Source organism: Bifidobacterium sp. LH_424, assembly GCF_056356895.1.
Genome location: NZ_JBKEVC010000002.1, coordinates 1 through 115343, shown reverse-complemented (window position 1 = coordinate 115343; position 115343 = coordinate 1). Strand labels below are relative to the sequence as shown.

The following is a 115343-nucleotide window of genomic DNA, read 5'->3' as shown; positions in this document are numbered from 1 at the left end:
GCCGGACTGAGGGGGCAGGCGCGCGGTAGACGAACGCAATCCAACGAAGGAACTTGAGGAAATCCGAGGAAGGAATCTCAGTGAAGAGAGCCACACGACTCGCGGCCATCGTGGCCGCGGTATCGACGCTCAGCATGGGGCTGATCCTGCCCATGACGGCGTCGGCGGACGACGCCGTGGCCACGGCCACGCAGTCCGCGACGGCATCGACCGCGCAGCTGCGCGCCGCGCAAGCCCAAACCCAGGCGCAGGCCGCCGCCGATACGACCAAGTCCGCCAAGGCGGCCGCCGCAACCGCCGCCGACCCGATCGCCAGCTTCGACTTCAACGCCGACCCGGTCGCGCAGGACAATGGAACCGCCGCGTTCACGAGCGCGAAGGGCGACGCGAAGGCGACCGTCAACGGCACCGCGAACCTCGTCGCCGGCCAGAACGACGGCGCAGGCAAGGCCGCCCAGCTCGGCCAGAACTTCTGGCTGAACGTCACGAAGTCGGACGGCAGCCCGCTGCTCGCCGGCCTCAACGACGTGACCATCAGCTACGACTCGAAGGCCAACGCGACCGGCGGCGCATGGACCGTGTTCGCCGCGCCGAACGCGAACGGCGTCAACGGCAACGCGCCCACCTATCTCGGCGTGCTCGACCAGACCAACAAGACGCGCGTCGAACGCTACCTGAACGGCCGCAACAGCGACGTCGCCACAATCGACCAGAACGCGGGCACCAAGGACGCGTGGAAGCACGTCGACCTCGTGATCTCCGGCACGACCGCGAAACTGTACGTCGACCGCAAGTTCGTCGCGAGCAACGTGAACGGCGAGGAGCTCTCCACTATTCTCGGAGGCTCCGGCGGCGTGCTGCAGATCGGCAAGGGCAACTGGGGCAACGGCGAATACTTCACCGGCCTGCTCGACAACCTCACCATCTACGGTTCCGCCCTCTCCGCCGCGGACCTCGGCGTCGCTTCGCCCACGAAGCTGCACATCGGCGGCTCCGCCGTGGCCGACGACGGCACGCTGACCCTCAAGGAAGGCTCCTCCACCTCGCTCACCACGACCGTCGAACCGGCGTCCGCCGAGCCGACCGTCACGTGGGAGTCCGACAACCCGGCCGTCGCCACCGTCGACGCGAGCGGCAGCGTGACCGCCAAGAAAGCCGGCACCGCCACGATCACCGCCACCTCCACCGCCGCCGCGAACGTCACGGCGAGCATCAAGGTGACCGTCAAGGAAGTCAAGGCCGACGATCCGTACGGCTACGCGATGGTCCACTTCATCGAGAACAACAAGGGCTACGCGGAGAAGATCTACCTCGACATCTCCCGCGGCGACAACCCCTACCAGTGGGATACGCTCAACGGCGGCGAGCCGATCCTCGCCAGCAACGAATCCACGACCGGCGTGCGCGACCCGTTCATCGCCTACAACCCGCAGGCGAAGACCTACTACATCCTCGCCACCGACCTGCGCGTGTTCGGCGGCGACAACGCCAACTGGACCGCGTGGACCAACGGCTACAGCACGAAGCTGCACGTGTGGGCCTCGAAGGATCTCATCCACTTCGACGACATGACCGAACTCGACACCGCGGTGGACGAGAACGGCAAGCATGACACCACGCTCACCGACAGCGTGACCGGCAAGACCATCTCGAACATCGGCATGGCGTGGGCCCCCGAAGCCACGTGGGTCCCCGACTTCTACGACCTCAACGACGACGGCAAGGACAACGGCTCCGCCAAGGGCGGCGCGTTCGTCATGTACTGGTCCGTCTCCGCAAGCGTGGACGGCGGCTCCAAGAACAACAACGTCGTGTGGGGCTACACCAGTGACTTCACGCAGGACACCTACCACTTCGGCGGCGTGTTCGTGCCGAACAGCGCGGTGAACCGCAACACCATCGACACGACGATGACCCAGAACAACGGCCGCTCCTACCGCATGAGCGGATCCGGCCGCATCTTCATGGAGTACACCGACCGCGCCGACTGGTGGCGCGGCGACCAGGGCGCCACCAATCCGGCCAAGGGCTGGGTCATGGGCCAGAAGAACATCGGCAGCACGTTCGGTTCGTCCCAGGAAGGCCCGAACGCGTTCAAGGTCAACGGCGAGAACAAGTGGATCCTGTTCGTCGACAACTACGGCTCCGTCGCCTCCGGCGCGCGCTACGGCTACAACCCGCTGATCGCCACCGACCTCAACGCGGAGAACCCGTGGACGCCGCTCAACGTGAGCGAGACCAACTTCTTCCTCACCGCGAACACCAAGCACGGCGGCGTCGTCTCCCTCACCAAGGCGCAGTACGACGCGATCCGCAACGCCGACGCGAAGGCCTCCGACAACCAGAACCTCTCCGTCGACGACGAGGTGACCGTCAAGCAGAACGCCGACGCGAAGGACGTCACGTCCAAGCTCCCGAAGACGCAGACCGTCACGCTCGCCAACGGCTACGGCACCGCCGACCGCGACGTCACGTGGGACGTCTCCGGCGTCGACACCGCCAAGCCCGGCGAGTACACGGTCACCGGCACGGTCGACACGATCGGCGCGAACAAGAACCACTGGAAGTGGACCAACGCGGCCGGCGAAGCCAAGACCGACGAGGACGACCTCATCAACAGCGGCGCGAACGCGAACAACAGCTGGAAGCAGACCGGCGGCTTCGTCGACAACGCAACGGCCGACAAGAACCGTCCGCTCTACAGCTCCACCGCGATCACCGTCACCGCCAAGGTGAAGGTCGCCGACGACGGCAGCGGCGAGCCGACCGAGCCCACCGATCCGGACCAGCTCGCCGACTTCACGTTCGACAAGACCAACGCCGACGGCACGTTCGACGGCGGCAACGCGACCGGCGCCACGCAGGGCACCGCCGCGCTCGCCGACTCCAAGGACGCGAAGGACGGCAAGGCCGTGAAACTGAGCAAGGACTTCTGGCTGAACGTCACCGCCAAGGACGGCTCCCCGCTCCTGAAGGGCAAGACCGACGTCACGATCTCCTACGACTCCAAGCCCGACGCGGGCAACGCGAACACCGGATGGACGTTCTTCGCCGCCTCCAACGCCACCAAGCAGGAGTACGGCAAGGAGCACTACGTCGGCGTCCTCGACAAGACCACCGGCATCACGGTCGAACGCTACAACAACGCGAGCGGTCGCGACTCCTCCGGCAACCTCTCCACCACCGCGAAGAACGAAGGCTGGAAGCACGTCGACATCGTCATCGCCGGCAAGACCGCGAAACTGTACGTCGACCAGCAGCTCGTCGCCGTCAACACCAACGGCCAGGTCCTGACCGACATCCTCGGCGCCGACGGCGGCATCCTCCAGATCGGCAAGGCGAACTGGGGCAACGGCGAATACTTCACCGGACTCCTCGACAACCTGACGATCACCGGCCGCGCGCTCACCGCCGACGAACTCGGCGTCGAAGGCGCGAAGACTGACTACGCCGCCGCGCTCGCCATCCCGTCGCGCATCACCGGCGACCTGCCGTCCACCGTGCTCGGCAAGACGGTCACGTGGAAGGCCGCGGGCGACGGCGCGAAGCTCGTCGCCGCGGACGGCAAGGTCACGCTGCCTGCCGCCGGAAGCGCGCCCGTGAAGGTCGCGCTCACGGCGACGATCGACGGCGTCGCGACGCCGGTCACGGCGGACGCGACGATTCTCGACGACGGCGGCCAGATCGCGTCCTACGTCAAGGACGTCGATCGCAGCGATCAGAACGGCGCGAAGTACGATCCGCTCGCCTACAACGACGATCGTCGCGCGGACTCGCTGTATGTGGCCGACAAGGCCGCGGGCGAGGGCGCGTGGACGACGCTGAACCGTTCGCAGTCGATCCTGTCGGTCAAGTGGGACGGCTCGCAGTCCGCCAAGCCGAACGCGCAGATGGGTTCGCCCACGTTCTACCGCGCCGCGGACGGCACGCTCGGCGTCGTCGCGTCGCAGAACAACGCGACCGGCGCGATCTACGTGTGGGACGGCAAGGGCGACGGCGCGACGTTCACCAACCAGCGCGCGATCACGCTGTCCTCCTCCGATACCGTCACCAACCCGCGCATCGTCTATGACGCCGCCGCGAAGGGCTACAAGGTGTTCTTCACCGACGGCCTGACCGGCGAGGGCCGCGTGGCCGTGCTCTCCGACCTGACCGCCTCCGCGAAGGTCACGGGCCTGTACAAGGCCGACGCCGCCCAGATGGGCGTGTCCGGCGCGACCGACGGCCTGCCCGCGTGGGCCGGCGAAGGCCAGACCAGCGCGTTCACGGTGAGCCAGACGGAGTTCGCGAAGTTCCACAAGAACTACGTGGACCTCCAGAACACCGGCGTTTCCGTGAAGGGCGTCGAGGCGGACGCGAAGGACGCCACCGCGGAATCCATCGCGAAGGACGTCGCCAAGACCAAGGCGACGATGACCTACAACGATGACTCCACGAAGTCGTTCGACGTGGCTTGGAACACCGACTCGATCGCCGATCAGCTCGCATCGCTCGACAAGTCGAAGGGCGGTTCGTTCGAGGTCCAGGGCACCGTCAAGCAGACCGACGAGGCCATGTATAACGACGCCCGCGCCGATCCGGACATCTTCTACAACGAGGACGACGGCTACTACTACCTCACCGGTTCCACCTACGAGGTGAAGTCCACCGATCCGAGCACGTTGCAGAAGAACAGCTACCGTTCCATCGGACTCAAGCGCGCGAAGACCATCAACGGCCTCAAGAGCGCCGAGGAGCACATCATCATCAAGCCGGAGAACGGCACTCCGGGCCACAAGGACCAGTACCCCGACTCGTTCTACGGGTGGAGCGCGTTCATCTGGGCCCAGGAGTTCCACAAGATCAACGGCAAGTGGTGGATCGTGGCCGGCTTCCATAAGGGAGCCTCGAGCGTGAACGGCGGCTGGTGCAACAACACCATCCTCATCCCGTACACCGGCGACGAGCAGTCCATCAAGGACGGCGGCTTCCTCAAGGCCGAGAACTGGGGCGAGCCGACCGTGCTCGAAGGCGCCGCGTTCGACGTGACGTACTTCGAACGCGAAGAGAACGGCAAGACCCAGGGCTACTGGCTGTTCCCGAAGAGCGCCGGCCTGTACCTCGCCAAGGCGAAGATGGGCGACGGCGTCACCCCGCTCGTCGACGGCTCGCTCAAGCACATCTACCAGGTGAGCCAGCAGTTCGAGTACGGCAAGCAGTCCCCGACCCCCGGCGACAACACCGAAGGCTCGGACCAGGCGATCGTCGAGGCGCCGTTCATGTTCGCGCACGGCAAGTACGTGTACATCGCGTACGCGGGCGCCACGGTGGACAAGTACTACAACACCAACGTGATGCGCGCCTCCCTCGACGCCGACCTGACCGACCCGGCCAGCTGGACGACCGCCGACTTCCCGTCGATCGACACGAACGACACCTACACCGGCAAGTACGGCGCCGACGAGACCTCGTACGAGCGCAAGCAGGCCGGCCCCGGCCACATCTCGCTCGTGCACGACGAGGCCGGCAACATCGTCATGGCCTACCACGCCCGCCCCTACCCGGAGCCCCACTCCGGCAGCGCGGCCGGCGGCCTGTTCGACCAGGACCGCAACACGTGGGTCAAGTCGGTGAACGTGCGCGCCAACGGCATGCTCGACATGTCGCTGAGCAAGGACCAGGAGGTCGCGCCCGCCAACCGCACCGTCACCGTCACCGTGACCGTCAAGGGCACGGGCGAGACGCCGGTCGACCCGGACAAGCCCGGTGAGAGCGTCGTCACCGCCGTCAAGGTGAGCGGCAAGCAGCAGCTCACCGTCGGCGACGTCGCGCAGCTCGCCGCCGACATCACGTGGTCCGGCGACGCGGGCGACGCCGCGGCCGCCGGTCTCGTGTGGACCAGTTCCGACGCGACCGTCGCCTCCGTCGACCAGAACGGCGCCGTGACCGCGCGCGCCGCCGGCGACGCGACGATCACCGCCACCGCCAAGAACGGCGTCTCCGGTTTCCTCAAGATCACCGTCAAGGCGAAGGATTCCGGCGACAACGGCGGTTCCGGCGATAACGGCGGCAACGCGGGTGATAACGGTGGTGCCGGCAACGGCAACGCCGGAGCCGGTTCCGTGAACGGCAACGGTTCCGCGACCAAGCCGAACGGCAACGGCGCGGGCTTGTCCGCGACGGGCACTGCCGTGGCCGGTGTACTCGGCGTGGCGGTCCTGCTCGCCGCCGCCGGCATCGCCCTGACCATCCAGCGCAAGCGCCAGGCCTGAGCCGACCGTGCGAATTGGCCCCCTCTGACGAGGGGGCTCCCGGCGAAGCCGGGTGGGGGAGAGACTGCGGCGTGAGCCGCTGAGGAAACGGCATCGGCCGAAGACCGATTCGATGTTCCCGCGGCCTACGGCCGTGGTCTCTCCCTCCGTCATCGCTTCGCGATGACACCTCGTCCGCCATTACGGACAGCCTGCGGCTGACCTCACATCGGCTCGCCTGTCGGCTCGCACATCGCCTACAAACGCCTCCGGCGTTTGCTTCACGGCGATGTCCCCTCAGAGGGAGGCAGTTTTACCCAACACACTTCACCACATAACTGAATATCGAAGGAAGAAATCCCCTTACCGAAGGAGCATCATGGGGAATTGGAAGAAAGCGGTGGCGGCCCTTGCGGCGCTGCCGGTCATGCTCGCGGGGCTGGCCTTGGGGCCGAGCACCGCGATGGCGGCGGATCCGGCCGACGGAGGCCTCACCGACGCGAACCTGCTCGCATCCTATGATTTCGAGGATGAGAACGACAAGGGCAAGGACGTCTCCGGCCACGGCAACGACCTGACCATCAAGGGCGACAACGTCGAGTACGGCAAGCCCGGCGACTTCACCAGCAAAGTCGTCCAATTGCGCGGCAACGACGGCCAGTACCTCGAACTGCCGAAGGGCCTGCTCAACGGAACCGACTCGTTCACCGTGCAGTTCGACTCGAAGTCGCGCATGGCGGACGGCGACAACTTTTTCTCGTTCGCGATCGGCAACGACAATCAGAAGTACTTCTTCTCCCGTCTGCGCCCGAGCAGCGTGTACACCGCCATCACGAAGGGTTCCAACCGCGCCGAGCAGGGCGTGACCGTGAACACGAACACGTCCAGCGTGTGGCACACGTACCGCATCTCCGTGAGCCCGAGCTTCATCGCCGTGTTCCAGGACGGCGCGCTCAAGGGCATCAACAGGAACGTGACCACGAAGCTGTCGGACCTCGGCACGGACCTGCCGGTCACGTTCGGCAAGTCCACGTGGAACGGCGACAAGTACTACAACGGCGGACTCGACAACATCAAGGTATGGAAGGCCGCGTACGTGTCCGACGCGATGATCTGGGACGGCGTCTCCGTGCCCGGCTCCACCGAAAGCGGCGTGACGCTGCCCGCGACCGATGCGCTCGGCAACCCGCTCACGTGGACGTCGTCCGACACGAGCGTGCTCGGCAATGACGGCAAGGTCGTCAAGGCCCCCGCGCAGGACACCGAGGTGACGCTCACGGCGTCCTCCACCGTGAACGGCGTCGTCTACACGAAGCAGTTCACGGTGGTCGTCACCGCGGCCATCACCACCGCCGAAGCGGCCGCGGACCGACTGCTCGTCGACTACCAGCTCACCGCGGGCGCGACGTTGCCGGCGACGATCGCCGCCGCTCCCGGCGCGACCGTCGCGTGGAAGTCGTCCGACACGTCGCTCGTGAAGGACGACGGCACGGTGGTCGGCGTTTCCGGTGATGCGGAGAAGACCGTCGACCTGACCGCCACCGTCACGCTGAACGGCAAGACCGCGACGAAGAAGTTCACCGCCGTGCGCGTCATGCCGAAGAGCGCCGAGACCATCGCGTCGTACACGCGCGCCGGCTCCATCAGCGGCGGCGCGCGCGTCGGCCAGTCGCTGCACATGGCGCTCAGCAAGAACGGCAAGTCCTATGAGGCGCTGAACCAGAACTACGGCGTCGTGTTCGCCGAAGCGAACTACATCCTCGACGAGGCCAACAAGACGCTGAACACCACCGGCGCCGAAATCGGCCGCGGCATCGCCGACCCGTACCTGTTCCGCATGAAGGACGGCAAGTACGCGTTCGTCTCCACGCTCACCAAGTACAACACCACGCGCGGGCAGGACAGCTCTTCGACCATCTACCCGGCCGATCCGGGGCAGATTCTGTTCCTCACCTCCGACGACCTCATCCAGTGGAACGATAATCCGAACGACTACGAGGTGACCGGTCGCGTGAAGGTGACCGACGACACCACGCAGTTCGACGCCGGATCGCTGACCGCTGGCTACGACGCCTCCGCCGGCAACTACCGCGTCGGATGGACCGTGGGCGGCGTGGCCAAGTACGTGACCACCGAGGACTTCAAGACGTTCTCCGCCGTGAAGACCGGTGCCGCGTTCGCCAAGACCACCGCCGACCTGAGCGGCATCTCCAACGCCGTGGCCTCCAACACGATCGCCGTGGACGCCTCGCTCGCCGCGAAGGTCGCCGAGAAGCTCGGCCGCGTGACCAACACCGGCGTCGAGAACCCGAAGGACATCACCGTCGAAGCGGGCAAGACCACCAAGGACGACCTGCTCAAGCAGATCAACGGTGGCGAGACGCTGAAGAACGGCAACCTGTCCAAGGGCACGACCGCGACGGCCACCTACTCCGACGGCTCCACGTACGACTTCCGCGTCAACTGGAACGCCGACGACCTCGCGAAGATCGACACCTCCAAGGCCGGCACCTACGAGGTCAAGGGCACCATCGCCCAGCAGAACTTCTCCAACGGCACGATGATGTATCGCCGCGCCGACCCGAACGTCGTCTACTGGCAGGGCAAGTACTACTTCATCGCCACCAACGAGGGCGCGGACCGCAACATCTACATCCGCGTCTCCGACACGATGGAGGGCCTGAAGGACGCCGGAAGCTCCGTCAGCGACGGCGACGGCGGCAACATCGTCGAAGGCCAGGACATCTTCCTGTGGGGCAACAAGGACAACACGGGTCACAAGGGCTACCACTGGGCGCCCGAGCTGCACGCGATCACCGACTCCAACGGCAAGACGCACCTGTACTGCTTCTTCGCCCAGTACCCGACCGGCAAGGACGGCGACCCGGCGCTCTCCGGCGCTCCGAACTGGGCCGGCCCGTCCGCCTACGTGTACGAGCTCAAGGACGGCGGCGACCCGACCAAGACCGCCGACTGGACCGAGCACCGCGTGCTCAACAAGTCCGGCGACGCGCTCAACCTCAAGGCCCTGACCATCGACATGACCTACTTCGAGGTCGCCGGCAAGTCCTACGTGGCGTGGAGCCAGGGTGACGACACCTACAAGGGCGCCCGTGCGTCCCTGTACATCGCTGAAACCAGCAAGGACAAGCCGTGGCAGATCACCTCCGCCGCTACCCGCATCGTCCAGCCGGTCTACGGCTGGGAGCTGTCCGGTGTGAGCGAAGGCCCGAACGTGCTCGTCAAGGACGGCATGATCTACATGGTGTTCTCCGCGCAGGAGGTCTCCGACCAGTACGCGACCGGCATGCTCACCGCCAAGGTCGGCTCCGACCTGACCAAGGCATCCAGCTGGACCAAGTCCAACTACCCGTGGATGCATAACGGGGTGTTCCCCGGCCAGAACGGCCTCGGCCACAACTCCTACTTCGCCGACCCGTACGGCGACATCTACAACGTGTACCACTTCGGCAACTCCGGCGCCCGCAACGCCTCCATCGTGCCGATTCACTTCCGCACCGACGGCTCCCCGATTCTCGACATGAAGGTCTCCGAGGAGCTCGACCAGTCGAAGAAGGACGTCACGCTGAAGGTCGTCGTGGCCGACAAGCCGGTGTCTTCGGACGCCACGCTCAAGTCGCTCACGGTGGCGGGTTCCGCGGTGTCGCTCGATGACGCCGCGTCCGAAAAGGGTGCGTCGTTGAAGGTCGACGATCCTGCCGCGGTGGGCGTGGCCGACGTGGCCGCCGAGACCGCCGATGCCGGCGCTTCGGCCGATGTGGCCGTGACCGACGGCGTGGTGACCGTGAAGGTCACCGCCGCCGACGGCACCACCACGAAGACCTACAAGGTCACCCTCATCAAGAAGGATTCGGAGAACCCGAACCCGGGCACCGGTGACGGTGACAACAACGGCGCCGGTAACGGTTCCGCGACCAAGCCGGGTGCCGGTGACGGCAACGGCGCCGTGACGAAGCCGACGGCCAAGCCGTCCGGCAACGGTGCGGCTCTGTCGAGGACGGGTGCCGCCGTGGCGTCCGTGTTCGGCGTGGTGGCCGTGCTCGCCGCCGCGGGTGTCGCCCTGGCCGTCTGGCGCAAGCGCCGCGCGTAGCGGTAGACGCCATCCTCGGCCCCCTCTGACGAGGGGGCTGTCAGCCGCAGGCTGACTGGGGGAGAGACAGCGGCCGCAGGCCGCGGGAGATACGGCATCGGCCTTCGGCCGATTCGATTTCCTCGCGGCCTGCGGCCGCTCTTCTTCTCTCCCTCCGTCATCGCTTCGCGATGACACCTCGTCCGCAATCATGGACGGCCTGTGGTCGGCCCGAGCTCTGCAACCGCTTTCGGCGTGGCTTTGTGACCGCTCACATGTATGATGGGAACGAACATTTCCGATGGTAGGTTCGGTCATCGGCTCCTTGGGGAAGATGGTGAGGTCTTCGATGGGCGGCTGGTGCACAGGCGAATCCCGTCATCGCAAGGTAGGCGATGACGGGCGAGGAGGAGACCGTCGGAAGAACATGATTCCCTGATCGAAGGAGCATTATGGGGAACTGGAAGAAGGCGGTGGCGCTGGTGGCCACCGTGCCGATGCTGATGGCGTTGGCGCCGGCTGCGAACGCGGCCGACACGACGACGTCGGCGGCGAACACGCCGGCCGCGCAGCAGGCGCTCGCGGCCGCCGTCGCGCAGAACGGAACGATCACGGCGGACGATACCGCCGCCGCAGCCGCCGATACACCCACCGAGGGGCCGAGCGACCTCGCGAACTACGAGAAGGACGCGAACCTGCTCGCCAACTACGACTTCAACGACGTCAAGGCCGACCAGACCGGCACGCTGAACGACAAGACCGGCAAGGCCAAGGCGACCATCAACGGCAAGGCCGCGACCGCGACCAACGCGAAGGACAGCACGACCGCGCTCACGCTGGGCTCCGGCAACTGGCTGAACCTGACCAACGCCGACGGTTCCGCCCTGCTCAAGGGCAAGCACGCCGTCACCATCAGCTACGATTCCAAGGCCACCGCGACCGGCGGCGCCTGGACGGTCTTCGCCGCGCCGAACGCGAACGGCGTCAACGGCAGCGCGCCCACGTATCTCGGCGTGCTTGACCAGACCAACAAGACGCGCGTCGAGCGCTACATCAACGGCCGCAACTCCGACAAGGCCACCATCGACAAGCACGCCGGAACCGCCGGCAACTGGAAGCACGTCGACATCGTCGTGACCGACGAGTTCTCCGCGCTGTACGTGGACGGCAAGCAGCAGGGCGTCTCCACCGACACCGCCGATTCGCCGCTGACGTCGATCCTCGGCGCCGAGGGCGGCGTGTTCCAGATCGGCAAGGGCAACTGGGGCAACGGCGAATACTTCACCGGCGACATCGACAACCTCAAGGTCTACGATTCCACCGCCGCGGCCATCGCCGACGCGCTCGCCAACGCGGACGTGCCGGAATCCGTGACCGCCGACTTCACCGTGCCGGTCAGCTCGAACGGCACCGCGATCGCGTGGACGTCCGACAACGACGCCGTGAAGATCGACGCCGCGACCGGCAAGGCGACCGTCACCCGCCCGGCCTCCGACCAGGCGGACGTGAAGGTGACGCTCACCGCCACCGTCGCGGGAACGAGCGAGTCCAAGACCTTCACCGTCACCGTCAAGCATGAGGAATCCGCCGCCGACAAGGCGCAGGCCGACCTCGACGCGATCGACCTCGGCAACCTCAACGCCGTGTACTCGAGCATCACGCTCCCGACCACCGGCTCGAAGTTCGGCAGCCCGATCACGTGGACCTCCACCGACCCGTCCGTCATCTCCGACAAGGCCGACGGCAAGGTCGCGCCGGGCGTCGTCACCCGTCCGGCCGACGGCGACAAGACCGTCGTGCTCACCGCCTCCGTCGAGGGCGCGACCGCCGTCAAGCGCTTCGTCGCGACCGTGAAAAAGGCCGTCAAGCAGGAGACCACCACCGACTACCTGTTCGCGCACTTCACCGGCTCTGAGCGCAAGGTCACCGACGAGCAGATGTACTTCGCCACCAGCGAGGACGGCCTCAAGTGGACCGACACGCATAAGGACGGCGACCCGGTGCTCACCTCCGACGTGGGCGAGACCGGCGTGCGCGACCCGTACCTCGTGCGTTCCCCGGAAGGCGACACCGTCTACCTGATCGCCACCGATCTGAGCGTCAAGAAGTACGGCTGGCACTTCCGTCCGGGCGCGGGCGGCAGCACCAAGCTCGTCATCTGGGAATCCCATGACCTCGTCTCCTGGTCGAAGCCGCGTCTCGTCGACGTCGCCTCGAAGATCCCGGGCGCCGGCTGCGCCTGGGCGCCGGAAGCCTACTGGATTCCGGAACTCGGCGAATACATGGTCTACTGGGCGACCACCACGAACGGTGCCGCCAGCGACCCGCTGGGCAACAAGTACGGCGACCAGATGAACATGTACTACGCGACCACGCGTGACTTCGTCCACTTCTCCGACCCGGTCAAGTGGATCGACCGCGAGCGTTCCGTCATCGACACGACGATGCTCAAGGCGGACGACGGCTACTACTACCGCGTCTCCGGCGACACCTACCTCGGCATCGAGCGCACGAAGAACCCGCTTGCCGTCACCGAAAGCGAGACCGCGCCCGGCTACAACACCGGAAACGACGACCAGCAGTGGACGCTCGTCGGCACGTTCGGCGACCTCACCGGCACTGGCCTGACCGGTGCCAAGCTGGAAGGCCCGGAGCTGTTCCGATACAACTCCAACGACATTCCGACCAACGCCGCCGGCAAGCAGATGAAGTACGGCCTCATGTGGGACCAGTACGCGGAAGGCAAGGGCTACCTGCCGTTCTACTCCGCCGACCTCGGCAGCACCGACAAGTCCGACTGGTCGTCCGCCTCGCAGGTGAACTTCGGTTCGCTCAAGAAGCGCCACGGCACGATCCTGCCGATTACGAAGACCGAGTATGACGCGGTGATGAAGGCCTACAACGGCACCACTCTGCAGAACAACTACTCCGAGGACGCCGCGGCCGCCAAGTCGCTCACCGTGCTCGACGCCGCGAACGCGTCCGTCGCCGGCACGACCGTCAAGGTCAAGGCCGGTGCGACGGCCACGTTCAGCGCCGTGACCAGCGGCCTCGCCGACGGCACGCAGGTCACGTGGACTTCCGCCGATTCGTCCGTCGCCTCCGTCGACTCGGCGACCGGCGACACCGCCACGTTCACCGGCGTCAAGGCCGGCACGACCACGGTGACGGTGACGGCCGGCGACCAGACCGTCGAGTTCACGCTCGAGGTCGAGAAGTCCGGCAACGAGCCGACGACCAAGTACGGCGTGGAGGACCTCAAGGCCGTGACCGCGAACTATGCGGACAACGGCGCTCAGGTGACTTCATTCCGTTACGACCAGTCCGGTCCGTTCACGATCGACAAGGGCCGCAAGGTCAAGCTGCAGGGCGTTCCGATCGATTGGAAGATCGCGGAGATCACGGCCGACGCCACGAAGGGCCAGACCTTCACGGTCACCAGCCCGGACGGCGCGTTCACGCAGACCTACGCGTTCGTGTTCGCCGGTGCCGAGACGCCGAAGCCGAACCCGGGTGCGGGTAACGGCGCGAACCAGAACAACGGCGCGAACGCCTCCGGCAAGAGCGGCCTGTCCGCGACGGGTTCCGCCGTCGCCGGCCTGATCGGCGTGACGGCGATGCTCGCCGCCGCCGGCGCCGTCCTCACCCTCCGCAAGCGCCGCGCCTAGCGCGATCGGTGTCCTTGGCCCCCTCTGACGAGGGGGCTCCCGGCGAAGCCGGGTGGGGGAGAGACAGCGGCCGCAGGCCGCGGGAGATAAGGCGTCGGCCGAAGGCCGATTCGATTTCCCCGCGGCCTGCGCCCGCTCTTCTTCTCTCCCCCAGTCCGCTGCCGCGGACAGCCCGACCGCGATTACGGACGTCCTGCGGCCGGCCTCACATCGGCTCGCCTGTCGGCTCGCACATCGCCTACAAACGCCTCCGGCGTTTGCTTCACGGCGATGTCCCGTCAGAGGGGGCCTAATTGTATGCCCCATGGTTTTTGTTACCGCTCACAGGTATGATGGGGGATTGTACATGGCCGATGCTGGTTTGTTCGGTCGTGGGTGCCTTGGGGGAGTGGTGGAAGAAGCTCCGAGGGGAGCCTGCGAACGGGGACGATGTCGCAAGCGGGCATCGGATGTGCGAGGAAGCAATCCCCTTACCGAAGGAGCATTATGGGGAGTTGGAAGAAAGCGGTGGCCGCAGTCGCGGCGCTGCCGATGCTGATGGCGATCGTGCCATCGGCGACGGCCGCGGACGCGTCATCATCGGCCGCAACCGCGCAATCACAAACCGCGCGACAGGCGCTGCAACAGGCCGTCGCGCAGAATGCCGCGGATACCGACCTGCTCGCGAGCCTCGACTTCAACGACGTGAAGGCGGGCGCGACCGGCAGCATCACCGACGCGACCACCGGCGTGAAGGCGACGATCAACGGCAAGGCCGCGACCGGCACCGGCAAGGATGGCACGACCGCCGCCCAACTGGGCTCCGGATTCTGGCTGGACGTGACCAAGTCCGACGGTTCGGCCGTGCTCAAGGGCAAGGACGCCGTCACGATCAGCTACGATTCGAAGTCGGCGAGCACCGGCCAGGGCTGGTCGTTCTATGCGGCCCCCGACGCGAAGGCACCCGTCTACAAGTCCGAGCATTACCTCGGCGTCATGGACCTGACCACGTCGCTCACGTTCCAGCGCTACAACAACGACGGCTCCGGACGCAACGAATCCGGCAGCGTCGCGGCGAAGGACCTGAAGAACGATTGGCGTCACGTCGACATCGTGCTCGCGCCGACCTCGTCCACGCTGTACATCGACGGCGAACAGGTCGCGACGGCCACGCCCGACGGCGCGGTCAAGCAGGGACTCGCGGACATCCTCGGCGCGGACGGCGGCGTCCTCCAGCTCGGCAAGGCGAACTGGGTGAACGGCGAATACTATTCCGGGCTGTTCGACAATCTGAAGATCTACGGTTCCGCGCACACCGCCGACCAGATCAAGAAGGACTACGAGGCCGGCACGCAGCAGACCAAGCAGGCCGAGGCGGACGCCAACGCGCTCACCATCCCGAACGCCGACGACGTGCGTTCCAGCATCACCCTGCCGACCACCGGCACGGTGAACGGCTCGACGATCAGCTGGAAGTCGAGTGATCCGGCTGTCGTCACCGATGCCGACAACGGTGACGTGAAGGCCGGCGTCGTCACCCGCCAGAAGGCGGACACGAAGGTGACGCTCACCGCGACCGTCACCGGCAAGGACGGCTCCACCGCGACGAAGACCTTCGACCTGACCGTCAAGGCCGCCGTCGAGAAGCCGAAGACCACGGATTACCTGTTCGCGCACTTCACCGGCACGGAACGCAACGCCACCGACGAGCAGATGTACTTCGCGACCAGCAAGGACGGACTCACCTGGCACGACACCCGTGCCGCGGGCAATCCGGTGCTCACCTCCGATCTGGGCGAGAAGGGCGTGCGCGACCCGTACCTCGTGCGCTCCCCGGAAGGCGACCACTTCTACTTGATCGCCACGGACCTGAGCATCTACCATCGTGGCGGCTGGGGCGACAACCCGGCGCAGAAGTACAACGGCAGCAAGGACCTCATCGTCTGGGAGTCCGATGATCTGGTGAACTGGGGCGAGCCGTACGCCGTGGACGTGGCGTCGAAGATCCCGCACGCCGCCATGGCGTGGGCGCCGGAAGCCTACTGGATTCCGGAACTCGGCCAGTACATGGTCTACTGGGCGACCACGTCCGATCAGGACGACAAGGATCCGAACGCCGCCGACCCGACCAACATGTACTACTCGCTGACGCGTGACTTCAAGACGTTCAGCACGCCGGTCAAGTGGATCGACCGCCCGCAGTCGGTGATCGACACGACGATGCTCAAGGCGGACGATGGCTACTACTACCGCGTCTCCGGCGACACCGAGCTCGGCGTCGAGCGCACGAAGAACCCGCTCGCGACGACCTTCGTGGGCGAAGGCGACGGCTACAACCACGGCAAGGACGACCAGCAGTGGGAGTTCGTCGGCTACTTCCGCGACCTTGTCGGCAACAGCAAGTGGACCGGCAAGAAGCTGGAAGGCCCCGAACTGTTCCGCTACAACGACGACGACGTGCTCACCGCGAACGGCAAGCAGATGAAGTACGGCCTGATGTGGGACCAGTACGCGGAAGGCAAGGGCTACCTGCCGTTCTATTCCGCGGACCTCGGCAGCACCGACACCGCCGACTGGGCGGCCGCGAGCAAGGTCAACTTCGGCTCCCTCAAGAAGCGCCACGGCACGATCCTGCCGATCACGGCCTCCGAATACGAGGCGGTCATGAAGGCGTTCGACGAGAACCAGCCGCTTGAGCCGGTCACGCCGGACAAGTCCGGTTCCAAGCCGATCGCGTCCTACGATTTCGAGGACGACAACGATCTGGGCAAGGACACGACCGGCAACGGCAATGATCTGACGCTCAACGGCGTCAAGGAGTTCGGCAAGCCGGGCGACTGGGGCAGCAAGGTCATCCAGCTGCGCGGCGACGGCGGATACGCCGAGCTGCCGACCGGCCTGTTCGACGGGCGCAACGAGTTCACGCTCGAATTCTCGTCGAAGTCGCGCCAGACCTCCGGCAACTTCTTCTCGTTCGCGCTCGGCCAGGACAACAACAAGTACCTGTTCATCCGCCTGCGCGGCAACGAGGCGTACGTGGCCATCACGAAGGGCTCGTACCAGAGCGAGGAGAAGATCTCCGGCGCGATCGACACCCAGACGTGGCACAAGTACACGCTCACCGTCACCGCGAAGCACATCGCGCTGTACGTGGACGGCGAACTCGCCGGCCAGGTCGACACCGACGTGGCGATCACCGATTTCGGCAGGAACACGAAGGCGTACTTCGGCAAGTCGTTCTACTCGGCCGACGGCACCTACAACGGAGGTATCGACGACGTGAACGTCTACAACTACGCGAAGTCCGCGCTCGACGTGCAGGGCCCGGCCGCCGCGCTCAAGGTGAAGAAGACCGACCAGATTCTCTCGCAGAACGCGACCACCGCCACCGACGGTTCCGGCGCGGTCACGAAGACGATCGTGCTCGACTACTGGTCGGATGCGAAGACCGGCGCGAAGTCGGACAAGTCGAAGGTCTCCTTCGACTATGAGATCCCCGACGGCGTGACCGTCGCGGACGAGTCCGGCAAGACGCTCACCGCCGCCGACCTGAACAAGATCGCCGACTACTCGCAGCCGCTCAAGCTGAAGCTCACCTACGACGGCAAGACCGTGGACTACACGGTCGGCGTCGAGGTGCTCGTCACCCCGGTGCGCATCAGCGGCGACGAGGCCAAGGCCTCCGGCATCGGCGAGAAGGATCCGACCGGCAACGAAGGCTGGAAGTTCTTCGCCGACCCGCAGGTCGTCGCCTACGGCGGCAAGTACTACATCTTCCCGACCACCGACGGCTACTCCGGCTGGGCCGGCCACTCGATCCACGTGTTCGAGTCGACCGACATGGTGAACTGGGAGGATAAGGGCACTGTCGTCGACCTGTCGAAGGACTACAACGACATGATCGACGGCCGCAAGGAGAAGGCGTGGGCCCCGGGCTTCGCCGTCCGCAACGGCAAGTTCTACCTGTACTTCTCCGGCGGCGGCATGACCAACGTGGCCATCTCCGATCCGGCGAAGGGCGGCACGATCACGTCCGGCTACAAGATCCAGAAGGTCAAGGTCGAGTCGAGCATCGACCCGGCCGTGTTCCAGGACCCGAACGAGCCCGACAAGTACTATCTCGCGTGGGGTCAGTCGCCGGGCAAGTACGCCGAGCTCAACGACGACATGACCGGCATCAAGGCGGGCACCACGGTGACCACCAACGCCACGAAGGACATGCGCGAAGGCTCCTACATCACATCCCGCCCCGACCCGAACAAGCCCGGCAACACGATCTACTACTACAGCTACTCGTGCTGGGACACCAACGAGCCGCGCTACAGCGTCGGCTACGCGTACGTCTCCGCCAAGAAGCTGAGCGACGTGAAGGGCACGGATTGGCAGTACGGCGGCTACATCCTGTCGAAGGACGACGCGAAGGGCATCCTCGGCACCGCGCACCACTCGTTCGTGCAGGTTCCGGGCACCGACGACTGGTATGTCGTGTACCACGCGTTCCTCACCGACGAGATGCGCCCGCGCGGCTACGATTCCACGCACAACAACGCGCAGCTCGCCAACGGCAACAAGCGTGAGATCCGCATCGCCCGCGTCACCTATGGCGCCGACGGCAAGATCGAGACGATCCCCGTCACGTACGAGGGCGTGCCGCCGGAGACCACGCCGTCCGTGTCCGTCACGGGCGCGGTCGCCGGTTCCGGTTCCGGTGATGCCGCGGACGCCGCGACTCCGATCGGCACGAAGCTCACCGCCGCGTTCAACGATGGTTGGAAGCTTTCGTCCGTCCAGTGGTATCGCGCGGATTCCGCCGATGCCGCGGACGTCGCGAAGGCCGTCGCCATCGACGGTGCGACCGCCGCCGAGTACACGCTGACCAACGCGGACGCGGGCAAGACCGTGTTCGCGAAGGCGATCGGCGAGAACACGACCGGCGTGCTCCAGAACGCGCAGCCGGGCACGGCGGGCGCGTCCCCGTCGAAGACGTTCGAGCTGACCAGCGCCGACACAGTCAAGGTCGCCGCCAAGCCGGTCACCGTCCCGGTCGAGTCCGTCACGATCACCGGCGACGGCGTGAAGGACGGCAAGGTGACGGTCAAGGAAGGCGCGTCCGTCGCGCTGAAGGCGACGGTGACGCCGTCCGACGCGTCCGATGCGGATGTGGCGTGGACGACGTCGAACGCCGCCGTCGCGACGGTCGACGCGAACGGCAAGGTGACCGGCGTCAAGGCCGGCACCGCCACGATCACCGCGACCGCGGGCGGCAAGACCGATTCGGTCGTCGTGACCGTGACCGCCAAGGGCGGTGCCGGTGATAACGGCTCGGGCAACGGTTCCGCGACCAAGCCGGGTGCCGGCAACGGCTCCGGCAACGGTAGTGGTGCCGTGACGAAGCCGACGGCCAAGCCGTCCGGCAACGGTGCGGCTCTGTCCAAGACGGGTGCTGCCGTGGCGTCCGTGCTGGGCGTGGTGGCCGTGCTGGCCGCCGCGGGTGTCGCCCTGACCGTCTGGCGCAAGCGCCGCGCGTAGCACGACGTCGTCTTGGCCCCCTCTGACGAGGGGGCTCCCGGCGAAGCCGGGTGGGGGAGAGACAGCGGCCGCAGGCCGCAGGAAACGGAATCGGCCTTCGGCCGATACGATATTCCCGCGGCCAGCGGCCGCTCCTTTTCTCTCCCCCAGTCGGCCTGCGGCCGACAGCCCCCTCGTCAGAGGGGGCTTATTCGTCTCGTGTCTGAATCATCCGTTTCCCTGTAACCGCTTCCGGCGTGGCGTAATGGTAGCGTTCACAGTACAATGGGAACGTACATCCGCGGGGTCGTGGCCGTTGTCGACTTCGGAATCGCGGGAATCGCCGGGGAACGGTGGGGAACAACGTCACAGCGGAAGGGTGACGGCCGCCATCGCCGGCGATGTGAGGAAAGCGAAGTCCCCTCATCGAAGGAGCATTATGGGGAACTGGAAGAAACTGGTGGCGGCGCTGGCGTCGTTGCCGATGATGGTCGCGGGGCTCGCCCTGGGGCCGAGCACCGCGATGGCCGCGGACGCCACGTCGCTTGAGGAGAACGGCGGCATCACCGTCGCCTCCGGCGATGCGAACGCGACCATCGCCGACGACGCCGACTACGGCAAGGTCGTCAACATCTCCGGCAGCTGGGTCAACGGCAGCGCCACGGACGGCGTGCCCACCAAGGCCGTCGCCACGTTCAAGGACGCCACCGTGTTCAACAAGGTGGCATGGACGCTCAACGCCGACGTCAAACTCGCCGGCGACGCGAACGAGAAATCATCCGCATTCACCATCGGCACCAAGGGCGAGGCCGTCAACCTGCTGCTCGGTACCGGCAAACTCGGCTACGGCGCGACCGCCGGCGGCAACAGCGGCAAGACCGCGGCCCTGTCGAAGACGCCGGAAGTCGGCCAGTGGGCCGCGCTGTCCGTCGTCTACAACGAGAACGACACGACCGGCAACGTGGCCGTCTACATGGACGGCGAACAGATCCTCGCCCCGACCGCGCTCGGCTTCAAGCTCAGCGCGCAGCAGGGCACGCAGGCGTACATCGGCCACGGCTACGAGACCAGCTTCGTGCTCAACGGCACGTATGACGGCATCACCGTCGCCGATTCCGCCGCGACCGCGGACGCCGCGAAGAAGGACACCGCCGACCGTCTCGCCGCCAAGAAGCAGTCCTCCGTGCTGCCCGGCGCCGGCGAACACGGCAACAACGGCTACCTGTGGCTCAACTTCAAGGCCACCGACTATGAGAAGGTGAACCTCGGCTACAGCGCCGACGGCTACAAGTGGACGGCGCTCAACGGCGGCAAGGCCGTCATCACGTCCACCGTGGGCACCAAGGGTCTGCGCGACCCGCACCTGCTCAAGCTCGAATCCCCGGACAAGGACGGCAACAAGTACGTGATGATCGGCACCGATCTGCACGCCGAGGGTTCCGCCTCCGGCGGCGGCTGGGGCCAGATCAACGCCAGCAAGTACCTGGTCGTCTCCAAGTCCAAGGATCTGGTGACCTGGACCACACCGAAGCTCGTCTCCACCGGTCTCGAGGGCAAGGTCGGCAACGCCTGGGCTCCCGAAGCCATCTGGGACGTCGAGTCCAACGACTACCTCGTGTACTGGTCCAGCCGTGACCTGTCCACCGGCGGCAACGACCCCACCACCTCCAACACCGCGCTGAAGGTGTACAAGGCCCACACCAAGGACTTCGAGTCCTTCGAGAACCCGACCGTCTGGATCGACCAGAGCTCGCAGAGCCTGCACAACATCATCGACACCACGATCGTCAAGGGCGATGACGGCGACTACTACCGCTTCTCCACCTCCGACTGGTTCACCACCGTGGATGTCGCCTCCTCGCTGGAAGGCAAGTGGACCCGCCTGGTCGAGCGTGATTCCGACATCAACGCCGACGGCACCTCGAAGATCACCGGCGACAAGGTGATCTCCACCTCCGCCTCCGGCCTGAGCAACCACATCGAAGGCCTCACCGCCTACCAGCTCAACAGCGGCGCGTGGATGGTCATGGGCGACAACGGCGGCTACCGTGGCTTCACCATCGACCGTCTGTCCGACCTGAAGAAGGGCCGCACCTTCTCCGCCGCCTCCGGCGTGAGCTTCAGCGAGAAGTTCCGTCACGGCACCGTGGTCGAGCTGACCGCCGACGAGCAGAAGGCCGTCCTCGACGCCTATGGCGAGGACTCCGGCACCGTCAAGCCGGTCGACCCGGACAAGGCCGGTTCCGCGCCGATCGCCTCCTACGACTTCGAGGACGGCAAGGGCACCGACACCACCGGCAACAAGCACGATCTCACCTTCAACGGCAACGCCAAGGTCTCCGAGGACTCCGCGAAGGGCAACGTGCTGACGCTCGACGGCGCCTCCGGCACGTACGCCGCATTCCCGCAGGGCCTGTTCGACGGCCGCAACAAGCTGACCGTGCAGATGGACGTCAAGTCCGAGATCAACGCGAACCAGTTCACGTTCACCTTCGGCCAGGACAACCAGAAGTACTACTTCCTCAAGTACAACAACTCGGGTGAGCTCGCCAGCCGCATCACCACGAACTCGTACGGCGCGGAGGACGCGGCCAACGCCTCGCTCACCGGCAACGGCGCGTGGCACAAGGTCACCGTCACCCTCGACGACAACGTGATGACCGTCTACGCGGACGGCGCCCAGGTGGCGCAGAACAAGGCGACCAAGAACAAGGTCACCGATCTGGGCAAGAACCTGCTCGCCTACCTCGGCAAGTCGTTCTACCAGGATGACTACTTCAAGGGTTCGTTCGACAACGTGAAGATCTGGAACCGCGCGCTCACCGCCGACGAGATCAAGGCTTCCAGCCCGGTCGCGCTGCAGAGCATCGCCGTGGGCACCGTTCCGGCCGACCCGTCCGCCGCAAGGGGCACCGACGACCACTCGCTCGTGCGTTCCGCGCTCGACTGGTCCACGAAGACCGTCACCACCGTGCTCAACCGTCGCGGCGACCCCGCCAAGACGCCGGTCACCGTGACGTTCAACCGTGACGCCGACACCGTCAAGCTCACGCTCGACGGCAAGGCGTTCACGAACGGCGGCACCGCGGATCTCACCAAGGACCGCACGCTGGTCGTCACCTACGCCGACGGCACGTCCGAGACGTGGACGCTCAAGGCGGCCACTGTGGGCAACAACCCGGTGCTGCCCGGCCAGTATGCCGATCCGGACATCGACTACTTCGACGGCAAGTTCTGGATCTTCCCGACCACCGACGGCTTCTCCGGCTGGAGTGGCAACTACTTCCACGCTTGGTCGTCCACCGACCTGGTGAACTGGAAGGACGAGGGCGTGATCCTCGACGTGGACAAGAGCCACGAGGGCCAGAAGCAGGATTACTGGACCGAACAGACCACCGTCTCGCCGTGGTCCGTGGGCTCCGCGTGGGCGCCGACCATCGAGAAGAAGAACGGCAAGTACTACTTCTACTACTGTGCCAAGTACCCGAACGGCCAGTCCGCGATCGGCGTCGCCGTGGCCGACAACCCGGCCGGCCCGTACAAGGCCGCCGACCAGCCGATCGTCACGCGTTCCATGGAAGGCGTGACCGTCGGCCAGGCCATCGATCCGTCGATCTTCACCGATCCGACCACCGGCAAGTCGTACATCACGTACGGCAACGGTTCGCCCGCCATCGCCGAACTCAACGACGACATGGTCAGCGTCAAGGCCGGCACCGTGCGCAAGCTCAACGGTCTGACCGACTTCCGCGAGTCCGTGGTCGTCGCCTACCGTGACGGCAAGTACCACTGGACTTGGTCGTGCGACGACGCCGGTTCGCCGAACTACCACGTGAACTACGGCGTCTCCGATTCGATCGACGGCGCCATCACGTTCAAGGGCGTGCTGCTTCAGAAGGATTCCTCCAAGAACCTTCAGGGCACCGCGCACCAGTCCGACGTGCACGTGATCGACAAGAACGGCAACGAGCGCTGGTTCATGGCCTACCACCGCCACTACACGCCGCTCGGCGTGTTCACCTCCGGCCTCGGCTACCACCGCGAGACCGCCATCGACGAGATCCACTTCGACGCGGACGGCCTCATGGAGACCATCCACCCGACCGATGAGGGCGTCTCCGTCGAGATGGCCGACGTGACCGCGCTCCAGGGCGCGATCGAGGCGGCCGACAAGCTCGGCGACGATGGCGCGAAGTACACGGAGGCCAGCTGGACGGCGTTCACCACCGCCCGCGACGCCGCCAAGAAGCAGCTCGCCGCGTTCGAGGCGAACGGCCTCGCCCAGAAGGACGTGGACTCCGCCGCCAAGACGCTGAAGGACGCGCAGGGCGCGCTCGCCGAGAACACGCCCGAGCCGGAGCACCCGGCCAAGGGCACGATCCTCGGCATCGAGGTGACCTCCAAGCCCGCGAAGACCGAGTACAAGGTCGGCGAGAAGCTCGACGCCACCGGTCTGGTCGTCACCGCGACCGTGGCCGACGGCAACGGCGGCACCACCACCCGTGCACTGGATTCCGACGAGTACGATCTGCTCGGCTTCTCCTCCGAGAAGGCGTCCGATGCGGTGACCGTCACCGTCCAGGCCAAGGCCGATCCGAAGCTGACCGCCACGTTCACCGTGTCGGTCAAGGAGGCGGAGACCCCGACCCCGACGCCGGACACCAAATACAGCGTGGCCGACCTCAAGGCCGTGACCGCGAACTACGCGGACAACGGCGCCCAGGTGACTTCGTTCCGTTACGACCAGTCCGGTCCGTTCAAGATCGCGAAGGGCCGCAAGGTCAAGCTGCAGGGCGTCCCGGTCGACTGGAAGGTCGCCGATGTGACCTCCGATGCGGCCAAGGGCCAGGTGTTCAAGGTGACGAGCCCGGACGGCAAGTTCGCGCAGACGTACACGTTCGCCTACGACACCACGAACCCGCCGACCCCGAAGCCGCAGCCGACGCCGAACCCCGGTAACGGCCTGTCCAAGACCGGCACCGCCGTAGCCGGCGTGCTCGGCGCCGTCGCTGTCCTGGCCGCCGCCGGCGTCGCCCTGACTATCTGGCGCAAGCGCCAGGCCTAACGGTTCTCTAAGCCCCCTCTGACGAGGGGGCTGTCGGCCGTAGGCCGACTGGGGGAGAGACAGCGGCCCCCAGCCGCTCCTAGTCTTGCGCACAACACCACAACCCCAAGGGGCCGTGAGCGAGAATTCCATCCCAGAATCCCCGCCCACGGCCCCTTTCGTATGCAAGTCGTATTAGACATGTCGTCTGTATAGCTATCCCATATGCAAGGCGCAGCTAAGATAATGGCCTAGAAATTATAACGGCGTCGTATTCAGGATGTGGTAGTTCGATGGGCAATGAAGCAAAAGCAGATACGCGCATGACGAAAACCGAACAGGATTTGCACAAAGTGCGTCCGCTGTTCTATTTTAATCCCTCATGGAGAAAGGAAGAGAAAAAAGTCTATTTGAGTAATTTTATAAGTATAACTCTGGTTGCTATTTTGGCGCCTTTGCTAAAGGTGATAATTCTTGCATTGAAAGATGGGCTTCTAAAAACGGATTTTGCCAAGTGGTGCCGAGAAGTACTTGAAACCGTTGTTTCTTTCTTAAAAGATTATTTATCTAGGGGCGGAAACGCTGATTTCGTTAATAATTTGCAAACGGAATTTATGAATCTGTGTAATGAGTCGTGTATTACAGCTGCTGGTAATATTAGTCCATTGGAGATGCTTATTGCGATACTGGCGCTTATTGTAGCGATTCCTTTGGCTACGGCTTTTGCTCCACGAAACAGTGTTGCTGATCGTCGTCGAGTAGCATATTTTAACAATATTATATATTTTGGTTCGTTTTTTGCTGCGTCAATCGTAGGATTATATGCTCCACAAGTATTGGCAATTGATAGATTGGTATCCGCCGTTCTCTTATTTGGTGTTTTTCTTGTACTATCCGCGGTGGCTTATTTTGCAGATCGCCAGAGAATGGAGGCTTGTGATATTACTCAGAGTGAGAAGCAGCGTGCCGTTATGCTTGACTGGTATCGAAAAATAGAAAAGCGTTGGAATGTGTGGTTGAAGCGATATAAGATAGGTGTTCTTAGGTATCCTATTGTTCGGTGGCTCTTATTGTTTTTTGCGGCCTCTGTACTATGGATTATCGTGGATGTGGTTGCGGCGTCCTTGTGGAAGATGTCATTGATTGCTCTCATTATGCTGATTCTTTTTAATATCATACAGGCTATATTGGTTGCAGGGGTGTCAGTTTCATTTGACTGGTTTACTTTAGATACGGCTTTGTGGAAGCTGGTTGCAGCTATGGATATTTTCGTTGTATTCTTTTTTGCCTCTGTACTACAGTTAATAATTTCAGTTATTGCATTTAGCTCATCTGTTGGTTTTGTTTCGATCGAGTTGTATTTTATTATGAATGGTATTTTAATAATACTAAAAATTGTCTATATTCAATTTCTATATCGAATTTTACTTGTTGATGTGAGATTGGATGGAATTGGGAAACATGTAAGGTTAACTCAGCAGTTTGTTGAGAAACAACGTTTTGATATGTTTTCTCATGTTTTGATTGATTTATATTCGGATGATGAGAAAATAAAGATATATCGTAATTGCCTATATCATACTAATATCGTATATCGTGATTCGCCTGTGGGGGATGTTTGCTATCCGAAGTCTTCGGATACGGGTGTTATTCCTCTATTGGCTTTGACGTCTTCGGAGTTGCGTGCATTGCTAGATAGGGAACGTGGTGATATCTCATTGCCGTACGGGCCGCGTGTTCTTGATTGCTTGGCAATGCGTCGCATATTGAACCCCGATGATTATGAGCGAGAGACTGCCGACGTAGTTGCCAAGGTTTATCTGTCGGTGTTGTTTGATGATCGTACATATTTGTCATTGAATATTCCTTCTCCGAAACAAATCGCCAGAGTAAAGGACCATCCCATTAGAACATGGCTTGGATCATTGCTGATTGGATTCTGATAGAGCCGAAGGATGTGAGCTGTTTCGATAGTGTGTTGGCATGTGCTCTGAGGTTGCTTGTTTAGTGACGTTGGGCGTGCCACGCGAGGTTGCCGGGGCGGGGTTGTGGCAGAGCGGCTGCCACAGTTGGGGAAAATCGTGCTGGACGAGGGTTGCGTGGCCCGGTATGGTGCCACGCAAGCGTCTATGAGGGGAGTATCGAGGTTGTGTGGCGGGATTATCGAGCCACGTGACCCGGAATCGTGCCGGATGCGCGAGTTGTGGCACGCTGCTGTGCCACAACTCCAGTCACGGGCGCTCGTGTGGCACGTCGTTGCGCCGCAGTTCCGTTTGTGGCCGTTTGTTGGCGCGTTTCGACTGTGGAGTGACGTGCTTTGACTGCGCGCATCCGGGTCTTCGGATGCGCTGCCCCGTTCCTTAGGTACATTGCGCGTTGCTTAGGTTGGTGTTGCTGCGAATCGGGCACGCGGGTGCCTTGCCGTAGGGCTTGCTGTCGGAGGAGACCTACCTAAGAAACGACGGATGTACCTAAGAAGTGCGGCGTTGCCGCACGAAACCCCCTCCGTCCGGCCTCGCGGCCGGCCAGCTCCCCCTCAAGGGGGCGCACAGAGACGAACCACACAGACAACCACCGTAAGGCGAACCGCACATCTACGCTGTGCGAAAACGTTGTCATATCCCTTGCTCAATCCCGGTCAATTCCGCACGGTGAACGCTAACGATATAATGCTGTAAGCAGTTTGACTGTGCCGTGATGCCGCGCGCAGGCTTCGCGAAACCGTTGTGTTTCGTGGGTTTGGGCACGGCGTCACCCAGCCTGCAGCGATGCGGGTACAACGTCGGATCGGGCGGTAAGAGGAGCCGTCGCGCCCGTGTGCGGTTGTCACGGCGGGCGATTCGATAACGATTCGATAACAATCGACAACAACGAAGTGCATTGAAGGAGAGGCTCTCAGCGTATGAGAACTACCGATAATCACGGAAACGAACAGAAGGGGAAGGGCGTGTGGCGCAAAGGCGTCGCGGCTGTGGCCGCGCTGCCGATGGTGTTCACGTTGATGACCGCGGGCACCGCCGTGGCCGCCGACGCGACATCGACGATCGCCCCCGCCACCAACAGCGAGAACAACGTGCTGAATCTCGCGTTCGACGGCAACACGAACGACGCATCCAACGCCAAGAACAACGGCACCATCGTCGGCGACGGCTCCAGCTACGTCGACGGCGCAAAGGGCCAGGCGCTGAAGCTTACCGGCAAGCAGCATGTGAGCCTCGGCACCGCCGACACCCTGCAGTCCGGCAAGCTCACGTTCTCGTTCTGGCTCAAGCCGGACGGCTCGATGGGCGGCGGCGAGCAGCTCATCGCCTGGACCAAGGCCGCATGGTACGGCGACGGCTGGTACCTGACCACCACGAAGAACAAGGCGCTGCAGCTGTCCGCCGGCCCGGCGAACGCCAACAAGCAGCCGTACATGATCTCCGTGCCGACCGCGCGCGACGACTTCTTCCCGGCCGGCCAGTGGACGAACGTCGTCGTCACCTACGATTCCGACACGAAGACCGCCGCGATCTACCGCAACGGCGTCAAGCAGACCACCGAAGTCACCTACAACTACGGCGCGGACGGCGCGACCGGCGTGATCGGCACCACCGCCGACGAGAAGGGCCTCGGCTGGAACGGCGCCCAGTACAAGACCGATTCGCTCAACGCGACGATCGACGAGGTGCGCCAGTACAGCACCGTCGCCACCACCGCCGACGTCGAGAACATCGTCAAGGAGGGCGACGCGAAGTTCGACGCGAAGACGCTCGCCCAGGCGGCGCTCGACAAGGTCGACATCGCCAGCGAGGCGACCGCGAACCTCACCTTCGCCGCCGACGCCGCGAACGGTTCGACGCTCACCTATGCCTCCGACAACGAATCCGTGATCTCCAACGATGGCGTCGTCACCCGCCCGGCCGTGGGCGAGAAGGACGCGACCGCGAAGATCACCGTGACCGCGAGCTACGGCTCGGCGGCCGTCTCGAAGACGTTCACCGTGACCGTCCCGGCGCAGACCGAGAACGGCGGCGACCACGACGTCCAGTACCTGAAGAACTACCTGTCCGAGCAGGGCATGGAGAATGTGACCGTCTCCGACTCCTACCTGCAGAACGCGGGCAAGAAGGAGGTCGAATACCTCCTGAGCTTCGAGCCGGACCGACTGCTCACCGAATTCCGCGCCAACGCAGGCCTCGACACCAAGGGCGCGAAGAACTACGGCGGCTGGGAGAACGGCCCGTCCGCCTCCCGCAACCCGGACGGCACCAGCAATCCGACCCGCTTTACCGGCCACTTCGTCGGCCACTGGATCTCCGCCGCATCCCAGGCGCAGCGCTCCACGTTCGCCACCGCCGACCAGAAGGCGCAGCTCGCCGAGAAGCTCAAGGCGGTCGTCACCGGCCTGCGCGAGGCGCAGGAGGCCTACGCGAAGAATGACGCCACCAACGCCGGCTTCTTCCCCGCGTTCCCGGTGAGCTACGTGCCGAACGGCGGCGGCGGACTGCTCGTCCCGTTCTACAACCTGCACAAGGTGGAGCAGGGCATGGTGCTCGCCTACGAGTACGGCACCGACCAGGACACGCGTGACGCCGCCAAGGCGTCCGCCGTCGACTTCGCCAAGTGGGTCGTCGCCTGGAAGAAGGCGCACGCCTCCACCAACATGCTCAAGACCGAATACGGCGGCATGAACGACGCCCTCTACCAGGTCGCCGAGATCGCCGACGCGAAGGACAAGCAGACCGTGCTCGAGGCCGCGCATCTCTTCGACGAGACCGCGCTGTTCGAGAAGCTCGCCAACGGCCAGGACGTCCTCAACGGCCTGCACGCGAACACCACGATTCCGAAGCTCACCGGCGCCATGCAGCGCTACGTCGCCTACACCGAGGACGAGGACCTGTACAACAGCCTCTCCGCCGACGAGCAGGGCAAGCTCACCAGCCTGTACCTCAAGGCGGCCGAGAACTTCTTCGACATCGTCGTGAAGGACCACACGTATGTGAACGGCGGCAACTCGCAGTCCGAGCACTTCCACGTGGCCGACCAGCTGTGGCATGACGCCACGCAGAACGGCGACCAGAACGGCGGCTACCGCAACTTCTCCACCGTGGAGACCTGCAACGAGTACAACATGCTCAAGCTCGCCCGCCTCCTGTTCCAGGTGACCCGCGACGCCAAGTACTCCGAATACTACGAGCACACGTTCATCAATGCGATCGTGGCCTCGCAGAACCCGGAGACCGGCATGACCATGTACTTCCAGCCGATGAAGGCCGGCTACCCGAAGGTGTTCGGCGTGACCGGCACCGAATACGACTCCCAGTGGTTCGGCAATGCGATCGGCGAATACTGGTGCTGCCAGGGCACGGGCATCGAGAACTTCGCGAAGCTCAACGACTCGTTCTACTTCACCGACAAGAACGACGTCTACGTGAACATGTTCTGGTCGTCCACCTACACGGACAAGCGCCATGACCTGACCATCACGCAGACCGCGAACGTCCCGAAGCAGGACACGGTCACCTTCTCCGTGACCGGTTCCGGCTCGGCGAACCTCAAGCTGCGCGTGCCCGACTGGGCCATCGCCTCCGACGTGAAGCTCGTCGTCGACGGCGCCGAGCAGGCGCTCACGAAGGACGACAACGGCTGGGTGACGGTCGCCGTCAAGGGCGGCACGCAGATCGCCTACACGCTGCCCGCGAAACTCCAGGCCATCAGCGCCGCCGACAACAAGAACTGGGTCGCCTTCCAGTACGGCCCGGTCGTGCTCGCCGGCGCGCTCACCGACACCAACTACAAGACGAACTACTCGTACGGCGGCGTGAAGGTCCGCGTGGCCAACTACGACTCCGACGCGAACGCGAAGGCCGCGGTCATCCCGACCGACGGCCAGACCGTGGCCGAATGGCTCAAGGGCATCAACGCCGACGGCAAGTCCGGCAACCTCGTGCGCACCGACGACCCGAACGACGGCGGCGCCCGCGAGACCCTGAGCTTCAAGTTCGCCAACGTGGACGGCGACGCCGCGAACCTCACGCTCCAGCCCTACTACTCGACGTACAAGACCACGTACGCGATCTACTGGGACATGGCCGAGGTCGACTCCGACGCCTACCAGCAGAACATCCTCAAGAAGAAGAACGACGCCGCCAACGCCGCGCTCGTCTCCGACGCGGTCGACGCGTTCGACAACGAGTTCCAGCAGGAGCTCGCCCACAACGCCGCCAAGTCCGACGACTCCAACGCCGGCACGTATGAGGGCAAGCAGTACCGTGACGCGAAGGCGGGCGGCTGGTTCAGCTACGATCTCGCCGTCTCCGCCGACAAGGACAACTACTTGGGCGTCCAGTACCAGTCCGCCGACGCGGGCCGCACGTTCAGCATGATCGTCGATCCGACCCCGGTGTCCGACAAGTCGAAGGGCGAGGTCTCCGCCAACGCGAAGACCTACACCGTGACGATCGAGAACAAGGGGTCGAAGGCCTTCTACTGGGATGTCCGGCAGCTGCCCGCCGATCTGGTCGCACAGGCCAAGGACGGCAAGGTGCGCGTGCTGTTCAAGTCCACCGGCGGTCTCGTCGGCGGCGTCTACGGCGTGCGCATCCAGAACGCGAAGGATCTTTCCTCCGACGCGTCGCTCAAGTCGCTCGCGTTCAGCGCCGGTACGCTCGACAAGACGTTCGACGCCGCGAAGCACCAGTACACGCTCACCGTCCCCGCCGACGCGACGTCGGTCGACGCGACGATCGGCGTGAACATGCCCGGCGCCTACGTGAAGGTGAACGGCGTCATCATCGACGACACGAAGGCGCGCGCGATCGCGCTCGACGGCGACGTCACCACCGTGGACATCTCCTCCGTCGCGCAGGATCACAAGGCGACCGAGTACTACTCGGTGCGGATCGTGCGTGAGGGCGCTTCCGTGCCCGCCGCGACCGGTCCGGTGCTCAAGTACACCTTCGACAAGGACACGATCGCGAAGGGCGGCACGATCGCCAACAGCGGTTCCGCCGGCACCAAGCTCGACGGCAAGGTCGTCAACGACGGCGCGTCCGCGTCCGACCACGCCGACAACGGCAAGGCACTGACGCTGACCGGCGGCGCCAAGAGCACCGCCTCCCCGTACGTGCAGATCCCGGCCGGCGCGATCACCGCCGACCAGAAGGACGTCACCATCTCCGCCGACTACCAGTGGGATGGCAACAACACCTGCATCTACCCGTGGGCGCTCGGCCAGAACAACAAGAACTACCTGGTGAACATCGTCTCCTGCGGTTCCAACACGCGTGTCGAAGCGTCGAAGAACGGCTCGCAGACCCAGCTCGCCGGCAGCACGCCCGCGAAGAACACGTGGGTCCACGTCGACGTGGTCGTCAAGGGCGGCAAGTCCATCGACTACTACCTCGACGGCGCACTCGTCGCCTCCAAGGCGACCACGCTCACCGCGGCCGACTTCATCGGCACGTCCGACATCTCCGGCTACCTCGGCAAGTCGTTCTACGACGACCCGTACTTCGGCGGCCAGATCGACGACTTCCAGATCTGGAACCGTGCGCTCACCGCGGCCGAACTGTTCAACCCGGACACGGACGAGCCGGCCCCGGCACCGTCCGATGACGCGACGCTCAAGTCGCTCACCGTCGCCGGCCAGACCGTCGACCTCAAGGCCGCCGCCTCCGCGGACGGCGCGTCGGTCACCGTCGACGATCCGGCCGCCGTGGCCGCCGCCGACGTCGTCGCCGAAGTCAACGAGACGAACGCGAAGACCGCCGTGACCATCGCGGACGGCGTCGTGCTCGTCAAGGTGACCGCCGCCGACGGCACCACCGAGAAGACCTACACGGTCAAGCTCGTCCGCAAGGCCGTTCCGGTCACGTCCGTCACCGTGACCGGCGACGGCGTCGCGGACGGCAAGGTCGCGCTCGAAACCGGCAAGACCGTGCAGCTCAACGCGACGGTCGCGCCGGAGAACGCCGACGACACGACCGTCACGTGGAAGGTGACCGAGGGCGATGGCGTCGTGACCGTCGGCGCGACCGGACTCGTGACCGCCGTCAAGGCGGGCGCGGCGAAGGTCGTCGCCGTTGCGGGCGGCGTCGAATCCGCGCCGGTCGAAATCACCGTAACCGATCCGACACCGGTGCCGCCGGCCGCGACCGTCGATTCCGTGACCGTGTCCGGCGACGGCGTCAAGGACGGCAAGCTGGCGCTCAAGGCCGGCGATACCGCCGCCCTGACCGCCGACGTGAAGGTGACCGGCGACGCGGCGAAGACCGTCGCGTGGACCTCCTCCGACACCGCGGTCGCCACCGTGGATGCGGACGGCAAGGTGACCGCCGTGGCCGCGGGTTCCGCGACGATCACCGCCACCTCCACCGTCGACAACACCAAGTCCGACGCGGTCGCGGTGACCGTCAGCGCGAAGGACAACGGCAAGCCGGATCAGCCTTCCAAGCCCGAGCAGCCCGCTCCGGCCGAGAAGGACCTGACCGACGCGAACAAGGTGACCGATCTGATCAGCGTCGACTCCGTCGCGCCGGGTGCCAAGCTCACGCTCAACGCGGGCAAGGCGTTCGCCGGCAAGACCGTGAACGTGTACGCGATCGCGGGCGGCAAGACGGTGCTCGTCGCCTCCGGCGTGACCGTGGGCGAGGACGGTACGGTCGTCGTGACCGTCCCGGCCGACCTGCCGCTGGGCGCGACCCGGTTCGTCGTCCAGTTCGCCGACGGCGCGCTCATCTGGGACGCGGTCAACGTCGCCAAGCCGACCGCCGAACAGCCCGGCGGCGTGACCGCCGCCACCGGTGCCGCCGTGGCAGGCGTGCTCGGTGTGGTGGCCGTGCTGGCCGCCGCGGGCATCGGCCTGACCATCTGGCGCAAGCGCCGCGCGTAGCGGCTAGGTCGTCCCCGCCTTCCTATATCCAGCGTCCCAAAATCCGGAGATCATCCCTGTGCTCCGGATTTTGGGACGCTGACTTGTTTTCAGCGGCGTCTTGTCGGGAAATGAGCCGCCATTTCCCGACACCGGGACACTGAGCCGAAGTGAGCGTCCCGTTGTCGGGAGCAGTGGGCTCATTTCCCGACAGCGGGACGCTTCGAGATGATGAGGGTGCGACGATGTGATGGGTGGCGAGGTTATGGGCGGCGAGGCGATGGGTGACGAGGTGATGGGTGGCGAGGTTATGGGTGACGCGGCAATGAGGCAATTGGCGACGGGATGATGCGTGATGAGGGTGCGCGACGAGGTGACGGGGCGATGGACGATGGGTGACGGGACAATGGGTGACACGGCAATGGGCGCGGGTACAATCGGGGCGTAATCATCCGCAAGGCAACCATCGACGTGGAAGGAAACCGACATGCGCGAACTCAAGTGGGCGACGCTGGGATGCGGCGTCATCGCCAACCAACTCGAACAGGCGCTGGAACAGGGCGGACGCAAACTGTACGCGGTCGCGAACCGCACGCACGCGAAGGGCGTCGCGTTCGCCGAAAAGTACGGCATCGGCAAGGTCTACGACGAGATCGACGACGTGTTCGTCGATCCGGACGTGGACGTCATCTACATCTCCACGCCGCACAACACGCACATCGGATTCCTGCGCAAGGCGCTCGCCGCCGGAAAGCACGTGCTGTGCGAGAAATCCATCACACTCAACTCCGGCGAACTCGACGAGGCGATCGCGCTCGCCGAAGCGAACCACGTGCTGCTCGCCGAGGCGATGACCCTCTACCACATGCCGCTGTACCGCGAACTCGACCGAATCATCGCGGGCGGCGACGGCGAGCTCGGCAAGGTCAAGCTCATCCAGATGAACTTCGGCTCCTACAAGGAGTACGACATGGCCAACCGCTTCTTCAACCGCAGCCTCGCGGGCGGTGCGATGCTCGACATCGGCGTGTACGCGCTCTCCTGCATGCGCTGGTTCATGAGCTCCAAGCCCGACCGGATCGTCTCGCAGGTCAAGGCCGCGCCCACCGGCGTGGACGAGCAGGCCGGCATCCTCCTGACCAACCCGGACGGGCAGATGGCCACGATCACGCTGTCGCTGCACGCGAAGCAGCCGAAGCGCGGCACCATCGCGTTCGAGAACGGCTACGTGGAGATCTACGACTATCCGCGCGGCGAACGCGCCACGATCCACGACACGTCCGGCGCGGTGGTGCGCGAGGTCGAGGCGGGCGACACCGCGCACGCGCTCGCCTACGAGGTGGCGGATATGGAGGCCGCAATCGCCGCGTTCGAGGCGGGTCGGTCCGGTGAGCTTCCGGCCGATGAGGCCGCCGCGAAGGTCGAAGGCCTGCTGCACCTGGACTACACGCGCGACGTGATGGACATAATGACCGAGATTCGCCGCGACCAGTGGCACATGACCTACCCGGAAGAGGAGTAGGGGGGAACTGGACAGTTCGCTCCCGGATGCGTACGGCTCGCTCCGGGGTTTGTCGCACTATTCCGTGGCGAACCTCGGAGGGAGCCGTGATGGTCGGGGAGCGAGACAGACGGTCAACACGTGTTGACTGAAGTCGACAAGCACGGTCCGGCGGCGGATTCGCGGCCGTAGGCTGGGAAGCGTAATCGCACGGTGACGTGAGAGGAGCGGACCATGACGGCGAAACAAGGCGGCTCCGGTGGCGGCGTGGCCGGCGGCGGTACTCGGTCCGGCGGCGGTGCGGCCGGTGGCTGGGGCGGTGGCATCGCCGCGGTCGGGCGGAGCATCCGCGAGACGTTGGGATGGCGGTGCTGGACGGTACCGATCGCATTGGCGGCGCTGACGCTGTCCGCATCGCAGTGGCGTGTCGAACTGATGGGCGCGCAGGATTGGGCATGGCCCAAACTGCTGATGCAGCTCGTCATCATCGCGTCGACCGCGCTGTTCGCGGTCACGCCGTCCGTCGCCAGCGTGCTGACCATCGCGGCCTACTCGGTCGACGTGCTGCTGCCGTACCCGTATCTGGAATCGAACGGATGGTGTCTCGCCATCGCGCTCGGATACATCGCCTACCGGGCGCGCGTGCCGCTCACCATCGGCGTGCTCGGCTATCTCGTCGGGATGAAATGGCTGGAGATGGCGACGTGGAGCGGCGGCATCGCCCTGAACATGCTGATTCCGCTCAACTCGACGTACATCGCCGCCGTCATCATCGGACTGATGGCGCGCCGGCAGACCGAACTCGCCACGCTGCGCCGGCAGGCGATGCATGTGCGGCAGGTCGAGCGCAATCTCGACGTCGCCCACCGACTGCATGACGCCACCAGCGGCGAACTCACCTCCATCAGTCTGATGGCGCGGCTCGGCATGCAGGACGCCGCGTCGGAACGGCAGCGCGACCTGTTCGCCGACATCATGGCGCGCGCGGGCGAGGCGCTCGAACATGTGCATTGCATCATCCGCATTCTTGCGGAGGATGGCGGCGGTGAGCGTAAGGATGAAGACGGTGACGGTGCTGGTGCCGATGTCGGTGGTGGTGATGTCGCATTGGGGGAGAGCGGGGTCTCCGGTGCGGGGCGTGCCGAGGACGGGATTACGGGGGATGGCGATACCGCCGATGTGGTTGCCGCGGTGCTGCGCGAGCTGACGGCGAACATCGTCCGATATGGCGGCGAGGGCGGCAGAAACTACACGTTGGACGTCGACGCGTCCGGTCGGGGAGTGGACATCGCGCAGACCAATCCGATGGATGGCTTCGGGAACATCGATGAAAAGAGGAATCCGGCGGATGGGAGTGCCGGCTGGGGTGGGAGCGCTGACCAGGATATTGTCGGGACTCCGGTCGCATTGCCACAGGGGCATGGGCTCGCGCTGCTGCAACGCCGCGTCGAGGCGTGCGGCGGCGTCATGACGGTGTCGGCGGAAGCCGGGGTGTGGCGGGTGCGGGTCCACGTGCCGTTCGTAGAGGAGACGGGGCGGACGCTCCCCCAGTCGGCTTCGCCGACAGCCCCCTCGACCGAGGAGGCCGGGATAGATGCGGAGGCTCGGGAATGAGCGTCATCGCCATCGGGATCGTCGACAACGATATCATCACCGTGAAGGCGCTCGCCGCGTTGCTGGAACGCAACGACGACTTCCACGTCATCTGGACCGCGTCGTCGGGGCGGCAGGCGCTCGTCAACTGCCTTGAGGACGAACGATGGCCGGACGTGCTGCTCGTCGACGCGGAACTCGGCGACGAGCTCGGCACGGAGGTATGCCGACGGTTGCGCGCCGACAACGGTACGTGCGCGATGCTCGTCGTCACCGCGTACCCGCCCGAACGTTACCGGCGGGACGCCGCGCGCGCCGGCGCACAGGGCATCGTCGGCAAAGCCGACTACCCGTGGCTGGAACGGGCCATCCGGCTCGCCCGCGCCGGGCGCGTATTCGCCGTGCCGACGCCGCGGCGGGAAGGCACCGGTATCGGAGGTGCCGATGGCTCGGGCGAAGCCGATGACGCGCGGTTCCTGCCGCCGCGGGAGGCATGGCGGCGGCTGCTTGCGCGGCTTGACCGATCCGCTGGTGCTGGTGGCGGTGCGGCTGGCGCTGCCGGTACCGGTGCGTCGCCTGCGTCGCGGTTGAGTTTTCAGGAATCGCAGGTGTTGGCGATGTCGGCGGACGGATTGACGCAGAACGAGATCGCCGACCGGCTCGACATCACTCCGGCGAGCGTGCGCACACATTCGATGCGAGCCCGCCGCAAGCTCGGCGCCGCCACCCTCACCCAGGCCGTGGTGACCTGGCTGCGTCAGATCGGTCGGCGGTAGTGGCCTTGGCGGCTCTTCGCCGTCGGTGCATGTTTCGGTTGCATGTTTCTTCGCTAGAAGGGGTACTTTCGCCGCTTCGTGAAAGGCCATCTGCGTTACGAGGGGTACTTGGATGGGGATATTCCGGGTGCTGAGGGTGATTCCAGACTGCATATCCCCGGGATGCTCCTGTTGGGATACCCCTTGCAACGCAGATAGATGTAAAGACGACGGAGAATGTACCCCTCGTAACGGTATTAGATGCCAAGGTGCTGGGGCATGCGGCATGGCAAGCACGGTGTGCCCTGCGCTGTCGCATCGGGTATGCGGTGTCGGGTCGCGGTGTCGGGCGTGGGGCATCGGGCGTGCGGTTGTCGGGCGTGTGGTGTCGGATACGCGGGCCAAATACGCGAAATGGGGTGCCGACATGACTGCCGGCACCCCATTTCGGTTCGCTCGGAATCCTACTTTTTCGCTTGGGTGAGCTGGTAGGCGACGAAGAGGATCGCGAGCCAGATCACGCCGGCGATGACGGCGACGCGGTAGCTGGGGGAGAAGCACATGAGCACCACGACCAGCGCGAGGAACGCGAGCACCACCCACGGCGTCACCTTCGCGAACGGCAGCTTGAAGTGGATCGCGGCCAGTGCCTCGGCACCCGACTTGCCCGCAAGATCGGTGTCGTCCGGTGCGCCGCCGGCGGCGACCACGCGGCGGAACTTCATCTCGGTGACCATGATCATCGTCCAGTTGATGATGCCGGCGATCGTGGCGATCGACATCAGGTAGTTGAACGCGAACTCGGGCCACACGAACACGACGACCACGGCGATTGCGGTGATCACCGCGGAGGTGAGCACGCCGGCCACCGGCACGCCATGCTTGTTCAGACGCCCGAGGTAGGCGGGCGCGTTGCCCTGCTTCGCCAGCGAGTACAGCATGCGCGAGTTCGCGTACAGGCCGGAGTTGTAGACGCTCATCACGGCGGTCAGGCACACGAAGTTGAGGATGCCGGCGGCCGCGTGCACGCCCACCGAGTCGAAGATCTGCACGAACGGGCTGGACTTGCCGTCGATCTGGTTCCACGGCACCACGGCCATGATCACGCCGAGCGCGCCGATGTAGAACACGAGGATGCGCCAGATGATGTCGTTCGTGGCGCGCGGGATCGTGGTCTTCGGGTCCTCCGTCTCGCCGGCCGTGATGCCGATGAGCTCGGTGCCGCCGAAGCTGAACATGACGACGACGAGCGCCATCAGCAGGCCCGTCCACGAGCCGTCCTTCGCCTGGCCCATCAGGCCGTTCGGGAAGAACCCGCCGCCCACGGTGAACCAGTTCGCGAACGTCGCCTGCGCACCCGACTCGGTCGGCAGCGCGAACACGATCACCGCGAGACCGCCCAGGATCATCGCGATCACGGCCACGATCTTGATGATCGCGAACCAGAACTCGAATTCGCCGAACTTGCTCACGCCGAGCAAGTTCGCCGCGCAGATCACCACGAGGAACACGGCGGCCGACACCCACGTCGGAATCGCCGGGAACCAGTAGTTGACGAAGCTGCCCACCACGGCCAGCTCCACCATCGACACGAGGATGTAGTTGAACCAGTAGTTCCAGCCGGAGATGAAGCCGGCACGCTTCGACCAGTAGCGGGTCGCGTAGTAGCTGAACGCTCCCGCCTTCGGATCCTCGACCGACATCTCGGACAGCGCGCGCACGATCATGAAGATCGCGAGACCGCCGATCAGGTAGGCGAGCAGGATCGACGGGCCGGCCAGCGCGATCGACTCGCTCGAGCCGTAGAACAGGCCCGTGCCGATCGCACCGCCCAGCGCGATCAGCTGGATGTGGCGGTTCTTCAACGATTTGCGCAACGTCGCGGGCACCGGCACATCGTCGGTTTCGCGCGGCTTCGTGGCCGTGTCGCCGGCCTTGTTCTCGGAAGCCATATGTTCTTCTCTCTCTTGTCTCATATCTCACGTCGTGTCTCACGGGCGGCTTCGCCGTCCGCCCGCCGCGGGAGACCTTGTGGGCCGTGCGCGACGGTTCGCAACCACGGTATTGTATGCCGTTTCCCCACGGCGATCGCGTTTGCGTCCGCGGACCGGCGCGAAGACAATGGAAGAGGACAAGGAGGTGCGTGATGTCGCAGGCGTTTCTCAAGGACATGCTGCGCTGCTGGCGGCGGTCGTGGAAGCGGTTCGTCTCCATCGCGCTGATCACCCTGCTCGGCGTGGCCGTGCTCACCGGCATCTACGCGGGCTGCCGCGACGCGTTCCTCGCCGCCGGCCGCTTCTACGAATCGCAGGGGTTGCGCGACATCCAGGTCGTCTCCACCGCGGGCCTCACCGACGACGACGTGGCCGCGCTACGCAAGGTGCGCGGTGTGGAATCGGTGCAGGCGGAGCGCTCGCAGACAGTGACCGTGAGCGTGCATGGTTCGGACAAGACCGCGGTAATCCGCGAGATCGGGGGAGTCGGCGGCGGTGTGGACGGCGACGCCGCGACAGGCCTCGATCGCCCGTACCTCACGGAGGGCCGGCTGCCGCGGAAGACCGGCGAAATCGCCGTCACGAAGCGGTTCCTCAGCGACAGCGGCCTCAAGGTCGGTGGTCGGTTCGGCGTCACATCGGAGCAGTCGGAAAAGTCAAAGAAGACGAAGCTCACCATCACCGGCGTGGTCATCGACCCGCAGGATCTCGCCAATCCGGACGGGTACGCTTCGAAGAACGCCTTCCGCTCCACCGCCTCCGACGACTACGCGTTCTTCGCGCTGGCGGGCGGTACAGACGACAACGCGACCACCGAAACGACCACCGAAACGACCGACAACGCGGCCGACAGCACCACCGCCATCGCCTCCGAGACCGCCGACGACATCTACACATCGATCAGCCTGCGCGTCACCGGAACATCCGACCTCGACACGTTCTCCGACGACTACGACACCGCCGTGCGCACGGTGGCGAGCCGCATCGAGAACACCATCCAGTCCAAGCGCGAGAAGGCCCGCCGTCAACAGCTCACCGATGCGGCTCAGGCGAAACTCGATAAGGCCCGCGCCGAGACCGAACAGCGTTTCGCGGACGCCCAAGCCCGACTCGACCAGCAACGTGCGCAGTTCGACGCCCAAGTTGATGGATTGGCGGCGCAATCTGCAGGGTTGATGCCCCAATCTGTAGGAAATTCCGCCCAACCTGCAGACCATTCCACCCAACCTGCATACGACCCCGCAGTAGTCCGGCAATCCGTCATCGCGAAAAGCCCGGAATTGCAACAGGCCCAATCCCAGCTCGACCAAGCGCAGGCGGACCTCACCGCACAGAAAGAGGCCGCGATCCAGCAGATCGACGCCCAAACCATACAGGTTGCCTCCCAAATCCCGCAGGTTCGCTGGTATGTGACCACCCGCGCCGACATCGGCGGCTTCAGCGCCTTCAAATCGGACATGACCTCGATCGAATCGATCGGCCGCGCGTTCCCCGTCGTGTTCCTGCTCGTCGCCGTGCTGATGAGCCTGACCACGATGGCCCGCATGGTCGAGGAGGACCGCGGTCTCATCGGCACCTATCTCGGTCTCGGCTACCGCGGCATCGCCGTCGCCTCCCGCTATCTGCTGTTCGCGCTGCTCGCCTGCCTGATCGGCGGCGGACTCGGTCTGCTCGCCGGATTCCTCGGCATTCCCGCGTTCCTGCTCGTCGTGATCGAAGGCCTGTACACGCTGCCCGGCGCACGTCTCGAATACGACTGGCTGTACGGCTCGGCCGGCATCGCGCTGTTTGTGGTCGGCGTGCTCGCCGCCACCGCGTTCGCCTGCCGCCGCGACATCCGCCACATGCCCGCCGAGCTGATGCGCCCGAAGGCGCCGAAGGCCGGCGCGCGCATCCTCCTCGAACGCATCCGCCCGGTCTGGAGCCGCATGGGCTTCCTCAACAAGGTGACCGCACGCAACATCTTCCGTTTCAAGTCGCGTCTCGTGATGACGGTCGGCGGCGTGGCCGGCTGCACCGCGCTCATCCTGTGCGGCCTCGCCATCAACGACACGGTCGCCGCGATCGGCCCGAAACAGTACGACGGCATCTACCGGTACGACCTCATGGCCGTCTCCGCCGACGCCGACGCGCCCGCCCTGCGCGCACGGCTCGACAAGGACGGCAAGACCACCGCGACGTTGCGCATCCGCGTGGAAAGCGGCGAGCTGTCGACCTCCACGACATCCGGCACCACCCAGCCCGCCTCCAGCGAAACAATCCAGCTCATCGTCGTCCCCGAACGTTCGCTGAAACGCCTCAACACGATGATCGACCTGCGCGAGGCGAGCGACAACGATCTCTACCGCTACAGCGGCGGCATGTTCGGCCGCTCCGGCGGCGGCGAGGTCACGCTCGACGACTCCGGCGCGATCGTCAGCCAGTCCGCGGCGAACGCGCTCGGCGTGCACGCGGGCGACACGGTCACGCTGCGCGGCGGCGACCTGACGCGCGCGAAGACGCGCGTCGCCGCCGTCACGCGCAGTCTCGTCGGTTCGGACGTGTACGTGAGCGAGTCACTGTACCAGCGTCTGTTCGGTGATTCCGGTGATTCCGCGGATTCCGATGACTCCGACGACACCCCCGTCTGGAACGCCGTCTACGCGACACTCAAAGGCGACGACGCCGCCCAGACCGCCTACGTCGACAAGCTCGCCGACGACCCCGCCGTCGTCAGCGCTGTCGGCACCGCCGAACTCGCCGACGGATTCTCCTTCGACCTGATGGGCGCGGTCGTCGCCCTGATCGTCGGACTCGCGGGCGCGCTGTGCCTCGTCGTGCTGTTCACGCTCGCGAACACGAACATCTCCGAACGCGTGCGCGAGATGGCCACGCTCAAGGTGCTCGGATTCCGCAAGCGCGAGATCCACCAGTACGTGAGCCGCGAGATGCGCGTGCTCACGTGGATGGGCGTGGCGGTCGGCCTGCCGCTCGGCCGTTGGATCGGCGGCCTCCTCACCGCGGCGCTCGGCATGCCGTCCCTGTATTTCGAAGTGGATCTGCGCCCGACCAGCTATCTTGCGGCCGCGTTCGCGACGCTCGTCTTCGCCGAGTTCGTCGCCTGGCTCACCAAGCCGGTGCTCGACCGCATCGACCCGGTCGGCGCGCTCAAGAGCGTGGAGTAGCGTCGCCGGCGCCCGCGGACGTTCCGGCGTCCGGCAAATCCGCTCCATCCTCGTCGATGTGCATGTCCGCCGTCGTCCACGGCTTCCGGTCGCGCTTGAGCAGGTCCGCGCGCATCCAGTACACGCGATGCTCCAGCCGCCTGATCAGCTGCGTGGTCGTGCACTTGACGCGCTGCGCCGGCGTGAGCCGCCCGGTCATCTCCGACAACGCGAGCAGGTCGTCCTGATACGCCTCCTGATGCGCCTCGCGCGTCGCATCGTCCGCGTCGCCGTCGGCAGCCGCATCGGAATCCGCCGCCGCCTCCGCGTCGCACGCGCTCGACATCGCGTAGTAGCTGCGTGCCGGCAGCACGCCGTGCTCCATCGCCAGATCGAAGTTGTGCGCGGCTGCGACCGCCTGATCATGCTGGTAGCCGAACTCGCGTTCCGGCGGCTCGTCGCCCTCATGCTGCAGCTGGTGGTAGAGCGTCACGTCGATGTCGGCGACCTTGCGCACGCGCAGATACAGTTCGCCCGCCACCATCGCGACGTGCGCGCGCGTGCCTTCCGGGAACCGCAGTCCCTCCCACAGTTCGCGCCGGTACAGCCGCCCCCAGCAGGAATCGTTGAAATACCGGGCTTCCGTGTTGCGCCCGAATTCGGTGCCGACAAGCCGCAGACTCTTGCAGAACACGTTCTGGTACGCCTTGAGCGCGTCGGTGAACACGGTCACGCGTTCCGGCTCGCGCGCGCCTTCCGCCGTGGCCTCCGCCACGTCGTACAGCCGCGCGACGCCGAACTGCTTCCAGCGTGCCTTGGCGAGGTCCGCGCCGGTACGTTCGGCGGCGTGCAGCAGCAGTTCGACGTATCGGCGGTCGAGGATGTCGTCGCTGTTGGCGAACGTCACCCACTCGCCGCGCGCGGCGTCGAGGCCCGCGTTGCGTGCCTTCGCCGCGCCGGCGTGCGTTTGGTGGATGACGGTCACGTGGTCGTCGCGCAGCGTGTATTCGTCGAGGATGGCGGCGCTCGAGTCGGTGGAGCCGTCGTCGACGAGGATGATGTCGAGCCGCGGGTGCGATTGCCTGAGAATCGAGTCGACGCAGTAGCGCACATAATCCTCGGTGTCGTACACGGGCACGATGACGGAGACCAGCGGCGTGGTGCTCGGCGTGCCCGGCGGCGTGGTCAACAGCATGTGATGTGTGGTCCCCGGCTTTCTGTGGCGTTACGGGCCGTGACGGTTCGTCCGGTCCGTTGTATCGGCTCCAGTATGGCACGGGGACGCTGAACGTCGGCTGGACGCTTCCGGGTCTCACACGACCATCACGTTCGGTTCCTGTTCGGTCGTGTTTGGCCGTGTGATTCCGGAAGCGTGATTACTCGGCGTCGCCACCGAGGGCCTTCGCCGCGGCGTCGAGGCCGCTGGTCGCGTTGCGCAGATCGTCCGAGTAGTCGCGGATCGCGGCGATCGCCTCGTCCACGTCCTGCTGGGAGCCGTCGGACGGGCAGGTGGGCGCGTCGCCCAGCTTGTCCACGGCGGCCTGTGCGGTCTTGACGGCCTTGAGCTGGTCGGGGTCGGTCTTGCCGTCGGCGTTCTTGACGGCTTCGTCGGCCTCGGCCTTCACGGTCTTGAGCGCGTCCTGATGCGCTTTGAGCGCGACGATCTGCGTCTCGCAGTTCTCCACGGATTCGGCGCTCGCCTTGCCGCCGCCCCATGTGAAGGCGAACGTGGCGATCGAGGCGATCACGACCACGATGGCCACGATGATGCCGATGCGCATGTCCTTCTTCGTGCACTGGGCCGGGGATCCGGTGGTGGTGTTGGCGGTGGTTTCGGGGGATTCGATGGTGTTGGTGGTGTCAGGGGTGTCGGTGGCGTGCTGCTGGTCGTTCGTCATCTCCGCTCCTTCGTGCGTATGCCCGTGTGAGGTTGTGTCCGGTTCGTGTGTGATATGCGCGATCGTGCGCGCTCGTTGCCGTCGCCGCCCGCGGATTTCCGCCGTCTTCGGCGAATCAGGCCGGAATAATCTTACTCATGTTCCGCAGCCGCGCAATCGTAAGGGCCCGATTGCCCGAAAACCGTGGAAAACCGTGAGACGGCTGGGTTATGCGGTGAACAGCGTGCCGGGGAACCCGCCGGAGACGATGGCCGTGCGGTCGGCCTTGAGTACGGCGCACTCGAACGTGATTCCGGGGTGCAGCGCGGTCAGCCGCGCGTGCAGCGTGTTCGGGTCGGCGACGAACAGCGCGGTCGCCAGTCCGTCGGCCAGCGCGGTGGGGTAGAGGGGAAGCGCGGCATGGCGGGGGAGCGCCGTGGGGCCGTCCGTCTCGCGGGAATCGTGGTTCGTGCCCGCGGCCGGTACGTACATCCATGTCGCGGCGACGTCGTCGACCGGGAGGCCGTCGATCGCGTTGAGCAGGTGGTGGACCGTCATCGTCGTGCGTTCGTCGGGGGTGTGCGCGGTCCAGCGGCGGCGGCTCGGCGCGCTCGCGCAGAACGCGCCGCGGGTGACGCTCGCCGTGCCGATCGCGCGGGATTCGTCGGACGGGTCCTCGAGGGCGATGGTGACGGGGGCGGGGGAGTCGAGGCGGAGATCGCCGCCGGCGTCGATGACGAAGGTCGGGGTGGATGTGGGGATAGGTGCGGGCTCGGGCACCCCCTCAGTCGCGCTTCGCGCGACAGCTCCCGCTGAAGGGGGCGCGGGGGAGGTGGTGGCGAATGTGGGGTTTGCTCCTTCAGTCGGATTTCGGTCGCCGGTTCCCTCTGAAGGGAACGCAGGGGCGGGGGACGAAGGGTCGGTGAGACGGGCGGCGAGGAGGTCGACGAGGTAGCCTTTGCCGCAGGCGCCGAAATCGAGGGCGACCGGGCGGTGGGTGACGAGCGTCGTGCCGTGTTCGCCGGTGCGCGTCACGTCTCCGTGCCACGTCGGCCGTCCATGGATTGCGCCGAGTGCGCTGCCGCGCGCATCGGGTCGGGCAGTCGGGTCGGGGGTCGTGCGGGAAGCATTGGAGGAATCCGCGGTGGTGGGAATCGCGCCGGGGGAGAGGGTGAATGAGTAGTGGGCGTCGTAGCCGAGGCGGATGAGGTCTTCGCCGACGCACGGGTCGATGGCGCCGTCGGTCGCCTCGCACAGCAGATCATAGAGGTCGAACAGCGGCCCCGCCCAATCGGGGAACGCGAACGTGCCGCCACGCTCAGCGCGTCGCATCGCCGATACGAGGGAATCGTCGCGGAACCGCGACAACACGCGTTCATACCGCTCGATGAACCCGTCGATCCGCCGTCCGTCGCCGGCGGTTTCGGACGACTGCACGATGATTCCGGTGCCCAGGGCGTGCGGAAAGGCCATCGTGTACGGCATACGTTCGGCAAGTGACGTCATGCCGTCCCAGTGTAGGAGCGCACCCCTGCGGGCGTCCATCCGCCGGCTTGCTCCCCCACGGATATGGGGGGAGCCGTCGTTGCCGGCTGGACGCGGTCGCGCGACAAACCTTGCTCCCCCACGGATATGGGGAGCTCAAGGCGGGTACCCCCTCAGTCGGCCTTCGGCCGCCAGCTCCCCCTGAAGGGGGCGCAAAGTGACGGATGTGCCTTTGCTCCCCCACGGACGTGGGGGAGCTGTCCGGTCGAAGACCGGACTGAGGGGGAACGGGGCTAACCTCGGAGGGAAGCGCATCGATCGGATATATCCCGATGCTAGGATTGACGCGGTGTCAATGAGGTCACGGAGGTTGCATATGACGGATGACGCTGTACGGGGCAAGGCCGCGCTGGTCAAGGACCTGCCCACCCCGAAGATCTGGGCGTTCGCGATCGGACAGTTCGGCTGGGCGCTGCTCTCCGGCATCATCTCGAACTGGCTCGTGTACTTCTACCAGCCGGACAACGAGACCATCGCCCAAGGCCAGACCGTGTTCGTGCCGCAGGGGCTCGCCGTGCTCGGCGTCGTCACCGTGGTGGGCGGCATCACCGCGTTCGCCCGCTTCTTCGACGCGTTCATCGACCCGGCCGTCGCCTCCCTGTCCGACCGCTGCGACGCGAAGGCCGGTCGCCGCATGCCGTTCCTCAAGTTCGCGGCCCTCCCGCTTGCGCTCGTCACCGTGCTTGTCTTCTGGAGTCCGGTCGACGGCACGAGTTGGGCGAACGCGGCCGTGCTGTTCGTCACCGTGATCGGCTACTACATCGCGCTCACCTTCTACTGCACGCCGTACAACGCGCTCATCGCCGAACTTGGGCACGATTCCAAACAGCAGCTCGCCATCTCCACCGCCATCTCGTTCACGTGGGTGTTCGGCACGGCCGTCGCCTACGTCGCGCCCGTCATCTGGGGCGGATTCGTGCCGATGTTCGGCCGCGTCGACGCGATCCGCCTCACGTTCACGATCATGGCGGTGGTCGCGTTCGTATGCATGCTTGTGCCGCCGCTCGCCATCCGCGAGAAGGAGTACGTCGACTCGAAGCCCACGTCCGAATCGACGGTCGCATCGTTGCGGCAGACGTTCGGCGACGGCGAGTTCCGCAAGTTCGTCTGCTCCGACGTCGTCTACTGGGTGGCGATCACCACGTTCCAGACCGGTCTGCCGTTCTTCGTGACCTCGCTGCTGAAGCTCCCCGAGACCACGACCACCGTCTACTTCGTCTTGATGACCGGCGTCTCCGTGCTGTTCTACGTGCCCGTCAACCTGCTCGCCAACCGTGTGGGCAAGAAACGGCTGCTGCTCGTCGCGTTCGTGATCTTCACCTGCGCGTTCGCGTTCGCCAGCGCGCTCGGCTCCGGCGCGGTCGCGTTCCTGCCGCCGATGGCGCAGGGCGTGCTGCTGTCGGTCGTGGGCGCGGTGCCGATGGCCGCGTTCGGCATCCTGCCGCAGGCAATCGTCGCCAACATCGCCGACGCCAGCTCGAAGACCACCGGCCAGGACCGTCAGGGCATGTTCTACGCGGCCCGCACGTTCGCGATGAAGATGGGCCAGTCCGTCGCGATGCTGCTGTTCACCGGCGTCTCCACGATCGGCATGGCGTCCGGTGCCGGCTACCGCATCGCCGCCGTGAGCGCCGCGGTATTGTGCGGCATCGGCGGCGTGGTCTTCGCCTTCTACGACGAACGCAAGGTGCTGCGCGTGCTGGAGGGGTGACGGCTATGGAAGGGTGACGGTCATACCCCCCCCCTCAGTCGGCCTATGGCCGACAGCTCCCCCTCAAAGGGGGAGCGAAGAGGATTGCGCCCCCTTGAGAGGGGGCGCGAAGAGGATTGTCATGCGTGTGACGCATGGCGGATTGCGCCCCCTTCAGGGGGAGCTGGCCGGCGAAGCCGGACTGAGGGGGTGCGGAGGGTCCGCAATATGGAATGAGACATGGGCGGCGGTATGTCCGGTTCGCGATGTGAGACGCGGCGAATGGCGTCTTCCCGGCACGGACGTGCCAAAACCGTGACGAAACAAGGATTTCCACCCCGAAAACGTCGCTCCGCATGCCGACTACCTCAATAATCCGCAAAAATCAAGACTGTTGTTCCGGGAATTTTTTCTCTATCGTTCTGATGGATTGTGAAATTAGAGAGGAAGACCCTGGAATGTCCGCGTTGCTCAAGCGCGTTCCGGTGAAGCTCGTCGCGTTCGCCGGTGCGTTGATGATGATCGTGGCGATGGCCGTGACCCCGTTCGCCGCCGTCCCACAGACCGCGCTCGCCGCCGGCTCCTCGTCCGGACTGTCCTCCGCCACCAGCAAGGCCACGGACTACAAGACGTGGTCCGCGGTCTCCGAGGCGATGGCCGAACAGCTGCAGGACGGCCAGCAGGAGTACGAGGACGGCAACACGTCCGGCGCGACTTCCGACTTCATGGCCGCGTACAACTCGATCTACGTCGCCTCCAACTTCACCGCCGTCGTGAACTCCACGATCGGCGCGGACAAGCAGACCTCCCAGCAGCAGGCGTTCCAGGACATCCAGAACCTCTCCTACGTGCCCGGCAACAACGATGAGCTCGATCAGAAGATCACCGCGCTCGTCGCCGACCTCGACGCCACCGCGCAGCAGCTCGATGCGAACACCGGGCTCGCCAAGCCGAAGGAGTACGCGAAGGCCCTGCAGGCCGAGCTCGACAAGGAGCGCAAGGAGCTCGACGCCAAAAAGAAGAAGAACCCGGGCAAGGGCAACCGTTCCTGGACCGACGTGGCCAACGAGATGACCCCGATTCTCGACAACGCGTACAAGGCGTACGAGAACGGCGATGGCGCCAAGGGCGCCACGCTCGTCAACGACGCGTACTACCAGTACTACGAGAAGCTCGGTTTCGAGAAGAACGTGATGAACGCGATCTCCGGTAACCGCGTCTCGCAGGTCGAATACCAGTTCAAGATGACCCGTTCCGCGATGAACAAGGGCAAGGACCTCAAGTCCACGAAGAAGCTCGTCGACGACCTCAAGGCCATGCTCGTCAAGGACGCCGGCATCCTCGACGGCGGCGCCGCCGACAAGGAGGGCGGTTTCACCAAGTTCATCACCAGCGCCGTCGGCCAGGCGTTCCTCATCCTCATCCGCGAGGGTCTTGAGGCGTTGCTCGTCGTCGCCGCCGTGATCGCCTACCTCGTCAAGTCCGGCAACAAGCGTTTCACCAAGTGGATCTACCTGGGCGTCGTCGCCGGCCTCGCCGGCTCAGGCATCATCGCCGTGATCTTCACGCTCCTGTTCGGCGGCTCCGGCCCGCAGCAGGAGATCATGGAGGGCGTGTGCGCCCTGATCGCCATGGGCATGCTCCTGTGGACCAGCAACTGGATGCTCAACAAGTCGAGCGTCGAGGCGTGGAACCGCTACATCCGCACCAAGACCGAGGCAGCCGTCAAGTCCGTCTCCGCACAGGTCGAGGCCGGCGAGAAGGTGGCGTTCGGCACGATCGTCTCACTCGCCATGCTGAGCTTCCTCGCCGTGTTCCGCGAGGGTGCCGAGACCGTGATTTTCTATCAGTCCATCTACTCGATGAGCCAGGATTCGAAGGGCATGTGGACGGGCGGCATCGCCGCGGCCGTCGTGCTGGTGATCATCTTCCTGATTATCCGCTTCACCTCCGTGAAGATCCCGATCGGCCCGTTCTTCCTCGTCACGTCGATCCTGATGTCCGTGCTGGTCGTCGTCTTCGCCGGCGGCGGCGTGCACGCGCTTATCGAAGGCGACCTGCTGCCCGCCATCTATCTGGACGGCGTGCCGACGAACGACTGGCTCGGCTTCTACCCGTACGTCGAGTGCATCGTCGCGCAGGTGCTCGCGGCCGTCGCCGTGATCGCGCTGTTCGTGGTCGGTTTCGCCAAGCAGCGCAAGCTCAAGGCGTCCGCAGCGAAGGCCGGTTCCGCGAAGGCCGGTTCCGCCAAGTAAGACTTTCCCGAGTAATCGATAATTCAACCAACAAGCTGTGAAGTCCCTGTTGTGGGGTTCCTTCACTCCCACAAGAAAAGGATAGAGAAATGATGAAGAACAAGAAGATCGCCGCCCTGCTCGGCGTGCTGCTCGCCGGTTCCATGGCGTTCTCGCTGGCCGCCTGCGGCTCCTCCGACAGCTCGAATACCTCCGCCAAGTCGGACTCCTCCTCGCAGTCCTCCGACTCGAACTCCGATTCCTCCGCCTCCGATTCCGGCACCGGCTTCGAAGAGGTCCCGGTCGGCCCGTCCGGCACCGCCGAGGAGCAGGATCAGGAAGTCGGCCCGCTGACCGTCGGCGCCGTCTACTTCCAGCCGATCGACATGGAGCCGTCCTCCATGGGCCTCAAGGCCGCGGACGCCTCCTTCCACCTCGAGGCCGACATCCACGCCAACAAGAAGGGCACCGAGCTCGGCTACGGCAAGGGCGACTTCATCCCGGATCTGACCGTCAACTACACGATCATCGACAAGTCCACCGGCAAGGAAGTCGAGGGCGGCACCGCCACATCCGGCACCTTCATGCAGATGAACGCCTCCGACGGCCCGCACTACGGCGCCAACGTCAAGCTCGACAAGGCCGGCACCTACCAGCTGAAGCTCTCGATCGAGTCCCCGGCCAAGAAGGGCTGGATGCTCCACGTCGACCCGGAGACCGGCGTCAAGGGCCACTTCTGGACCGAGCCCCTCGAAGTCACCTTCGACAACTGGGAGTACACTCCGCGTCAGTGGTGATTTCCGTAGGAAATCACCACGGCGGAGTGGCCGAGCCGTGAAGCGAACAGCCGTTCGCGTAAGCGAACGTCCGTTATTCGCCGGTGATGCCTCCCTCTGACGAGGGAGGTGGCATCGCGAAGCGATGACGGAGGGAGAGAAGAAGAGCGGCGCAAGCCGCGGAGAACACGGTATCGGCCGAAGGCCGATTCCCTCTCATCACGGCTGCCGCCGCGGTCTCTCCCCCAGTCGGCTTCGCCGACAGCCCCCTCGTCAGAGGGGGCTTCAGTCCGTTTTGCGGTAATCTCTCCCTCAGTCCGCCTATGGCGGTCAGCTCCCTCATCGCAGGGAGTCGCATACAATCGAAAGGGCGCGAATGCTGGAACAATTCGTTGCGGTGATGCCGGGGACACTGGCACCCGCGTTGCTGGTCATGTGCCTGAGCGTGACGCTCACGGTCGGCGAAGGCAAGGACAAACCGTTCAGCGCCCACTGGCGTCTCTACGGCCTGCTGCTCGGCACGGTCGCGGCCATCGTGTTCGCCGCCCTCAGGGCCACCGCCGTCATCAACCAGCGCACCTTCGTCAACCAGCCGGTGCTCACCGTGGCCGTCATCGTCGACGTGCTCGCCATCGTGGCCGTCATCGCCGGGCACTGGATCACCACGGACTGGCGCAAACACGCGCCGCTCATGCACGCGGCCAACGCGGTCGGCGCCCTCGCCATCGCGCTCACCGTCTTCTACGCGCTGCCGGACGTGATCCTCCAGCTCACAATCTGGGTGGAGCCGGGCGAGACCGCGTTCACGTCCGCGATGCTGCTGCGCGCGCTCGGTTTCGTGCTCGGCGTCGTCATGTCCGTCATCGTCGCGGCGATCTTCCGCACGATGCGCAACACCGCCGTGCGGCCCGCGTTCACCGCGGCCGCCGCGCTGATGATGGCGATTCTGTTCGTCCAGCACGCGACCGGACTGCTGCAGATCATCCAGGCGCACTCGCTGCTCTTCCCGCACTTCCTGTTCCAGCCGCTCGTCTGGTCCATCAACCACAACACGCAGATGATCATCGCGCAGGGCGTCGTGTTCGTCATCCCCGCCATCGCGTCGATCGTCGCCGGCTTCCGCACGCCGACGAAACCGCGCGACGGCGAGAACGAGGCCGACGTGCGACGGCACAAGGCGTTCCGCCGTCGTGCCGTCGCCGCGGCCGTGTGGAGTCTCGTCGCCGCGATCGGCGTGACCGTGACGCTCACCGCGGGCGTCGCCGCGACCACGCGCACGATCACGCTGTCGCCGCCGGAAGCGTATTCGCTGAAGGACGGCGTGGCGACGATTCCGTTCAGCCAGGTCGAGGACGGGCATCTGCACCGCTTCGAATACAAGGCGAAGGACGGTACCTCGATGCGGTTCATCATCATCAAGAAGAACGGCGGCGCGTACGGCATCGGCCTCGACGCGTGCGAGAACTGCGGCGACGCCGGCTACTACGAGAAGGACGGCAAGATCATCTGCAAGAAGTGCGAGGTCGCGATCAACCTGGCGACCATCGGATTCAAGGGCGGATGCAACCCGATCCCGTTCCCGTACAAGACCGGCAACGGCAAGATCACGATCCACACCGCCGACCTGGACGCCCTAAGCGCCCACTTCCAGTGACTATGCATGCGCCCCCTTCAGGGGGAGCGGGGTGGAACGTGAGATGGTCTCCCTCGTCAGAGGGAGGCAACAACGGAACAAGGAGGAACAATGTTCTTTCTGCGAATGATCGCGCGGTCGTTCACGCGCCAGCTGCGCAGGCGGCTGCTCATCGCCCTCACCGTGTGCCTGTCGGCCACGGTGAGCGTGGCGATGCTCGGCGTCGTGTTCGACGTGGGCGACAAGCTCAACGCCGAACTGTCGACGTACGGCTCGAACATCACCGTGCAACCGAAGTCGGACGCCGTCGTCTCCGACCTGTACAACACGGAGGGCGCGACGGGCGGCGCGGCCGCAGAATCCGACCCGACGTCGTTCCTCAAGGAGTCCGACGCGGCGAAGATCAAGACGATCTTCTGGGCGTTCAACATCACGAACTTCGCGCCGCAGCTCAACGTGCACGCCGAGGTCTCGGGGGCGGACGGTGGCGGACAGTCGGTCAATGCGCCGATTGTCGGCACGTGGTTCAACAAGAAGCTGAAGCTCGAATCCGGTGAGACCACCGTTGTGGGCGTCGAGGGCATGCGCTCGTGGTGGACGCTCGACGGTACGTGGCCGAAGGACGATTCCGACCAGGGCGTGATCGGCGCGACTCTCGCGCAGCAGCTCGGCGTCAAGCGCGGCGACACGGTCACGCTCACCAAGAAGACCGCGTCCGGGCAGACGCACACGCAGAAGATTCGCCTCACCGGCGTCTACGATTCCGGCGACGACGAGAACGGTTCGCTGTACATCGCCTCGTCCACCGCGCAGGTGCTCGCCGACTTGCCCGATTCGATTGACAAGATCGAGGTGAAGGCGCTCACCACGCCGGAGAACGATCTGGCGCGCAAGGCCGCGAAGAACCCGGCCGCGTTGAGCCAGGACGAGTGGGAGACCTGGTACTGCACCGCCTACCCGAGCTCGATCGCCTACCAGATCGAAGAGGTGATTCCGGGGGCGGTCGCCAAGCAGGTGCGTCAGGTCGCCGCATTGCAGGGCAACGTCCTGCAGAAGACGCAGGCCGTGATGATCCTGATGACGGTGCTGAGTTTGATCGCCGCCGCCGTGGCCGTCGCGAACCTGATGGTCGCGTCGATCGGCGAGCGCTCCAGCGAACTCGCGTTGCTCAAGGCGATCGGCGCGACCGATGGCGCGGTCTCCCGCCTGATGATGGCGGAGACGGCGACCGTCTCGCTGCTCGGCGCGGTGGTCGGCGCGGGACTCGGTTCGGGCGTCGCGCAGATCATCGGACAGGTGGTGTTCGGTTCCGGCATCACGATGCGTCCGATGGTGTTCGTACTCGTGTTCGTGCTGCTCGCGCTCACGGTCGCGCTGGCCAGCGCCTCGTCGATTCGCTCGATTCTGAGCCTCAAGCCCGCGGAGGTGCTCCATGGTCGCTGATCGTCAAACTATGCGGCCCCCTCTGATGAGGGGGCTGTCAGCGAAGCTGACTGGGGGAGAGACGAGTGGTACGGTGACTACCCCTCAGTCGTCTGTCGACGACAGCTTCCCTGACAAGGGGAGCCAAGAAGAAGGAGGGTTGCGATGACGAATACCGGCATGTTCTTCCGGATGCTGTTCAGTGCCGTGTTCCGCCGCCGTTCGCGTGCGGTCATGGCGGTCATCGCGTCGCTGGTCGGCGCGGCCACGCTGTTCTGCCTGGCGATGATCTGCATCGCCGTGCCGCAGCAGATGAACCAGGAGATGCGCGCGTACGGCGCGAACCTCATCGTCACGCCCACCGGTGATTCCGGCTCGAGTACGGAGTCCGACGTCTCGACGTCCGGTGATTCCGCGTCGGCATCCGGTGATTCCGCCGCGAAATCCACCGGCATCGACGCGGCGATGGTGCAGCACACCACCGAGATGGTCGCGGCGAAGGGCTCGCAGAAGCACGCCACCTACCGCTACGAGAACGTGCGCGTCAACGCCGCGCCGTACGTGATGGCCGGCGTGGACGCCGCCCAGGTGAGGAACCTCAACCATCATTGGGTGGTGGACGGCTCCTGGCCGACCGCCGGCAAGGTGCTCGTCGGCCGTGACGTCGCCGACGCGATGGGTTTGAAGGTCGGCGGCTCGATCACCATCGGCTACCGCGCCTCCGACAACGCCTCTTCTTCCTCGGCCTCTTCCTCTTCCTCCACCGCCGAATCCCCCGAATCCGACGCCGCTTCCCAATCCTCGCAATCGTCCCAGCAGATGCGCGACGGCCGCGTGAACAGCGACATCATGGACACCACCGGAACCGAGTTCCGCGTGGCCGGCATCGTCGACACCGGCGGTAGTGAGGATTCCATCATCTACGCGACCAACGCCGACGTCGACAAGCTCACCGGCGTGAAGCGCGGCGTGGATGTCATCGAATACTCGTCCGGTGCGAGCGATCTGAACGCGCTCGTCTCCAGCATCAACGACATGACGTCGATGCACGTGAAGGCGCAGCAGGTCACGAAGATCACCGCGTCGGACACGCGCATCATCACGATGCTGCAGACCCTGTTCTGGATCGTCTCGCTCGTCGTGCTCGTGCTCACGCTCGTCGGCGTCGGCACGACCATCAGCTCGATCGTCTCGCAGCGGCGCAACGAGATCGGCCTGCGCAAGGCGCTCGGCGCGAGCTCGGCCGCGATCGGCGTGGAGTTCTACGTCGAATCCGCGATGTACGGCCTGATCGGCGGCCTCGTCGGCACGGCGATCGGCTACGGGCTCGCCAGCTGGCTGTGCGTCGCCGTGTTCGAACGCGCGATCGCGTTCAACTGGGCGCTCGGCGTCGCGTCCGTGGTACTCGCCGCGCTCGTCGCCGTCGTCGCCTCCATCCCGCCCGTCCACCGCGCCACCCGCATCGACCCCGCCATCGTGCTTCGCGAGGAGTAAGGAAAACCACCATGTTGCTTGAACTCGACCATATTTCGAAGATCTACGGCGACCTGCATGCCGTGGACGACCTGAACCTCACCGTGCCGGAAGGTGAATGGCTGGCGATCGTCGGCTCGTCCGGCTCCGGCAAGACCACGCTGATGAACATGATCGGCTGCATGGACTCCCCGTCGAAGGGCTCCGTGAAACTCGAAGGCCGCAAGCTCGAGGACCTCAACGCCTCGCAGCTCGCCGACGTGCGCAAGAACATGATCGGCCTCGTGTTCCAGAAGTTCTACCTCGTGCCGCATCTGACGGCCGTGGAGAACGTGATGGTCGCCCAGTACTACCATTCGGTCGTCGACGAGGACCAGGCCATGAAGGCGCTGGAGCGCGTCGGCCTCAAGGACCGCGCCCACCATCTGCCGAGCCAGCTGTCCGGCGGCGAGCAGCAGCGCGTGTGCATCGCGCGCGCCCTCATCAACGAGCCGAAGCTCATCCTCGCCGACGAGCCGACCGGCAACCTCGACGAGAAGAACGAGAAGATCGTGCTCGACCTGTTCCGCCAGCTGCACGAGCAGGGCACGACGATCATCGTCGTCACCCATGACGCGCTCGTCGCCAGCTGCGCCCAGCGTGAGATCATGCTCAACCACGGCGTGCTCGTCGGCGAGAAGTGGAACGACGAGGCGGCGCGCAAGGCGTACGAGGCCGCTGGCGGACGTCCGGCCTCCACCGGCGCGCAGGTCGAGGGCGCGCAGACCGGCGAGACCGCCATCGGCTTCGCCGACCCCACCAAGGCCGCCAAGACCGGTGGCGAGGACTGAGCGGCCGGCGGCTAGGATGGTCGATATGCACGAACAGAGGAACGACAACACACGGAAGGCCGTCAGGACGGTCGCGCTGACGGCCGCGACGCTGGTGCTGCTGGGCGGCGTCGCCGGCTGCGCCGAGTCGAAGGCCACGCCGATGGACGACCAGTACGCCGGCAATTCGGGCGAGACCGAGAAGTCGCAGGAGGAGCAGTCGCAGTCCGGCGATTCGTCGTCCGATTCGTCGTCCGGCTCCGGCTCCGGCGATTCCTCCGATTCCTCCGCCGCGAAGGACACCGGCAACTACAAGGACGGCACGTATTCGATCAACGGCCAGTACGGCCCGGTGGGCGAGGACTCCATCGACGTCCACATCACGATCAAGGACCAGAACGTCCAGACCGTCGAGGTGATCGGCCACCCGTTCACATCGATCTCGAAGAAGCACCAGACCGATTTCGCGAACGCGATCAACGGCGTGGTGGACGGTAAGCCGCTCAAGGGCCTCAAGGTCGACAAGGTCGCCGGCGCCAGCTGGACGTCCGACGCGTTCAACAAGGCCCTCGACCTGGCCCGCGAACAGGCCTCCGTCCAGTAGCCATCCAGTAGCTATTCAGTAGCCATCCAATAGCCGCCGGCCGCCGGTCTCTGGCCGCCGGTCTCCGGGGTCTCAACAGCGTCCCCGGCGCTTTTCGGCGCGACTATTCCCGGGAATACGCGGTTTCGTCCGGGAATCTTTGCACTGATTGGTCCTCAGCGCAATAAATCCCGGAAGAAAGTCCCATTTCCCGGGAAAATTTGCGCTGACCGTGTCTCAGTGCAACTATTCCCGGACGATACCTCAGTTTTCCGGGATTCCTTGCGCCGAACGATGTGCAACCGTGAAGCCGCGTCGCCGTGAAGCCATGTCGCCGTGAAGCCGCGTACACTGGTGGGGTGTCTGAATGGGATACATGGTCATCCGCCGCGCGAACTCAGTCCGGCGTCGCGCGGGCCGGCTCCGGCATCATCCGCACCTGGCCTGCCGCCGCCCGTCTCTGGTTCGCCGACCGCCGGCCATCGGCCTTCACCGTCGCATTGCGCGAGCGCTTCGTCCTCTACTTCGCCCTGATCGTTGTGTGCTGGCTGCCGTGGATCGCGCTCACGTGGCCCGGCGCCATGCGCGACGACACGATGGCCCAATACCTTCAGGCGATGGGCCTGCACCACTACTACACGCAGCATCCGCTGTTCGACACCCTGATTTTCGGGCTCTTCTGGCATCTCGGCACCGCGGTCTTCGGCTCCCCGCTCGCCGGCCAGGCCGTCTACACGATCGTGCAGTCGCTCGCCCTCGCCGCCGGCATCGCATTCATGCTCTGCTACATCCGCAAGCTCGGCGCGCCCCTGTGGCTCGTCACCCTCGGCCTCGTCTACACCGCGACGAGTTACGTGGTCGTCGCCGCCTCGACCACGATGGGCAAGGATTCCCTCCACACGGTCTTCTTCCTCCCGATGGCGGTGATCTTCGCCGAAACATGCCTCACGCGCGGCCGCGTGTTGCGCCGCATGCCGGTCGCCGTCGCGTTCACGTTGCTCACGTTCGCGTCCGTCGCGTCGAAGCGCACGGCCCTGCCCATCGTCGTCTGCGCCGGCATCGGATTGCTGTGCGTCTGCGCTGGGCGGAAGCCCCGTCGCGATGATCTCCCCGCCGGCACCGCCGCGCCGCGCCTTTCCGACCGTGCCCGCGCCGCGATCTGCCTCGTCGTCGCCGTCCTCCTCGCGCAGACCGTGTTCGCGCCAATCGCCGCCGCCGCGACCCATGCGACCCCATCGCCCGGTCGCGAGGTCTGGGGCATCGTCACGCAGCCGGTCGCGCGTCTCGCCCACGACGACCCGTCCGCGATTGACCCCGCCCAGCGCCGCGCATTGGACGGGATCATGGATCTCGACAAGGCCGCCACGACCATCAATCCGCACCGGTCCGACGAGACGTTCCATACGCTCAAGGAGCCGCGTCGCGCCGACGACGGCACCGTCGTCGCGCCCGGTCCGACGACCACGCAGAAGCTCGCGGCCGTGCGCGCGTGGGCGCGGCTCGGCCTCGCGCATCCGCTCGTCTACGCGCGCGCGTACGCCGCCCAGACGCGCGGATGGTGGAATCCGCGCGTCAATTTCGCCTACCCCACGGACTCCGACTATCTGCTGCGCGGCGGCTATCTGAAGCAGTGGTCCACGTATCTGACCGCCGCCGAGGTGCGCCGCGCTGGCGGCGGCACCGGCGGCTCCGGCACGTCCGCCGGGTCCGCGCGCATGGCCGCCATCGCGCGCGACCTCGCGCCGCTTGCCGGCACGTCGGCGCGGCCGCGGTGGGCGCGCGACACGTTGCGCTCGGTCCGCGACTGGGTGCGCGGCACGGGCGCCGGCACGGTCGCGGCGGCCTCCGGCACCGCCGCCGGCAATCCGTTCACGTCGATGGCGCTCTATGTCACGTGGATTCCGTCGGCAGCCGCGATCGCGTTGATTGCAGAGTCGGTGACGCGACGTCGCCGTCGCACCGTCATCGCCGATTCCCGTGATTCTCGTGATTTCCATGATTCCCGTGATAACAGGGGAGCGCTCGCGGGCGTCGACGCGTCGATCGGCCCGCGTCTCGCCGCGTTCGGATTGCTGGTCTTCACCGTGATGTCGCTGTACGCCTCGCCCGAGGCGCTGTTCTGGTATCCGATTCCGGTGTTCTACGGTCTGCCGCTGTTCACGGCCCTGCCGTTCCTCCGTGATGTTCACGGCTCGCTCCACGCCTGATACGGTTCGCTCCGGGGTCTGCAACGGAAAACCGTGGCAAACCCCGGAGCGAACCGTGACGATGAGGGAGCGAACCGTGACGTTCCCGGACCGAACCCCTACGCCCCTACGCCATGATCTTCGTGCTCTCGACTTTGGCCACGTACCACTGGTTGAACCGCACCAAAGGCTTCCTCAGCACGAGTCCGACGAGCAGGATCGGCGGGACGAACAGCAGCAGCGCGCCCAGCGCCCGCCAGTAGTCCATGTCGTAGATGCCGGCGATGGCCGCGCGGATCATCGTCACCGAGTGGGTGACGGGCAGCGCCGGACTGATCGCCCCGATCCAGTCGGGCAGCATCTGCAGCGGGTAGGCGGCGTTCGAACCGGAGATCTGCACGATGAGCATGAGCACGCCGATCGCCTTGCCCACGTTGCCGAAGCTCACCACCATCGTGTACGTGAAGAACGAGAACACCAGCGAGCTCACCCATCCGGTGAGCATGAACAGCAGCGGATGCACGGCCTGCACGTGGATGAACAGCAGCGCGCCGCCCAGCGAGAACGTGCTCTGCAGCAGTGCGATCAGCGCGAAGATCCCGTAGTGGCCGAGGTACATCTGGTGCGGCCGCGGGTCGCCGAGCTCCTTGCGCGTGCGGCGCGACACCGTGGTCTTCAACGTGACGACCATGAGCAGCGCGCCCACCCACAGCGGCAGGAGGATGTACAGCGGCGCGAGCGACGAACCGAAGTCGCTCACCGGGAACAGTGCCTTGCGCGTGAGCTGGACCGGTGCCGCCAACGTGGCGGCCAGCGTATCCGGATTGTTGCCGAGCACTGCCCGGACCGTGCTCATGTCGCCGCTGTCCAACGCGGCCGCCAGCTTCTCGTCGAACGAGCCGAGCTCCTCGCCGGCCTTCGCGAGCTTGTCGGACACCGATTCCAGCGTCTCGCGCACGTCGGCTAGATTGGCCTGCGCGTTCGCCGTGGTCGTGTCGAGATCGCCGAGCGTGTTCTTAAGCCGCGTGGCGCCCGCGTCGAGCACCTGCGTGGCGTCGGTCACCGAGGCGTTCAGCTGCTTGAGCTGCGGCTTGACCTGCGTGTCGAAATCGGATTTCACGCCGGCGATCGCCTGCTTCGCCTGCGTGGCGAGGCTCTTGACCTGCGCATGCTGGTTCTGCGCGTCCGTGTTCTTCGCGCGCACGGCGTTCGCCGCGTCGGTGAGCCGCGTCTGAATCGTCTGCTGCAGGGCGATCGCCGTGTCGAGACGGTCGAGCATCGGCTGCAGCGCGGGCTGCAGATCGGTGGGCAGTTTGGCCTGCAAATCGGCGATCGACTGGCGGATCGTCTGGTAGTCGGCGATCTGCGTGCCCACGTGCTTCGCCTGCGTGTCGAGCGCGGCGGCCGTGTCCGTGGCCTGCTTGCCCGCGTTCGCATACAGGTCGTCGACCGAGTCGGCGACCGCGCCGTAGCTGTTCGCGCTGGCGGCGAGCGCGCTGGCGAGCGTGTCGGCGGCGGTGGTCATCGCGCCGGAGAGGTCGGTCGCGCCCTGTTTCGCGGTCTCGAGCTGCGTTCCGGCGGCGTCCGCCGCGTCGGAGGCGGTGTCGAGCAGCGCGTCGGATTCGGTGAGCAGCGAGCTCGCCGATCCGGTGATCGTCGCGTAGCTGGACAGCATCGACGACGTGTCGTTCAGCGTGGTCGCGAAGTCGCCGATGTTCGCGCTGAACCGGTCGAGCGCGGTCTTGGCGTTTGGCGAGGAGAGGTCGTCGGCGAGCTGCGACGCGATCGACAGGGCGGTGCCGGTGAGCGTCTTGGCGAACATCTGGTTGACCTGCGTGCTCACCTCGTTCGCGCCTTCGTTGGTGAGGTTCGGGGCGAGCGCGTTCTTCTTCTCGTTGTTGTAGAAGTCGATCTTCACGTGGTCGACGTCGGCGGAGAAGAAGGTCATCATCTTCTTGCTGAAGTCCTTGGGGATGACGATCGCCGCGTAGTATTTGCCGGATTTCGCGCCGTCGATCGCGTCGTCCTTCGTGGTGATCGTCCAGTCGAGCTGCGAGTTGGCGCGCAGCGTGTTGACGACCGTGTCGCCGATGGTGATCTTGATGGGGATCAGGTCGGACTTGTAGCCTTCGTCGACGCTCGCGACCGCGAACTTCAGGTTCTTGAGATTGTCGAACGGGTTCCAGCTGGCCGCGATGTTGAACCAGGTGAACAGGCCGGGGATCGCGACCAGGCCGATCGTGATGATGATGGAGACGACGTTGCTGGTCATGCGCCTCACGTCGCCGGTGAACAGTCGCCAGATCGTCCTCATCGCGCGGACCTCCCCTCGTGGTGTTGGTTGCCGTTGTGCTGGTCGCCGCCGCGCGTGTCGAACGGTTCGAACGTGTCGAACGTGTACGTGAGCGGCTTGGCGAGCTTCTCCTTCACCCGCCGCCTGTTGCGCTCCCGCAGCCGCTCCTTGTCGCGGATGTATGCGCGGATCGCCTCGTCGTCCAGGTTGCCGAGCTCCACCTGCCGGCGCAGGCTGTCGTTCATGAACTCGATGGTGACGAGGAACGCGATGATCAGCAGGATCCAGACGATCCACGTGAGCAGCGCCTCGAGCTTCGTGTTCGTGGTGAGCGAGAACGTGACGGCGAGCACGATCGGCACGACGATGCCGGCGACGAGCGCGCCGCGCTTGAGCCGCGGGTAGTGGACGGCGAAGCGCGCCGCCTGCCGTTCGATGCGCTCGCGGTAGCCTTCGTGGCTGGAGAGCATGCGCACGGCCGTGGAGAGCCGGTATTCGGTGCCGGGCATGTGCACCGGCTCGCCGATGATCATGTCGCTCTCCTCGATTTCGCGCGCGAACAGGCGGTTCACGTTCGCCATGAGCGGGCGGACGATCAGGCCGAGCGCGAGGCCGATCACGGCGAACAGCAGCAGGCGCGCGATCCGGGTGAACCAGTGGGCGCCGTAGAATCCGCCGATCGTCTCGCGGAACGCGTCGATCGAATACGTGAACGGGAAGAACGGGTACAGGTTGCGGAAGAAGTCCGGCATCATCTCGATCGGATACAGGCCGGACGCGCCCGGGATCTGCAGGATGATCAGCGCCACGCACACGCCCTTGCCGACGTGCAGGAACGTGGTGGACAGCGCGAACACGAGCGAGGCGTACACGAGCGACGTGATCATGCCGGTCAGGACGAACGCGAACGCGTTCACCGTCTGCACGCCGATGACGAGGTCGCCCACCGTCGTCACGAATCCCTGTGCGGCGGCGAACACGGAGAACAGGGTGAAGCGGCCCAGATAGCCCTGCGTGATCGTCATGTTCTCGATGCCCTCGTCGTCGGTCTCGAGCTTCAGGATCACGGCGAGCGCGAACGCGCCCACCCACAGCGCCATGTTGGTGAACAGCGGCGCCATGCCGGAGCCGTACGCGTTCACCGGGTAGAGGATCTTCGTGTCGAGCACGGTGGGGGAGAGCATGAACTCGGCGATGCGCTTCGTGTCGAGCGTGATGCCGCCGTCCGCGCCGCTGGTGCCGAACAATTCACCGAGCATGCTGGACGTGTCGAGCGCGCGCAGGTCGGTGGCGACCGTGTCGAGCCGCGTCTGCACGCCGGCGAGCGCCTTGTCGGTGTCGCCGAGCGCGGTGACCGTGTCGGCGGCCGCGCGGTCGATCTGGTCGAGCACGACGTTCGTCTGGCTGATGAGCGTGCCCTGGCTGGTGAGGCCGCCAGCGAGCGTGCCGGTCGTGCCGGCGAGCGTGTTGAGCCCGCTGTTGAGCTGCGGCAGCGCGCCGGTGGTGAGCGTCTTGCGCGCGTCGGTCGTCGTCGCGAGCGTCGACTGGGTGGCCGTGTTGAAGGTCGTGGCGAGGCCGGAGACCGACGTGACGGTCTTCGCCGTGTCGTCGTTGAGGGTTTTCGCGTTGGCGAGTGTTTCGGCGGTGGCCGCGTTGCGCTGTTCGAGTTTGTCGATGACCTGCTGCAGCGCGGTCGTGTCGAGCCCGGCCGGCGGGTTCGCGACGATGGCCTTGAGCTGGTCGAGGACCTGCTTGTTCGTCTGATTGACCTGCGTGAGCGTCGTCACCGCGTCGCCGACCGCGCCGTTCGCGACGGTGATGCCGCCCGCCACCCGCGTGACGCCGTCCGTCGCCTGCTGCGAGGTCTGCGACAGCAGCGACGTGCCGGTGTCGAGCGTGCCCGACGTGGTCGCCACGAACGTGTTGAGCGTCGACTGCGTGGCACCGATGAGCTGCGACGCGCTGCCGAGTCCGGTGCTCGCGTCGGCGGCGAGGCGCTGCACGTCGGCCAGCGCCTCGCGCGCCTGTTGCGTCTTCTGCGGCGTCGTTTTGAGCGTTTCGGCGAGTTCCTCGACCTTGCCGCGCGTGTTCGTCACGTCGCGTAGCGCGTCGTCGAGGGATTGCAGCGTCTTCGTCTGGAGCGTGCCGGCGGTGGTCTCGACCGTGTCGGTCGCCTTGTTGACGGTTTCGGAGAGGACCTCGCTTACCGTGGAGACGAATGTGCCGTTGACCTGCGTGTCCACCGTGCTCGCGCCGATGTCCGTGATCTTCGGGGCGATGGCGCTCGCCTTCTCGTTCACGTAGTATTCGAGTTTCGGTCGCGCGCCGCCGGTCACGACGCCGGCGAGACGGTCGCTGAAGTCCTTGGGGATGACGATGGCCGCGTACGCCTTGCCGGATTGGACGCGGTTCATCGCCTCGGCCTCGTCGGCGAACGTCCAGCCGAGCTGGTGGTTCGCCTTGAGTTGTGTGATGATCTGGTCGCCGAGGTTCTGCTTGCCGATGAGCGCGCTGTTCGTGCCTTTGTCGTTGTTGGCGACGACCACCTGGATGCCTTGCGTGTTGCCGTACGGGTTCCAGAATCCCACGATGTTGAACCATGCGTACAGCGGGGGGATGAAAGTCAGTCCGGCGGCGATGACCCATGCGGCCGGCACTTTCAGCATGCGGATGAGGTCGCGTTTCACGATTGCGAGAACGTTGCCCATGCCTGTGATTCCTTCTACTTGCTGTCGTTCGATGCTGTTGCTCGAAACGATTTTCCAGTGTTCACCCTAGTGGAGGGTGATGAAGGAACCCCGCCGATTGCCGTGTCGCTAGTCAATCTGCCTAATTTGTGATGGCTGATGTGTGCTTATTTTTGGCCCCCTCTGACGGGACATCGCCGTGAAGCAAACGCCAGAGGCGTTTGTAGGCGATGTGCGAGCCGACAGGCGAGCCGATGCAAGGCAGCCGAAGCCGGGTGGGGGAGAGATAGCTGGAACGTGACGTTCGCGGTATCTCTCCCCCAGCCAGCCGCCGGTCAGGAGGCGATGGAATCGCCGGAGGTGGTGGAGCCGGATTCGGTGTCGGACGAGCTGCTGGACGAGCCGGAGCTGCTCGAACCGGAGGAGCCCGAGCCGGACGAGTTGGAATCGCCGTTGGAGGAGCCGCCTTGGCTGTTGGACGAACCGCCGGGGCCCATGCCGCCGCTCGGCGGCTCGCCCATCTGGCCGCCCATGCCGCCGCCCTGGCTGTTGCCGTTCGAGGCGCCGCTGGGCATCTGGCCCATCTGGCTCGTGCTCTCGCCGCGGCCGGAATCGGAGAACGCGGTGACGACCGCGCCGCCCGCGATGCCGCCGAGCAGGCCGCACACCAGCGTCACGCCGGCGATGATCGCCACCGTCTTGCCGCCCAGCTTCGGATGCTTCGCCTTGCCGTCGCCGGGAGCGCCAGGGAAGCCGTTGGATGCGCCGGGAATACCGGTGCCGGGCGTTCCGGGCACGCCATTGCCGGCTGCGACGGCCGGATCGCCCGGCGCATACGGTGCCTGCGGTGCGCCCGGCGCCGCGAACGCGTTCGTATCGGCGGTGCCCGTACCAGTTCCGAATCCGGTGCCGTTGCCGGCCGGAGTACCGGCGTATCCGGCGTGTCGGGACTGGTCGCCGACCGGCTGGTAGGCCGGCTGCTGGGCGGACGCCCACGCCGGCTTCGCGCCGGCGGCCGTCCGGGCTGCGTCACCGGTGGTGTTGCCGGTGACGCTTGCGGTGCCCGTGGCCGCGGTGCCGGCAACGCCACCCGTCGGCGGCAGGGTCTGCGTCGCCGCGGCGGCGCGCGCGTCGGCCGCCGCCGGGCGCTCCTTCTCGGGGATGACCTGCGTCGCGTCGGTCGCGGCGGTGGTCTTGGTGTCGAGCACCTGGGTCTTGTTCGTGTCGTTGGTGGTCATGGTGGGGTCCTTTCGCGGGAAGTGTGGGTGAAGTTGTGAGGTGGTCTCTCCCCCAGTCATCCTTCGGATGACAGCCCCCTCGTCAGAGGGGGCCGAGTTGGAGGGGTCACATCGTCCAGGTGGTGGAGGTATTGAACTGGGTGTCGTAGGAGGAGCGGTCGATCAGGTCGGTGGCGAGCGTGGTGCCGTCGCCGGTGGCCGTGTCGGGCAGGGTCGTCGCGTAGTCGCCGGTCACCGTCACGGTCACGGTCACGTCGGAATCGCCCTTCACGACGGTTTTGCCGTTCGCCTTGATCGTCACCGTGTTCCCGTCGGCGTCGACGACCTTGCCGCCGCTCGCGACGTTCAACGCGGAAACGGTCGTGCTGTCGGTCACGACCCACGTGGAGGAGCCGTCCACGTTCACCGTGATCGGCGCGTCGCTCGTCGTGCCGTCGCTCGCGCTCGCGTTCTCGGTGATGCTCGCGGCGCCGGTCCACGTCGATCCGTCGAGCAGGTTCAACGTGACCGACGAGATCGTGTCCGCGCTGACCGTGCCGGCGAGCGTCTGGTTGCGCCCGGTGAACGTGACGGTCGCGCCGTTCGATCCGGCGGGCCCCCAGTTGTTCGCGTCGTTGCCGGCCGCGGTGATGAGCGCCGCCTTCGACGAGTCGAAGTCGAGCGTCGTGTTCGACAGGACTACGTCGGCGGTGGTGTTCGTGAAGTAGAACATCGAGCCGGATTCGATCGACGATTTCAGCGTCGAATCGGCGGCCTGGAACGTCGCGTGCTCGCCGGTCGAGGCTTCGGCGTCGCCGGAGGTCGACTGGTAGATGATCACGCCGTTGGCGACCGGGTCGCTGGCCGTCTTGTCCGTGATGGTGCTCGTCAGCGTCGAATCCTTGATGAGGATCGTGTTGAGGCCCTCCATGCCGGCGATCTGCGAGCCGGTGGACGTGCCGGTCACGTTCGTCACCTGCACGTCGCCGGTCGAGTAGAGGAGCGGCGAGCCGGAGCCCGCGGTCTTCAGGTCCGCCTCGTTGAGCGAGATCGAGCCGCCGCCGCGGTCGGTGGCGACGGTCGCGCTGTGGTCGCCCTGCGTGTCCGCGGTGACCTCGCCGGCGAGGATCGTGCCGGAGTAGGTCGCGTCGAGGGCGCGCGAGTTGTCGCCGGTCGTCGAGATCGTCGTGTCGTGGACGAGCGCGGTGCCCGAGTCGGTCGCGAACACGCCGTTCGAGCCGGACGAGTCGGCGGTGAGCTTCGACCCGTCGATGACGGTCTTCGACTTTTTGCCGACGGTCAGGCTGACCGAGTTCGTGCCGTAGAAGTTGTTGTTGTCGGCGCTGTCGGAGTCGCCGGATTTGGTGAGCGTCGCGCCGGTGAGCGTCAGCGTGCCGCCGTTCTGGGCGAGGGCCGCGTTCTGGTCGGCGTTGGTCGCGGCGGTCGTGTCGGACGACGTGATTTCCTCGCCGTCGGCGGTGAGCGCCGCCGTGTACGAACCGGAGTAGTCGTAGGTCATCGTGTTCGCGCCGCCCATGCCGGCCATCTGTCCGGAGACGATCGTATTGCCGCCGCGGGTCGAGGTGTTGCGCAGGATTGCCGTGCCGGCCGCGCCGCCGCCGAAGCCGACGATGAGCGCCGTACCGGCGGCGATTGCGGCGAGCTTGCCGGTCGTGGCCTGCGCGGTGCGGGCGCCGCGGGTGTTGTGGGGGCGGCGAGTGCCGCGGCCCGGAGTCGATTCGTGTGATTCGCGGAAGCTCGTGGAGGTGGTGCCGCCCCGCCGCTTGCCGGAGGTGTTCCTGATGCCCATGATCGTGCCTTTCGTCGTGCCCGCCGCGATGCTTGCGGTGGCGGGCCTTTCGTGCTTGCTGATATCAGTACACCGCCGGTTCCGGGGAAAGGGCTTGCGCGAACGTGCAGGTCGTCTGCGACCTTGCGAAGCAACCTCTGAACAATTCTTGACCGTTACCTGAAAGCCCCTCCGCCTTGGCTCCTCTCTCTGACTTGGCCCCCTCTGATGGGACATCGCCGTATAGCAAACGCCGGAGGCGTTTGTAGGCGATGTGCGAGCCGACAGGCGAGCTGATGTGGGGTCAGCCGAAGGCTGTCCGTGATTGCGGGGGCCGTATAGCAAACGCCGGAGGCGTTTGTAGGCGATGTGTGAGCCGACAGGCGAGCCGATGTGGGGTCAGCCGTAGGCTGTCCTTGATTGCGGTCGGGCTCCCGGCGAAGCCGGGTGGGGGAGAGATAGCTGGAACGTGACTGTTCGCGGTATCTCTCCCTCCGACCGCCTTCGGCGGCCACCTCCCTCGTCAGAGGGAGGCAATTCGGGGCCGGACGGGTCGCGTCGTCCGCCGTGGACCACTTCCCCCGTCAGAGGGAGGCACTGCTCCCCGCTCAAAAAAGGGGTGCCAAATGGACGATATTCCCGATTTACAGCGCTAAACACCCGTTTCGATGGGGACGAAACGGGTGTTTGACGCTGTAAATCCAGGAGAACGGGGGTTTGAACCGGGGTTTGTGATGTCTGGGGCCACCCTCAGTCCCGCTTCGCGGGCCCCGCAATCACGGACGGCCTGCGGCCGACCCCACATCGGCTCGCACATCGCCTACAAACGCTTCCGGCGTTTGCTTCACGGCGATGTCCCGCCGGCGGGAGCACGTAGCCGGCATGTTAGCCTGTTGGCATCGTGCGTGGGAAGGAGTCGTCATGGGGAAATCATCGGGGGCTGAATCATCGCGATCGACGAAGGCCGAGTCGTCGCAAGTCTCATCGTCGCAATCGTCGCGAAACGAGTCAACGCAAACGGAATCATCGCGAAACGAAACGACGACAAACGGACGCACGGCGGCGGGCGAGGAGGCGGCGGTGACCGCCGACCTCGTCGCCGCCGAACTCGACGAACAGGACCGACTCGACGCGCGACGGCTGCCGTGGCTCATCCGCATGTACGGCGTGCTGGTGCTGCTCGACGGCCTCGTCACGCTGCCGGTCGTCGTGCTCGCGTCCGTCGACGCCGTGCGCGCGATCATGCGCGGCGAACTCACGTTCCACGCGGCCAGCCTGACCGCCATCCTCACCGGACTGCAGGCGCTCGTCCTCATCGCCAACGCGGCCGCGCTCATCGTGTTCGGCGTGCTGCTGCTGCGCAACTGGCGACGCTACGCGGCCCGCTGGGCATACGTGCTGATGCCGGTCACGCTCGCCGAAGGCATGCTGTCGCTCGCGCTCGACGGCCTCGGCGCGAACCTCATCGCGCCGGCCGTGCGCATGGCGATCCTCGTCGCCGTGTCCATCGCGTGCGATCCGGGGCTCGCCGAGGAACGACGGCTGCAGCGTGCGCTCAAACGCATGGACGACCGCGACGCCTACGAGCGCGCCGTCGAGGCGGGCATGCTCGGGCGCGACCCGTCCGGCAAAGGGTACATCGCGCTCGACTTCTTCAACATCTTCTGGCTGTTCGCCGTGGCCTGCGTGTTCGGCCTCGCCGTCGAGACCGTGTACCACTTCGCGATGTACCACGGCGAACTCCAGGATCGTGCCGGGCTGCTCTGGGGCCCGTTCTCGCCGATCTACGGGTGCGGGGCGGTGCTCGTCACCGTGGCATTGAACCGGTTGTGGAAGTCGAACCCGTTCCTGATCTTCTGCGCGAGCGCGGTGATCGGCGGCACGTTCGAATACGCGACCAGCTGGTTCATGGAGGTGGCATTCGGCATCACCGCATGGGACTACACCGGGCAATGGCTGTCGATCGACGGGCGCACGTCCGGCAAATACATGGTGTTCTGGGGGCTGATCGGCGTGGTGTGGGTGCGCTGGATCCTGCCGCGGCTGCTGCGGCTCATCAACCGGATCCCGTGGAAGGTGCGGTATTCGCTCACCGCCGTGTGCGCCGTGCTGATGCTCGTCGACATCGCGTTCACGCTGATGGCGCTTGATTGCTGGTACGGCCGCATGGCCGGGTTGCCGCAGGATTCGCCCATCACCCAGTGGTTCGCCACGCACTACGGCGACGCGTACATGGCGAACCGCTTCCAGACGATGACCATCGACCCGTCCAAGGCCGGCAGGGTGTAGTGGTCGGCTGTCTTCATTTGGCCCCCTCTGACGAGGGGGGCTCCCGGCGAAGCCGGGTGGGGGAGAGACGGCTGGAACATGGCTGTTCGTGGTATCTCTCCCTCCGACCGCCTTCGGCGGCCACCTCCCTCGTCAGAGGGAGGCGATGGAAAAGGAGCATCAGCGTTCCGTCACAGGCCGTACTGTTCGTGGGCGAACTTCTCCAGCGCGGGGATCGAGCGCTTGACCTTTTCGGTGTCGATGCAGTAGGCCATGCGGAAGTAGCCGGGCACGCCGAAGCTCTCCGACGGCACGAGGATCAGGTCGTACTCCTTCGCCTTGAGGCAGAACGCGGTCGCGTCCTCCTCGAGCGCCTTCGGGAAGATGTAGAACGTGCCGCCGGGGCGCACCACGTCGAAGCCGATCGAGGTGAGCGCGTCGTACAGCAGGTTCATGTTCGTCTCGTACACGCTCAGGTCGCTCGTCTCGTCGAGCACCTTCGCGACGCCCAGCTGGATCGAGCTCGGCGGGCAGTTGTGGCCGGTGCCGCGCGAGATCTGGCCCATCATCGGCACGAGCAGGTCGGCATCCGTGGCGGTCGGGTTCACCGCCACGTAGCCGATGCGCTCGCCCGGCAGGGAGAGTGACTTCGACCACGAGTAGCAGGTGAGCGTGTTCGCGTAGAAGTTCGCCGGGTACGGCTGGGTGCCGCCGTCGAACACGATCTCGCGGTACGGCTCGTCGCTGATGAGGAAGATGTCGTGGCCGTATTCGGTCTGCTTGGCGGTGAGGATCGCGGCGAGGCGCTTGAGCGTATCGGCCGAGTAGACGGCGCCGGACGGGTTGTTCGGCGTGTTGATGAGCACGGCCTGCACGTTCGGGTTGAGGGCCGCCTCGAACGCGTCGAAGTTGATCTGGAAGTTCGCGGTGTCCGCGGGGATGACGGTCAGGTGCGCGCCCGTGCCGTTCACGTACGGCTGGTATTCGGGGAAGTAGGGTGCGAACGTGATGATCTCGTCGCCGGGCTTGGTGACGGCGCGCATCGCGTGCGCGAGTGCGCCGGCCGCGCCGGTCGTCGGGAAGATGTGGTTGCCGGTGTAGCTGGTGCCGAAGCGGCGGTTCAACGAGTCGGCGATCGCCTCCTTGACGGACGGGATACCGAGCGACGGGGAGTAGCCGTGGATGGCGACCGGATCGCCGTGCTCGTACAGGTCGACCATCGTCTTCGCGAAGTCCGGCGGGGCGGGCACGCTCGGATTGCCCAGCGAGTAGTCGAACACGTTCTCGTAGCCGATCTCCTTGCCACGCGCCGTCGCGTACTCGCTCAGCTCGCGGATGACGGACTTGCCGCCCAGCATCGCCTTGTATTCCTCGTTGATCATGGGTCGCTCCTTGTTCGAAGTCAGATACCCCTATTCAACCACCGTTGCGTCCGATTCGTGGTGCTCCCTCCACGTATCAGCATGACGCGTGATGAATCGGCCGAGCCCGCCAACGGCCCAAAGAGGCAGGTTGGCGACCCATGACTCATCACGGTAGTCGGCGAGACTGGTTCGTATGGCATGGACGATCGGGAATCGCGCATACGCCACTTTCAGACTTCTTGCCCGCAGATTCTGCTCCGCCTTCACCTCGATGGGATACACGGCGCCGTCTTTCTCGATGGAGAAGTCGATCTCCGCGTGCCCCTGCGGATTCGACCAGTAGGTCGGCTCGTACCCTTGGGCCACCAGCTGTTGGCAGACGTATTGCTCGGTCAACGCCCCCTTGAATTCGGTGAACACGCGGCGGTTTTCGGTGACGACGGACGGGTCGAGGCCGGCCAGCGCACCGAGCAGGCCGATGTCCGACGTGAACATTTTGAACGTGGAGGTATCGATGTAGCCATTCAATGGCTCACGCAGCGCCGTGACGCAATGCACCTGTTGGATGATGCCATAATCCTTCAGCCACATGATGCTCTCCTCGAAGTCGCGTGCTCGCGCTCCGGGGCGTACCACGCCGTATACGAACTTGCGGTTCTCCTTGGCGAGTTGGGTCGGCAGGGTGCGCCATACCAATCGGATTCGTTCCAGCATCCGTGGTGGTGCGTGCTTGGAGAAATCCAGATCGTATGCGTCGAGAATCTCCTGTTGGATGGATCGGATTTCCTGCATCGGTGAACCTCCCAGATGAGCGGATACGGCGGCCGGCATGCCGCCGACCACCGTGTAGCGCTTCAACAGGTCGGTCAGGCGCGTAGCGAACGTCGGGTTGATGCGTTCGGGTTCTCCGTTTCTGATCAGATCCGCCAATCGTTGTTGGCCGGCGTTGTCCAGATACTCAAGAAAGGACAACGGGTGGAGGGTCATCATATTGACCTTGCCTACGGGGAACGATGCGTCCGGATGCTTGGACACACCCATATAGGAGCCGGTCGCGATGATGTGTTGCTCCGGAGTCTCCTCGCTCAGGTATTTCAATGCGGTGAGCGCTCGCGGACATTCCTGAATCTCGTCAAGGAAGATCAAGGTCCTGCCCGGCTGTATGTCCCTTCCGGCATAGATAGATAGATTGTCGAGGACGGTGTGAGGGTCGAGGGTGTGATCGAACAGGCCGATGGCGTCGATGTCGCGCATGAAGTCGATGCGCAGGACGTCGTCGTAGAATCGTCTGCCGAATTCGCTGACGATCCATGTCTTTCCGGTCTGGCGGGCTCCCCGAAGCAGCAGGGGCTTGCGATTCGGCTGCTGCTTCCATGTCGACAGGTCGTTCATCAGGCCTCTGCTGAGTCGCTCACCCATGATTATCCTCCTAAAATGTGGGAGTCAGCCACATTTTATCATCTAAAAATGTGGCTGACTCCCACATTTTTAGATGATAAAATGTGAGGCGCTCCGTGGCCCACGATTCCCCGGGTGAAAATCGTGAGTCGGAATCGGCGGGTATCACTTTACTTTCATGCAAGTAAAGTGATATACTGGGCATGTCGACATCGCCATCTCCTCCCGGTCGAATCATCATTCGCTTGTGTAATCAGACAGCCCATCGCACGGAACGTTTCGCGCGTCGCCGCCGGCGCGCCGTCATCAACGCAAGGAGACCCATCATGGCCACGACACCTCTGAACACCGTCGGAATCACCGAAGCGACCCATGCCGCCGCCGGAACCGTCAAGACCGTCGGCCTTGCCGGCGCCGATACGTCAAGCGCAACCGCCGGACCCCCGGACCGGACCGACAGCCGGACCGGCGCGCCGCAACCCGCCATCGACCCGGCGGCGGCCGCGGCGGCGCTGAACCAGATAGCCGCCGACCGCGACGGCAACGCCGAACGGCTGATGCCCCCGAAATGGTGGTATCCGGTCAACGGCGTGATCGCCGGGGTCATGTACCTGCTGTGTGCGCAATTGTTCGCACAGTTCGCCGTCATCGAATTCGATGCGGACGGCTGGCTTGTGGAAGCCCGATTCCCGTTGCTCGAATCGGTATCGTATATGGCCGCGGCCGCAGCGCTGTGCTATGCGCTGTTCGAGCTGGGAGAGTGGCGCAAACGCCAGATCGGCTCCGACTACAGCGTGTTCATGGGCGAACTGCGGCCACGGAACGTGTTCATGTGGGTCGTGCTGATTGTGCAGCTCATCGTCCAGATCGGCGTGTTCGTCCTGCTGCTCTGGTGGATGCTCCATCAATCGGCGATGCCGGAGATGCCCATGGTCGTCGGCGTCGTGATGGGCGCGGTGCTCGCCCTCTGGGATTACCTGTACGATCGATACTTCATCGCGACGATCAAGAAGGAGGGGCGGTGAGCGCCATGGGCAGTGATGCAGGCAAAGCGCCGGGCTTGGGCAAGGCTCCAGGCATCCGCGGCTTCGGTGCCGTCGAGCCCCGGTTCGACGCCGTCATCCACGAGCCGACGCGCCTGCGCATCTGCGGACTGCTTTCCTCGGTCAGGGAGATGCGTTTCGCCGACATCCGCGAGGCGCTCGGGCTGAGCGACGCGATGTGCTCCCGCCACCTCAACACGCTCGCCGGCGACGGGTACATCGCCCTGGTCAAGCGGCCGGGCGAATCGACCCGTCACATGGTCACATGGGCGGCCATCACGCCGGAGGGCCGCCGGGCGCTCGCCGGGCACCTGGCCGCGTTGCAGGCCATCGCCCAAGGGGCTGTTCTCTAGGGCCTCCGGTCCACGGTTCCGAGCTGGAGGGAATCGTGGACCGGAGGCCTGCCGATCGGGAATCAGAAGTCCCAATCGTCGTCGTCGGTCTCCTCGGCCTTGCCCATCACGTAAGAGGAGCCGGAACCGGAGAAGAAGTCGTGGTTCTCGTCCGCGTTGGGCGACAGGGACGCGATGATCGCCGGGTTCACGTCGCAGATCTCCGCCGGGAACAGCGCCGGGTAGCCGAGGTTCATCAGCGCCTTGTTGCCGTTGTAGCGCAGGAACTTCTCCACGTCCTCGGTCAACCCCACGCCGCCGTACAGCGACTCGGTGTACTCCACCTCGTTGTCGTACAGCTCGTTCAGGAGGTCGTACGTGTACTCGCGCAGCTCCTCGCGCTTCGCCTCGCCCACCAGCTCCAACCCGCGCTGGTACTTGTAGCCGATGTAGTAGCCGTGCACGGCCTCGTCGCGGATGATGAGGCGGATCACGTCGGCCGTGTTCGTGAGCTTCGCGTGGCTGGAGAAGTACATCGGCAGGTAGAAGCCCGAGTAGAAGAGGAACGATTCGAGCAGCGTCGAGGCGACCTTGCGCTTCAGCGGGCTGTCGCCCTCGTAGTAGTCGAGCACGATCTGTGCCTTCTTCTGCAGGTACTCGTTCTCCTCGCTCCACGCGAACGCGGCGTCGATCTGCTCGGTCGAGCACAGCGTGGAGAAGATCGACGAATACGACTTCGCGTGCACGGACTCCATGAACGCGATGTTCGTGTACACGGCCTCCTCATGCGGGGTGAGCGCGTCCGGGATCAACGACACCGCGCCGACCGTGCCTTGGATAGTGTCGAGCAGCGTGAGACCGGTGAACACGCGCATCGTGAGCGTGTGCTCCTCCTCGCTCATCGCCTGCCACGAGGGGATGTCGTTCGAGACCGGCACCTTCTCCGGCAGCCAGAAGTTGCCGGTCAGGCGGTCCCACACCTCGAGGTCCTTCTCGTCCTCGAGTCGGTTCCAGTTGATCGCGCAGACGCGGTCGATGAGCTTCAGCGGTTTGCGCGGCACGGAAATCGGCGCCATGGTTCTCTCCTTTTCGGTTGGTTCGTTACGTTTCGGTGATTCGGTGGTGCGTGTGTCCGATTGTTCCGAATACACCTGCCGGTGCATGCGTATCTCTTGCTCCCCCTGAAGGGGGAGCTGGCGGCCGAAGGCCGACTGAGGGGGTGATTCGGAAGATCCGGGATTCAGTCGGTTTCGTCGTCGCGATTGTCGCGGTCCGCGAACTCCTCGGGCGCGGTGAGCCGCAGGATCATCCGGTACACGGTTTTCGACATGATGTTCCCCTTCTGATGTGGTGATGTGTGGTGCGATGACGTAGGTAAGTGGGCTGGGCGTCTGTATGCCCCCTCAGTCCCGCTACGCGGGCCAGCTCCCCCTAAAGGGGGCGCAGAGACGGCGACGGTTCTTGGCCCCCTCGACGGGACGTCGCCGTGGAGCAAACGCTGGAGGCGTTCGCAGGCGGTGTGCAAGCCGGCTTATTTCTTGGCCCCCTCTGACGAGGGGGCTGTCCGCGTAGCGGACTGGGGGAGAGATAGCCGGAACGTAACGTTTGCGGTATCTCTCCCTCCGACCGCCTTCGGCGGCCACCTCCCTCGTCAGAGGGAGGCAAGATGGCACCCCCATGGAATCGTGCGTGATGTGTGCGGCGTCAAGGCGCGGCGGGCGAAGGCGTACGAAGGTACGTCGAGTCCGCCGCAACGCAGACGACGCTCCATCAGACTGATGTGTGCGGAGACCGCTGTCCGAGACCGAAGACGTACAGGAGGTACGTCGAGTGTCGAGGAAAGGCGGTATACGCTCCATCAGAGCATGCAGGAGACGCAGCCGGCCACTTCGGTGCCTTCAAGCGCCTGCTGGCGGATGCGGATGTAGTAGAGCGTCTTGATGCCCTTGCGCCAGGCGTAGATCTGGGCCTTGTTCACGTCGCGCGTGGTGGCGGTGTCCGGGAAGAACAGCGTGAGCGAGAGACCCTGGTCGACGTGGCGTGTGGCGGCCGCGTACGTGTCGACGATCGCCTGCCATCCGATCTCGTAGGCGTCCTGGAAGTACTCCAGATTGTCGTTGGTCATGTACGGCGCCGGGTAGTACATGCGGCCGATCTTGCCTTCCTTGCGGATCTCGATCTTCGAGGCGATCGGGTGGATCGACGACGTGGAGTGGTTGATGTACGAGATCGACCCGGTGGGCGGCACGGCCTGCAGGTTCTGGTTGTACAGCCCATCGCGCAGGATCGCGTCACGCAGCGCCTCCCAATCGGCGACGCTCGGCACCGCGACCCCATAGCGCGCGAACAGCTCGCGCACGCGCTCCGTGCGCGGCGCGGCGGGAGCGCGGCCGTCCGTGTACTTGTCGAAGTAGTTGCCCGCGCCGGTCGGCTTCGCGTAATCGGAACGCTCGAATCCGATGAACGCCTTGCCGCGCTCGACCGCCAGATCGTGCGACGCGCGGCAGGCGTGGTAGGCGACGGTCATGAAATACATGTCGGTGAAGTCGAGCGCCTCGTCGGAGCCGTAACGCAGGCCCTCGCGCGCGAGGAAGCCATGCAGGTTCATCTGGCCGAGACCGATCGCGTGGCCTTCGTCGTTCGCACGTCGGATCGACGGCACCGCGTCGATCGACGTGTGCTCGGCGACGGCCGTCAGCGCGCGGATCGCCGTCTCGACCGTGCCGGCGAGACCGCCGTCCATCGCCTTCGCGATGTTAAGCGAGCCGAGGTTGCACGACACGTCGCGGCCCACGTGCTCGTAGGAGAGGTCGTCGCGGTAGACGCTCGCCTCCTGCACCTGCAGAATCTCCGAGCACAGGTTCGACATCGTCACGCGGCCGTCGATCGGATTCGCGCGGTTGACCGTGTCCTCGAAGACGAGATACGGGTAGCCGGATTCGAACTGCAGCTCGGCGAGCGTCGTGAAGAACTTGCGCGCGTCGATGTACGTCTTCCTGATGCGGTCGTCGGCCAGCATCTCGTCGTACTTCTCGGTGACGGAGATGTCGGCGAACGGCTTGCCGTACACGCGCTCCACGTCGTACGGGCTGAACAGCGCCATCCGCTCCTTGCGCTTGGCGAGTTCGAACGTGATGTCCGGCACGACCACGCCCAGCGCGAGCGACTTGATGCGGATTTTCTCGTCCGCGTTCTCGCGCTTCGTATCGAGGAAACGCATGATGTCCGGATGATGCGCGTTGAGGTACACGGCGCCCGCACCCTGACGCGCGCCCAGCTGGTTCGCGTACGAGAACGAGTCCTCGAGCAGCTTCATGACCGGCACGACGCCGCTCGACTGGTTCTCGATGTGCTTGATCGGCGCGCCCAGCTCACGCAGGTTGGAGAGGAGCAGCGCCACGCCGCCGCCGCGCTTCGACAGCTGCAGGGCCGCGTTGATGCCACGCGAGATCGACTCCATGTTGTCCTCGATGCGCACGAGGAAGCAGCTCACCGGCTCGCCGCGCTGCGCCTTGCCGAGGTTCAGGAACGTCGGCGTGGCCGGCTGGAAACGGCCGGCGAGCATCTCGTCGAGATAGGCGGTGGCGGCGGATTCGTCGCCGGCGGCCAGGTCGAGGGCGACCGCGGCGCAACGCTGCGGGAAGTCCTCGAGATACGTCTTGCCGTCGAACGACTTCAACGCGTAGGAACGGAAGAACTTGAACGCGCCGAGGAACGTCTCGAACTCGAAGCCGGCCTGCGCGGCGTGCGCGTAGAACGATTCGAGGAAGTCGGCGCTGTAGCGGGCGAACACGTCGCCGTCGTAGTAGTCGTGGTCGATGAGCCAACGCAGGCGCTCGCCGGCCGTGGCGAAACGCTTCGTGTTCGGCTCGATCTCGCTCGTGACGTAGGCGCGCTCGGCCTCCTTGTCCTTGCCGAACTGGATGAGCCCGTGCTCGTCGTACAGGTTGAGCATCGCGTTCAGCGCATGGTAGTCGGTCGACGGATCGTAGGTGGTGGTCATGGAATACCCTTCAGGAGATTGTTCGGTCACGGTTGGGCGTCGGTGGCTTTCGCCACGGTGAGATGTCGGGGTCTCTCCCTCCGTCACGGCTGCGCCGTGCCACCTCCCTCGTCAGAGGGAGGCTGCGTCGTGTCGTGTTGGGGAGGCGGCGTCGTTATGCCGGTAAGGTGCTTGGCCCCCTCTGACGAGGGGGCTGTCGAACGGAGTGAGACTGGGGGAGAGACGGCGGCGCATGTCGCCGATTCGGCGGACTTACCTCACCGCGTGAAGAACCTGACGAGGCCGTCGCGCACTTTGCGCGAGTCCTCGCGCGTGCCCATCAGTTCGAAGCGGTACAGGTACGGGACGCGGCATTTCGCGGCGATGATGTCGCCGGCCGCGCCGTACGCGCTGCCGAAGTTCGTGTTGCCGGAGGCGATCACGCCGCGGATCCACGCGCGGTTGCCTGCATGGTTGAGGAATCGTTTCACCTGCGGCGGCACGGCCTTGCGCGCGTCGCCGCCGCCGTATGTGGGCACCATGATGACGTACGGTTCGCGCACGTTGAGCATCGCCGCGTTCGGTTTCAGCGGAATCCGGTACACGTTGATCCCCGCCTCGCCGAGTTTCAATCCGGCGACGAACCGGGACGTGTTCTCCGACGCGGAGGAGAAGTACACGAGCGCGCCGATCGCCTTGGCGCGTCCGCCCGCCGCCGCCGTTTCCGGCGTGCCGGGCGTCGCGTCGTCATGGTCCGGCGTCTCGCTCATCCCGTGCAACGCGACGGGCGCGCTACGGCGTCCCGCGCGCGTCGCGTCGCCACCGTCCGCGTCGTCACGTCGCGCCGCGGCGGCGCCGTGACGACGTCCGCCCGCGGCGACGCCGGTCAGCGCGGACAGGTCCCCCGCGCCCTGCGCGCGACGGACGGGCGTCGCTCCGGTCAGGCCGGACAGGTCGCCTCCCGTGCTGCCGCTCACGTTCGGTGTGACGCTCATGCGGCGACCGCGTGCTGCTCGGCGACCTGCGTCGTGTTCGCCGTCGCGGCCTTCGCGAGTTCGCGGATCAGGTCCGGGCGATAGCCGGTCCACGAGTTGTCCGGGGTGATGACGACCGGCGCCTGCCGGAACCCCGCCTGCTGCAGCTGTTCCAGCGTGGACGGGTTCTGCGTCAGGTCGACCGTCTCGAACGGGATGCCGAGCTTGTCGAGCTGGCGCTTGGTGGCGTCGCACTGCGGGCAACGCGGCTTGGTGAACACGGTGACGGTCATGGTGGTCTCCGATCGGACGGGTGTGATGTGGTGCGGGAGACAGCCTATCGAGGATTGATTGACGAGTAAACACTATCCATAGTGGCGTGTCGTTGATGATTTCGCTAGATGTAGTGTCTGCGTCTGACGTCGGTAAATCATTGGAATCCCAAAGGACACGCCGTGGGCGAGGTCGGCCCGGCCGCGGCCGGAATCGCCGCAAAACGGAAAATGTCGTCTTCCTCACATCACGTCCTCCCTCCGGCTCCCCTTGCAGGGGAGCTGTCATGCTTCGCATGACTGAGGGGTAGTCCCCGCCACCCACGCGGTTCATCCGGCGTAAGATGCCGCTCGCCCGTCGGCGTGCCCCTCACCCCGGCTCCCCTTGCAGGGGAGCTGTCATGCTTCGCATGACTGAGGGGTAGTCCCGCCGCCCATACGGCCGCTTGACATAAGACGCCACTCGCGCATCGGCGCACAGCGGGATAGACTTTTCTCGGAACAAGCTGAATCGACTGAAAGGCAAGGCAAATGGCCGAAGCTACGGCAAACATCGGTGTTATCGGACTTGCGGCGATGGGTTCCAACCTGGCCCGCAACCTCGCGCACCACGGCAACACGGTGGCGCTGTTCAACCGCCACTACTCGCGCACCGAGAAGCTCATGGAGGAGCACGGCTCCGAGGGCGCGTTCGTCCCGACCAAGACGCTGGAGGAGTTCGCCGCGTCCCTGAAGCGCCCGCGTACCGCGATCATCATGGTCAAGGCCGGCGGCCCGACCGATGCGGTTATCGAGCAGCTCGAGCAGGTGTTCGAGCCGGGCGACATCATCGTCGACGGCGGCAACTCGTTCTTCAAGGACACCATCAAGCGCGAGAAGGAAGTGCGCGCCAAGGGCTTCCACTTCGTCGGCTGCGGCGTGTCCGGCGGCGAGGAGGGCGCGCTCAACGGCCCGTCCCTGATGCCCGGCGGCACCGCGGAATCCTGGAAGACGCTCGGCCCGATCCTCGAGTCGATCGCCGCGAAGGTGAACGGCGAGCCGTGCGTGACCCACATCGGCACCGATGGCGCCGGCCACTTCGTGAAGATGGTCCACAACGGCATCGAATACGCGGACATGCAGGTGATCGGTGAGGCGTACGACATCCTGCGCCGCGGCCTCGGGATGGACGCCGAGGAGATCGCCGGCGTGTTCGACGAGTGGAACAAGGGCGACCTCGACTCCTACCTGATCGAGATCACCGCCGAAGTGCTGCATCACAAGGACGCCGCCACCGGCAAGCCGTTCGTGGACGTGGTCGTCGACCACGCCGGCATGAAGGGCACCGGCACGTGGACCGTCCAGACCGGTCTCGAGTTCGGTTCCCCGGTCGCCTCGATCGGCGAGGCCGTGTTCGCCCGCGCCCTCTCCTCCCACGGCGAGCTGCGCGAGGCCGCCCAGCAGGAGAACCTGGCCGGCCCGAACAAGACCATCGATCTTGATGGCGAGGAGAAGGCCGCGTTCATCGAGGATGTGCGTCGTGCGCTGTTCGCCTCCAAGGTCGTCGCCTACGCGCAGGGTCTCAACGAGATCCAGGATGGCGCGAAGGAGTACGGCTGGGACATCAACCTGTCCGAGGTGGCCCGCATCTGGCGCGGCGGCTGCATCATCCGCGCCCAGTTCCTGCTCGACCGCATCACCGAGGCGTTCAAGGGCGACAACCCGCCGGCCTCGCTGCTGTTCGACCCGTACTTCGAGAAGATCATCGGCGAATCGCAGGACGCGTGGCGCCGCGTGATCGTCAAGGCCATCGAGGCGGGCATCCCCACCCCGGTGTTCTCCAGCTCCCTGGCGTACTACGACGGCCTGCGCTCCAAGCGCCTCCCCACCGCCCTCACCCAGTCCCAGCGCGACCTCTTCGGTGCCCACACCTACGGCCGCGTCGACAAGCCGGGCGTGTTCCACACGTTGTGGGCCGAAGAGGGTAAGCCTGAGATTGAGGAGTGAAACTCCTCAATCTCAGGCTTAGGACGGCCCGGTGGGCCGTCCGGCCCTCTTCGGTGCGAGGCGGTTTACCGCCGAGCCAGATCTGAGTCCGGCCGTAGGCCGGTCCATAATTGCTGATCGAGCCGGGCAACCCAGCATCCGAAGAGCAAGAAGCTCTTTTTCGGTGCAAGAAATCCCGGACGACACACCACTCGTCCGGGATTTCTTGTGCTGGTCTCGTCTCAGCGCGATAAATCCCGGAAAACAAGGATGTTCTCCGGGATTTCTTGTGCTGGCATCATTTCAGCGCAACATTTCCCGGACGATAGGGTAAATTTCCGGGAAATATTGCACTGGTCTCTTTTCATCGCAAGTAATCCCGGAGAATAGGGTCGTTTTCCGGGAATCATTGCACTGACCACAGCTCAGTGCAACAAATCCCGGACGAAGCCGTCTATTTCCGGGATTACTTGCGCTGATATCGTCTTGGTACAACAAATCCCGGAGAACGGGGCTGTTTTCCGGGAATCATTGCGTTGAGCTGGAGTCAGTGCAACGATTCCCGGATGAAGCCGCCGATTTCCGGGATCACTTGCGCTTGGAAAGACGGGGAGACTCCGGAGACACGGGGAGACTCGGAAGGAAGCCTCGAAGCTTCGGAGAGTAGCCCCCCGAGAAGCTCCCTGAGGCTACAGCTTCGTCACCGTCTCTTCGGTGGTGAACCAGGTGAACTCGTCCACACCGTAAGCGAAGGAGGACGGGTATTCCGGGTCCCCCTTCGGCACGACGTCACCACTTGGCACTTCGCCGCCCGCGGCGAACACGTGCGCCAGCGACTCCGCCTTGCCCGCTCCGGCCGCGAAGAACCACGTATGGCGGGAGCGCGCGATCAACGGCGCGGTCAGGGAGACGCGCAGCGGCGGCATCTTGGGGGAGTGGGTCACACCGACCGTGAGCCGGTCGCGCACCTGCACCTCCGCATGCCCCGAGGAGGCGGGGAACAGCGAAGCGTAATGCCCGTCGGGGCCCATGCCGAGAATCATCAGGTCGAACACCGGCTCCGGACCCATTTCACGAACCAATTCGTCCGCGTACGTACGCGCCGCGGCGTCCACGAGCGCCTCGTTCTCCACGTCGGCGGCGGAACGCACGAACTCGTCGGAGCTGTCCGCGTCGCGCGTCACCTTCGCGATCTCCGCAGCCGGACGCGTGTCCGCCGGCATCTCGTGGATGTTCGCCTCGGGCAGCGAGCCCGCCGCCACGAGCCCGTCGAGCAGCAGTCGGCGCGCCTCGACCGCGTTGCGGTCGGGGGAGTCGGCGGCGACGAAGCGTTCGTCACTGAACCAGAAGTGCACGCGCGACCAGTCGATCGACGTGGCCAGCGCGGCGATCGAAGCGTCGGTCGCAATCAGTCCGAGCGGCTGCGCGGCCGAGCCACCGGAGAGCGCCACGTCGACGCGCGTGCGGCGCGAGCCGTCCGGCAGGCGCTCGTCCAGCGCGTCGAGCAGCGCCAAGACGAGCCGGGACGCCCCGGCCTTGATCATCACGTCTTTGTCCGGATAGACGACGAGTGTGCGGCTTGCCATGTGAAACTCCTTAGTGACGAATCAGGTCCCAGCCTTCGTTGATGACGTCGGCGTAGATCTCGTCCGGGTCGATGCGGCGCAGTTCCTCGGTCAGGCAGTCCTCGATCGTGCGCGGCGGCACGGAGATCGCCTGCGGCGCCTGCCCCGGCATCGAGATCACGGCTTGGTCCTCGTGCGGGCGTTCCAGCGACACGGTGCCGTCCGCGCGCGTGAACGCCACGCCGGTCACCGCCGTCGCGCCGTCGACGTATTCCACGTCGACCGGCACGTCGAGCGTGAGTCGCAGCCACGCGCACAACAGGTCCATCGGCAGGAATTCGCGTGGTCCCGTCACCTTCACCGCCGTGACCGGCAGGTGCGGCGGCTGGTCGAGCATCGAGGCGAGCAGTCCGCGCCACACGGTCAGGCGCGTCCACGACAGGTCGATGTCCTCCGGCGTCCAGCTGCGGCGCAGACGTTCGATCGTCGCTTCCGGATTGTTGGAGCGCAGCGCATCGGTGATGCGGCTGCGTGCCATCGCGCCCATCAGGTCCTTCGCCGGGTTGGACGGCGGCGTGGTCGGCCACCATGCGACGACCGGCACGTCCGGCACGAGCAGCGGGATGACGAGCGTGTCCGGATGGTTGATGAGCCCGTTGCGGGGGCGCAGGATGATGATCTCGCCAGCGCCGGCGTCCGCGCCGAAGCGCACCTGCGCGTTGAGGTTCGATTCCGCGGGGCCGTCGGTCAGGTCGATGGCCGGGTTGTCGGTCTTCTCCATCGCCTTCACGTCGCCGTCGCCGGAATCGTCGCGGCGCGACGTGTCCGGCACGATCGCGATGACGCGGCACGGGTGCTCGCGGCTCGCCGCGTTGGCGACTTCGAGCGCGTGCTCGAGTTCGCCTTCGTCGGTGGCGATGAGCAGCGTGAGCACGCGGCCGGTCGCCGATTCGCCGCGCTCCTCGTGCAGCTCGTCGATCTTGTGCGCGATCTCGCGCGTGCGGGTGTTCGGCATATCGATGATCATGGCATCCTCCAATGGCGGCCTTCGCGCGCCAGCATCTCATCGGCCTCGGCGGGGCCCCACGTGCCCGCGCGGTACGGCTGCGGCTGGCCGAGCGTCGACCAGAACTCCTCGATCGGGTCGAGGATCTTCCAGCTCAGGTTCACTTCCTCGGTGGTGGGGAACAGCGGCGGGTCGCCGAGCAGCACGTCGAGGATCAGTCGTTCGTAGGCTTCCGGCGAGTTCTCGGTGAACGAGCGGCCGTAGCTGAAGTCCATGTTCACGTCACGGACCTCCATCGTGGTGCCGCCCGGCACCTTCGCGCCGAAGCGCATCGTCACGCCCTCGTCCGGCTGCACGCGGATCACGATCGCGTTCTTGCCGAGTTCGCGCACGGCGGTCTGCTCGAACGGCAGGTGCGGGGCGCGCTTGAACACGACGGCGATCTCGGTGACGCGCTTGCCGAGACGTTTGCCGGTGCGCAGATAGAACGGCACACCCGCCCAGCGTCGTGTGTCGATGTCGAGGCGGATGGCTGCGTACGTCTCGGTGGTGGACTTCGGATTGATGCCCTTCTCGTCCAGGTAGCCGACGACCTCGTGCGAGCCCTGCCAGCCCTTCGCGTACTGGCCGCGCGCCGTGTTGGCGGCGAGGTCCTTGGGCAGGCGCACGGCGGAGAGCACCTTGGTCTTCTCGGCCGTCAGGTCCTTCGCGGTGAAGCTCACCGGCTCCTCCATGGCGGTGAGGGCCATGAGCTGGAGCAGGTGGTTCTGGATCACGTCGCGCGCGGCGCCGATGCCGTCGTAGTAGCCGGCGCGGCCGCCGATGCCGATGTCCTCGGCCATCGTGATCTGCACGTGGTCCACGTAGTTCGCGTTCCACACCGGCTCGTACATCGCGTTGGCGAAGCGCAGGGCCAGCAGGTTCTGCACGGTCTCCTTGCCGAGGTAGTGGTCGATGCGGAACACCGAGCTCGGGTCGAACACCTCGGAGACGACGCGGTCGAGCTCCTTCGCGCTGGCGAGGTCATGGCCGAACGGCTTCTCGATGATGACGCGTCGCCACGCGCCTTCGGAGGAGCGCGACAGGCCGGACGCGGCCAGCTGCTTGGAGACGATCGGGAACGCGCTCGGCGGCACCGACATGTAGAACGCGTGGTTGCCGCGCGTGCCGCGGTCGCGGTCGAGCTCCTGCACAGTGGCGCTGAGGCGTTCGAACGCCTCCGGGTCGTCGAACGTGCCCTGCACGAACCGGATGCCGGCCGCGAGGTTGTTCCACGTCGACTCCTTGAACGGCGTGCGGCAACGCGCCTTGACGGCGGTCTTGACGAATTCGATGAAATGCTCCTGCGTCCAGTCGCGGCGCGCGAAGCCGGTCAGGCCGAAGCTCGGCGGCAGCAGACCGCGGTTGGCCAAATCGTAGACGGCGGGCAGCAGCTTTTTCTGCGCCAGATCGCCGGTCACGCCGAAGATGACCAGACTGCACGGGCCCGCGATGCGCGGCAGGCGCAGGTCGCGCGGATCGCGCAACGGATTGGTCCAATTGGTATTCCCACTCATACCAATAAGAGTAATAGCCGTCGGCGGGGTATCGCCGACGGCTAAGGGAAATGTTCGGATAGTGGGCCTGTGAGCCGGCCCACTATCCGGGTGGGATGCGGCGTTTTCACGCCGGTCGTAACGTCTACGGCGCTACAGCACCTTCGACAGGAACGACCGCAGGCGCTCGCTCTTCGGATGGTTGAAGATCTCGTCAGGCGTGCCCTGCTCGTCGATCACGCCGCCGTGGGTGAACACCACGCGGCTGGAGACCTCGCGCGCGAAGCCCATCTCGTGCGTCACGAGAATCATCGTCATGCCCTCTTCGGCGAGCCCGCGGATCACCTCGAGCACGTCGCCGACCATCTCCGGGTCGAGCGCGCTCGTCGCCTCGTCGAACAGCATGATGTCCGGGTTCATCGCGAGCGCACGGGCGATCGCCACGCGCTGCTTCTGGCCGCCGGACAGGGACGCGGGGCGCGCGTCGATTTTCTCGGCGAGGCCGACCTGCGCGAGCAGTTTCTTCGCGAGCGCGCGGGCCTCGTCCTTCGGCATCTTGTGCACGAGCGTCGGCGCGAGCATGATGTTCTCGGCGACGGTCATGTTGGGGAACAGGTTGAAGTGCTGGAACACCATGCCGATCTGCTCGCGCACCTCGTCGATGTTCGTGTCCTTCGCGCCGAGGTCGTGGCCGTTGACGACCACCGTGCCCGACGTGGGCGTCTCCAGTCCGTTCAGGCAGCGCAGCAGCGTGGACTTGCCGGCGCCGGACGGGCCGATGATGCACACGACCTCGCCCTTGCGTACCTGGAAGTCGACGCCCTTGATGACCTCGGTGCCGCCGTAGCTCTTGTGCAGGTCGCGCACGTCGACGACGAACTCGTTCGCCGTGTTCTCAGTCGATGCAGCCATTACTTGTTCAACCTCCTATCGGCGATGTTCGCGAGCCAGGTCAGCAGCGTGATGGCCACGAAGTAGATGACGCCCACCATGAGCAGCGTCTCGGTGACGCGGAAGTTCGCCGCGTACAGCTGCTGCGCCTGGTAGAGCAGGTCGGCGAAGCCGATGGTGAGCAGCAGCGAGGAATCCTTGAGCAGGATGACCAGCTGGTTGATGACGGCCGGCGTGCCGATTTTCACGGCCTGCGGCAGGATCACCCTGCGCATCGTCTGCGCGTAGGTGAGGCCGAGCGAACGCGCGCCCTCCGCCTGGCCGGGGTCGACCGACTGGATCGCGCCGCGGATGATCTCCGTCAGGTATGCGCCCGAGTTGAGCGACAGCGTGAACAGGCCGGAGAACCAGATCCAGTTCGGGATGGCGTGGCCGACGAGCTGCGGCACGCCGAAGTAGAAGAAGAACGCCCACACGAGCACCGGGGTGCCGCGGAACACGGCCACGTAGGCGCGGGAGATCCACGCGAGCGCCTTGTTGCGGCCCACGCGCATCAGTCCGAAGCCGAGGCCGAGCAGCAGCGCCACGATGAACGAGAGCGCGGTGATGATCATCGTGTTCTTGAGGCCCTGCATGAGCGCCGGCAGCGACTGCACGGCCAGCTGCCAGAATCCGATGCGTTCCACCGTCTTCACGCTGTTCGTGTCCGCGTTCGTCGAGGCGTTCGCGCCCAGGTACTTGACGAGGATCTTGTCGTATTCGCCGGAGTCCTTGAGCTCCTTGAGCCCGACGTTGAACGCGGCCAGCAGCTCGGCGCTCTGGCCCTTGTTGACGGCGAAGCCGTAGTAGCCCCGCGGCACCTTCGGCGTCACGGTCTTGAGGCCGTTGTTCTGCGAGATGCCGTAGGCGAGCACCGGGTAGTCGTCGAACACGGCGGCCGCGTTGCCGGCCTTCACCATCTCGTACATCGTGGCCGACTGGTCGACCGACTTGATGCTGAAGCCGTACTTCTTCGCGATGGACTTCGCGTAGGCCTCGCCTTCGGAACCGGTCTTCGCGGTGACGGTCTTGCCCTTGAGGTCCGCGTAGCCCTTGACGGAGTCATCGCTCTTCGCGATGGCCATCTGCACGCCGGACTGGAAGTACGGGTCGGAGAAGTCGTACACCTGCTTGCGTTCGTCGGTGATCGACATGCCGGCGATCACCGCGTCCGCCTGGTTCGAGCTCAACGCCTGCAGCGCCGCGTTGAAGCCGAGCGACTGGATCGTGACCTTGAATCCCTGCGACGCGGCGATCTTGTTGACCAGATCCATGTCGATGCCGACCATTTTGCCGTTCTCGCGGAATTCGAACGGCGCGAACGTGGTGTCGGTGGCGATTGTGTAGGTCTTGCCCTTCGCCTTCTTCGCGAGCGCGCGCGTCGCGTCGTCCACGGTCGACATGCTCTTGGTCGTGTCGCCGGCCTCCGTGCCGTCGGCGGCGAGCGCCGGCGACGCCGACAGTCCGGCGACCATCATCACCGCGGCGAGCAGCGCCGCGACCAGTGCCGTCAGCGCCCGCAGACGGGCCCGCAGCCCGGCGGTCAGCCCGGAGTCGCCTCGTGCTGTACGCATGCGTGTCCTCCCTCATCTCGTCTCATCTCATTGTCTCGTTCAGATTACGAACGGTTTCAACCTATGAACGGTATGGGAGGTCTTTTTCCGGGCTGTTACGGAATTGTGCGGCTCACGCCCAGCGATCGGACATCGCGAACGCGTTGTGCATCAGATTGCTGGACGTGTACAGCACATCATTGAGCAGCGTCGTCGTGTGTTCGCGCAGGTAGCCGGCCATCCGCTCGTTCGCGGCTTCCAGCGTCGCCGCGATCGTCGCGTCGTCCGCGCGTCCGGCGGCAGGCGCGTCGGCGGCGTCGGCTCCGCCGCGCCCGCCCGCGACCTGCGCCGTGACCGTCGCGTCCGTCTCGTCGACCAGACGATGGCCGTACGCGCGCACGCCTTCCGCGTATCCCTCCACCAGATTGTTCGTCTCGTAGAAGTGGGCGTCGGCGATGACCGCGATGAGACGGTTCGTCCAGTACAGGTTGCCGGTCGAGACGATCGGCGTCGTGCCGCGCAGATAGGCGGGCGTGTCGCGCACGTTCGCATAGAACGGCGCGACCGTCGTGAACGGGCCGGAACCGAACGACGTCCACATGACGGCGCGCGCCGATTCCGGCACGTACGGGCGCACCTGGATCGCGACCATGTGGCCGGTGCGGTTGACACCGATCGGACGGTAGCGGTGACGCGACTCCGGCGTGCCGAGCGTGCCGTACGGGTCGTACGGCGTGCCTTCGAAATGCGAGGCGAGGATGCGGTCGACGTCCTCGATCGTGATCTTGTTCTCCGGCACGCGGCACCACGGGATGTCGTCGGACGTGGGCGTGTAGCGGGCAGCCGGGGAATCCCAGTCCTCGCTCGGGTTGAGGCAGCGCTGCATGTACCAGGCGCGCGGCGTGTTGTAGATGTGGTCCTTCGCCGTGGACGTGCCGAACGCGGTGCGCGGGTTGAAGCGGTCCGGCGTCTCCACCGAGCCGTCCGCCGCGAAGCCGACCACGCCGCGCGCCGCGCCGAGGCCCGCGCCGCGCGTGGGCACCGCCGACGTGTGCGCCGGCATTGTGCGGTCGAGGCGGTGCGCGGCCATCCACTCGCGCAGGTCGGCGCTGCACAGGTATTCACGCTGCGGGCCGAACGCGTCCTTCAGATCGAAGTCGTCGATGCCCAGCTGGTTCGGGATGGTCGCATAGCAGTCGTCGGGCACGCGGCGGGCGATCCAATGATGGCCGCCGATCGTCTCCACGTACCAGATCTCATCCACGTCGGAGATGATCACGCCGTTCGACTCGTACGTGCCGTATTGCTCGAGCAGTTCGCCGAGGCGCTGGACGCCTTCGCGCGCCGTATGCACGTACGGCAGGACGAGCGTGATGATGTCCTCCTCGCCGATGCCGCCCGGCTGTTCGGGGCGGTAGTCCGGGTTGGGCGTGCCGTCCGGATTGGTCGGCTCGCCCTGGGCCGGGCGCAACTCGACCAGCGGATCGGCGGCGAGCACGCGCTCGTTCACCGCGATCGTCTCCGTGGCGCTCATCGCCACGTTGCGCTCGCTCGCGCCCGCCTCGGCGAGGATGCCGCGGTTGTTGAGCACGTTCGGGGCGATCGTGTACCGGCACGGTTCGCCGGCGTCCGTCAGATCAATCTCGACGTGGGAAAGGACGGCGCGGTAATGGCGCGGCTGGTCCTCGGGGTTGACGGTGACGAGTCGTTTCGGATCGTAGCGGCCCGAACCGGAGTCGTCATCGCGCGCGATGATCGTCGATCCGTCGATGCTGGCCGCTTTTCCTACAAGAAGTGTGGTGCAAGACATGCTGCCCACTGTAGTAGGTGCGGTGTGGTGGGTGCGGCAGCTGGAGAATGCGCAGGTGGAGGCGGTTGCCGGGTGCGCTCGCCCCCGCTGGCGGGGGCTGTCGGCTATGCCGACTGGGGGTGGTCCCTAATCTGGGTGCAGGTCTCCGGCCGCTACCGAATCGCGGCGGATATGCGAAAGCCCCGGAACCGTTGAAATCATTGGTTTCGGGGCTTGCCAGCGGTGCCCCCCGTGGGATTCGAACCCACAACCCACGACTTAAAAGGACGCTGCTCTAACCGTTGAGCTAGAGGGGCAACGTTTCTAAAATACACACGCCGCGCGGACATTGCAACCCTGCGCCGCCGGTTTCCGTGTCCGTCGGCTACGTTGGCCTGCTCGTGAGCGAGGTGCGGGCGGGACACAAGTGAGGCAGGGGGCAGGACACAGGGCAAAGAGAAAGCCCGGCGGGAAGACCGGGCTTGAGAGAGAAGAGAGAAGAAGGGATTCAGTTATCGCGGCTTTTCAACCGTGATTCCCAGTAAACCCCCGCCTCTTCAACGTGTTGTGTGCAAATGCTGGGAAAATCATGGGAATCATGTGGCGTTCCGGTGCGGCCGACGACGGTCAGCCGACGACGGTCAGTTGAACCCGGTCAGCCGACCCCGACCGGCCGACCCCAATCAGTTGAACCCGACCACGCGCTCCGCCACGCGGTAACCCCACCGGATTACCCATCGGCCCGCCGACCCGTGCAGGTTCAGCGCCCGCGACATCGGCTTGCGGCGCACGTCATGGTAGATCGACGGCGAATACGTCTTGATCCCGGCCCACAGCCGCTTCTTCTTCGCATAGTTCTCCGGATCGCGCGAGAGGATCAGGAACACGCTCGCCACCGAGCTTTCGATCGCGAGGAAGTGGATCATGTAGCGGTACAGCCCGTCCGGCACGGTCCCGCGTTCCGGCGTCGCCTCGACCATGCACTGGTTGACGTGGATCAGCTGGTCGACGCGTCGGATCATCACGTCGGTCTGCACGCTCTGCCCGTCGCGTCCGATGAAGTAGTGGTAGAACGGCGTGTCCAGGTAGCGCAGCGACTTCACCCACGGGAACGGCTGGTACGCGTAGATGAAGTCGACGTAGAACGTGTGCTCGGGCAGCCGCATGCCGGACGCGCGCACCACGGACGTGCGGAAGATCAGCGCGTGCATGAGGATGTACTCGGCGAGCCCGAAATGCCCCATGTCGTCCCACGTGAGGCGCTCGCCGGTCTTCATCGCATGACGGAAGTTGACCACGTGCTTGCGGCGCTTGCCGACCTTGTCGTACACGTAGTTGGTGACGAGCATGTCGACCGGGTCGCCGCCCGCGATCTCGTCGCGCAGCGCGGCCATCACCTCTTCGAGCGAGTCCGGGCCCACCCAGTCGTCCGCGTCCACGACCTTCACGTACATGCCGCGCGCCGCCGCGATGCCCGTGTTCACCGCGCCGCCGTGGCCTTTGTTCTCCTGGTGGATGGCGCGCACGATGCCGGGGAAGCGGCGTTCGAACGTGCGCGCCACCTCCAGCGTGGAATCCTTGGATCCGTCGTCGACGATGAGCACCTCGATGTCGTCGTTGCGCCGTGCCGCCGTGAGCGACAGCACGCAGCGCTCCAGATACTCCTCCATGTTGTAGGAGGGCACCACGAAGGTGAGCGTCTTGCCGGTGGCGGCCTGTCCGTCGGCCGTCGTCGATGCCGGTTGCGTCATAGTCACGATCCTCGAAATCACATCTGGTTTGTTCGGTTCAACGCCTCACCCTAGCACCGGGCCCACTCGGACGGGACTTATGCGCATATCCTGCACATCCGGTTCATGTTCCGTCACGCCGCGTGCGTCACGCCGGTTCCGGCGTCGCCGCCGTCCGCCGCGTCGTCCGGTTCCTGCGGAACGGACGACTGCGGCGTTCGCGGCGCGCTGTCGTTCGGTCGCGTGGTTTTCCGTGATTTCGCGGTTTTCGCGGATTTGCCCTCGAAGATGAGCTTCGGTTTCGAGTCGAGTCGGCTCAGTCCGTGCCATGCGAGATCGACGATGTACGCGGCGAGCTGCTCCTTGCTGACTTTCGGCCGGTCCGCCCAGTATTGTCCGGTGAACACGGTCATGCCGACGAGCATCTGCGCGTAGTACGGCACGCCTTTGGGGGAGAGTTTCTGCCGTTTGAACGCGGCGATGAGCAGGTCCTCGACGCGCATCGAGATGTCGCCGAGCAGCGAGCTGAACGATCCGGACGGGTCGGTGCTCGGCGAGTCGCGCGACAGCACCTGGAACCCTTCCGCGTTCTCCTCGATGTAGGTGAGCAGCGCGAGCGCCGTGCGTTCGACGATCTGGCGCGGATGCATGTCCGGGTCGTCGAGTGCGGCGGTGAGTGCGGCGGTGAGCGCCTGCATCTCGCGGTCGACGATCACCGCGTACAGGCCTTCCTTGCCGCCGAAATGCTCGTAGACGATCGGTTTGGAGACCTTCGCGGTGCTGGCGATCTCCTCGACGCTCACCGATTCGAATCCTTTCGATGCGAAGAGGGATCGTCCGATGCGGATGAGCTGTTCGCGTCGCTGATACGACGTCATGCGTGAGGAATTGGCCATGCCCCTTAGCTTAGCCGCCGTCGCGGGACGTGCCGGCGCGGGTGACGGCCGTCGTTAGACTGGGGGTCATGGATAGCAATACATTGGCCATGGTCGGCGTCGCCGTAGTCGCGATCGTCCTGATTCTGTTGGCGGTCTGGTTCTCCAAGTCGCGCAAGCGCGATCTTGACAAGACGATCGAGGAGCGGGAGGCGCGCCGCGATCTGCCGGAGAGCGCGGAGCCCGAGCCCAAGGCGGAGGCCGCTTCGGAAACCCCCTCCGGCGCGGAGCGCCACCTCCCCCTGAAGGGGGAGGAAAAGAAGGCTCCCGAACCTGAATCCGCGGACCACCCCCAGTCGGCTGCGCCGACAGCCCCCGCCAGCGGGGGCGAGAACGAGGAGCCGGAGCCGGCGGCGGAGGCCGCGCCGGAACCCGCACCCGCGCCGGCACCGAAGGCGGAGAAGCCGGAGTCGGTGGGCGGGCGTCTCGCCCGGCTCAAGGCGAAGCTCGCCAAGTCGAGCAACCCGTTCGGCAAGGCGCTGTTCGACATCCTCGCGAAGGACAACCTCTCCGAATCCGATTGGGAGGACGTCGAGGACACGCTCCTGCTCGCCGACGTCGGCGCCGAAGCCTCCGAACAGCTCGTCGACGAGTTGCGCACCGACGCGCGTGTCACCGGCAAGGCCGATCCGGCCGAGGTGCGCGCCGCCCTAAAGGAGAAGCTGCTCGATCTGGTCGGCCGCGATACCGACCGTCGTCTCAACGCGGACAAGCCGGGCGCGAACCGTCCGGGCGTCATCATCATGGTGGGCGTCAACGGCACCGGCAAGACCACGACCGCCGGCAAGCTCGCCCGCCTGTTCGTCTCCGAAGGCAAGAGCGTCGTGCTCGGTGCGGCCGACACGTTCCGCGCCGCCGCCGCCGATCAGCTCGAAACGTGGGGCGCGAAGGTCGACGTGCCGGTCGTCCGCTCCGACAAGGACGGCGCCGACCCGGCGTCCGTCGCGTTCGAGGCGAGCGCCAAGGCCAAGGAGCTGGATGCCGACGTGCTCATCATCGATACGGCCGGCCGTCTCCAGAACAAGGCGAACCTGATGGACGAGCTCGGCAAGATCCGCCGCGTCACCGAGAAGAACCTTCCCGTGGACGAGGTGCTGCTCGTGCTCGACGCGACCACCGGCCAGAACGGCATGACCCAGGCGAAGGTGTTCGCCGAGGCGATCGGCATCACCGGCGTCGTGCTCTCCAAGCTCGACGGTTCCGCCAAGGGCGGCATCGTGATCAGCGTGCAGAAGGAGCTCGGCGTGCCCGTTAAGCTCGTCGGCCTCGGCGAAGGCCCCGACGACCTCGCCCCCTTCGACCCGGAAGGCTTCGTCGACGGCATCCTCGCCTGACCCCCGTGCCTCCCTCTGACGAGGGAGGCGACCACGGTCCCGGATCATGTCATGGAACATGGTCCGGGACCTTTGCGTTTTCGTCACGTTTCGATCCGTCCTCGCCGAATCCCCGCGAAATCCCCGAGGAATCAACGCGAACGCACCCCGCATCGCCACCGCGATTAACAAGCGCGTAACCTGCCGTAACGAAACGAAAACCATCCGGGCGTTCACTATCGAACCGTTAGCCCCCGCTGGGGGACGACGAAAGAACGAATGGCCCCGCCCGAGAAGCGGGGCGAAAGATGTGAAAGAGAGGGAGGTAGACATGGATTCCGGAAACACCGCATGGATATTGACTTCCGCGTCCCTGGTTTTCCTCATGACGCCGGGCGTGGCGTTCTTCTACGGTGGCATGGTCCGTGCGAAGGCCGTGCTGAACATGTTCATGCTTGAGGCGGCCGCGCTGTCGGTCACGATGATCATCTGGACCCTGTGGGGCTGGTCCATCGCCTACGCCGGCACCGACGTCGCCGGCATCTTCGGCGATCCGGCCTCCGGCTTCCTGCTGAAGGATTCGATGGTCGCCAAGGACGGCGTGTTCACCACGACCGGCCTGAACTCCAACAACTACCCGGTGTCCGTGGACGTCGCCTTCCAGGTCGCGTTCGCGATGATCACCGTCGGCCTGATCTGCGGTGCCATCGCCGAGCGCGTCAAGTACAGCACGTGGATGATCTTCGTCGCGCTGTGGGTCACGTTCGACTACGCCCCGATGGCCCACATGGTCTGGAACGGCGGCCTGCTGTCCGGCTCCGGCGCGATCTCCACCGCCATCGGCGCCGCCGCCCACGATTTCGCAGGCGGCACCGTCGTCCACATCAACGCCGCAGTCGCCGCGCTGGTGATCGTCCTCATCATCGGCAAGCGCAAGGGCTTCGCCGTGCAGCCGTTCCGTCCGCACAACGTCCCGTTCGTGATGCTCGGCGCCTTCCTGCTGTGGTTCGGCTGGTTCGGCTTCAACGCCGGTTCCGCGTTCGCCGCGAACGGCACCGCCGGCTACGCCTGGGTGTCCACCTCCGCCGCGACCGCCGCTGCCATGCTCTCCTGGGGCTTCACCGAGAAGATCCGCTCCGGCCACTACACCGCGATGGGCGCCGCCTCCGGTATGGTCGCCGGCCTGGTCGCCATCACCCCGGCCGCCGATGTCGTCTCCCCGCTGTGGGCCATCGTCCTCGGCGCGATCGCCGGCGTGCTCACCTGCCTCGCCTGCGGTCTGAAGTTCAAGCTCGGCTACGATGATTCCCTCGATGTCGTCGGCGTCCACGGCGTGGGCGGCTTCACCGGCACCGTCCTCATCGGCTTCTTCGGCGAGGGCACGGGCCTGTTCGCCGGCGGCGACTGGAAGCAGCTCGTCGTCCAGATCCTCATCGCGCTGTGCGCCATCGTCTACTCCGCCGTGATCACCGGCATCATCGCCTTCGCGCTGGAGAAGACCGTCGGCTGGCGCGTCACCGAAGCCCAGGAAGTCGGCGGCATCGACCTTGCCGACCAGGGTGAACGTGCCTACGATTTTGCTGGTACCGCCAGCTCCGTCCTCAAGGAGGTGAGGTGAGATGAAGCTCATCACCGCAATCATTCAGCCCCATAAGCTCGACGACGTCAAGGAGGCCCTCGCGGCCGCCGGCGTGCACGGTCTGACCGTCTCCGAAGCGAACGGCTACGGCCGTCAGCGCGGACACACCGAGGTCTACCGTGGCGCCGAGTACACCGTCGACCTGATTCCGAAGATCCGCGTCGAGGTCCTGTCCGACGACGCCGACGCCGAGACGCTCGTCGGCGTGATCGTCAAGGCCGCCGGCACCGGCACGATCGGCGACGGCAAGGTCTGGGTCGCTCCGCTCGACTCGGTGACGCGCGTGCGCACCGGCGAGTCCGGTTCCGCCGCGATCTGATAGCAGACGTCCCTCCCGCCCGGCGCATATCGTTCACCGATCGCCGGGATGGGTCGGGCCATCAAAGAGACAAGAGGTCCCCGCACGCAGCCCCCAAGCCGTGCGGGGACCTTTTCTTACCTCATCGGCCCCCTCTGACGAGGGGGCTCCCGCGCAGCGGGTGGGGAAGAGACCTCCCTCCGTCCGCCTTCGGCGGCCACCTTCTTCGTCGGGGGGCAAGAAGAGCAAACAAGGAGCACACGCGAAATGGCATCGGCGGTCGATGGTTTGAAGCAACGATTCATGGCGATGAGCCAGCCGGACGCGGACGGCGTCTATCGCGACGGCGCGGCGAAACGCAGGGCACGCACCGAACTGGCGATGGACTGCCTCACGCGCCTGTGGGACGAGGCGAAGACGAACGTCGACTTCGACGTGCCGGACCACGGCATCGGCCTCGCCGCCGTCGGCTCGCTCGCCCGCGGCCAGATCGGCCCCAGCTCCGACCTCGACCTCGTCCTCATCTACGACTCCCACGCCCTGAACGACCAGAAACTCAACGAACTCGCCAACAAACTCTGGTACCCGCTGTGGGATTCCGGCCTCGACCTCGACCATTCGGTACGCACCCGCCAGCAATGCGAATCCGTGACCGACCATGATCTGCCCGCCGCGATGGGATGGCTCGACGTGGAGCCCGTCGCCGGCGACATCGACCTCATCAAGACCACCGCCGATTCGATCCTCGAACGCTGGCGCAAGGCCGCGCGCAAACGCCTGCCCGAACTGCTCGACTCCGCCACGAGCCGCCTCGACGAGTTCGGCCGCCTCCAATACATCAACCAGCCGGACATCAAGGAGGCGCGCGGCGGCCTGCGCGACTCGGTGCTCGTCTCCGCGCTCGCCGTCTCCTGGCTCGCCGACCGCCCGCACGGCGCCTACGACGACGCGGTCGACCGGCTGCTCGACGTGCGCGACTGCATCCACCTGGTCGCGAACAAGGACACGAACCTGCTGCTCACCCCGTATCAGGACAAGGTCGCCGCGATGCTCGGCCTCGCCGACCCGACCCTGCCCGCGGGCGGCGAGCGCGAGGCGAAGTCGATCGACGACATGCAGACGCTGCTCGCGCGCATCGGCCGGCGCATCGCGTTCTCGCTCGATTCGACCGCCTCCCGCGCCGAACATTCGCTCACGCACGAGAAGCCCCGGTTCGCGTTCTTCCAGATGATGTCGCAGCGCGCTGGCGGCCACCGCGAGGCGCCGAAGTTCGAGAACGTCGCGCCCGGCGTGGCCGTCCACGAGCATGAGATCGTGCTCGCGCCCGGCGCCGATCCGTCGCGCGACGCCTCGCTCGCGCTGCGCGTCGCGCTCGCCTCGGCGCGCCGCAAGCTGCCGATCAATCCGGGCACGTTGGAGAATCTGCGTCGATGCCCGATCCACAGCAATCAGTGGGATGCGACGACGCGCGATCTGTTCGTGCGATTGCTCGCGTCCGGTCCGGAGCTGATCCGCGTGTGGGAGGAGATCGATTTCGCCGACATTCCGGGCAAGTGGATGCCGGAATGGCTGGGCATCCGCAATCGTCCGTCGGTCTCGGCGGCGCACCGCTACACGATCGACCGTCACTCGGTGGAGGTCGTCTCGCGCCTGACGCGCGCGATCGGATTCCCGTCGCTCGCGGACCGCGAAGGCAGGTCCGCGGGCGTCGTGACCGGCGGCGCCGGCTCCGGCGCGCCGCAGTACGATGACGCGCACTACACCGCGCTGTTGCTCGCCGGCATCCTGCATGACATCGGCAAGCGTTCCGGCGTCGCCGACCACGCGGCGGAAGGCGCGCGCCACGCGCCGGTGATCCTCAGGCGCATGGGCTACGACGCGGACACGATACGCATGGTGACGCTGCTGGTGCGCGAGCATCTCACGTTGAGCGAGTTCGCGACCGGCCGCAATCCGAACGATCCGAACACCGGCTCCGACCTCGCGAACCGTCTGCGCCACGATCCGATGCTGCTCGACATGCTCTACGATCTGACGCGCGCCGACGGCTCCTCGCTCGGCGCGACCTCCGAGGAGGCCATCACGAAGAAATACGGCTGGAGCACGTGGCGCGAGACCCTCGTCAAGCAGATGGTCGCCGCCACCCGCTATCACCTGTAGTCCCGTTTGTCCCGGTTCCCTCCGCCGCCGTCACCTTTCAATCCCCGTCCGTCACGGTTCCTTCCATGTTTTGCCACGGAATACCGTGGAGAACCAAGGAGCGAGTCGTGACGGTCGTGGATGGGACCGTGACAATCAAGGACGTGAACTCGTCTTTATCTTGCGGCGGCCCGCTCAATCGCCCATCCACGCGTCGCCGTGCGCGCGGATCCCGTTGAACGTCGCGCGCAATCCGATGAACACGACGTTCAGCACCGCCCACAACGCGACCATGCGCGCGGCCGGCGCGTCGAACGCCGCCGTGCCGGCGAGCGCGCCGACGCAGGCGAGCGCGAGCAGGTACGCGGCGGCGGTCGCGCCGCACGTCGCGGCCAGATAGCGGTAGTCGCCGGCGCCGATGAGGATGCCGTCGAGCGCCCACATCCATCCGCACAACGGCAGGAACACGCCCTGCGTGACCATGCCGACGACGATCAGCGACTGGACGGCCGCGTCCGGCGAGAACAGGGGAGCGGCGGCGAAGCCGACCGCGATCATGCTGGCGCCGATCGCCACTCCCGCGACGGCGCCGGCGCGCGCGGCCGCGGCGGTCGTCGCGCGCGCACCGGCGCGACGTCGCGCGCCGAGTTCCGCGGCGACGAGCGCCTGGCCGGCGATGCCGATTGCGTCGAGCATGTTGAGCACGAAATTCCACGTCGCGTTGACCGCCTGGTATGCGGCGAGCACGGTCACGCCCATGCGCGCGGCGAGCATGACGGTCGCGACGAGGCAGGCGCGCAGGGCGAGCGTGCGCAGGAACAGCGGCACTCCGTCTCCCGCGCTGTGCGCGATGCCGGCGAGCCGCGGGCGCACGGACGCGCCTTCCGCGCGCGACCACAGGATCGCGGGTACGGTGAGGAAGATTCCCATGAACCATTGCGCGATGAGCGTGGCCGCGCCGGAACCGGCGATGCCCCAGCCGAGCGCGATGACGAACAGGATGTCCAGCAGCGTGTTGACGATCGCGCCGGCGATGGCGGCGATCAGGGTGATGCGGACTTTCTGGAGTCCGCGGAAGATGCCGTTCGCCGCGTAGACGAGCAGCATGCCTGGCAGGCCGAAGACGATCGCGTCGAGATAGCGTTCCGCCTCGTCGAGGACGGGGCCTTCCGCACCGAGTGCGGCGCACAGCGGCCGTCCGGCGAGGAACAGGATGACGGACACGACGACGCCGATGCCGAGCGCCAGCCACATGCCGTCGATGCCGGCTTCGAGGCCTTCGCGCCGGCGGCCCGCGCCGATGAGCCGCGCCACCTGCGAGGTGGTGCCGTAGGCGAGGAACACGCACAGTCCGACGGTGGTGAGGACGATCGTCGATCCGATGGACAGGCCGGCGAGCGAGGCTTCGCCGAGATGGCCGACGATGGCCGTGTCGATGAGGATGAACGCGGGTTCGGCGATGAGCTGCCCAAACGTCGGAATCGCCAGCGCCGCGATCCGCGCGGTGTTACGGCGGGTGTCCGGGAGCGGGGAGGTTTCGGAGTCGCCGGTGTCGGCGCTGCGGCGGTCGGAGTTGCCGGTGTCGGTGGTCATCTCGTGCTCCTGCTCGTCGTCGGTCGTTTCCGCCCGTCCACTGTAGTCGAGGGGATTCCAGCCTCCCGGCTCCCCTTGTCAGGGGAGCTGTCTCATAAGGCCGGGGAGCGGCGTCCCCTCCCTACTCTGGCTCCCCTTGTCAGGGGAGCTGTCGGCGTAGCCGACTGAGGGGTAGTAGCCGGCTGCGCCGGCGTGGCGCAGCCCCGTTCACCCTCCGTTCGCACGCGATTCCGACGCTGTTACCACGGTGTTACGTGTCGCGCAAGCCGGTGTCCATGGGTGGGAAAGTAATCCACACGTTATCCCCAAGTTATCCACCAAGTTATCCCCATAGTGTGGATAACTCAGTGGATTTCCACCGCCAAAACCGGCCGAAAATGTGGATAACTTTTTCTTATCCACAGCGTCATTCGGCGTGTCGCGGTGTGGCGGCGGCGGATTGTGGACAACCCGGTGGATAACCACCCGTTCTCCCACATCTAGTTGTGGACAACCCCCTCATGCTCCATATCTATGGTGGATAACCGCAGACGGCCGCGGTGGATAACCACAATGGGACCGCCCCTTCCCTGCTCCCCCTTCAGGAGGAGCTGTCGCGCAAAGCGCGACTGAGGGGGTGTCCGAAAAGCGGCCAACACGGTCCCCACACAAAACGAAAGGCCCGGCCGATGGGGGCCGGGCCTTTCGCGAAGGAGAGAGGAAGAAGAAAGAAGGTGTTCAGTTATCGTTATGGGGACGGGAAGAAGGGAAACGTCCTCGCCGGTCCGCTTCCGCCAGCCTCCGATGATGGACTTCATCGGTTCGGGCTTCCGTTCGCCGGTGATTACATATAACCGCGCGAACCTCAACGCAACGATGCGAAAACCTTGGAACACCATGGCAATCCCCAGGGGATACGCCGACGACGCCCGTGTCGGGGCTCCCGGAGACCGGCGCGCGGCCCGGAATGCCGGCAATCCCCGCGTGTCCGCATGGTGGCGTGGGTTCGCGGGCGGTTCACGCCGCTCCTTATAATCATTGCGTTTACGTAGCATATGCGGCAAACGCTCCCGTCCCACGAGAGGGCGGGAGGCAGCGGAAGAAGATTGGATAGCAGTGGCTCTCATCGTGCAGAAGTACGGCGGCTCGTCGGTCGCCGATACCGATTCGATCAAACGTGTGGCCAAGCGCGTCGTCGAAACGAAGAAAAAAGGCAACAAGGTCGCCGTGGTCGTCTCCGCGATGGGCGACACCACCGACGATCTCATCGATCAGGCGCTGAGCATCGACTCCAACCCGCCGGAGCGCGAGATGGACATGCTGATGACCGCCGGCGAACGCATCTCCATGAGCCTGCTCGCCATGGCCATCCACGCGGAAGGCAGCCGCGCCCACTCATTCACCGGACAGCAGGCCGGCTTCTTCACCGACGCCCGCTACGGTGCCGCCCACATCAAAGCCGTCAAGCCGGACCGCGTGAAGAACGCGCTCTCCCTCGGCGACGTCGCCATCGTCGCCGGCTTCCAGGGCATCAACGCGAAGGGCGACGCGACCACGCTCGGCCGCGGCGGCTCCGACACGTCCGCCGTCGCGCTCGCCGTCGCGCTCGGCGCCGACATCTGCGAGATCTACACCGACGTGGACGGCATCTTCACCGCCGACCCGCGCATCGTGCCCACCGCGCGACGCATCCCGTACGCCGGCTACGACGCGATCCTCGAAATGGCGTCGTGCGGCTCGAAGGTGCTCGCGCTGCGCTGCGTCGAATACGCGCAACGATTCAACATGCCGCTGCACGTGCGCTCCTCCTTCTCGCACCGTCCCGGCACGCTCGTCGTGCCCGAGGGCGTCGACCCGCGCAGCCTGCCGAACATCGACTGACGCGACGCGACATCACGATCGAACAGTAACGCAACGAAACGTAACGAAACCGAAAGCGACATCATCACCATGAGCGAGAACAACGACAACAAATCGATGGGCGACCTGTTCCCCGACCTCGGACCGGAGGCTCCGGTCATCTCCGGCATCGCGCACGACCGCAGCGAGGCGCTCGCCACCGTGCGCGGCGTGCCGAACGAGCCGGGCATGGCCGCGAAGGTGTTCACCGAGCTGGCCGCCGCCGGCATCAATGTGGACATGATCGTGCAGGCCGGCTCCTCCGCCGGCACCGCCGACATCTCCTTCACCGTGCCGGAGGCCTCCGTCAAGGCCGTCGAAAGCGCGCTGCTCGACGCGCATGAGGCGCTCGACTACAAGTCCTTCGATGTCGATCCGAACGTCGGCAAGGTCGCGGTCGTCGGCGTCGGCATGAAGACCCACTCGGGTCTCGCCGCCAAGTTCTTCCAGGCGCTGAGCGACAAGGGCATCAACGTGCTGATGATCTCCACCTCCGAGATTCGCATCGCCGCGCTCGTGCCGCTCGACCAGCTCAACGAGGCCGTCAAGGCCCTCCACACCGCCTACGGCCTCGACGCCGACAAGGTGGAAGCCGTGGTCTACGGCGGCACCGGTAGGTGATCGACGGGTAAGGTTCAGATTCGGCATGTGACACCAGTGGGTGCCCGTGTCGTGGATTCGTAAAGAGTTGCGTCCTCTTCGCTATTGCGGGGAGGACGTTTTCTTATTGCGCTAGAGTGTGCGGGGCACGGTGAGGGAGTGCGTTGGGCTGGCTGACTCGTCAAAGGAGTGAATGGAAGTAACAGTTACATCATAGAATATGTGTTGTTAGGGGTGAGATGATATGTCGGATTTAAAAAATGAAGTCAAAGAAGTTATTATAACTGCAATACTTTCGACTATCTTGGGTCTTGTATGTACTAGCGGTTGGGATTTGGCTACGGGTGTGCTTCAGCAACGTGCTAATGCAGAGGAATTATTTAGTGGGCTATCGCAGACTAGTATTACAAATCTGTACGCAGTGACTTCCAGTAATGCGTCGGCTGGTAGTGTAGCTGCAACATATGCCGATATTGTTACCCGTATTGTAAAAGCGTCGTATGATGCAAAAAATACTTCATATGGAGATACGTTGCAAGGTGTCTCAAACGGTTCGGCAAAAGAGTCTAGTGTTTTACCTTTTTCCGAGCCTGAGATACATTTCTGCTACCCACGGCTTGATACTTTACCTGACAAATGTATGACTATTGATCATTTCACATTCGATACGAAAAACAAGGTGACGGGTTTTGCGATGAATGGTACTCCTGTTGGCAATCTTGTTCTTTCGTCCCACATTGACAAGAATCAAACCATGGGTGAGTCCAATTTGAAAGCTGCCTACGGTGGGGCGATTATCGATCCTGATTTTCGGCATGCCACGAATGCCCTTGTGTTTTCTGCCAGTGACCAGAATCGTCAGCAAAACATCTTTTTGGATACTGATTCCATTAGTTTATTTAACAAGAAAGTACAGAAGGCGGAAGGGGCATATGCTATCCCGTCTGTCGTGCCGAACTACTCGCATGTTACCGCCGCTATACGTATGAATACCGCCGGTGAAGGGTTTGTCATGTTTTCATCTAAGCTGCATAAATTTAATGATGAAAACGTGAAATCTTATGCGGATATTAAGGATTCCGCAAAGTCAGAAAACTGGATTAATCTTAACTGGTCTCAATGGTGATTCTATCGTCACCAGTCCTTGGCGAGGAGGAATTCGTCGATGCGGCGGTGTTCGATGCCGTTGCGAGGGCGCAGGATCGGGTCCATCGATACCACGGTCTTCGGATAGTTGTCAGGAACGTCCTTGAATGCACCGAACTCGCGTTCCGCGGTCTTGTCGCTGTCGATGAGATACGTCACCTGCACGTATCGGCGATGGTCACCCTTGTCGAAAACGAAGTCGACCTCCTTGCCATTGACCGCTCCCACCGAGACCGCATATCCGCGGCGCAGTCCCTCCATGGCTACCATGTTCTCCAGCACGCCTTGAATCTGCGTCGTGCCATCGCCGACGATCGCGCCGCGCAACCCATGGTCGGCCACATAGTATTTCTGCAGGGTCTTCAGCACCTGCTTGCCGACCAGATCGGTGCGGTTCATACGTTTCAGCAGGAACGCCTCACGGCAGTATTCGAGATAGTTGATGACCGTCTGAGGGCTCACATCGATGCGTTCCGCCTTGAGATATGCGGCGATGGCGCTGGAGGACAGCATGTTGCCCGTGTTCTGCATCGCGAACATGACGATGCGCTCCAGCAGTGCGACATCGCGGATTCTGTGGCGGCGGACCACGTCGCGAAGCACCACGGAACGGTAGATGTCCGTCAGATAGGTGCGTCGGCTTTCCTCATCCCAGTTGCCGGTGGCGACGAACGGCATACCACCCTCACGCAGGAACGCGTCGAAGGAATCATCCCCGTGGATTTGCCGCCGGGCGTCGGCGAATTCGGCATAGCCGAACGGGAACACCTCGAACTGCACGTAGCGACCGCCCAGATATGTGGCGAGCTCGCCGGACAACAACGTGGAGTTCGAACCGGTGATGGTCACGTCGGCCTTCGTGGTCGCGCGCAGGGAGTTGACGATTTTCTCGAACCCACGCACCTCCTGTACTTCATCGAGGAAGACGTATGGCGTGCCCTTGACGGCATCGATCCGCTCCATGAGATACGGGTAGAGCACGTCGGGGTCGTGGTACTTGGCAAGGGCGTAGTCCTCGAAGTTCATTGAGATGAACTGGTCTGGGCTGCATCCCTCGGCTATGAGCCGGCGCTGGATGAGCCGCAGCATGTCCGATTTGCCGCTGCGTCGCAGGCCGACCAGCACCTTGATGACGTCGTCGGTGCCCACGAACGGCATGATGCGGTCGAGATACCGGGGCCGATCAATCAAAGGTCTGCTTTCTTGCATGAAAGAAAGTATATAACAGTCTCAAGAATTCTTCTTTCATGAAAGAAGAATTACAGAAATCATGATTGATTTCTTCCATGGAGGAAGAATTTCGGCCAGGGTGAGACGTTTGTACCACACGAGATTGCAGGTGGTGTTGCGTGGCGCGGGGTGTGCCACGCGAGTTCCGCCACTCTGGGACGCTGTCCACGTAGTGGATGCGTTATCGACTTGAAAAAATTTTCAAGTAGGATGTGGCGCATTCGGGGGCGGAAGGGAGTATCGACGTCCGCACCCGGAGAGCGCACGGCATCAGCCGTCGCTCGACATACGTGAGGAGAACCATGAAGAACACCATCCGGGCCAGGGCGCTCGCGATCGTCGCCGCGGTGGCGACGCTTGCGTCGATGTCCCTGACCGCGACCACGGCGCTCGCCGCCGAGCGGACCGCCGCGGGCGCGAAGACCGCCGCGGACGCCGGCGCGACCGCCGGCACCGGCGCAGGCTCGTTCGCCGACCAGTTCGGCTGGAAAAACGATCTCAACGCGCCCGACTCCATCATCAAGTCCGACAAGGGCGGCGACGCCGACATCGTCTACGACGCGCAGAAGGCATCCGACAACCAGCTGACCCTCGACCCGTCGTCCATCGAACGCTACGCCTACTGGAACAGCTGCGTCACCGCCACCGGCACCGGCTTCGCCGCCGGCGAGCAGGTGGACTTCACCGACATCTCGCCGACCGGCAAGACCCAGGGCTATGGTCCGTACACCGCCGACGACAACGGCAAGGTCACCGGCAAGCTGTGCGCCGGTTCGCAGGACACCGAAATCGGCGCGCACGCCATCAAGGCCGTCGGCCGCACCAGCAAGACCATCGCCGACGCCACCCTGCAGGTCACCGCCAACGCGCGCGAGACCGCGAAGATCACCATCGAGAACGGCGATCTGACCCAGGACCAGTTCATCGACCAGAAGATCCGCATCCGCGCCGAAGGCTATTCGCCCAACACCCGTCTGTCGGTCCTGCTGGAAGGCCCGGACGGTTCGATCATGAACCTCGCCGACACCGCCCACATCCGCACCGATGCGGATGGCGTGTACACCGACGCCCTGCAGTCCAACAGCGTGAACTATCCGGCCGGCACCTGGTACCTGTCCATCCAGGACCTGTCCGGCACCGGCATCTACGCGATGACCTCGTTCACCATCAAGCCCGGTAAGGAACGCCACCAGAGCAAGACGGTCGAACTGCGCTCCACGAAGCTCACGGCCGACGACCTCACCAAGAACGGCATGACGATGACCATGAAGGACTTCGGCGCCTTCGACGCGTTCGACGTCTACATGAAGCTGCCGAACCTCCAGGAAGGTCTCGTCGGCACCGCCCGCGCGAACGGCAACGGCGAATATACGAACGTCCTGACCGTCAATTCCGCCATTCTGGGCGAGTACACGGTCACCGCGCGCTCCCGCACCACCGGCGACTATGCACAGAAGACCTTCATCGTGACCGATGATTCCGGCAATTACCCGCAGCCCATCGAGGCGAGCATCACCCCCGACAAGGTCTCCAAGGAGGACTTCGGCCCCGAAGGCAAGGGCGTGACCGTCTCGATGAAGAACGTGCCGGAGAACTACAACGGCACCATCACCGTGCTCAACTCGAAGATGAACCTGCAGCGTCTGGCCGATCCGAGCGTCGAGGACGGTTCCGGCAACTTCATGGTCTTCGTCAACCGCAAGGACGACGGCACCATCACGTATGCCGCGAAGCTCGCCGCCGAACCGGTCGACGATGTGTACAACATCCAGATTACCATCACGGGCGGCGGCCATTACGAGCGCGACATCACCGTCGGCGACCCGAAGACTGACGGCACCGGCGACGGCGCCGACGCGAACAACGACGACACCGCCGGCCAGCCCGAGCAGGGCGGCCAGGTCTCCGAGGATATGGTGAAGGTCTCCGGCACCATGTCCGCGTTCATCCAGATCAAGGGCGCCAGCGCGCTCGACCAGAAGCTCGCCGCCGAATCCGAGCTCGGCCGCGCCCGCGTCTCCGACAAGGCCAAGGAGAAGCGATCCACCGGCATCGCCAACGGCCAGGCCGACAAGGCCGAGAAGACCTCCGACGCCGTCTTCGACCAGCTCAAGGCGCTCGACCCGAACGCGAGCAGGCTGTACACGGCCTCCTACAGCGTTCCCGGCGTCGCCGTCCGCGCCGACGCCGCCGCGCTGAACACGCTGGCCGGCCAGTCGAACGACATCGTCAAGGTGTCGCCGATCGTCCAGCGTTTCGCGACCACCGCCGATACCCAGACGACCACGACCACCCAGTCCACCACCGCCTCCGCCGCCGAACCCGCCAACGCGAACAACGACACGATCGTCAACGCGCGCAAGACGTGGGTGAAGACCGGCAAGACCGGCAAGAACGTGAACATCGCGATCATCGACACCGGCATCGACTACACGCACGTGGACTTCGGCGGCACCGGCAATCCGATCGCCTACCGCACGGCGCAGTCGTACACCACCGACCCGCTCACCGACCCGTACCTGAAGACGCTGATCGACCCGGCCAAGTACAAGGGCGGCTACGACTTCGCCGGTGCCACGTACAACGCCAACTCGTCGGCCGCCGACACCGTCTACAACCCGTTCCCGACCCCGGACGCCAACCCGATCGACGGCCCCGGCGGCGGCCACGGCACCCACGTGGCCGGCACGGCCGCGGGCTACGGCGAGAACGCCGACAAGACCACGTTCAAGGGCGACTACACGAAGCTCACCGACGACGATCTGCAGAAGATGGAGATCGGACCGGGCGCGGCCCCCGAAGCCGGCATCTACATGCTCAAGGTCTTCGGCGACAACGGCGGCGCGACCGACGTGACCGGCGCCGCCCTCGACTGGGTGGCCGAGAAGCTGGCCAACAACGTCGACATCGACGTCGTGTCCATGTCGCTCGGCACCGCGTACGGCGCGATCGACGACCCAGACAGCGCCAAAATCGAGAAGATCGCCTCCTACGGCACCCTGTCCATCGCGGCCGCCGGCAACGACGGCGACATCACCGACATCGGCGGCAGCCCGGCCTCCACGCCGAGCGCGCTCGCCGTGGCCGCCAGCCAGTCCGGCGGCTCCCGCCAGGACGCCATCAAGGTGGACGCCCCGAACGACCTCGCCGGCCAGTACGCGGGCCAGTACTCGCAGTACTTCCCGCAGGTCACGCCGATCTACTCCGTCACCGGCAAGGTCGTCAAGGTCGCCGATCCGGACAACCTGACCGGCTGCTCGCCCTACTCCGATGAGGACGCCGCCCGCGTCAAGGGCAACATCGCCTACGTCGAATGGGACGACAGCAACGTGCTGTGCGGTTCCGGCACGCGTTTCGACAACGCGTACAACGCAGGCGCGGCCGGCATCGTCTTCGCCTCGCAGGGCGACGTGCTGGAAAGCGGCATCGCCGGCAACTACTCCATCCCCGGCTTCCAGATGACCAAGACCACGGCCGACAAGCTCAAGCCGGCGCTCGACGCGGGCACGCTGGAGATCACCCTCTCCTCCGACTACGCGCACACGGTCAAGGCCAACTACCCGTCCTCCGCGGATACCATCGCCTCGTTCACGTCGCGCGGCGTGCACGGCTCGTATGACGGCACCGCCAAGCCCGACGTGGCCGCGCCCGGCGTGGGCGTCGTCTCCGCGGGCAACGGCACCGGCACCGAACTGGCGATCATGTCCGGCACGTCGATGGCCACGCCGCTCACCTCCGGCGTCGCGGCGCTCGTCCTCGAGGCGCACTCCGATTGGTCCGGCCCGTCCAAGGCCACGAACCTCAAGGCGCAGCTGATCAACACCGCCGCGCACGACGTGACCACCGCCGGCGACGCCACCGGCAAGGGCAAGACCGCCTACGGACCGCTGCGCGTCGGCTCCGGCCGCATCGACGCCTACGCCGCCGTGAACAACGACGTGCGCGTCGCCGCCGCCGACGACATCGAAGGCGTGACCGCGTCCTTCGGCATCGTCCAAGTCGGCAAGGCCGGCGTCACGCAGTCGAAGAAGCTGACCGTCACCAACGATTCCGACGTCGCGCGCACCTACAAGGTCGCCTACGCGGCCCGCACCGAGACGCCGGGCGTGACCTACACGCTCGACAAGTCGGAGGTCACCGTGGCCGCCCACGGTACGGCCGACGTCATCGTGACGCTGAACATCCCGGACGCCGCGAAGCTGCGCCATACGCTCGACAAGACGATGGACGCGAAGGTCGGCGGCCTCGACCGCTCCTACGTGACCGACGTGACCGGCGTCGTGACGTTCACCCCGGTGAGCGACGGCGACCAGAGCGACGGCACCGCCGAACAGAACGGCGCGTTCCCGCTGCGCGTGTCCGTCGTGGCCGCGCCGAAGCCCGTCACCGAGACGACCACCGAGATCGCCTTCGCCGACGCGGACGCCAAGCAGGGCGAGCTCAAGGTCTCCGGCCACGGCGTGAACCAAGGCGACGGCTCCGAAGCCTACGTGGGCCGTCTGGGCGCGTTCCAGCTGGGCGCGACCGACCCGGTCGACGTGTACGGCAACGAGCAGGACCTCACCGCCAAGCGCAGCATCAGTGCGGCCGACATCCGCGCGGTGGGCGCCGCCACGACCGCCCCGCAGCTCGACGATCCGTCGCAGGGATACCTCGCGTTCGGCATCCAGACCCAGCAGAGCTGGTCCCGCCTCGGCACCACCGTGTTCCCGGTCGTCTACTTCGACGTGAGCGGCGACGGCCGCCCCGACTTCGTGACCACCGTGAGCACCAGCCCGTACGGTTCCAGCGCGGACACCGTGTATGCGGTCACCTCCGACGTGGCGTCGAACAGCCTCGCGGACATCGAGCCCATCGACGACGCGTCGATCTCCGACTCGAACACGCTGGTGCTGCCCGTCAAGCTCGCCAACCTCGGCTACACGGCGACCACCACGGCCACGACGATCCGCTACCAGGTCTCGATGCAGTCGATCTACGCCGCGCATGACGACGCCGACGCGAACTACCGCAAGGACTACGTCGCCGACACCGCATCCCAGGCCACGTTCGACGTGTACCACCCGGACCTGTGGTTCGGCGAGGCCGACGGCCAGGCGAACGGCACGTTCCTGCAGGAGGACAAGGCCGGCACGATCGCCGCGCATCGTGGCGAATCCGCGACCGCCAAGGACGCCAAGGCGCTCGTCCTGCACCTGCGCGGCGCCGTCCCGGACACCACCGGCTCCGCCCCGACCATCGACACGCCCGCCGTGAACGATGGCGGCCAGAAGCCCGCCACGACCGACAAGTCGAAGCTCGAGGACGCCATCGCCAAGGCCGAGAAGCTGAACGCCGCCGACTACGAGTCCGCCTCGTGGAACGCGCTGACCGCCGCGCTCGAATCCGCGAAGCGCGTGAACGCCGACGCGAACGCCCGGCAGAACCAGATCGACGACGCGACGGCCGCGCTGCTCGCTGCGATCGACGGTCTGCGCAAGGCCGGTCCCGGCGACCAGCACGGCGGCGAAGGCATCGTCACCGGCGGTGACGCGGATACGGCAGGCAGGCTCCCGATCACGGGCGCCGGCATCGCCGCCCTCATCATCATCGCGACGATGCTCGCGATCGCCGGTGCGAGCGTCGCGAAATCGCATTCCGGCAACGGCACCGCACGTCACGGTGCCAAGTGACGCTCCCGGCGTCCCGCCATCCCGCGTTCACGCGTGACGCGTGCGAAGCACGCCACGCGTGAACCGGGAATTCCCGAAAACCGCCTATCCGCCGCGTTCCGGCGTTCCGGTCGCGCATCACGCGCGCACCGCTACAATGGACGCGGACAGATAGGCGGTTCTTCATGGAAGCGATACGACACGACGCCGCACACGACGACGCGACGTCACCCGACACCACGCGATCCGGCGCATCCGATGCCGGCGATTCCACCGATACCAGCGTTTCCACTGATACCCACGTTCCCACCGATACCAGCGTTCCCATGGATTTCCCCGCCGAATTGAAGATCACCGATCCCGACGTCATCTCGATGCTGTCGAACCCCACACGACTGCTCGTGCTCGAGGAACTGTACGACCGCCAGGAACCGCGCACGGCCACGCAGCTGTCGCAGCTGGCCGGCGTCTCGCCCAGTTCGATGAGCTACCATCTGCGCCTGCTCGGCAAGGCCGGACTGATCCGCCGCGCCGACGACGACGGCGTGCGCCGGCGCGAGATGCCGTGGCGCGCGGCCGCGAAGAGCTTCAGTTTCGCTGTGAGCGCGCAACCCGATCCGATGGTGCGCATGCGGTTGATGGACGGCATCCTGCGTGCGTTGCGCATGCGCATCGGCGCGGTCATGGACGCCAGCGCCGCCGTGCCGATCGAGGAGCGGCGCGAACGCTACCCGTACACGCCGCTGAGCACCGGCAACCTCATTCTCGACCGGGACGAACTGCTGCAGGTGCAGCGGGAGATCTGGGCGGTGTGGGAGCGTTACGAGAAACTCAGCGAGAAGCGGAACGCCGCCGACTACGATTATCGGATCGCCTACACGTGGTCGTGCCTGCCGCTGGACCCGGACGCGAAGGCCCGCGCCTCGGACGGAGCCGATGGCGCGCGCCTTGACGGGTCTTCGCGGGGTTGAGGGCGCGGGGGAGACGAATGCGTCTGCTCCCGCTGCCGCCGCTACTGCTTCGTGACTACTTCTTCGTGATGTAGCCGAGGGCCTTGAGCATCTCGGCGCATTCGAGCGCGCCGCCGGCGGCGCCACGCAGCGTGTTGTGGGCGAGGCCGACGAACTTCCAGTCGAAGATCGAATCCTCGCGCAGGCGGCCGATCGAGACGCCCATGCCGCCCTCGTAGTCCACGTCCAGCTTGACCTGCGGGCGGTCGTCCTCGGTCAGGTACTGGATGAAGTGCTTCGGCGCGTGCGGCAGGCCGAGACGGGCCGCCTCCGACGTGTAGTTGACGAGACGGTCGACGAGCTCCTCCTTCGTCGCCTTCTTGCCGAAGTTGATGAACACGGTCGCGGTGTGGCCGTCGAGCACGGGCACGCGGATGCACTGCGACGTGATGCGCAGCGGACCGTCGAACGGGACAATCTCGCCCTTCGCGTCGTCCACGTGGCCGAACACCTTGAGCGGCTCCTTCTCGCTCTTCGCCTCCTCGCCGGAGATGAACGGGATGATGTTGCCCACCATCTCGGGCCAGTCCTTGAACGTCTTGCCCGCGCCGGAGATCGCCTGGTAGGTGCTCACGACCACCTCGCGCGGCTCGAATTCCTTCCACGCGGCCAGTGCCGGCGTGTACGCCTGGATCGAGCAGTTCGGCTTGACGGCGATGAAGCCGTGCGTCGTGCCGAGACGCTTGCGCTGATGCTCGATCACCGCGAAATGCTCCGGGTTGATCTCCGGCACGACCATCGGCACGTCCGGAGTCCAGCGATGCGCGCTGTTGTTCGAGACGACCGGCGTCTCCGTCTTCGCGTACCGCTCCTCGATCGCGCGGATCTGGTCCTTCGGCATGTTCACCGCGGAGAACATGAAATCGACGCCCTCGGCGACCTTCTCGGCCTCGTCGCCGTCGACCACCGTCATGTGCTTGACGTATTCCGGCATCGGCGCTTCCATCTTCCAACGGTCGCCGACCGCCTCCTCATACGTCTTGCCGGCGGAATGCGCGGACGCGGCGAGCGTCGTCACCTCGAACCACGGATGGTTCTCCAGCAGCGTGATGAAACGCTGGCCGACCATGCCGGTCGCGCCGAGCACGCCGACCTTCAGTTTTTCGGACATAGCAAACCCCTTGGGTGAGATGGATGGGCGATTACACACGTGAATCTCCATTCTACGGAACTGCCCGGGGCGCGGCATACGCGTTTCCGCATGATGGCCTGCGCGCGGTACGGTGGTGCGGTACGCCGTGGCGCGCGGTACGCTAGGAGGCATGTCGATTGCATCTCAGGAAGCGCGCAAACAGCTTGACCGGATCGTGGCGTTGGGGTACCCGGATGTGGCGGATATGAGCGCCGCGGCGTTCCGCGCGCTCGCGAACCCGCTCATCGAGGCGTTGGAACATTCCGATCTCGGTACGAACATCCTGCTGGTGCCGACGCGCGAGCTCGTCTCGCCGGAGTCGCTGATCGCGCGAACCTCCATCTACCGCATGGCCGGCTTCACGACGATGCCGCCGCGCGACATCGCCAGCTTCCTGCCGCAGGACGGCTTCGAGCCGCCGGAAGGCCCGTTCTACCTGGTCGTCGACCCGCATACCGGCACCTGCTATGTGAACCGCGAGCCGGACGTGGCGCGCAAGCTCATCGACTCGGACGAGCGTCTGCCGCTCACGTTGGAGGAGGGCCTCGCGATCGCCACGCAGCACCCGGAATGGCTGCTCGAGAAGAACGGCTTCAACCTGCTCGGATCGCGTTCCGCCGACGGCCGCGTGCCGAGCATCTGGATGAGCCAGAACGCGCCGCGCCTGGGCGCGGTCTGGCCGAACTCCCGCCACACCTGGCTCGGCAACGCCTACTGCATCGCCCGGCGAGGCGTGAGCCTGTTCATCTGAGGGAGGACCCCCTCAGTCGGCCGGAGACTGACAGCTCCCCCTGAAGGGGGAGCAAGCCCCCTTTTTATCGCCTGCCGCGATTGCGGAAGGCGGTTTTCGTCAGCCAGTAGACGCCGGCGCCGATGAGCGCGGCGATTGTGGCGAATACTTCGGGGCGACGCAGCTCGTTGCGCACGGTGGCGCTGTCGGTCACGCAATGGTCCTCGAACCACACGCGCAGCTCGTTGCCGGAGTAGCGGCCGACCAGGTCGCCCCACGTGAGCATGTGCGTCACGTAGTCGGCCGGATTCTCCTCGTGGAATTCGAACAGACGGATGCCGCGGTGGCGTGACTTCGGCCCGTAGCATTCGAATCCGCAGGTCGGCGCATACCCGAGGTCGATGCCGTCCGCATGCCCGACGAACGCGTTCTTGTGGTCATGGCCGCAGAACAGCGCGAAATAGCCGCCGGCCTCGCGCATCGCGTCGACCTCGCCCACGTTCTCGTCGGCGCATCCGATGGCCTCGCCGAGCCGCGAGCCGGGTAGACACTTGGATTCGTCGAGCACGTAGCAGCGTCCCGCGTGCGTGCGTGCGCCCTCCACCGCGTTCGGCGTCCAGGCGGGCACCTCCTTCAACACGTCGTAGAACTCCTGCGGCGGGATGTGCTGGAACGCGATCGTCGGCACCGGTCTGCCGTCGCCGTTGCGATCGCGCATCGCGGCCTGCGAGGACTTTATCCACGCGATCGCCTCGGGCGAGGGGGTGCCGTAGCCGTCGGAGTCGGCGAGGTCGAGGCGGCGCGGGTTCGCCGCGTACAGCGGGTATTGCGCGTCGCGTTCGGCGGGCGTGTTCCGGTCCGCGTAATCACCGGAATCGATCATCGTGACGCTCATCGCGATGCGCCCCGATCCGTCGGACGCCTCGATCGGCATCGCGAACGTGCCCGGTCCGAACGCGAGCCCGTCAGCGTCCGACGCCGCGGCGTCCGGGTTCATGCATCCGGGGAATTCGCGGTAGATGCCGTCCTGCTCGTCGGTGAGCACGCCGCATTGGAAGTCATGGTTGCCGTAGGTCGCGGCGAACGGGACGCCCGCGTTCATCACCGGGCCGAGGAACGCGGCGAACGTGGCGCGCACCTTGCGTCGCGTGTCGTCCATGAGCTCGTCGAGCGTGACGACGTCGTCGACGGGCGGCACGCTCGGGTCGCGGCGTTGCGCCATGCGCCGCCGCACGCCCTGCAGTTTCGCCTCGATCTCGGTGATGAGGCGGACGCGCGCGCCCGGGTTCTCGCCTCGGCGGCGCAGGAACGTGTCGATGTACGCGGGGTCGTAGCCGCGGATCTGGTCGCCGGTGAAGACGACGAGATCGGGGTCGGCGACGTGGATCGCCTCCTCGATGAGACGGATCGTGTCCTTGTCGACCTCCGGCTTGTCCTGGATGTCGGCCATCTGCAGCACGCGGAACGTGCCATCCTTGCGAAAACGCAGTGTCATGGCACTCATGCTAGTCGTTTTTGGAACCGGCGAGGCGTTGGGACGCGGCGTAGGTAGGATGGGGGATTGCGCATGTTACATGCGCGTAAACGGATATACGCCGGGAATTCCGGCGGAAATGGCCGCCGGGAGACGGCCACGCACCAAGCAAAGGAGGAACGATGGGTCAGGATCAATCATCGGTATTCGATCTCGCGGCGGTCGCCGCAGCGTCCAACGGAGGGAACAACGACCCGCTGCTGCCTCCCGCGCGCTTCATCGGCGACCCGCAGAAGCCGAGCAAGATGCCGTACAACAAGTACGTCGCCTACGACAAGCAGGTGCCGTTCGACTACCCGGAGCGCACCTGGCCGGGTAAGAAGCTCCAGCGCGCGCCCCGCTGGTGCTCCGTCGACCTGCGCGACGGCAACCAGGCGCTCGTCAACCCGATGGACTCCGAGCGCAAGCTGCGCTTCTGGAACCTGCTCGTCTCCATGGGCTTCAAGGAGATCGAGGTGGGCTTCCCGTCCGCCTCCGAAACCGACTTCGACTTCATCCGCATGCTCATCGAGCGTGAGCTGATCCCGGACGACGTCACCATCGTCGTGCTCACCCAGTGCCGCGAGCACCTGATCCGCCGCACCTACGAGGCGCTCAAGGGTGCCAAGCGCGCGGTCGTCCACTTCTACAACTCCGTCTCCGTGCTGCAGCGCGAGGTCGTGTTCCGCAAGAACAAGGCGGAGATCAAGAAGCTCGCCACCGACGCGGCCGAGCTGTGCAAGAGCCTTGAGGGCGAGGCCAAGGGCATCGACCTCTACTACGAGTACTCGCCGGAATCGTTCACCGGCACCGAGCCGGAGTACGCCGTCGAGGTGTGCAACGCGGTCATCGACGTCATCAAGCCGACGCCCGAGCACCCGATGATCATCAACCTGCCGGCCACCGTCGAGATGACCACGCCGAACGTGTTCGCCGACGAGGTCGAGTACGTCTCCACCCACCTGCAGGATCGCGACTCCATCGTGCTGTCCCTCCACCCGCACAACGACGAGGGCATGGGCGTGGCCGCCACCGAGCTGGCCGTGCTCGCCGGCGCCGACCGCGTCGAAGGCTGCCTGCTCGGCAACGGCGAGCGCACCGGCAACGTCGACCTCGTCACGCTGGGCCTCAACCTGCTCACGCAGGGCGTCGACCCGCAGATCGACTACTCGAACGTGCCGGAGATCCGCAAGACCGTCGAATACTGCAACCAGATCAAGATCTCCGAGCGCCACCCGTACGCAGGCAACTTCGTGTTCACCGCGTTCTCCGGCTCGCACCAGGACGCCATCAAGAAGGGCCTCGAAGCCCGTCAGGTGGCCGCCGACCGCGCCGGCGCGAACCTCGACGACTTCGTCTGGCTCGTGCCGTACCTGCCGATCGACCCGAAGGACATCGGCCGCACGTACGAGGCGATCATCCGCGTCAACTCGCAGTCCGGCAAGGGCGGCATGGCGTACCTGCTCAAGACGAACCACAACCTCGACCTGCCGAAGCGCCTGCAGGTGGAGTTCGACAAGATCGTGCAGAAGTACGCGGACGACACGAAGAAGGAAGTCAAGGACGAGGACATCTGGCGCCTCTTCAAGGACGAGTACCTGCCGGTCGAGCAGTCGGGCATGACCGCCGCCGGCGTGGTCGTCGGCGACACGCACGACGAGACGCTCGCCCCGTGGGGCCGCCTCAAGCTGCTCAAGGTGTCCGTCTCCTCCGGCGAGGACGGCTCCGACACCGTGCTCAAGGCGAAGGTCCTCGACCGCGGCATCAACGTCGGCAAGGACGAGGAGCAGGTGCGCGAGGTCTCCGGCATCGGCAACGGCCCGATCGCCGCGTTCCTCAACGCGCTCGCCAACTTCGGCATCGAAGCCTCCGTGATGGACTACGTGGAGCACACCATGTCCGTCGGTACGGACGCGATGGCCGCCTCCTACGTCGAATGCCAGGTGGGCGAAGATGCGGACGCGCAGATCATCTGGGGCGTCGGCATCGACTCCTCGATCATCACCAGCTCGCTCAAGGCGATCATCTCCGCGATCAACCGCGCCAACGCCGGCCGTCGCTGAGACGCATGAAATGGCCCCCTCTGATGAACCGCACCCTGATTGTTGGACTGAAGTAATTCGGATTCGATGATTGGAGGTGCGGTTTCTCATGTCCGGGAATCGCAGGCGTCGTTATGACGATGGTTTCATGCGGCTCGTCGTTGGTGTCTTCCATGAGGGCCATGGCTATAAGGCCGCGGCGCGCCGGCTTGGCG

62 protein-coding genes and 1 tRNA gene are annotated in these 115343 nt (G+C 65.4%); 35 read left to right on the top strand and 28 right to left on the bottom strand.

Annotated features, from left to right (window positions below):
- The first annotated feature begins 134 nt into the window (after positions 1–134).
- The 10 genes from AC1AYP_RS03575 to AC1AYP_RS03530 all read left to right on the top strand — a co-directional run bounded on the left by AC1AYP_RS03575 (position 135) and on the right by AC1AYP_RS03530 (position 37243).
- Positions 135–6251 (top strand): LamG-like jellyroll fold domain-containing protein, encoded by a 6117-nt coding sequence (locus AC1AYP_RS03575; protein WP_476546807.1) that lies wholly within the window; start codon positions 135–137, stop codon positions 6249–6251.
- 358 nt (positions 6252–6609) lie between these two features.
- The gene (locus AC1AYP_RS03570; RefSeq protein WP_476546773.1) at positions 6610–10341 is read left to right on the top strand and encodes a family 43 glycosylhydrolase; all 3732 of its coding nucleotides are present in this window, start codon (positions 6610–6612) and stop codon (positions 10339–10341) included.
- Between the two features lie 431 nt (positions 10342–10772).
- Positions 10773–13988, top strand: coding sequence for an immunoglobulin-like domain-containing protein (locus tag AC1AYP_RS03565; protein WP_476546772.1), 3216 nt, complete (start codon positions 10773–10775; stop codon positions 13986–13988).
- A gap of 486 nt (positions 13989–14474) precedes the next feature.
- Positions 14475–19496, top strand: a complete 5022-nt coding sequence (locus AC1AYP_RS03560; protein ID WP_476546771.1) for a family 43 glycosylhydrolase — start codon at positions 14475–14477, stop codon at positions 19494–19496.
- Between the two features lie 418 nt (positions 19497–19914).
- Positions 19915–24540, top strand: coding sequence for a family 43 glycosylhydrolase (locus AC1AYP_RS03555; protein ID WP_476546770.1), 4626 nt, complete (start codon positions 19915–19917; stop codon positions 24538–24540).
- A 272-nt stretch (positions 24541–24812) separates the two neighbouring features.
- A complete protein-coding gene (locus AC1AYP_RS03550) occupies positions 24813–26462 on the top strand; it encodes a hypothetical protein (RefSeq protein WP_476546769.1) in 1650 nt (549 codons plus the stop codon).
- A 959-nt stretch (positions 26463–27421) separates the two neighbouring features.
- A complete protein-coding gene (locus tag AC1AYP_RS03545; RefSeq protein WP_476546768.1) occupies positions 27422–33394 on the top strand; it encodes a beta-1,3-specific beta-L-arabinofuranosidase in 5973 nt (1990 codons plus the stop codon).
- A 466-nt stretch (positions 33395–33860) separates the two neighbouring features.
- Positions 33861–34895 (top strand): Gfo/Idh/MocA family protein, encoded by a 1035-nt coding sequence (locus tag AC1AYP_RS03540; protein WP_476546767.1) that lies wholly within the window; start codon positions 33861–33863, stop codon positions 34893–34895.
- A 213-nt stretch (positions 34896–35108) separates the two neighbouring features.
- Positions 35109–36488 (top strand): sensor histidine kinase, encoded by a 1380-nt coding sequence (locus AC1AYP_RS03535; RefSeq protein WP_476546766.1) that lies wholly within the window; start codon positions 35109–35111, stop codon positions 36486–36488.
- Positions 36485–37243: a response regulator transcription factor gene (locus tag AC1AYP_RS03530; protein WP_476546765.1), complete on the top strand. Its 759-nt coding sequence runs from the start codon at positions 36485–36487 to the stop codon at positions 37241–37243. Before AC1AYP_RS03535 ends, AC1AYP_RS03530 begins: the two co-directional genes overlap by 4 nt.
- A 443-nt stretch (positions 37244–37686) precedes the next feature.
- On the opposite strand, the gene AC1AYP_RS03525 is transcribed toward AC1AYP_RS03530, so the two are convergent.
- Complete coding sequence (locus tag AC1AYP_RS03525) at positions 37687–39174, bottom strand: amino acid permease (RefSeq protein ID WP_476546764.1); 1488 nt, start codon at positions 39172–39174, stop codon at positions 37687–37689.
- A 194-nt stretch (positions 39175–39368) separates the two neighbouring features.
- On the opposite strand from AC1AYP_RS03525, the gene AC1AYP_RS03520 reads away from it, so the two are divergent.
- On the top strand, positions 39369–42380 hold the full coding sequence (locus AC1AYP_RS03520) for an FtsX-like permease family protein (protein WP_476546763.1): 3012 nt from the start codon (positions 39369–39371) through the stop codon (positions 42378–42380).
- Here the strand turns inward: AC1AYP_RS03520 and AC1AYP_RS03515 are convergent.
- The 3 genes from AC1AYP_RS03515 to AC1AYP_RS03505 all read right to left on the bottom strand — a co-directional run bounded on the left by AC1AYP_RS03515 (position 42364) and on the right by AC1AYP_RS03505 (position 45742).
- Complete coding sequence (locus AC1AYP_RS03515; RefSeq protein ID WP_476546762.1) at positions 42364–43554, bottom strand: glycosyltransferase family 2 protein; 1191 nt, start codon at positions 43552–43554, stop codon at positions 42364–42366. The genes AC1AYP_RS03520 and AC1AYP_RS03515 overlap by 17 nt on opposite strands.
- Before the next feature lie 181 nt (positions 43555–43735).
- On the bottom strand, positions 43736–44257 hold the full coding sequence (locus AC1AYP_RS03510) for a hypothetical protein (protein ID WP_476546761.1): 522 nt from the start codon (positions 44255–44257) through the stop codon (positions 43736–43738).
- Positions 44258–44464: 207 nt separating this feature from the next.
- Positions 44465–45742, bottom strand: coding sequence for an FAD:protein FMN transferase (locus tag AC1AYP_RS03505; protein ID WP_476546760.1), 1278 nt, complete (start codon positions 45740–45742; stop codon positions 44465–44467).
- A 355-nt stretch (positions 45743–46097) separates the two neighbouring features.
- Between AC1AYP_RS03505 and AC1AYP_RS03500 the strand changes: the two genes are divergently transcribed.
- The 9 genes from AC1AYP_RS03500 to AC1AYP_RS03460 all read left to right on the top strand — a co-directional run bounded on the left by AC1AYP_RS03500 (position 46098) and on the right by AC1AYP_RS03460 (position 58608).
- On the top strand, positions 46098–47492 hold the full coding sequence (locus AC1AYP_RS03500; protein WP_476546759.1) for an MFS transporter: 1395 nt from the start codon (positions 46098–46100) through the stop codon (positions 47490–47492).
- A gap of 494 nt (positions 47493–47986) precedes the next feature.
- The gene (locus AC1AYP_RS03495; RefSeq protein ID WP_476532586.1) at positions 47987–49726 is read left to right on the top strand and encodes an FTR1 family iron permease; all 1740 of its coding nucleotides are present in this window, start codon (positions 47987–47989) and stop codon (positions 49724–49726) included.
- 89 nt (positions 49727–49815) lie between these two features.
- Complete coding sequence (locus AC1AYP_RS03490; RefSeq protein ID WP_476532434.1) at positions 49816–50502, top strand: iron transporter; 687 nt, start codon at positions 49816–49818, stop codon at positions 50500–50502.
- A gap of 355 nt (positions 50503–50857) precedes the next feature.
- On the top strand, positions 50858–52135 hold the full coding sequence (locus tag AC1AYP_RS03485; protein WP_476546758.1) for a Fe-S-containing protein: 1278 nt from the start codon (positions 50858–50860) through the stop codon (positions 52133–52135).
- A gap of 90 nt (positions 52136–52225) precedes the next feature.
- Positions 52226–53557: an ABC transporter permease gene (locus AC1AYP_RS03480; protein ID WP_476546757.1), complete on the top strand. Its 1332-nt coding sequence runs from the start codon at positions 52226–52228 to the stop codon at positions 53555–53557.
- 144 nt (positions 53558–53701) lie between these two features.
- Complete coding sequence (locus AC1AYP_RS03475; RefSeq protein ID WP_476546756.1) at positions 53702–55030, top strand: ABC transporter permease; 1329 nt, start codon at positions 53702–53704, stop codon at positions 55028–55030.
- An 11-nt stretch (positions 55031–55041) separates the two neighbouring features.
- Positions 55042–55839: an ABC transporter ATP-binding protein gene (locus AC1AYP_RS03470; protein WP_034529854.1), complete on the top strand. Its 798-nt coding sequence runs from the start codon at positions 55042–55044 to the stop codon at positions 55837–55839.
- A gap of 25 nt (positions 55840–55864) precedes the next feature.
- Positions 55865–56422 (top strand): FMN-binding protein, encoded by a 558-nt coding sequence (locus AC1AYP_RS03465; protein ID WP_476546755.1) that lies wholly within the window; start codon positions 55865–55867, stop codon positions 56420–56422.
- Between the two features lie 338 nt (positions 56423–56760).
- On the top strand, positions 56761–58608 hold the full coding sequence (locus tag AC1AYP_RS03460; protein WP_476546754.1) for a DUF6020 family protein: 1848 nt from the start codon (positions 56761–56763) through the stop codon (positions 58606–58608).
- A 106-nt stretch (positions 58609–58714) separates the two neighbouring features.
- Here AC1AYP_RS03460 and AC1AYP_RS03455 read toward each other — a convergent pair whose 3' ends face one another.
- From AC1AYP_RS03455 to AC1AYP_RS03440, 4 genes are all read right to left on the bottom strand, one after another.
- Positions 58715–60901: a YhgE/Pip domain-containing protein gene (locus tag AC1AYP_RS03455; protein WP_476546753.1), complete on the bottom strand. Its 2187-nt coding sequence runs from the start codon at positions 60899–60901 to the stop codon at positions 58715–58717.
- Positions 60898–63588, bottom strand: a complete 2691-nt coding sequence (locus AC1AYP_RS03450) for a YhgE/Pip family protein (RefSeq protein WP_476546752.1) — start codon at positions 63586–63588, stop codon at positions 60898–60900. Before AC1AYP_RS03450 ends, AC1AYP_RS03455 begins: the two co-directional genes overlap by 4 nt.
- A 314-nt stretch (positions 63589–63902) precedes the next feature.
- Positions 63903–64805: a hypothetical protein gene (locus AC1AYP_RS03445; protein WP_476544999.1), complete on the bottom strand. Its 903-nt coding sequence runs from the start codon at positions 64803–64805 to the stop codon at positions 63903–63905.
- Positions 64806–64911: 106 nt separating this feature from the next.
- Positions 64912–66594, bottom strand: coding sequence for an adhesin (locus AC1AYP_RS03440; RefSeq protein ID WP_476544998.1), 1683 nt, complete (start codon positions 66592–66594; stop codon positions 64912–64914).
- Positions 66595–67494: 900 nt separating this feature from the next.
- Here AC1AYP_RS03440 and AC1AYP_RS03435 point away from each other — a divergent pair.
- Entirely contained in the window at positions 67495–68862 is a 1368-nt protein-coding gene (locus AC1AYP_RS03435; RefSeq protein WP_476544997.1) for a putative ABC transporter permease, read from the top strand.
- 170 nt (positions 68863–69032) lie between these two features.
- Here AC1AYP_RS03435 and AC1AYP_RS03430 read toward each other — a convergent pair whose 3' ends face one another.
- Together AC1AYP_RS03430 and AC1AYP_RS03425 are read right to left on the bottom strand one after the other, a co-directional pair.
- A complete protein-coding gene (locus tag AC1AYP_RS03430; protein WP_476532422.1) occupies positions 69033–70223 on the bottom strand; it encodes a pyridoxal phosphate-dependent aminotransferase in 1191 nt (396 codons plus the stop codon).
- Between the two features lie 30 nt (positions 70224–70253).
- Positions 70254–71624, bottom strand: a complete 1371-nt coding sequence (locus AC1AYP_RS03425) for an ATP-binding protein (protein WP_476544995.1) — start codon at positions 71622–71624, stop codon at positions 70254–70256.
- Between the two features lie 305 nt (positions 71625–71929).
- Here AC1AYP_RS03425 and AC1AYP_RS03420 point away from each other — a divergent pair, with 305 nt between their 5' ends.
- Both AC1AYP_RS03420 and AC1AYP_RS03415 read left to right on the top strand, forming a co-directional pair.
- Positions 71930–72628, top strand: a complete 699-nt coding sequence (locus AC1AYP_RS03420; protein WP_476546751.1) for a hypothetical protein — start codon at positions 71930–71932, stop codon at positions 72626–72628.
- A gap of 5 nt (positions 72629–72633) precedes the next feature.
- A complete protein-coding gene (locus AC1AYP_RS03415; RefSeq protein ID WP_476502991.1) occupies positions 72634–72999 on the top strand; it encodes a transcriptional regulator in 366 nt (121 codons plus the stop codon).
- Positions 73000–73061: 62 nt separating this feature from the next.
- Here the strand turns inward: AC1AYP_RS03415 and nrdF are convergent, their stop codons facing one another.
- The 4 genes from nrdF to AC1AYP_RS03395 all read right to left on the bottom strand — a co-directional run bounded on the left by nrdF (position 73062) and on the right by AC1AYP_RS03395 (position 78227).
- A complete protein-coding gene (gene nrdF / locus AC1AYP_RS03410; protein WP_476544993.1) occupies positions 73062–74054 on the bottom strand; it encodes a class 1b ribonucleoside-diphosphate reductase subunit beta in 993 nt (330 codons plus the stop codon).
- 782 nt (positions 74055–74836) lie between these two features.
- Positions 74837–76981 (bottom strand): class 1b ribonucleoside-diphosphate reductase subunit alpha, encoded by a 2145-nt coding sequence (gene nrdE / locus AC1AYP_RS03405; protein ID WP_476544992.1) that lies wholly within the window; start codon positions 76979–76981, stop codon positions 74837–74839.
- Positions 76982–77238: 257 nt separating this feature from the next.
- Complete coding sequence (gene nrdI, locus AC1AYP_RS03400; RefSeq protein WP_476545002.1) at positions 77239–77730, bottom strand: class Ib ribonucleoside-diphosphate reductase assembly flavoprotein NrdI; 492 nt, start codon at positions 77728–77730, stop codon at positions 77239–77241.
- A 221-nt stretch (positions 77731–77951) separates the two neighbouring features.
- Positions 77952–78227 (bottom strand): glutaredoxin family protein, encoded by a 276-nt coding sequence (locus AC1AYP_RS03395; RefSeq protein WP_476544990.1) that lies wholly within the window; start codon positions 78225–78227, stop codon positions 77952–77954.
- Positions 78228–78737: 510 nt separating this feature from the next.
- On the opposite strand from AC1AYP_RS03395, the gene gndA reads away from it, so the two are divergent.
- A complete protein-coding gene (gndA, locus tag AC1AYP_RS03390) occupies positions 78738–80192 on the top strand; it encodes an NADP-dependent phosphogluconate dehydrogenase (protein WP_476532415.1) in 1455 nt (484 codons plus the stop codon).
- Positions 80193–80860: 668 nt separating this feature from the next.
- Here gndA and pgl read toward each other — a convergent pair.
- The 9 genes from pgl to AC1AYP_RS03345 all read right to left on the bottom strand — a co-directional run bounded on the left by pgl (position 80861) and on the right by AC1AYP_RS03345 (position 91175).
- Complete coding sequence (pgl, locus tag AC1AYP_RS03385) at positions 80861–81757, bottom strand: 6-phosphogluconolactonase (protein WP_476544989.1); 897 nt, start codon at positions 81755–81757, stop codon at positions 80861–80863.
- A gap of 10 nt (positions 81758–81767) precedes the next feature.
- Positions 81768–82763 carry a glucose-6-phosphate dehydrogenase assembly protein OpcA gene (locus AC1AYP_RS03380; RefSeq protein ID WP_476502986.1) on the bottom strand — a complete coding sequence of 332 codons (996 nt, stop codon included), beginning with the start codon at positions 82761–82763 and terminating at the stop codon, positions 81768–81770.
- A complete protein-coding gene (gene zwf, locus AC1AYP_RS03375) occupies positions 82760–84298 on the bottom strand; it encodes a glucose-6-phosphate dehydrogenase (RefSeq protein ID WP_476546750.1) in 1539 nt (512 codons plus the stop codon). Before zwf ends, AC1AYP_RS03380 begins: the two co-directional genes overlap by 4 nt.
- Before the next feature lie 132 nt (positions 84299–84430).
- On the bottom strand, positions 84431–85189 hold the full coding sequence (locus AC1AYP_RS03370) for an amino acid ABC transporter ATP-binding protein (RefSeq protein WP_034529733.1): 759 nt from the start codon (positions 85187–85189) through the stop codon (positions 84431–84433).
- Positions 85189–86781, bottom strand: a complete 1593-nt coding sequence (locus tag AC1AYP_RS03365; RefSeq protein ID WP_476546749.1) for an amino acid ABC transporter substrate-binding protein/permease — start codon at positions 86779–86781, stop codon at positions 85189–85191. The genes AC1AYP_RS03370 and AC1AYP_RS03365 overlap by 1 nt, the downstream gene beginning before the upstream one ends.
- 112 nt (positions 86782–86893) lie before the next feature.
- Positions 86894–88570 carry a C69 family dipeptidase gene (locus tag AC1AYP_RS03360; RefSeq protein WP_476546748.1) on the bottom strand — a complete coding sequence of 559 codons (1677 nt, stop codon included), beginning with the start codon at positions 88568–88570 and terminating at the stop codon, positions 86894–86896.
- Positions 88571–88793: 223 nt separating this feature from the next.
- Positions 88794–88866, bottom strand: a tRNA-Lys gene (locus AC1AYP_RS03355).
- A gap of 366 nt (positions 88867–89232) precedes the next feature.
- On the bottom strand, positions 89233–90300 hold the full coding sequence (locus AC1AYP_RS03350) for a glycosyltransferase family 2 protein (RefSeq protein WP_476546747.1): 1068 nt from the start codon (positions 90298–90300) through the stop codon (positions 89233–89235).
- Positions 90301–90413: 113 nt separating this feature from the next.
- Positions 90414–91175 (bottom strand): TetR/AcrR family transcriptional regulator, encoded by a 762-nt coding sequence (locus AC1AYP_RS03345; RefSeq protein WP_476546746.1) that lies wholly within the window; start codon positions 91173–91175, stop codon positions 90414–90416.
- Positions 91176–91243: 68 nt separating this feature from the next.
- Here AC1AYP_RS03345 and ftsY point away from each other — a divergent pair, with 68 nt between their 5' ends.
- From ftsY to AC1AYP_RS03325, 4 genes are all read left to right on the top strand, one after another.
- Positions 91244–92548, top strand: a complete 1305-nt coding sequence (gene ftsY, locus AC1AYP_RS03340; protein ID WP_476502982.1) for a signal recognition particle-docking protein FtsY — start codon at positions 91244–91246, stop codon at positions 92546–92548.
- A 310-nt stretch (positions 92549–92858) separates the two neighbouring features.
- Entirely contained in the window at positions 92859–94145 is a 1287-nt protein-coding gene (locus AC1AYP_RS03335; protein WP_476502981.1) for an ammonium transporter, read from the top strand.
- A 1-nt stretch (position 94146) separates the two neighbouring features.
- On the top strand, positions 94147–94485 hold the full coding sequence (locus tag AC1AYP_RS03330) for a P-II family nitrogen regulator (RefSeq protein WP_034529718.1): 339 nt from the start codon (positions 94147–94149) through the stop codon (positions 94483–94485).
- 246 nt (positions 94486–94731) lie between these two features.
- On the top strand, positions 94732–96624 hold the full coding sequence (locus AC1AYP_RS03325) for a [protein-PII] uridylyltransferase family protein (RefSeq protein ID WP_476546745.1): 1893 nt from the start codon (positions 94732–94734) through the stop codon (positions 96622–96624).
- A gap of 174 nt (positions 96625–96798) precedes the next feature.
- On the opposite strand, the gene AC1AYP_RS03320 is transcribed toward AC1AYP_RS03325, so the two are convergent.
- Entirely contained in the window at positions 96799–98196 is a 1398-nt protein-coding gene (locus tag AC1AYP_RS03320; protein WP_476546744.1) for an MATE family efflux transporter, read from the bottom strand.
- A 1095-nt stretch (positions 98197–99291) separates the two neighbouring features.
- On the opposite strand from AC1AYP_RS03320, the gene AC1AYP_RS03315 reads away from it, so the two are divergent.
- From AC1AYP_RS03315 to AC1AYP_RS03305, 3 genes are all read left to right on the top strand, one after another.
- Positions 99292–100056, top strand: a complete 765-nt coding sequence (locus AC1AYP_RS03315) for an aspartate kinase (protein WP_163197055.1) — start codon at positions 99292–99294, stop codon at positions 100054–100056.
- A gap of 69 nt (positions 100057–100125) precedes the next feature.
- Entirely contained in the window at positions 100126–100695 is a 570-nt protein-coding gene (locus AC1AYP_RS03310) for an ACT domain-containing protein (protein ID WP_476502978.1), read from the top strand.
- A 223-nt stretch (positions 100696–100918) separates the two neighbouring features.
- Positions 100919–101800 carry a hypothetical protein gene (locus tag AC1AYP_RS03305; protein WP_476546743.1) on the top strand — a complete coding sequence of 294 codons (882 nt, stop codon included), beginning with the start codon at positions 100919–100921 and terminating at the stop codon, positions 101798–101800.
- An 8-nt stretch (positions 101801–101808) separates the two neighbouring features.
- On the opposite strand, the gene AC1AYP_RS03300 is transcribed toward AC1AYP_RS03305, so the two are convergent.
- Positions 101809–103011: an ATP-binding protein gene (locus AC1AYP_RS03300; protein ID WP_476546742.1), complete on the bottom strand. Its 1203-nt coding sequence runs from the start codon at positions 103009–103011 to the stop codon at positions 101809–101811.
- 341 nt (positions 103012–103352) lie between these two features.
- On the opposite strand from AC1AYP_RS03300, the gene AC1AYP_RS03295 reads away from it, so the two are divergent.
- Together AC1AYP_RS03295 and AC1AYP_RS03290 are read left to right on the top strand one after the other, a co-directional pair.
- A complete protein-coding gene (locus tag AC1AYP_RS03295; RefSeq protein WP_476546741.1) occupies positions 103353–108722 on the top strand; it encodes a S8 family peptidase in 5370 nt (1789 codons plus the stop codon).
- Positions 108723–108886: 164 nt separating this feature from the next.
- Positions 108887–109672: an ArsR/SmtB family transcription factor gene (locus AC1AYP_RS03290; protein WP_476544986.1), complete on the top strand. Its 786-nt coding sequence runs from the start codon at positions 108887–108889 to the stop codon at positions 109670–109672.
- A 55-nt stretch (positions 109673–109727) separates the two neighbouring features.
- On the opposite strand, the gene asd is transcribed toward AC1AYP_RS03290, so the two are convergent.
- The gene (asd, locus tag AC1AYP_RS03285) at positions 109728–110822 is read right to left on the bottom strand and encodes an aspartate-semialdehyde dehydrogenase (RefSeq protein ID WP_476544985.1); all 1095 of its coding nucleotides are present in this window, start codon (positions 110820–110822) and stop codon (positions 109728–109730) included.
- Between the two features lie 151 nt (positions 110823–110973).
- Between asd and AC1AYP_RS03280 the strand changes: the two genes are divergently transcribed.
- Positions 110974–111594 (top strand): DUF5701 family protein, encoded by a 621-nt coding sequence (locus tag AC1AYP_RS03280; RefSeq protein WP_034530326.1) that lies wholly within the window; start codon positions 110974–110976, stop codon positions 111592–111594.
- A gap of 64 nt (positions 111595–111658) precedes the next feature.
- Here AC1AYP_RS03280 and AC1AYP_RS03275 read toward each other — a convergent pair whose 3' ends face one another.
- On the bottom strand, positions 111659–113068 hold the full coding sequence (locus AC1AYP_RS03275; protein WP_476544983.1) for a metallophosphoesterase family protein: 1410 nt from the start codon (positions 113066–113068) through the stop codon (positions 111659–111661).
- 161 nt (positions 113069–113229) lie between these two features.
- On the opposite strand from AC1AYP_RS03275, the gene leuA reads away from it, so the two are divergent.
- Positions 113230–115149, top strand: a complete 1920-nt coding sequence (gene leuA, locus AC1AYP_RS03270) for a 2-isopropylmalate synthase (RefSeq protein WP_476502970.1) — start codon at positions 113230–113232, stop codon at positions 115147–115149.
- Here leuA and AC1AYP_RS03265 read toward each other — a convergent pair.
- Positions 115121–115343 (bottom strand): hypothetical protein (locus AC1AYP_RS03265; RefSeq protein ID WP_476546740.1); only part of this gene is annotated, 223 nt, incomplete at its 5' end. The two genes, leuA and AC1AYP_RS03265, sit on opposite strands and share 29 nt — an antisense overlap.

What these genes read in the sequence shown, in the direction of transcription:
- AC1AYP_RS03365 (WP_476546749.1), bottom strand. Translation starts at nt 86,781, where the DNA reads ATGCGTACAGCACGAGGCGACTCCGGGCTGACCGCCGGGCTGCGGGCC.
- AC1AYP_RS03480 (WP_476546757.1), top strand. Translation starts at nt 52,226, where the DNA reads ATGTTCTTTCTGCGAATGATCGCGCGGTCGTTCACGCGCCAGCTGCGC.
- AC1AYP_RS03305 (WP_476546743.1), top strand. Translation starts at nt 100,919, where the DNA reads ATGTCGGATTTAAAAAATGAAGTCAAAGAAGTTATTATAACTGCAATA.
- nrdI (WP_476545002.1), bottom strand. Translation starts at nt 77,730, where the DNA reads ATGAGCGAGACGCCGGACCATGACGACGCGACGCCCGGCACGCCGGAA.
- AC1AYP_RS03525 (WP_476546764.1), bottom strand. Translation starts at nt 39,174, where the DNA reads ATGGCTTCCGAGAACAAGGCCGGCGACACGGCCACGAAGCCGCGCGAA.
- AC1AYP_RS03415 (WP_476502991.1), top strand. Translation starts at nt 72,634, where the DNA reads ATGGGCAGTGATGCAGGCAAAGCGCCGGGCTTGGGCAAGGCTCCAGGC.
- AC1AYP_RS03425 (WP_476544995.1), bottom strand. Translation starts at nt 71,624, where the DNA reads ATGGGTGAGCGACTCAGCAGAGGCCTGATGAACGACCTGTCGACATGG.
- AC1AYP_RS03515 (WP_476546762.1), bottom strand. Translation starts at nt 43,554, where the DNA reads ATGCTGTTGACCACGCCGCCGGGCACGCCGAGCACCACGCCGCTGGTC.
- AC1AYP_RS03290 (WP_476544986.1), top strand. Translation starts at nt 108,887, where the DNA reads ATGGAAGCGATACGACACGACGCCGCACACGACGACGCGACGTCACCC.
- AC1AYP_RS03545 (WP_476546768.1), top strand. Translation starts at nt 27,422, where the DNA reads ATGAGAACTACCGATAATCACGGAAACGAACAGAAGGGGAAGGGCGTG.
- AC1AYP_RS03330 (WP_034529718.1), top strand. Translation starts at nt 94,147, where the DNA reads ATGAAGCTCATCACCGCAATCATTCAGCCCCATAAGCTCGACGACGTC.
- ftsY (WP_476502982.1), top strand. Translation starts at nt 91,244, where the DNA reads ATGGATAGCAATACATTGGCCATGGTCGGCGTCGCCGTAGTCGCGATC.
- AC1AYP_RS03335 (WP_476502981.1), top strand. Translation starts at nt 92,859, where the DNA reads ATGGATTCCGGAAACACCGCATGGATATTGACTTCCGCGTCCCTGGTT.
- AC1AYP_RS03295 (WP_476546741.1), top strand. Translation starts at nt 103,353, where the DNA reads ATGAAGAACACCATCCGGGCCAGGGCGCTCGCGATCGTCGCCGCGGTG.
- AC1AYP_RS03570 (WP_476546773.1), top strand. Translation starts at nt 6,610, where the DNA reads ATGGGGAATTGGAAGAAAGCGGTGGCGGCCCTTGCGGCGCTGCCGGTC.
- leuA (WP_476502970.1), top strand. Translation starts at nt 113,230, where the DNA reads ATGGGTCAGGATCAATCATCGGTATTCGATCTCGCGGCGGTCGCCGCA.
- nrdF (WP_476544993.1), bottom strand. Translation starts at nt 74,054, where the DNA reads ATGGCGCCGATTTCCGTGCCGCGCAAACCGCTGAAGCTCATCGACCGC.
- AC1AYP_RS03490 (WP_476532434.1), top strand. Translation starts at nt 49,816, where the DNA reads ATGATGAAGAACAAGAAGATCGCCGCCCTGCTCGGCGTGCTGCTCGCC.
- AC1AYP_RS03510 (WP_476546761.1), bottom strand. Translation starts at nt 44,257, where the DNA reads ATGACGAACGACCAGCAGCACGCCACCGACACCCCTGACACCACCAAC.
- AC1AYP_RS03420 (WP_476546751.1), top strand. Translation starts at nt 71,930, where the DNA reads ATGGCCACGACACCTCTGAACACCGTCGGAATCACCGAAGCGACCCAT.
- asd (WP_476544985.1), bottom strand. Translation starts at nt 110,822, where the DNA reads ATGTCCGAAAAACTGAAGGTCGGCGTGCTCGGCGCGACCGGCATGGTC.
- AC1AYP_RS03540 (WP_476546767.1), top strand. Translation starts at nt 33,861, where the DNA reads ATGCGCGAACTCAAGTGGGCGACGCTGGGATGCGGCGTCATCGCCAAC.
- AC1AYP_RS03550 (WP_476546769.1), top strand. Translation starts at nt 24,813, where the DNA reads ATGGGCAATGAAGCAAAAGCAGATACGCGCATGACGAAAACCGAACAG.
- AC1AYP_RS03275 (WP_476544983.1), bottom strand. Translation starts at nt 113,068, where the DNA reads ATGACACTGCGTTTTCGCAAGGATGGCACGTTCCGCGTGCTGCAGATG.
- AC1AYP_RS03505 (WP_476546760.1), bottom strand. Translation starts at nt 45,742, where the DNA reads ATGACGTCACTTGCCGAACGTATGCCGTACACGATGGCCTTTCCGCAC.
- AC1AYP_RS03445 (WP_476544999.1), bottom strand. Translation starts at nt 64,805, where the DNA reads ATGACCACCAACGACACGAACAAGACCCAGGTGCTCGACACCAAGACC.
- AC1AYP_RS03280 (WP_034530326.1), top strand. Translation starts at nt 110,974, where the DNA reads ATGTCGATTGCATCTCAGGAAGCGCGCAAACAGCTTGACCGGATCGTG.
- AC1AYP_RS03555 (WP_476546770.1), top strand. Translation starts at nt 19,915, where the DNA reads ATGGGGAACTGGAAGAAACTGGTGGCGGCGCTGGCGTCGTTGCCGATG.
- AC1AYP_RS03380 (WP_476502986.1), bottom strand. Translation starts at nt 82,763, where the DNA reads ATGATCATCGATATGCCGAACACCCGCACGCGCGAGATCGCGCACAAG.
- AC1AYP_RS03440 (WP_476544998.1), bottom strand. Translation starts at nt 66,594, where the DNA reads ATGGGCATCAGGAACACCTCCGGCAAGCGGCGGGGCGGCACCACCTCC.
- AC1AYP_RS03350 (WP_476546747.1), bottom strand. Translation starts at nt 90,300, where the DNA reads ATGACGCAACCGGCATCGACGACGGCCGACGGACAGGCCGCCACCGGC.
- AC1AYP_RS03320 (WP_476546744.1), bottom strand. Translation starts at nt 98,196, where the DNA reads ATGACCACCGACACCGGCAACTCCGACCGCCGCAGCGCCGACACCGGC.
- AC1AYP_RS03325 (WP_476546745.1), top strand. Translation starts at nt 94,732, where the DNA reads ATGGCATCGGCGGTCGATGGTTTGAAGCAACGATTCATGGCGATGAGC.
- AC1AYP_RS03520 (WP_476546763.1), top strand. Translation starts at nt 39,369, where the DNA reads ATGTCGCAGGCGTTTCTCAAGGACATGCTGCGCTGCTGGCGGCGGTCG.
- AC1AYP_RS03465 (WP_476546755.1), top strand. Translation starts at nt 55,865, where the DNA reads ATGCACGAACAGAGGAACGACAACACACGGAAGGCCGTCAGGACGGTC.
- AC1AYP_RS03530 (WP_476546765.1), top strand. Translation starts at nt 36,485, where the DNA reads ATGAGCGTCATCGCCATCGGGATCGTCGACAACGATATCATCACCGTG.
- AC1AYP_RS03370 (WP_034529733.1), bottom strand. Translation starts at nt 85,189, where the DNA reads ATGGCTGCATCGACTGAGAACACGGCGAACGAGTTCGTCGTCGACGTG.
- AC1AYP_RS03435 (WP_476544997.1), top strand. Translation starts at nt 67,495, where the DNA reads ATGGGGAAATCATCGGGGGCTGAATCATCGCGATCGACGAAGGCCGAG.
- AC1AYP_RS03430 (WP_476532422.1), bottom strand. Translation starts at nt 70,223, where the DNA reads ATGATCAACGAGGAATACAAGGCGATGCTGGGCGGCAAGTCCGTCATC.
- AC1AYP_RS03475 (WP_476546756.1), top strand. Translation starts at nt 53,702, where the DNA reads ATGACGAATACCGGCATGTTCTTCCGGATGCTGTTCAGTGCCGTGTTC.
- AC1AYP_RS03560 (WP_476546771.1), top strand. Translation starts at nt 14,475, where the DNA reads ATGGGGAGTTGGAAGAAAGCGGTGGCCGCAGTCGCGGCGCTGCCGATG.
- AC1AYP_RS03500 (WP_476546759.1), top strand. Translation starts at nt 46,098, where the DNA reads ATGACGGATGACGCTGTACGGGGCAAGGCCGCGCTGGTCAAGGACCTG.
- AC1AYP_RS03565 (WP_476546772.1), top strand. Translation starts at nt 10,773, where the DNA reads ATGGGGAACTGGAAGAAGGCGGTGGCGCTGGTGGCCACCGTGCCGATG.
- AC1AYP_RS03495 (WP_476532586.1), top strand. Translation starts at nt 47,987, where the DNA reads ATGATGATCGTGGCGATGGCCGTGACCCCGTTCGCCGCCGTCCCACAG.
- gndA (WP_476532415.1), top strand. Translation starts at nt 78,738, where the DNA reads ATGGCCGAAGCTACGGCAAACATCGGTGTTATCGGACTTGCGGCGATG.
- AC1AYP_RS03470 (WP_034529854.1), top strand. Translation starts at nt 55,042, where the DNA reads ATGTTGCTTGAACTCGACCATATTTCGAAGATCTACGGCGACCTGCAT.
- AC1AYP_RS03485 (WP_476546758.1), top strand. Translation starts at nt 50,858, where the DNA reads ATGCTGGAACAATTCGTTGCGGTGATGCCGGGGACACTGGCACCCGCG.
- zwf (WP_476546750.1), bottom strand. Translation starts at nt 84,298, where the DNA reads ATGAGTGGGAATACCAATTGGACCAATCCGTTGCGCGATCCGCGCGAC.
- AC1AYP_RS03360 (WP_476546748.1), bottom strand. Translation starts at nt 88,570, where the DNA reads ATGTCTTGCACCACACTTCTTGTAGGAAAAGCGGCCAGCATCGACGGA.
- AC1AYP_RS03395 (WP_476544990.1), bottom strand. Translation starts at nt 78,227, where the DNA reads ATGACCGTCACCGTGTTCACCAAGCCGCGTTGCCCGCAGTGCGACGCC.
- AC1AYP_RS03450 (WP_476546752.1), bottom strand. Translation starts at nt 63,588, where the DNA reads ATGGGCAACGTTCTCGCAATCGTGAAACGCGACCTCATCCGCATGCTG.
- AC1AYP_RS03310 (WP_476502978.1), top strand. Translation starts at nt 100,126, where the DNA reads ATGAGCGAGAACAACGACAACAAATCGATGGGCGACCTGTTCCCCGAC.
- AC1AYP_RS03575 (WP_476546807.1), top strand. Translation starts at nt 135, where the DNA reads ATGGGGCTGATCCTGCCCATGACGGCGTCGGCGGACGACGCCGTGGCC.
- AC1AYP_RS03455 (WP_476546753.1), bottom strand. Translation starts at nt 60,901, where the DNA reads ATGAGGACGATCTGGCGACTGTTCACCGGCGACGTGAGGCGCATGACC.
- AC1AYP_RS03345 (WP_476546746.1), bottom strand. Translation starts at nt 91,175, where the DNA reads ATGGCCAATTCCTCACGCATGACGTCGTATCAGCGACGCGAACAGCTC.
- pgl (WP_476544989.1), bottom strand. Translation starts at nt 81,757, where the DNA reads ATGGCAAGCCGCACACTCGTCGTCTATCCGGACAAAGACGTGATGATC.
- nrdE (WP_476544992.1), bottom strand. Translation starts at nt 76,981, where the DNA reads ATGACCACCACCTACGATCCGTCGACCGACTACCATGCGCTGAACGCG.
- AC1AYP_RS03535 (WP_476546766.1), top strand. Translation starts at nt 35,109, where the DNA reads ATGACGGCGAAACAAGGCGGCTCCGGTGGCGGCGTGGCCGGCGGCGGT.